This window comes from Pseudomonas vlassakiae, from assembly GCF_014269035.2.
In the GTDB taxonomy this organism is placed as follows: domain Bacteria; phylum Pseudomonadota; class Gammaproteobacteria; order Pseudomonadales; family Pseudomonadaceae; genus Aquipseudomonas; species Aquipseudomonas vlassakiae.
Window position 1 is genome coordinate 112147 of sequence record NZ_JABWRP020000009.1, and the last position, 108659, is coordinate 220805.

A 108659-nucleotide genomic window follows, 5' to 3' on the forward strand; every position below is an offset into this window, starting at 1 on the left:
ACCGAAGGCCTGCTGGACCAGGTGGGGGCTCGTCTGCTCAGGCAAGTCGAGCAGCACGGCAGCAAGCGTGTGTTGATCGACAGCCTGGGCGCGTTCAGCCGCCTGGCGGTCGACCCGGCGCGGCTCAATGCGTTCTTCCGGGCTTTGACGGGTGAGTTGCGGGCGCGGGACGTCAGCGTCATGCTCACCTGGGAGATGCGTGACATTTTCGGTTCGGAAATCACCGCCCCGGCGCCGGACTTGTCGAGCATCGTCGACAACCTGATGCTGATGCGCTTCGTCGAGCTGGATTCCCAGCTGCAGCGCATGCTGTCGATCCTGAAGGTGCGCGACAGCCACCACGACCCGGCGCTGCACGAACTGCGCATCGGCCCGCAAGGTATCGACCTGCGCAAGGCGTTCGAAGGTGCCACAGGCGTGCTTTCGGGTACGCCGGTCGCACAAGGGGCTGGCTGACGGAGCCTGCCGATGAACACCATCCTGATCGTCGATGACGAGTACCTGATCGCCGATATCCTCGGCTTTGCCCTGGAGGACGAAGGTTTTCTGGTGGAAAAGGCGAGCAATGGGCGCAAGGCGCTGGAGGCGTTGCAGGAAAAGCGCGTGGAGCTGGTGATCACCGACTACATGATGCCAGTGCTCGACGGTGGGGAACTGGCGCGGGCCATCCGCGACGAACTGGGGCTCAATGACTTGCCGGTGATTCTCATGAGCGGCGCGCAGGCCAGCAAGGCCGACCCAAGGCTGTTCGCTGCGGTCTTCGACAAGCCGTTCGACATGGACAAGATGATCGCCAAGGTGCGCGAGCTGCTCGGCACCTGAGGTTCAGGTTGTGGCTTGTGCCAGTCGGTCAAGCGCGTCCGTGCGGCTTGAAACGAGGCTCGGGTCAGTGTTGGTCGTCGTGCTTTTCCGGCGCCGGGCTGCCGGCCTGGATGCGCTTGAAGATCTCTTCCCGGTGCACCTGGACATCTTTTGGTGCATCGATGCCAATCCTCACCTGCATCCCTTTAACGCCCAGAATGGTGACTTTGATGTCATCGTTGATGACGATACTTTCGCCAACCTTACGGGTGAGTATCAGCATGTAGTTCTCCTTGGTAATGTCGAAATCCGTCGGGCCATTGGACCGCAACGGTGGGAGCTGGTCCCTCTTCCTTCTCATTAAAGACGCTTTCGGCGGATAGTAATTCCCCGGAAGACAAATTCTGTTGCGTGTCTTTAGTTGCAGGTGCCGAAGAAAATGCTGCAAAGCAGGTCGGCGAGGTGCTCGACGGCAAGAATAGGGGGCTTCGGGCTTTATGGGAAATTTCTCTGCATGATGGGCTGGATAGTTCGGCTCAATCATCGTCTTGTGTTTCCAGTGCTTGAAGAAACAGCAGCAAGGCCACTTCTTCAGCATCCAGCCCCTTGCGCACGCGGCGCTCAGGCAGGTCGGCGAGGCGCCCGAGGGCGTAGTGTTCAAGTACGGCCGGGTGGATATAGCAGCGCCTGCACACTGCCGGGGTATTGCCCAGGCGTGCGGCCACCTGCTTGACGATGGCCGCGACCTGGCGTTTGGCTTCACTCTCCGGCTCCCAAGCCAATGGCCGCAGCAGGCTCAGCGCCAGGCTGCTGCCGGCCCAGGTGCGGTAGTCCTTGGCGGTGAAGTCGGCGCCAGTGAGTTGCTGCAGAAACTGGTTGACTTCGCTGGAGCCGATGCTGTGCCGCTGGCCGTTCTCGTCCAGATACTGGAACAGCGCCTGCCCGGGCAGTTCCATGCAGCGCTTGAGCAGGTTGGCCAGGCGCCGGTCGCGCAGCGTGACATTGTGCTCGACACCACGCTTGCCGCGGAACTGGAAGCGTACGGTGCTGCCCTGCACCTGAACGTGGCGATTGCGCAGGGTGGTCAGGCCGTAGGACTGGTTGTCGCGCAGGTAGCGTTCGTTGCCGATGCGGATCAGCGTGTGATCGAGCAGGCTCACCACCAGCGCCATGACCTTTTCCCGGTCCAGGCCCGGCCGGGCCAGGTGCGTTTCCAGTTGTGCGCGCAGTTTCGGCAGGGCCTGGGCAAAGGCCAGCATGCGCCCGTACTTGTGCTGGTCGCGCAGTTCGCGCCACTGGGCGTGGTAGCGGTACTGCTTGCGGCCGCGGGCATCGCGGCCGGTGGCCTGCAGGTGACCTTGCGGGTCGGCGCAGATCCAGACATCGGTATAGGCCGGTGGGATCACCAGGGCGGCGATGCGGGCCAGGGTTTGTTGGTCGCGGATGCGCTGCCCCTGGGCATCGAGGTAAATGAAACGGTCGCGCCAGCGGCGCCGGGTCAGGCCCGGCTGGCTGTCGTCGACATAGTGCAGGTTGGGTGGCAGGGGGCAGTCGAGCATCGGCGGCGGGCCTCGATCAGGTCACTGATCAATGGACAACGGCCGCTTCGATGATGCTCAACCCAGCAGTGCCACCGACTTGATCTGCGCGAACAGCGCCTGGCCGGTGTGCAGGCCGAGCTGGTCCGCCGAGAACCGGGTGATGCGCGCCAGCAAGGCATTGCCGCCGGCGTCCAGGCTCACCAGCACATGCGCCGGGTTGTCTGCCGGGCGCGTTTCGCGCACCCGCACCGCTAGCCGGTTGAGAATGCTCGAGGTGCTGTCGGCGCGCAGTGCCAGGCTCACGTCCCTGGCCTGGACCTTGATCCGCAATGTGCTGCCCATGCTGTGCGCCGGGTGGGCGATACGCAGCAGCGGCGCTTCATGGCCGGGCAGGCGCAGGTCGAGCAGGCCGTAGTGCGGATCGTGGCCGACCACGATGCCCTCGAAGACCACCCCGGCATCCTCGCCCTGGGCCAGTGACAGGTCGAGGCGGGCCAAGGTCTCGCCGATCGGCCCGCTGGCCATGGCCCGGCCTTGTTCCAGCAGCACCAGGTGGTCGGCCAGGCGCGCCACTTCGTCCTGGGCATGACTGACGTAGACCAGCGGGATGTCCAGCTCGTCGTGCAGGCGTTCCAGGTATGGCAGGATTTCGCGCTTGCGAGGCCCGTCGAGTGCGGCCAGCGGTTCGTCCATCAACAGCAGCCGCGGGCTGCTCAGCAGGGCGCGGGCTATGCCGACCCGTTGCGCCTCGCCACCTGACAAGGTGGCCGGCTTGCGTTCGAGCAGGTGGCCAATGCCCAGCAACTCGCGGGCCTGTTCCAGGCTGACCCTGCGCTCGGCAGGGGCGATGCGCCGCCAGCCGAATTCCAGGTTGCCGCGCACCGACAGATGCGGGAACAGGCTGGCCTCCTGGAACACATAGCCCACCGGGCGCAGGTGCGCAGGCAAAAAGTAGTTGCGGGCGCTGTCTTCCCATACCTTGCCGTTGACCTCGATGTAGGCACTGGCTGCCCGCTCGAGCCCGGCCAGGCAGCGCAGGCATGATGTCTTGCCTGAGCCCGAGTGGCCGAACAGCGCGCTGATGCCGCGGCCGGGCAGGTCCAGGTCGACGTCCAGGGTGAAGTCGTCACGCGCCAGCTTCAGCCGCGCCACAATCGATCCGCTCATTTCAGCTCCAGCCAGCCTTGCTACGGCGCCCGGTGTAGAGCAGGAGCAGTACCAGGAACGAGAACACCAGCATGGCACCGGCCAGCCAGTGGGCTTGCGAATATTCCATGGCCTCGACGTGATCGAATATCTGCACCGAAACCACGCGGGTCTTGTCAGGGATGTTGCCACCGATCATCAGCACCACGCCGAACTCGCCCACGGTATGGGCAAAGCCGAGGATGCTGGCGGTGATGAAGCCAGGACGGGCCAGCGGCAGCACCACATGGACGAAGGTGTCCCAAGGGCTGGCGCGCAGGGTCGCGGCCACTTCCAGCGGGCGCTGGCCGATGGCGCCGAAGGCATTTTGCAGCGGCTGCACCACGAAAGGCATGGAGTATACCGTCGAGCCGATCACCAGGCCGCTGAAGCTGAACACCACGGTACCCAGGCCCAATGCCTGGGTAACCTGGCCGAGCCAGCCATGCGGGCCGAGGGCGATCAGCAAGTAGAAGCCGATGACCGTTGGCGGCAGCACCAGGGGCAGCGCCACCACCGCGCCCACCGGCCCGCGCAGCCACGAGCGCGTGCGCGCCAGCCACCAGGCGATGGGCGTCCCGACGATCAGCAGGATCAGCGTGGTCAGGCTGGCCAGTTTGAGGGTCAGCCAGACCGCGCCGAAGTCACTGGCGTCCAGCGGCATCAGATTTCATAACCGTAGGACTTGATCACCGCAGCGGCTTTCGGGCCTTTGAGGTAGTCGACCAGGGCTTTGGCAGCCGGGTTGTCCTTGCCTTTGTTGAGGATGACCGCGTCCTGCAGGATAGGCTCGTGCAGGTTGGCCGGGACGATCCAGGCCGAACCGCTTGCCACCTTGCCGTCCTTGTAGATCTGCGACAGGGCGACGAAGCCCAGTTCGGCGTTGCCGGTGGAGACGAACTGGTAGGCCTGGGTGATGTTCTGGCCTTCGACGATCTTGGCCTTGGTGGCCTCGGTCAACTTCAGCTTGTCCAGCACCTGAGTGGCAGCCAGGCCGTAAGGGGCGGCTTTCGGGTTGGCGATGGCCAGGTGCTGGAACTGGTTGTTCTTCAGTACCTCACCCTTGTCATCCACGTAGCCCGGCTTGGCCGACCACAGGGCCAGGGTGCCGGTGGCGTAGGTGAAGCGCGAGCCCGGGACGATTTGCTGCTCTTCTTCCAGCTTCTTCGGGGTGCTGTCATCGGCCGCGAGGAACACTTCGAATGGCGCGCCGTTCTTGATCTGCGCATAGAACTGGCCGGTGGCGCCATAGGCGGCGACCAGCGTGTGGCCGGTGTCTTTTTCGAAGTCCTTGGCGATGGCCTGGATCGGCGCGGTGAAGTTCGCCGCGACAGCTACCTGCACCTCGTCGGCCCAGGCGCTGTTGAGTGTGACCAGGCTGGCCAGGCTGGTGGCGGCCAAGTGGGACAGGCGGATACGCATGAAGACAGTTCCTTGGGATGGTTATCGTTATGGTGTGAACTATATAGCGATAGACCATTTGCCGGGAAGGGGCTGGAGGAAGGGTTATAGCCTGGAAGAATTTCGGCTGTCCGTGCCTGCCTGTTCGCGGGCACGGAGTCAACACCTACTGCTGGATCTGCGCCAAGGCCTTGCCAGCAATCTGCCGGGTCAGCTGCTCGGCCGGCATGTGCCTGCCCAGGCGCAGCGCCTGCCCTGACCACAGGTTGCTGAAATCGCTGTTGCCTTGCGCATCGGTAATCGCCCGCAGTGGCATCAATGCACCACCGGCCAGCGGGAAGCGCGGCGCCAGTTCGCTCATCGGCCCCAGCTCTCGCATGATGCGGTTGTTGATGCCACGTGCCGGGCGCCCGGTGAACAGGTTGGTCAACGCGGTGTCGCTGGCCGCTGCGCTGTCCAGTGCGCGGCGGTGGGCAGGGGAGACCTTGGCCTCCGGGCAGAACAGGTAGGCGGTGCCGATCTGCACCGCGCTGGCGCCCAATGCCAGGGCTGCCACCAGGCCGCGGTGGTCGCCAATGCCGCCGGCAGCGATCACCGGCAGGCGCACGGCATCGGCAACCTGCGGCACCAGGGCGAAGGTGCCGATCTGGCTGGTGATATCGTCGCTGAGGAACATGCCGCGATGGCCGCCGGCTTCATAGCCCATGGCGATGATCGCATCGCAGCCATTGGCTTCGAGCCACTGCGCTTCTTCCACCGTGGTGGCGCTGGACAGCACCTTGGCACCCGTGGCCTTGACCCGCTGCAGCAGTGCCGAGTGCGGCAAGCCGAAGTGGAAACTCACCACCTCCGGGCGCAGTTGCTCGACCAGCAGGCAGCTCTGTTCATCGAAGGGGGCGCGATTGGAAACAGGCGTAGGCGCATCGAAGTCGGCACCGACTTCGCTGTAGTACGCTTTGAGGGCCTGTTTCCAGCGGGCGTCGCGCTCGGGGTCCGGCGCTGGCGGCTGGTGGCAGAAGAAGTTCAGGTTCAGCGGCTGCCCAGGGCAGGCCGTGCGGAAGGCCTCGATCTCGCTACGCACCTGCTCGCCCGTGAGCATGGCGCAGGGCAGGGCACCCAGGCCACCAGCCCGGGCCACGGCAATGGCCATGGCCGAACCCGTGGCACCGGCCATTGGCGCTTGAAGAATGGGCAACTCGATGCCCAGCAGATCGAGGATACGACGGTCGGGCCAGTTGCTCATGCGCTTCTCCTTGTCGCCGCTGCCTTACAGTGCTTTGCTCACCTGGATGTCGCTGATCTTTTCGGCGTCTTCGCCGTGGATCTTGCGCAGGGCTTGCATGGCCTGTTCGTGCGAGGCGTCGGCCATCACCGCGAAGTCCCAGCGGCGCTGGCCGTCGAGCTTGTACTTGATGACGTATTTGATGTTCTGGGTCATGGTGGGCCTTATCCGAGTTTCGACGACGAGCGGCGGATGATCTTGATCTTGTGGGTCAGGGTCGGCTTGCGCGTGACCGAGATCGGCCGGGTGGTCACCGTATCGATGGTGATGTTCCAGAAACCGGTGCTGGGCACGGTGATCTTGGCCGGGAAGCGATCGAAGTGGCCACCATGGTAGGTGTGCCGGCCGCCGTTCTTGAAGCTGCGGAAGTTGGCGTCGTTCATCAGGCGGATGTTGCAGCGCTGGGAGCACTCGATGACGACGATGTCGTCCTCGTTCAGGTGCTCGCGCTGGTGTACGAATTTCATGGGGTGCTCCGCAAGGATTGGTTCTGCAAAGGCGAACGATACCACGATGTCGGCTTGCGCTGCCGCGCCTGATGGCCGCTGGCGGATAAAACGGCCAAAGCGGGGAGCAAAACCGCCTCGCTGTTGTCCTACGCTCTCTTGTCATTCGAGGTGCGGCAAATGAAGTGGATGGTGGCGGCGTTGTTCCTGGCGCTGGGAGGGTGTGTCAGTGTGTCGGAACTTGAGCAATCCCATGAAACCATGGATGTGATGTCCGGCAAGACGCCGCGCGAATATGCCGATTGCATCAAGGCGCACCTGGCCAAGAGCCGTGATCCTCTGGTAGAGGAGCAGCGCGACGACGGCCTGCGTCTGATCGTGCCGCAAAAGCTTACGGCAGGTTCCGGGCCGGCAGCGTTGCTCGACATCCACAAGCGGGGCAGCGGCAGCAGCATCAAGCTGCATGAGCGCCTGAACAACTTCCCGCTGCGCCCGGGTGACGTACGCGAGGCCACGACCCAGTGCATCTCGGGGAGTTGATCTGGCTCAACGGATCGGCGCATAGCAGGCCATTTGCCAGCCGGTGATCGACTGGGGCGTTGTTGCGAATTCCCTGACGGGGCTAGTATCCATTTGCTTATGTTTTTTAAGCCTAAGCTTATAACAAAAGAAATGGAGATTCGTGATGACACCGTTGAGTCGCGTCGTGATCGGCAGCCTGCTGATCCTGGCCTGGCCCGCGGCGCATGCCGCCGATGGCCAGAAAGTCTTTACCCAGGGCGGGGCCAACCCCGCCGCCATGGCCTGCCTGGGCTGCCATGGCCCGGACGGCAAGGGCATGGCCGCCGCAGGGTTCCCCCGCCTGGCTGGCCTGCCGGCCGGTTACCTGAGCAAACAGCTGCACGACTGGCGCAGTGGCAGCCGCCAGCAGCCGGTCATGGCGCCGTTGGCCAAAGCCCTGAGCATCGATGAGATCGAGGCCGTCAGCCAGTACCTGGCCGCGCTGCCGAGTGATCCTGCCCCGGACTGGCGTCGCCAGCAGATCGCGACCAACCCCACTGAACGCCTGGCCCTCTACGGCGACTGGAGCCGGCAGATACCCGGCTGCGTGCAGTGCCATGGCCCAGGCGGCAGCGGGGTTGGCGAGCACTTCCCGCCGCTGGCCGGGCAGCCTGCGGCGTACCTGATGGCGCAGCTCAACGGCTGGCGCGACGGCAGCCGCAGCAACGACCCTAATCAGCTGATGGCAGGCGTGGCCAAGGCCATGACCGACGCCGAGGTCAAGGCAATTGCCGAGTACTTCGCCCACCCCGCCAGCCCGGAGGTCAAGCCATGAAAACCCTGTTGCCAACCTTGCTGCTGCTGGCCAGCGGCAGTGCCTTTGCCGGTCAGGCACCCATCGCCATGGAAGACCAGTCGCAACTGAAAGTCCCCGATGCCCAGGCGGCGCCACGGTTCGCACCGCCCGCCGAAAGCGCGCTGCCGGACAATGCCTTCGGCAAGATGGTCCGTGAGGGCCACGCACTGTTCGTCGACACCCGCCGGTTGATGCCCGAGGCGGTGGGCAATGGTATGAACTGCAGCAACTGCCACCTCGATCAGGGCCGCCTGGCGCATTCCGCGCCGTTGTGGGGCGCTTACCCGATGTACCCGGCCTACCGCAAGAAGAACGACAAGGTGAACACCTTCGCCGAGCGTATCCAGGGCTGCTTCCAGTTCAGCATGAACGGCAAGCCGCCCGCCGCTGACAGCCCGCAGATGACGGCGCTGGCTGTGTATTCATACTGGCTTTCGACCCAGGCGCCCACCGGCGTGGAAATCGCCGGTCGCGGTTACCCCGAGGTGCCACAGCCAAAAGGTGGCTACGACTTCAAGCGCGGCCAGCAGGTCTACCGTGAACAGTGCGCTATCTGTCACGGTGACAACGGCGAGGGGCAGAAGGTTGCCGGTGACTATGTGATGCCACCGCTCTGGGGCAAGGACTCCTACAACTGGGGCGCCGGCATGCACCGGATCAATACCGCAGCCTCGTTCATCAAGTACAACATGCCACTGGGTAAACCGGGCAGCCTGAGCGATCAGCAGGCGTGGGATGTGGCTGCCTGGGTCAACCGCCACGAGCGCCCCCAGGACCCTCGCCTGGTGGAGGGTTCCGTCGAAAAGACCCGGCTGAAGTTCCATGCCAACGACGGCGTCAACCTCTATGGCCAGCAGGTCGACGGGGTGCTGATCGGGCAGGGCACAGGTAGCTGAGCGGGCGTCGCACCGGCCCTTTCTCGGCTGCTTACGCAAGGGCCGCGCAAGGGCCGGATGACGGGATTTTCACGAACTTTTTGGAACTATCTACACTGGGTTGTCTCTATCATGGCAACGGTCGTCGCAGGCAAGGCATTGTAAGCTGCATGCCGCCTGATTAGACTGCGCCGAATTCCACAGGCTTCGCCTATGTTTAAGGATGTTTATGATCAAGAAATGCTTGTTCCCGGCAGCCGGCTACGGCACTCGCTTCCTGCCAGCTACCAAAGCCATGCCCAAGGAGATGCTGCCGGTGGTCAACAAGCCACTGATCCAGTATGGCGTTGAAGAAGCATTGGATGCTGGTCTGAACGAGATTTCCATCGTCACCGGCCGCGGCAAGCGCGCGCTTGAAGACCACTTCGACATCAGCTACGAGCTGGAAAACCAGATCAAGGGCACCGACAAGGAAAAATACCTGGTCGGTATCCGTCGCCTGCTCGACGAATGCTCGTTCTCCTACACCCGCCAGACCGAAATGAAAGGCCTGGGCCACGCCATCCTGACCGGCCGCCCGCTGATCGGTGACGAACCGTTCGCCGTGGTCCTGGCGGATGACCTGTGCGTCAACCTCGAAGGCGAAGGCGTGCTCGCGCAGATGGTCGCGCTGTACAAAAAGTACCGCTGCTCGATCGTTGCCATCCAGGAAGTCGATCCGCAGGAAACCAACAAGTACGGCGTCATCGCCGGTGAAGAAATCAAGGACGGCATTTTCCGCGTCGACTCCATGGTCGAGAAGCCGAAGCCGGAAGACGCCCCGTCCAACCTGGCGATCATCGGTCGCTACATCCTGACCCCGGACATCTTCGAGAAAATCGAACAGACCGAGCCAGGCAAAGGTGGCGAGATCCAGATCACCGACGCGCTGATGAAGCAGGCCGCCGAAGGCAACGTGATTGCATACAAGTTCAAGGGCAAGCGTTTCGACTGCGGTGGCGCCGAAGGCTACATCGAGGCGACCAACTTCTGCTTCGAGAACTTCTACAAGGCCGGCAAGGCGTACTGATACGCGATTGCGGGTTCAAGAAGCCACCCTTCGGGGTGGCTTTTTTGTGCGCGCAAGGCAACGGCGTTATGCTGGGCGCCTGCCTAGGAGAGTGAATACATGGCCTACGATTTTGATCTGTTCGTGATTGGCGCCGGTTCCGGCGGTGTGCGCGCAGCGCGCTTCGCTGCGGGCTTCGGTGCAAAAGTGGCAGTGGCCGAGAGCCGCTACCTCGGTGGCACCTGCGTCAACGTCGGCTGCGTGCCGAAGAAGCTGCTGGTCTACGGCGCCCACGTCGCCGATGAACTGGAACAGGCCGCCGGCTTCGGCTGGACCCTGGAAGAGGGCCATTTCGACTGGGGCACGCTGATCGCCAACAAGAACCGCGAGATCGAGCGCCTCAATGGCATCTACCGCAACCTGCTGGTGAACAGTGGCGTGACCTTGCTGCAAGGCCATGCCCGCATCACCGGTGCCAACGAGGTGGAGGTGGACGGCCAGCGGTTCAGCGCCGAGCACATCCTGATTGCCACCGGCGGCTGGCCGCAGGTGCCGGACATTCCGGGCAAGGAACTGGCCATCACCTCCAACGAGGCGTTCTACCTCAAGGAACTGCCGCGCCGCGTACTGGTGGTTGGCGGTGGTTATATCGCCGTCGAGTTCGCCGGCATCTTCCAGGGCCTGGGCGCCGACACCACCTTGCTGTATCGCGGGGAACTGTTCCTGCGGGGCTTCGACGGCTCGGTGCGTACCCACCTCAAGGAAGAGCTGGAAAAGCGCGGCATGAACCTGCAGTTCAACGCCGACATCCAGCGCATTGACAAGCTTGAGGACGGCAGCCTGAAAGCCACCCTCAAGGACGGCCGCGAGCTGGTCGCCGATTGCGTATTCTACGCCACCGGCCGACGCCCGATGCTCGACAACCTGGGCCTGGAAAACACCGGCGTCGAACTGGATGCCCGCGGCTTCATCCGCGTCGACGAGCAGTACCAGACCACCGCACCGTCGATCCTCGCCATTGGCGATGTGATCGGCCGCGTGCAGCTCACCCCGGTGGCCCTGGCCGAAGGCATGGCCGTGGCCAGGCGGCTGTTCAAGCCAGAGCAGTACCGCAAGGTGGATTACCAGAACATCCCGACGGCGGTGTTCAGCCAGCCACCGATCGGCACTGTCGGCCTCACCGAGGAGCAGGCACTGGCAGCCGGGCACAAGGTGCAGATCTTCGAGAGCCGCTTCCGCGCCATGAAGCTGACCCTCACCGACATCCAGGAAAAGACCCTGATGAAGCTGGTGGTGGACGCCGAGACCGACAAGGTACTGGGCTGCCACATGGTCGGCCCGGACGCCGGCGAGATCATCCAGGGCCTGGGTATTGCGCTCAAGGCCGGAGCGACCAAGCAGTTGTTCGACGACACCATTGGCGTGCACCCGACTGCCGCTGAAGAGTTCGTCACCATGCGCACCGTCACCCGCTGATTGCTTTTGTGGGAGCGGCCTTGTGTCGCGAAAGGGCTGCAGAGCAGCCCCAGGATATCGGCGAAAAAGCTGATGTTGCTGGGGCTGCTCTGCAGCCCTTTCGCGACACAAGGCCGCTCCCACAAAGCGGCAGCGCTGCGTTCGAAACCGTTTGCTCAGCCCATTCCCTTCTATTAATTATCTGCGGTTATAGCCAAAACCAATCACAAGCATGAGCTTTGCCAATGAGCCTTTGTCGGGGCCAGCAGTTAGGATTCTCTCCATCAACTGATTCCAACCCCATGAAGGAGCGTCTCTCATGCCTATCATCAACAGCCAGGTCAAACCGTTCAACGCCACCGCCTACCACAAGGGCGAGTTCGTCCAGGTCAGCGAAGTCGACCTGAAAGGCAAGTGGTCCGTCGTGTTCTTCTACCCGGCCGACTTCACCTTCGTTTGCCCGACCGAGCTGGGTGACCTTGCCGACAACTACGCCGAGTTCCAGAAGCTGGGCGTGGAGATCTACGGTGTATCGACCGACACCCACTTCACCCACAAAGCCTGGCACGACACTTCGGAAACCATCGGCAAGATCCAGTACCCGCTGATCGGTGACCCGACCCACGTCATCTCGCGCAACTTCGACGTGCTGATCGAAGAAGCCGGCCTGGCCGATCGCGGTACCTTCGTGATCAACCCGGAAGGCCAGATCAAGATCGTCGAACTGAACGACGGTGGTGTTGGCCGCGACGCAGCCGAGCTGCTGCGCAAAGTCAAGGCCGCCCAGTACGTTGCCGCTCACCCAGGCGAAGTTTGCCCGGCCAAGTGGAAAGAAGGCGAAGCCACTCTGGCTCCGTCGCTGGACCTGGTCGGCAAGATCTAAGCCGATGTGCACGTCGCGGGCGGTAGCCAGCCGCCAAAGCTGAAACACCTACCGCCCCGTAAAAGCGCCCGGGCGACCTCGCCTGGGCGTTTTTGTATCCGAGTTTTGAAAAAAGGAATCGCCCGTATGTTGGACGCCACGCTTAAATCGCAACTGAAAACCTACCTGGAGCGGGTCACCCAGCCGATCGAGATCGTTGCCTCCCTCGACGACGGCGCGAAGTCCCGCGAACTGCACGACCTGCTGGTGGAAATCGCCGGCCTGTCGAACCTCATTACCTTCAGCGCGGACGGCAGCGATGCCCGTCGCCCTTCGTTTTCGCTGAACCGCCCGGGTGCCGACATTAGCCTGCGCTTCGCCGGCATCCCCATGGGCCACGAATTCACCTCCCTGGTGCTGGCGCTGCTGCAAGTCGGCGGCCACCCGTCCAAGGCCAGTGCCGAAGTGATCGAGCAGATCCAGGCGCTGGAAGGCGAATTCACCTTCGAAACCTACTTCTCGCTGTCGTGCCAGAACTGCCCGGACGTGGTCCAGGCGCTGAACCTGATGGCCGTGCTCAACCCCAATGTGCGCCACGTGGCCATCGACGGTGCGCTGTTCCAGGATGAAGTCGAGTCGCGCAAGATCATGGCGGTGCCAAGCATCTACCTGAACGGCGAAGTGTTCGGCCAGGGCCGCATGGGCCTCGAAGAAATCCTCGGCAAGCTCGACACCAATGCCGGTGCCCGCCAGGCCGAGAAGCTCAACGCCAAGGACGCCTTCGACGTGCTGGTGGTCGGCGGTGGCCCTGCGGGGGCCGCAGCGGCCATCTATGCCGCCCGTAAAGGCATCCGCACCGGTGTCGCTGCCGAGCGTTTCGGCGGCCAGGTGCTCGATACCCTGGCCATCGAAAACTTCATTTCGGTGCAGGAAACCGAAGGGCCGAAGCTGGCCACGGCGCTGGAAGAACACGTCAAGCAGTACGACGTCGATATCATGAACCTGCAGCGCGGCGAAGCGTTGATTCCGGGTACCGACGGCGGCCTTCACGAAGTGCGCCTGGCCGGCGGTGCCTCGCTCAAGGCCAAGACGGTGATCCTCGCCACGGGCGCCCGCTGGCGCGAAATGAACGTGCCGGGCGAGCAGGAATACCGCGCCCGCGGCGTGGCCTACTGCCCGCACTGCGACGGCCCGCTGTTCAAGGGCAAGCGCGTGGCGGTGATCGGCGGCGGCAACTCGGGCGTGGAAGCGGCCATCGACCTGGCCGGTATCGTCGCCCAGGTGACGCTGATCGAGTTCGACAGCCAGCTGCGTGCGGATGCTGTGCTGCAGCGCAAGCTGCACAGCCTGCCGAACGTCAAGGTGATCACCAGCGCGCTGACCACCGAAGTGGTGGGCAATGGCGAAAAAGTGACGGGTTTGCGTTACAAGGACCGCAACACCGATGAGGTGCATGACCTGGCGCTGGAAGGCATCTTCGTACAGATCGGCCTGCTGCCGAACACGGATTGGCTCAAAGGCACGGTCGAGCTGTCGCCACGTGGCGAGATCATCGTCGACGCCAAGGGCCAGACCAGCGTGCCGGGTGTGTTTGCCGCAGGTGACGTGACCACCGTGCCGTACAAGCAGATCGTCATCGCGGTGGGTGAGGGCGCCAAGGCCTCGCTGGCAGCGTTCGATCACCTGATCCGGACTTCGGCACCGGCGTAAGCCTGTACCGGCCTTTCGCGGCTGAAGCCGTTCCTACAGGTACACCACAGGCCCCACGGGCAGTGCTATCCCTGTAGGAACGGCTTCAGCCGCGAATGGGCCGGCACAAGCAAAGCATTACCTGAAGGTGTCTATGCTTACCGCAGACACCTTCAGGAGCTCCACCATGACCCTGATCAGCCGCGAACCCTGGTGGCTAATCCCCCCCAAGCCCGGGCAGAAAGAGCAGGACCTGCACTGGGGCTACCTCGAAATCTACGCAGACGGCCGTACCGTGTTCGTCGACCAGCGCCCCAGTGACCGGGAACTGGCCGAACGCAAGAGCTGCCGCAATTTCCCCGACCCTGAACCCTAGCCGGCTCAGCCTTCCAGTTCGGCCAGTCGTGCTTCCAGTGCCGCGATCCGTGCCTCCAGGGCTTCGATACGCTCTTCCGACACGCTGCTGCCACTGCTGCGAGTACCAGCGTCTTGCTGGCGCGCTGCCAGAATCGCCTCGATTTCTGCCGGGTCGCCCAGGGCATGGGTATAGCGGTCTTCCCGCTGCCCGGCCTGGCGTGGCAGGTGCAAGGCCAGGTCGCGTGAAATCAGGCGCTCCAGTTGGTGCTGGATCTGCTCGGTGTCGTCGAAGTCGTGCAGGCGGTTGCTGCGGGTCAGCAGTTCGTTGAGGGTCTGCGGCCCCCGCAGGAACATCAGGCCCATCAGCACCAGTTGCGCCGGTACCAGTTCCAGGGCCTTGTCCAGCCGATGTTCCCAGCGGTCGGCGCGGCTGCCCATCTGCAGGCGGGCCATGCCCTGGCCCTCGAGGGCACGCAGGGCCTGGCCGACCTGGCCCTGGGTCAGGTTCATGACCGGTTCCCGGCTGGTTTTCTGGTTGCAGGCCAGGACCAGGGCGTTAAGGGTCAGCGGGTAGCTTTCCGGGCTGGTGGCCTGCTTCTCGATGAGCGCGCCGAGAATGCGGATCTCGATGCTGCTGAGGCGACCTTCGTCGGCGGTTGGGTGTTCTGACATGGCCCTGTCTCATGGCTGGGGAAAGGCCACTAGCGTAGGTAATGCCGCGGTCCATGGCAATTGGGGCCGCAAGGCAGCCCCGGCGGCCTCACGCGTTACGCCGCTCTTCGGCTTGGCACGCCGCCGCAGTAAACAGCACATCGGTCGACGAATTCAGCGCCGTCTCCGCCGAATCCTGCAGCACGCCAATGATGAAGCCCACCGCCACCACCTGCATGGCAATCTCGCTGGGGATGCCGAACAGGCTGCACGCCAGCGGAATCAGCAGCAGCGACCCCCCGGCAACCCCAGAGGCGCCGCAGGCGCACACCGCCGCAACCACACTCAGCAGCACTGCAGTGGGCAGGTCGACAGGAATGTCGAGGGTGTGCACGGCCGCCAGGGTCAGTACGGTGATGGTGATTGCCGCGCCTGCCATGTTGATGGTCGCCCCCAGCGGGATCGAAACCGAGTAGGTGTCCTCATGCAGCCCCAGGCGCTCCGACAGCGCCAGGTTGACCGGGATGTTGGCGGCCGAACTGCGGGTGAAGAACGCGGTAATGCCGCTTTCGCGCAGGCACAGCAAGGTCAGCGGGTAAGGGTTGCGGCGGATTTTCCAGAACACGATCAGCGGGTTCATCACCAGCGCCACGAACAGCATGCAACCGATCAGCACACCCAGCAGGTGCAGGTAGCCGAGCAGGGCGCCGAGGCCAGACTGGGCCAGGGTCGAGCTGACCAGCCCGAAGATACCCAGCGGGGCGAAGCGGATCACCACGCGCACGATCAAGGTCACCCCATTGGACAGGTCTTCGACCACGGTGCGGGTGGTGTCGCCAGCGTGGCGCAGGGCCACGCCCAGGCCGATGGCCCAGGTCAGCACACCGATGAAGTTGGCGTTGAGCAAGGCGTTGATCGGGTTGTCGACCGCGCTCAGCAGCAGGTTCTGCATCACCTCGCTGATACCGCCCGGCGCGCTCAGGGCCGCCTCGCTGGCACTCAGGGCCAGTTGCGACGGGAACAGCATGCTGGCGACCACGGCCACCACCGCGGCTGCGAAGGTGCCCAGCAGGTACAGCCAGAGGATCGGGCGGATGTGGGTTTCCTGGCCGTGGCGGTGGTTGGCGATCGACGCCATGACCAGAATGAACACCAGCACCGGCGCGACAGCCTTCAGGGCGCTGACGAACACTTTGCCGAGAAAGCCCAGGTCACGGGCGATGGCGGGTGCCAGCAGGGCCAGGGCGATGCCGGCGACAAGGCCGATGACGATTTGGGTCACCAGGCTGGTGCGGTTTACAAGGCGGAGAACAGGCGTCATGTGCAGCGGAGTCTCGAAATCTTCAAAGGGCGCGACTCTAGCACAATCAGGCCCGGCCCTTTTGCGAGCCGCCACTACCAGTGGAACAGTTCGCGCCGTGCCCCCTCGGTAATCGCCACGATCCCCGGATGCTTGACCTTGCGCTCCACCGAAATGGCATAGAACGACTCATGCACCGCTTCGGTCTGGCCAATCAGTGCGACGCCATACTGCCGGCACACCTCCTCGGCAATCACGCTTGGCGCCACGAATATCCCGCTGCCCGACTGGCCGAATGCCTGCATCAGCGCACTGTCATCGAACTCGCCCACGATCCTGGGCTGCACCTGTTGCTCGCCCAGCCAGCGCAACAGGCGGCTGCGCACCACGGTTTCCGGCCCGGGAATCAGCAGCGGCGCATCCTGCAGGCAGGCGGGGAAGGGGCCTGCATGCTGGCTGGCCAGGGCCGGGGTGGCGAAGAAGCTCAGGCCGCATTCGCCGAGCTTCTGGCTATAACCCTTGATATCCAGGTGGCTGGGCATCGGGCTGTCGGAAATCACCAGGTCCAGGCGCTGGATCGCCAGGTCTGCCAGTAGCCGTTCGAGCTTGTCTTCGCGGCAATTGATGCGCAGCACTTCATCCAGCTCCATGGTCGGGGCCAGCAGCCGGTAGACGATCGACTTCGGCACCACATCGGCCACCCCTACGCGAAACAGGATCTGCTCCTGCGGGCCGGCCCTGAGCATGGCCTCCAGTTCGCCGCCGATCTGGAACATCTGCTCGGCATAGACCAGTGCCTGACGGCCGGTCTCGGTCAGCTCCAGTTGTCGACCAACCCGCTGGAACAGCTCCAGCCCGTAGGTCTGCTCGAACAGGCTGATCTGCCCGCTGATGGTCTGCGGCGTCAGGTTCAGCTGCTCGCTGGCGCGGGCGATGCTGCCAGTCTTGGCCACGGCCCAGAAGTAATGGAGCTGTCGATAGTTGAGCACGCGCGCGGGTCCCGATTCGGAAAAACCGAAGTATACACACTGGAAATACGAATTTTACTGAACTATTGGCGTCTTTAGAATGCGACCCCATCAGGCGCTTCGCGCCGCCGGGATTTTTCAAGCGAGGACACCATGCTGCATTTCAAATCCATTGGCACCCCGCTGGTGCTGGCCCTGGCGCTGTTCAGCCTGGCGGGTTGCGACCAGGCCGAGAAGTCTGCCCAGCAAATGCTCGACCAAGCCGCCAAGTCGGCCAAGCAGGCCATCGACGACACCAACAAGGCCGCCCAGCAGGCGTTGAGCGATGCCATCGGTCACGAGGGCCAGAAGCCCAAGGACGCCGAGAAGAAAACCCACACCCAAGAAATCTGACCCTAACCGCCGCTTCAGGATTTGAACAATGGAATACTTGCTGGAACTCGCCGCTAGCCCCACCGCCTGGGTCGCCCTGGCTACGTTGGTGGCCATGGAAGTGGTACTGGGTATCGACAACCTGATCTTCATCTCGATCCTGACCAACAAACTGCCTGTGGAATACCGTTCCAAGGCACGCCGTATCGGTATCAGCATGGCGCTGGTCATGCGCCTGGCCCTGCTCAGCACCGTGGCCTGGATCGTGCAGTTGACCGACCCGGTGTTCGAAGTGTTCGGTAATGCCTTCTCGTGGAAGGACGTGATCCTGATCGCTGGCGGCCTGTTCCTGCTGTGGAAGGCCACCAGGGAGATCCACGAGAACGTCGACCCGCACGGTGCCAAGGAAGAGGCCAAGGTGTCTTCCACGGTCACCCTGGGCTTTGCCGCGGCGATCTTCCAGATCCTGTTGCTGGACATCGTCTTCTCGGTCGACAGCATCATCACCGCCGTGGGCATGACCGAGCACCTGCCGATCATGATCATTGCCGTGATCACCGCCGTCATCGTCATGATGGTGGCCGCCGACCCGCTGGCCAACTTCATCAACGACAACCCGACGGTGGTCATGCTGGCGCTGGGCTTCCTGATCATGATCGGCATGACGCTGATCGCCGAAGGTTTTGGCGCCCATGTACCGAAAGGCTATGTGTACGCGGCGATGGCCTTCTCGACGGTGATCGAGATCCTCAACATCCTGGCTCGCCGAGCGCGGCTCAAGCGTGAAGCCGCAGAAGGCTGATAAAAGACAACGGGGCGCCTGGCGCCCCGTTTGCATTCAGGTGACGTGGCCTCAGTGGGCCCTGGCATGCCGCCGCGCCCTGCGCAAAGGCTGCGCTTTGGCCGGGGCCTGCGGTGGCAGGTGGTGATGCGGGGAATGACGCCGTACGATACGCAGAACACCCCACAGCATGGCGGCCGCGACGCTCAGCCACATACCCACCAGCATGAGGATTGCCATGGTCAGGCTCATGTGTGCCTCCTTCTCTTGGGCCAACCTGCGGTTTGCCCTCCAGACACAGCTTTAGTCTAGCTGCCCGGCCGTGACGTTCCATTGATCAAAGGTCGATGGCTCAAGCCGATTGGTTCCGTTCACTTGTCGGACTATACCCGCGCAACGCGGCGCCCTATGATCGGTGGCCAGAGCCGGGCGCTGCCTGCCTGGCATCGGAACAAGCGAGTGTCCATGGAGCAACATTCCTGCAAGCGCTGGGCAACCGTCCCGCGTCGACTGTTGGCCACCTGCCTGGTGGCCGCGACCCTGGGCGGCTGCGCCAGTGCACCGCCCGCCAGCCTCAAGGGCATGCCCCAGCGGGTCGAGATCAGTAGCGTGCCGTTCTACCGCGGCAATGCCAACCACAGTGGCTCGATGGCCTTGGCCGCGCTGCTGTCCCAGCAAGGCGCGCCGATCACCCCGGGGCTGCTGGACAAACCGCTGAACCTGCCCAAGGGGGCCGACGCGCTGGAAACCAGCATCCCGCGGGTGGCCCGCGAGTACGGCATGCTGGTGTACCCGCTGGACAAGCAACTGGACGCCCTGCTGACCCAGGTGGCCGCTGGCAATCCGGTATTGCTGCGTTACCGAGAGGGTTCGGCGTGGTGGAGCGAACCGCGTTACGCGGTGCTGATCGGCTATGACCGCTTCAAGAAGCGCGTATTGCTGCGCTCGGGGATGCATCGGCGCCAGTTGATGGCGTTCGATGACTTTGCCTCGGCGTGGGCGAAGGAGGGGAGTTGGGCGGTGCTTGTGCAGCCGCCGCGCCAGCTGCCGGCCCAGGTGGACCGTCAGCGTTGGCTGCAGGCTGCCGATGAACTGGCCCGGGCGGGCCAGGAAGTGGCGGCAAAACAGGCTGTGCGCAGCCTGGGTAAATAGTTACCTGCGCCGGCCTCATCGCCGGTAAACCCGATCCTACAGCTACTGCAATGGTTTCGAACCTTGTACGGTCCCTGTAGGAGCGGGTTTACCCGCGATGAGGCCAGGCCTGCTTACCTCATCAGAAGCCCAGACGATCGCGCAGGCTGTAGTACCAGGCACCCATGGCGCTGAACGGCACACGCAGCATCTGGCCACCCGGGAACGGGTAGTGCGGCAGGCCGGCGAAGGCGTCGAAACGTTCGGCCTGGCCGCGCAGGGCCTCGGCCAGTACCTTGCCCGCCAGGTGGGTGTAAGTCACGCCGTGGCCAGAGCAACCCTGCGAGTAGTAGATGTTGTCGCCGATACGGCCGACCTGAGGCAGGCGCGACAGGGTCAGCAGGAAGTTGCCGGTCCAGGCGTAGTCGATCTTGACGTTCTTCAGCTGTGGGAAGGCCTTGAGCATCTTCGGACGAATGATCGCTTCGATGTTGGCCGGGTCGCGTGCACCGTACACCACGCCACCGCCGAAGATCAGGCGCTTGTCGCTGGTCAGGCGGTAGTAGTCGAGCAGGTAGTTGCAGTCTTCCACGCAGTAGTCCTGCGGCAGCAGGGTGCGGGCCAGTTCTTCGCCCAGCGGCTCGGTGGTGATCACCTGGGTGCCGCACGGCATCGACTTGGCGGCCAGTTCCGGTACCAGGTTGCCCAGGTAGGCGTTGCCGGCAACGATGATGAACTTGGCGCGGACCTTGCCTTGCGGGGTATGCACAACCGGGTTGGCGCCGCGCTCGATACGGATGGCCGGGGTCTGCTCGTAAATGATGCCGCCAAGCGACTCGACTGCGGCGGCTTCGCCCAGGGCCAGGTTCAGCGGGTGGATGTGACCGCCGCTCATGTCCAGCATGCCGCCGACATAGTTGTCGCAGGCAACCACTTCACGGATGCGCTTCTTGTCCATCAGCTCCAGCTGGGTGTGGCCGAAGCGTTCCCACAGGCGTTTTTGCGACTCCAGGTGACCCATCTGCTTGGCGGTCAGCGCGGCGAACACGCCGCCGTCCTTCAGGTCACACTGAATGTTGTACTTGGCCACGCGCTCACGAATGATGCGGCCGCCTTCGAAGGCCATCTTGCCGAGCAGCTGTGCTTCTTTAGGGCCGACAGTGCGCTCGATGACGTCGATGTCGCGGCTGTAGCTGTTGACGATCTGACCACCGTTGCGGCCCGATGCGCCGAAGCCGACCTTGGCTGCTTCGACGATGCTCACCTTGAAGCCGTTTTCCAGCAGGAACAGCGCGCTGGACAGGCCGGTGTAGCCGGCACCGATGATGCAGATATCGGTTTCCACCTCACCCTGCAGCGCCGGACGTGGCGGCACCGGGTTGGCCGAGGCGGCGTAGTAGGACTGGGGGTAGGGGGTGTTAGCCATGCTGCAGGAACCTCGTGTTTTATATTTTTAACGAATGTACCGATGCTATCAATAATAATAAACACCCGCTAGTCGTCTGTTGAAATTCCTTTACGGGCCTGCGGCTCGCTGCTCTCTATAAACAGTTTAATATTCAGTGAGTTAGCGCGAAAAAAAGTGTTGACAGGGTTTTTGGATTGCGTAGAATGCGCACCACACGACAGGCACATAGCTCAGTTGGTTAGAGCACCACCTTGACATGGTGGGGGTCGTTGGTTCGAGTCCAATTGTGCCTACCAAACAAAGTCCCGCGCTGCGGGCAGCGAAAAGGGCGACCCGCAGGGGTTGCCTTTTTTGCATTATGGGCCTGTTCGGCGTGGCGGTCGCCAGCGCTTGCAGGTTTCTGAAAGTTTTTGATTTTTTTGAAAAAAACGCTTTACAGGTGTGCATTCGATCACTAATATGCGCACCACACGACAGGCACATAGCTCAGTTGGTTAGAGCACCACCTTGACATGGTGGGGGTCGTTGGTTCGAGTCCAATTGTGCCTACCAAACAAAGCCCCGGATTTCCGGGCATCAAGAAGGGCGTCCCGCAAGGGGCGCCCTTTTTGCTTTCGGATTATCCTCGAAGCAGCGTGTAACCTTTGGTCGCGGGCAGTGCCCCGAGTGGCCGTGGTAGAATCCGCCCCTTCGAATCTGGAGGTACACGCGTGCGCAAACTGGCAGTGGTATTGGCAGTGCTGGCCCTGGCGGGCTGTGAGAACGAGGTCGAAGGTGTGCATAAACAGGTTGCCGAGCACCTGCACAACCCCAAGACCGCCAAGTTCGGCAACGTGCGGATCGACACCAAGGGCACCATCTGCGGCCAGGTGCGTGGCAAGGACGATGCCGGCCAGTACGAGGCCTATCGCAGCTATGTGGCGATCAAGGGCGGCGAGGGCCAATACGAAATCATCGTCGATGATGGCGGCAACAACCTGCGTATCCGTGAATACTGCGGCGGTGCCGACCTGCAGCGCCGTGCCGAGGCGCTGGCCGATCAACCGGCCCCTGAGGGGTGGGATGTCGAAGTGATCCAGGGCGCCAACATGGGCGCGCTGTCCGACATGACTGCACGCTTGATCGAGAAAGGCATCCCTTCTTCGGTCGTATACCGTGATGGCAAGCCGGTGGTGTTGATGGGGCCGTTCCCGAGCAAGGCCGAAGCCGATGCGCGCAAGGCCGAGGTCATGGCCAAGCTGGGTACCGATTCGATCGTCATCCAGCATGGTGCGCAGCGTTAACTGTAATCTGTAGTCTTACCCGGCTATGCTTGCCATGAGACTAGCCAAACGGGGAGGGCCTCATGTCTACGCTGGAGCGGGCCATTGCCGTGGCCGCCAGGGCACATGAAGGGCAATACGACAAGGGTGGGGCAGCATATATCCTCCACCCGTTGCGGGTGATGATGCGGGTCAGCACGCCAGAACAGCGCATTGTCGCGGTGCTGCACGACGTGATCGAAGACACGTCGCTGACCCTTTCCGACTTGGCCCGTGAGGGCTTCCCCCTGAAAATTCTCGCCGCCTTGCTGGCCCTGAGCCGGAACAAGGGCGAAAGCTATCACGATTTCGTGGTGCGCCTGGGCAGTGACCCGTTGGCGCGCACCGTCAAGCTGGCCGACCTGGCCGACAACAGTGACCTGTCGCGTATTCCCGTGCCTGGCCCCGCCGACCTGGCGCGGCTGGCCCGTTACCGCGAGGCCAGTGCCTACCTGCAGGCGCTGGCCTGAGCTTCAGTCTTCCTTCGGTACGGTCCAGAAGATCTGCACGCCGCCGTCGTCGCGGTGGGCGAGGGTGACGTTGTCGTTCTCGGCAATTTCCTCGAGCAGGGTTTCCCAGTCGTCAGGCGACTCGTGTTCCAGGCGGAAGATCAGCGCGGCGCGGCTGCGCTGAGCGAGGGGATTGTTGATGATCTTCTGAATGCGCAGGCCCAGTTGTTGGTAGCTGCTTGCGGTTGCTTCGGCGGTGTTGGCCACGGAGGCGATTCCTTGTTGTGCTGTATGTGCGTACAGTATTTCAAGGCAACGTATTTCGCAACTGGGTCGGTGCGGGATTCTTCGCGGCTAAAGCCGCTCCTGCAGGTACTGCATACCTCTGCAGGAGCGGCTTTAGCCGCGAAAGGGCCGGCGCCAGCAGCGCACCAGCCCAAGTCATACCAGAATCAATACTCCCAGAAGATCCGTTGCAGCTCCTTGCTGTCCTGGGTCTTGGTCATCGCCACCATCGCCAGAATCCGCGCCTTCTGTGGGTTCAGGTCATGGGCCACCACCCAGTCGTACTTGTCATCCGGCTGTTCGGCATTGCGCAGCACGAAGCCGCCCTGGTTGACGTGGGACGAGCGGATGATCTGCACGCCGTTCTTGTGCAGCTCCTGCAGCGCCGGCACCACCCGCGACGACACCGAGCCATTGCCGGTACCGGCATGGATGATCGCTTTCGCCCCGCTCTGTGCCAGCGCCTTGTAGGCGGTATCGGTCACATTGCCGTAGCTGTAGGCAATGTCCACCTGTGGCAGGCTGCTGATCTGCTTGATGTCGAACTCCGACTGGGTGGTGTGGCGCTTGGCCGGCAGGCGGAACCAGTACGACTTGCCTTCCACTACCATGCCCATCGGGCCCCAGGCGCTCTTGAACGCTTCGGTCTTGATGTTGACCGACTTGCTCACGTCGCGCCCGGACTGGATCTCGTCGTTCATGGTCACCAGCACGCCCTTGCCGCGCGACTGCTTGTCGCTGGCCACCGCCACGGCGTTGTACAGGTTGAGCATGCCGTCGGCAGACATCGCCGTGCCCGGGCGCATCGAGCCGACCACCACGATCGGCTTGTCGGTCTTCTCGACCAGGTTGAGGAAATAGGCAGTCTCTTCCAGGGTGTCGGTGCCGTGGGTGATGACGATGCCATCCACGTCCTGGCTGTCGGCAAGCTCTGCGACGCGCTTGGCCAGTTTCAGCAAGTCGTCGTTGGTGATGCTTTCGGAGGCGATCTGCATCACCTGCTCGCCGCGCACGTTGGCCAGGTCCGCCAGTTCCGGCACGCCGGCAATCAGCTTGTCGACGCCGAGCTTGGCGGCCTGGTAAGTGGCGCTGTTGGCGGCGCTGGCGCCGGCGCCGGCGATCGTGCCGCCGGTGGCGAGAATGACCACATTGGCCAGTTTCTGCTGGGTTTCGGCTTCTTTTGCCGAGGCCGTGGCAGGGAGGATCAGCAGCAGCGCCAAGGCGCTGGGGGCGAAGGACTTCAATGCAGCATTCATAATTATTGTTCTCTCTCTTCCTGATGAGGTGTTTGCTGTGTTGCGCGTGAAAGCAGGCAGATTTCGTACCAGCTGCGCGCAGTCTCTTGTGGGAGCGGCCTTGCGTCGCGAAAGGGGTGCGAAGCACCCCCAGGGTTTCAGCTTCGCCGCTTGGATTGCCGGGGCCGCGTTGCGGCCCTTTCGCGACGCAAGGCCGCTCCCACAAAGGCGCATTCCATTCGGAATCCCGAACAAGCATAGGAAAGGTGTTCGGTTTTTCGGAAAAATTCCGGATAATCAGCACCGCTTGCGTCTTGGCCCCGCCAGCGAAACGGATTTGACAAAACCGGGTCTTGTTCCCATAGTTACTCAACGCAAACGTTTGCGATCCGATAAAAAACACAAGATTCGGAGTCATCTCCCATGAAGCTGCCGTTCCCCGGTCGTCTGCTGGCGCTCGCTGTCATCTCCTCGCTGTCCCTCGCCATGCCGCTGTCTGCTGCCCATGCAGAGGAAAAACCCAAGGTCGCGCTGGTCATGAAGTCGCTGGCCAACGAGTTCTTCCGCACCATGGAAGACGGCGCCAAGGACTACCAGAAAGCCCACACTGGTGATTTCGACCTGGTCGCCAACGGCATCAAGAACGAAACCGATACCGGTGAGCAGATCCGCATCGTCGAGCAAATGGTCAATTCCGGCGCCAAGGCCCTGGTGATCGCGCCGGCCGACTCCAAGGCGCTGGTCTCGGCGGTGAAGAAAGCCATGGACCAGGGCGTCGTCGTCATCAACATCGACAACCGCCTGGACCCTGAACTGCTCAAGAGCAAAGGCATCAGCGTGCCCTTCGTCGGCCCTGACAACCGCAAGGGCGCACGTATGGTCGGCGACTACCTGGCCCAGCAGAAGCTCAAGGCCGGTGACCAGGTCGGCATCATCGAAGGCGTGCCGACCACCACCAACGCCCAGCAGCGTACCGCCGGCTTCAAGGACGCCATGGATGCCGCCGGGATGAAGATCGTCTCGGTGCAGTCCGGCAACTGGGAAATCGACAAGGGCAACGCTGTCGCCGCGTCCATGCTCAACGAATACCCCGACCTCAAGGCGCTGCTGGCCGGCAACGACAGCATGGCCCTGGGCGCCGTCTCGGCCGTGCGCGCCGCCGGCAAGACCGGCCAGGTGCAGGTGGTGGGTTACGACAACATCAACGCCATCAAGCCGATGCTCAAGGATGGCCGCGTGCTCGCCACCCTCGACCAGGCTGCCAGCCAGCAGGCGGTGTTCGGCATCCAGGCGGCGTTGAAGGTGCTCAAGGGTGAAAAGCCCGACGTAGACGCCGACAACGTCATCCAGACCCCGGTCGAACTGATCACCAAGCCCTGATCCCAGCAGGAGAGATGGCCATGCCAGCATCGGCCAATGAAGTCGTGCTTGCCGCCAGCGGCCTGGGCAAGCGTTACGCGCAGCCGGTGCTGGCCGAGGTCAGCCTGGCCTTGCGCGCTGGCGAAGTGCTGGCGCTGACCGGCGAGAACGGCGCGGGCAAGAGCACATTGTCCAAGCTCATCTGCGGCCTGGAAACTCCCAGCAGCGGGCACATGACCTACCGCGGCCAGGCCTACGCGCCGGCCAGCCGCAGCGAGGCCGAGCGCCTCGGTGTGCGCATGGTCATGCAGGAGCTCAACCTGCTGCCGACCCTGACCGTGGCGGAAAACCTGTTCCTCGACAGCCTGCCCAGCCGCTTCGGCTGGATCAGCCACAAGCGCCTGCGCCAGCTGGCCACGGCTGCCATGGCTCAGGTCGGCCTGGATGCCATCGACCCGGACACCCCGGTCGGCGAGCTGGGTATCGGCCATCAGCAGATGGTCGAGATCGCCCGCAACCTGATCGGCGACTGCCATGTGCTGATCTTCGACGAGCCCACGGCGATGCTCACCGCCCGCGAAGTGGAGTTGCTGTTCACCCAGATCGAGCGCTTGCGCCAGCGCGGCGTGGCCATCGTCTACATCTCGCATCGCCTTGAAGAGTTGCAGCGCGTGGCCCAGCGCATCGTCGTGCTGCGCGACGGCCAGCTGGTGTGCGACGAGCCGATCCAGCGCTACAGCAGCGCCGAACTGGTCAACCTGATGGTCGGCCGCGAACTGGGCGAGCATATCGACCTTGGCCGCCGCACGATCGGCGCGACGTTGCTCAAGGTCGACAAGCTATGCCGCGGCGACAAGGTGCGCGAGGTATCGCTGCAGGTCAGGGCAGGGGAGATCTTCGGCATCTCCGGGCTGATCGGCGCCGGGCGCACCGAGCTGCTGCGGCTGATCTACGGCGCCGACCGCGCCGACAGCGGCAGCATCGAGGTCGGCCAACCGCTCAAGGCGGTGACCATCGATTCACCCAAGGCGGCGGTCAACGCCGGGATCGCCCTGATCACCGAGGACCGTAAAGGCGAAGGTCTGCTGCTGACGCAATCGGTCAGCGCCAACATCGCCCTCGGCAACCTGCCCGCCGTGTCCCGTGCCGGGGTGCTCGACGGCGAAGCGGAAAAGGCCCTGGCCGAGCGCCAGATCAGCGCCATGCGCATTCGCAGCGCTGGCCCGGCACAGCCGGTCGGCGAGCTGTCTGGCGGTAACCAGCAGAAGGTGGTGATCGGCCGCTGGCTGGAGCGCGACTGCCAGGTGCTGCTGTTCGACGAGCCCACCCGCGGCATCGACGTCGGTGCCAAGTTCGACATCTATGGCCTGCTGGCCGAGCTGGCGCGCCAGGGCAAGGCCTTGGTGGTGGTGTCCAGCGACCTGCGCGAACTGATGCTGATCTGCGACCGCATTGCCGTGCTCTCCGCCGGCCGCCTGATCGATACCTTCGACCGCGAACACTGGAGCCAGGACCAGCTCCTTGCTGCCGCCTTCGCCGGCTACCAGAAACGTGACGCCCTGCTGCATGACGCAGCACCCAGGATGGATGCATGAAGACCACACCCCTAGACACCCCGGGCAACGCCCCCGTGCGCCGCAGCGCTACCTACTTCGGCCTGGGCACCTACCTGGGCCTGGCCGGCGCCTTGCTGGCGATGATCGTGCTGTTTTCGTTCCTGAGCAGCCACTTCTGGTCGTACGCCACCTTCAGCACCCTGGCCAACCAGATCCCCGACCTGATGGTGCTGGCCGTGGGCATGACCTTCGTGCTGATCATCGGCGGCATCGACCTGTCGGTCGGCTCGGTACTGGCACTGGCGGCCTCCACCGTCAGCGTGGCGATCCTCGGCTGGGGCTGGGGCGTGCTGCCCGCAGCCCTGCTCGGCATGGCGGTCGCCGCCCTGGCCGGCAGCATCACCGGTGGCGTCACCGTGGCCTGGCGCATCCCGTCGTTCATCGTCTCGCTCGGCGTACTGGAGATGGCCCGCGGCCTGGCCTACCAGTTCACCGACTCGCGCACCGCCTATATCGGCGACGCCTACGCCTGGTTCTCCAACCCGGTCGCCTTCGGTATCTCGCCGGCCTTCGTCATCGCCTTGCTGGTGATCGTGCTGGCCCAGCTGGTGCTGACCCGCACGGTATTCGGCCGTTACCTGATCGGCATCGGTACCAATGAAGAGGCCGTGCGCCTGGCGGGTATCGACCCGCGCCCGTACAAGGTGCTGGTGTTCGCCCTGATGGGGCTGCTCGCCGGCCTGGCCGCGCTGTTCCAGATTTCGCGCCTGGAAGCCGCCGACCCCAACGCCGGGTCCGGCCTTGAGCTGCAGGTGATCGCCGCCGTGGTGATCGGCGGCACCAGCCTGATGGGCGGGCGCGGCTCGGTCATCAGTACCTTCTTCGGAGTGCTGATCATTTCTGTGCTGGCTGCAGGCCTTGCGCAGATCGGCGCATCGGAACCGACCAAACGCATCATCACCGGGGCGGTGATCGTCATCGCCGTGGTGCTCGACACTTATCGCAGCCGGCGTGCAGGCCGGCGGAACTGACAACATGGCAACCATCAAAGACGTCGCGGCCCTCGCCGGCATTTCCTACACCACCGTGTCACATGTCCTGAACAAGACCCGCCCGGTCAGCGAGCAGGTTCGGCTCAAGGTCGAGGCAGCCATTGTTGAACTCGACTACGTGCCCAGCGCCGTGGCGCGTTCGCTCAAGGCGCGCAGCACGGCCACCATCGGCCTGCTGGTGCCCAACAGCGTCAACCCGTACTTCGCCGAGCTGGCCCGGGGCATCGAGGACGCCTGCGAGCGCAATGGTTATTGCGTGATCCTGTGCAACTCCGACGACAACCCGCAGAAGCAGCGCAGCTACTTGCGCGTACTGCTGGAAAAGCGCATCGACGGCCTGGTAGTGGCATCGGTGGGCGAGGATGCCGACCTGCTGCAGAGCCTGGCCTGTGTGCGCACGCCGATGGTCATCGTCGACCGTGAACTGGAAGGTGTCGACGCCGACCTGGTGCGCATCGACCACGAGCAGGGTGCCTACCTGGCAACCCGTCATCTGCTGGAGCTCGGCCATCGCGACATCGCCTACATCGGCGGCCCGGCCGAAACCGGCGTTACCCAGTTGCGCCTGAGTGGCTTCCGCCGGGCGATGGCCGAGGCCGAGGTCGAGGTGCTGGCTGGCCGCGTGCTGCATTGTGATTTCACCAGCCCCGGTGGCCATGTTGCCGCAGCGCAGCTGCTCGATGGCAAGCGGCCGACGGCGATTTTCGCCGGCAACGACATGATCGGTTTCGGTGTATTGCGCGCCGCCGCCGAACGCAACATCAACGTACCGGGCGAGCTGTCGGTGATCGGCTTCGACGACATCGAGCTGAGCCGCTATGTATTCCCGCCGCTGACCACGGTCGGCCAGTCGATTCGCGAGCTTGGCGAGAGCGCAGCGGCCTTGCTGCTGTCGCGCATCGCCACGCCGCGTCGCGACGGGGCCGAGCAGCGCATTGTCTCGCCGCGCATCGTGCTGCGTGAATCCACCGGGCCGCGCCCGGACCTGTTCAATGATTACCGCTAAGGAATCGCCATGCATGCCAAGGTAGTGGTGGTCGGCAGCCTCAACATGGACCTGGTGGCTCGCGCCCAGCGGCTGCCACGCGCCGGCGAAACACTGGCCGGGGAACATTTTTTCACCGTGCCCGGCGGCAAGGGCGCCAACCAGGCAGTGGCGGTGGCGCGGCTGGGGGGCAGTGTGGCGATGGTGGGCAATGTCGGCGATGACGCCTACGGCCAGCAGTTGCGCCAGGCGCTGGAAGTGGAAGGCATCGATTGCCAGGCGGTCAGCGTGTGCCCTGGCGTATCCAGTGGCGTGGCGCTGATCACCGTGGATGCTGCCAGCCAGAACTGCATCGTCATCATCCCGGGCGGCAACGGGCTGCTGACACCGGAGTCGGTACAGCGTTTCGATGCCTTGCTGCAGGCCGCCGAGGTGATCATCTGCCAGCTCGAGGTGCCAGTGGAGACCGTGGCCTGGACCTTGGCCAGGGGCCGCGAGTTGGGCAAGCAAGTGATCCTCAACCCGGCGCCAGCCACCGGCCCGCTGCCAGCGGACTGGTTTGCCCATATCGACTACCTCACCCCCAACGAAAGCGAGGCCGAAGCCTTGGCCGGCGAGCGGGTCGACGATTTGGACAGTGCCCGCCGCGCAGGGGAGCGCCTGCTGCAGCTGGGCGCAGGCAAGGTGATCATCACCCTGGGCGCGCAAGGGGCGTTGTTTGTCAGCCGGGACGGCAGCCAGCATTTCCCGGCGCCCAAGGTGCGGCCGCTGGATACCACGGCGGCGGGCGACACCTTCATTGGTGGTTTTGCCGCTGCGCTGGTGCAGGGCAAGGGGGAGGCTGAGGCCATCGCGTTCGGCCAGCGCGCCGCGGCCTTGTCTGTCACCCGCGCCGGTGCCCAGCCGTCGATTCCCTACCTGGCGGAGCTGACCCCATGAAGAAGACCCTGCTGCTCAACGTCGCCCTGTCACGGACCATCGCCGGGATGGGCCATGGCGACATCCTGGTGATTGGCGATGCCGGCTTGCCGGTGCCACCCGGTGTCGAACTGATCGACCTGGCGTTGACGCCGGGGATCCCGGACTTTGCCAGCGTGCTGCGCGCCGTGTTGAGCGAGCTGCAGGTGGAGCGGCATGTGCTGGCCGAAGAGATGCAGAAGGTGGTGCCGCCGGCGCTGGTCGAGGTCGAGCGCCTGAAGGGCAAGCTGGGCAAGCGCGAATGGCACAGCCATGAGGACTTCAAGCTGCTGTCGCGCAACGCCCGGGCAATCGTCCGCACCGGCGAATGCCAGCCCTACAGCAACATCGCCCTGATTTCCGGGGTCACCTTCTAACAAGCGAAACGCGGTGCGATTTTTTGTGGGAGCGGCCTTGCGTCGCGATAGGGCCGCAACGCGGCCCCGGCAATTTTTGCGGCGAAGCTGAGATCCTGGGGGCGCTGCGCACCCCTTTCGCGACGCAAGGCCGCTCCCACAGTGATCGCATTCCATTTCAGGGCAACAGGAGTGCCGCTATGTTCAAACCTCTGCTACAAGGACTGACCCTCATGGCCGCAGCCGCCACAACCACCCTCCAGGCCGCCCCGCGTGACCTGATCATCGACACCGACCCCGGTGCCGACGACGTGGTCGCGCTGTTCCTGGCCATGGCCTCGCCCGAAGACCTCAACATCCGCGCCATCACCACCGTCGCTGGCAACGTGCGCCTGGAAAAGACCTCGCGCAACGCCCGCCTGGCCCGCGAATGGGCCGGCCGCGAAGACATCCCGGTGTACGCCGGGGCAGGGCGGCCGCTGGTGCGTGCGCCCATCTATGCCGCCGACGTGCACGGCGAAGAGGGGCTGACCGGCGTGCCGGTGCACGAGCCGAAACAGCCCCTGGCCGATGGCAATGCCGTGCAATACCTGGTCGACACCTTGGGCAGCGCCAAGCCCCACAGCATTACCCTCGCCATGCTCGGCCCGCAGACCAACCTGGCCCTGGCGCTGATCCAGCAACCTGAGATCGCCAAGGGCATCAAAGAAGTGGTGGTCATGGGCGGTGCCCACTTCAACGGCGGCAACATCACCCCGGCGGCGGAGTTCAACCTCTATGCCGACCCCCATGCCGCCGAGGTGGTGCTGGCCAGTGGCGTGCAGTTGACCTACCTGCCGCTGGACGTCACCCACAAAGTCCTCACCAGCGACGCCCGCCTCAAGCAGTTGGCGGCGGTGAACAACCAGGCCAGCAAGAAAGTGGTGGACATTCTGCAGGCCTACATCAAGCACGACATGGACCTGTATGGCATGCCCGGTGGCCCGGTGCATGATGCCAGCGTCATCGCCTACCTGCTGAAACCCGAGCTGTTCAGCGGCCGGCGTATCCACATGAGTGTCGACAGCCGCGAAGGCCCGACCTTCGGCCAGACCGTCGCCGACTGGTACGGCGTGCTCAGGCAGCCGGCCAATGTACTGTGGGTTAACGAGGCTGACGCCCAGGGCTTTTTCGACCTGCTCAGCGCGCGCTTGGCTCGATTGCAATAGCCGCATGCGGCGCGTAGCGCTCGAACACCTGATCGATGAAGCTGCGCGCTGCCTCGCCGCCGCGGTCGCGCACCAGCAGGTCGATGGCGATCAACAGCAACTCTTCGGGCGTGCTGGGGCTGTAGGCGCTCTGGCCTTCGGCCCATTTGACCTTGATATCGGCGTCGATGCTGTGGCTGCTCATGAAAGGCTCTCGCTGGGGGCCCGGGGCGGAGGGGCGGACACCGGATCCTGGTGTTCGCAGAAGGCACTGTGCCTTCACTTCCTAAAGTAAATCATGACTTTGCGGCGCGAACCAAGCGACTCGTCGGTTGCGCGGTAAAATTCGGTCACGATTGCCTTTGGCCCCTGCAGGTCAGATCAGGCAGACTTTCCCGGTTGTGCAACAAACTCTTGGTGGAGCTGTCGGATCAGGCAGTTCCCAGATCGATTTAGGAGGATTCATGTTCCGTACCCGTGCTTTCCTGGCAACCCTGGCGGTGGCTGCTTTGCTGGCGGGTTGCAGCACTGGCGGCAATTCGGGGGGTGGCAAGGCGCCTGAGGCGCCGGCCGGCAACGATGGCCGCTGCGAGGCCAGCGGTGCCGACTTCGCCGTCGGCAAGCCGGGCAGCGCCGCCCTGCTGGAGCAGGCGCGCAAGGCCAGTGGTTCACAGATGGCACGCATTCTCAAGCCGCACGACGTGGTGACGCTGGAGTACCGCTCCGAGCGCCTGAACCTGAACGTGAACGAGCAAGGTGTGGTGACCCGCGTCAACTGCGGTTGATAGGCCAAGCCTGCACACTGCCCACTTGTGGGAGCGGCCTTGCGTCGCGAAAGGGGTGCGCAGCGCCCCCAGAATTGCAGCTTCGCCACATGAAATGCCGGGGCCGCGTTGCGGCCCTTTCGCGACACAAGGCCGCTCCCACAAAAAAGCATGTGTTTGGGGCTGACAGGCACCCATAAAAAAACCCGCCACATGTGGCGGGTTTTTTTACAGCTGCCCGAATTACTCCGGACGAACCTGCGCAGCCTGCATGCCCTTCTGGCCGCGCTCGGCGACGAAGGAAACAGTCTGGCCTTCTTTCAGGCTCTTGAAGCCGTCGGATTCGATGGCTTTGAAGTGTACGAACAGGTCGTCGCCGCCGCCTGCTGGGGTGATGAAGCCGTAGCCTTTTTCATCATTGAACCATTTGACGGTGCCTTGTTGGCGATTGGACATGAGGTGAATCTCCAGAACATTTAGTTTTTTCAGTGGTGCAATGCGGCCGAGGCTACGGAGCACGGGGTACATCATAGTCTAATTCTGCGCATCTAGCGCCTTTTACCTTCGCAGGATATTGATCCACGGCAAATAATGCCGGGCTTGCTCTGGCTTTAAGGTTTCAGCCCTTCGGCGCGCAGCTCTGTTTCACCACGGTTTGCGCCTTCTGCATCAGCTTGGCATCGACGCCATCCTTGCTGTCCAGGTCGGCGATTTCCGCGTCGGTGAAATTCTTTTTGATCGCCTGGGCACCACAGTCGCAGTGCTTTTTCGCGGTGGCGGCGTCGACGCCTTGGCTGCTGGCGACTTGGGTGCACTGGGCCATGTAGCCGGCTTCCTTCCCGGCTGGGAAGTTGCCAGCGTTCGCAGCCACGGGCAGCAGCAGGGCGCCAGCGGCCGCCAGGGCCAGAAGAGACGGTACTCGCATAACCAGTTACTCCTTGGGTTAAGGTCTCATCAAGAGTAGGTTGCTTCCCAAGGTCTGATAGGGATTTTTCCGGGATAGTTCACCGAAGCGGTGTAATTTCCAAATATTTCTGCGGGCCACGCAACCCGCGTGCTAGCATGCCCGGCTTGCAGCAAGGCCCTTGCTGCGATGTTTTTTCTTTCCAGTCACTCTGGTTCGTCCCTGGCAAGCTGAAAGGCTTCTGCCACTGTGAGGCAGGCTTCCCCCAAGGGAAGGCAGGTCGGATCTTGTACTGGCTCATCCCAACCCACGTGACCTTTGGTAGGGGTCACCACTAGGAGAGGAGGCGCCATGCCCGTTATTACTCTTCCCGATGGCAGTCAACGTTCGTTTGATCACGCCGTATCCGTCGCCGACGTCGCCGCATCCATCGGCGCAGGCCTGGCCAAGGCCACCGTGGCCGGCAAGGTCGACGGCAAGCTGGTCGATGCCTGCGACCTGATCAACCACGACGCCACCCTGCAGATCATCACCCCTAAAGATGCAGAGGGACTGGAGATCATCCGCCACTCGTGTGCCCACCTGGTCGGCCACGCGGTGAAGCAGCTGTACCCGACCGCCAAGATGGTGATCGGCCCGGTGATCGACGAAGGCTTCTATTACGACATCGCCTACGAGCGCCCCTTCACCCCTGAAGACATGGCTGCCATCGAAAAGCGCATGATGGAGCTGATCGAAAAAGACTATGACGTGGTCAAGAAGATGACCCCGCGCGCCGAAGTCATCGAAGTGTTCAAGGCCCGTGGCGAAGACTACAAGCTGCGCCTGGTCGAAGATATGCCGGACGAGCAGGCCATGGGCCTGTATTACCACGAAGAATACGTCGACATGTGCCGTGGCCCGCACGTGCCGAACACGCGCTTCCTCAAGGCCTTCAAGCTGACCAAGCTGTCCGGCGCCTACTGGCGCGGCGATGCCAAGAACGAGCAGCTGCAACGCGTCTACGGCACCGCCTGGGCCGACAAGAAGCAACTGGCCGCCTACATCCAGCGCATCGAAGAAGCCGAAAAGCGCGACCACCGCAAGATCGGCAAGCAGCTCGACCTCTTCCACCTGCAGGAAGAAGCCCCGGGCATGGTGTTCTGGCACGCCAACGGCTGGACCGTGTACCAGGTGCTCGAGCAGTACATGCGCCAGGTTCAGCGCGTCAACGGCTACCAGGAAATCAAGACCCCGCAGGTCGTCGACCGCATCCTCTGGGAGCGCTCCGGCCACTGGTCGAACTACGCCGAAAACATGTTCACCACCTCGTCGGAAAGCCGGGACTACGCGGTCAAGCCGATGAACTGCCCGTGCCACGTGCAGGTGTTCAACCAGGGCCTGAAGAGCTACCGCGACCTGCCGCTGCGCCTGGCCGAGTTCGGTGCCTGCCACCGCAACGAGCCCTCCGGCGCCCTGCACGGCATCATGCGCGTGCGTGGCTTCGTGCAGGACGACGCGCACATCTTCTGCACCGAAGAACAGGTGAAGAAAGAAGCCGCCGACTTCATCAAGCTGACCCTGGACGTGTACAAGGACTTCGGCTTCACCGACATCGCCATGAAGCTGTCCACCCGCCCGGCCAAGCGTGTCGGCTCCGAAGAGCTGTGGGACCGCGCCGAAGGTGCACTGGCCGACGCCCTGAACGAGTCGGGCCTGGAGTGGGAATACCAGCCGGGCGAGGGCGCCTTCTACGGGCCAAAGATCGAGTTCACCCTGCGCGACTGCCTCGGCCGTAACTGGCAGTGCGGTACCCTGCAGTACGACCCGAACCTGCCAGAACGCCTGGATGCCAGCTATATCGCCGAAGATAACAGCCGGGTTCGCCCCGTCATGCTGCACCGTGCGATCCTCGGTTCGTTCGAACGCTTCATCGGCATGCTGATCGAGCACTACGCTGGCGTGTTCCCGGCGTGGCTGGCACCGACCCAGGCGGTGATCATGAACATCACCGACAAACAGGCCGATTTCGCCCTCGAAGTGGAAAATGCCCTGAACGGTAGCGGTTTCCGTGCCAAGTCGGACTTGAGAAATGAGAAGATCGGCTTTAAAATCCGCGAGCATACTTTGCTCAAGGTCCCGTACCTTTTGGTTATAGGGGACCGTGAAGTCGAAACACGAACCGTCGCTGTGCGTACTCGCGAAGGCGCAGACCTGGGCTCCATGCCCGTCGCCCAGTTCGTTGAGCTTCTGACACAAGCGGTTTCCCGGCGTGGACGCCAAGAATCGGAGTAATGACTATTAAGCGTGAAATGAGAAACGATAAGCGTGCTGTACCGAAGGCCCCGATCAACGAGAATATCTCGGCCCGCGAGGTTCGGTTAATTGGCGCTGATGGCGAGCAGGTTGGCATCGTCTCGATTGATGAAGCGCTTCGTATCGCTGAAGAAGCGAAGCTGGATCTGGTGGAAATCTCTGCAGACGCGGTACCGCCTGTCTGCAAGGTGATGGACTACGGCAAGCACCTCTTCGAAAAGAAGAAGCAGGCTAACGAAGCCAAGAAAAACCAGAAGCAGATCCAGATCAAGGAAATCAAGTTTCGTCCAGGGACGGAAGAAGGGGATTACCAGGTAAAACTACGCAACCTGGTACGTTTCCTTACCGATGGGGACAAGGCCAAGATCTCTCTGAGATTCCGCGGCCGTGAGATGGCCCACCAGGAGCTGGGCATGGAGCTGTTGAAGCGGGTCGAAACCGACCTCGCCGAATACGGCACCGTTGAGCAGCATCCTAAGATGGAAGGACGCCAGCTTATGATGGTCATCGCCCCCAAAAAGAAGAAGTAATCTCCCGGGCACGGCAGGCCTGATGATTATTGTGTAATTTTATCGAATGCGGAGTTCCAACATGCCAAAAATGAAAACCAAGAGCGGTGCTGCGAAGCGCTTCCTGAAGACCGCTTCCGGCTTCAAGCACAAGCACGCTTTCAAGAGCCACATCCTGACCAAAATGTCGACCAAGCGTAAGCGTCAACTGCGCGGTGCCAGCCTGCTGCACCCGTCTGACGTGGCAAAAGTCGAGCGCATGCTGCGCGTACGTTAATTCTGGTTTAGATAGAGGAAGTTACTCATGGCTCGTGTTAAGCGTGGCGTCATCGCTCGTAAGCGTCACAAGAAAATTCTGAAACTGGCTAAAGGCTACTACGGTGCACGCTCGCGCGTATTCCGCGTTGCCAAGCAGGCTGTCATCAAGGCAGGTCAATATGCCTACCGTGACCGTCGTCAGAAGAAGCGTCAGTTCCGCGCACTGTGGATCGCTCGTATCAACGCCGGTGCCCGCACCAACGGTCTGTCCTACAGCCGTCTGATTGCTGGCCTGAAAAAGGCTTCGATCGAAATCGACCGTAAGGTTCTGGCCGATCTGGCAGTGAACGAAAAAGCGGCGTTTGCTGCGATTGTCGAGAAAGCTAAAGCCGTTCTGGCTTAAGTACCCGCGACAATCACCCGGCGGCGCTTGCGGTGCCGGGCATTGAACGTCATCGATAGGGGAAGAGCCTTCAAAGCTCTTCCCCTATTTTCGTATCTGGAGTCTGTACATGGAAAACCTGGATGCGCTGGTCTCCCAAGCCCTAGAGGCCGTCGAGCGCGCTGAAGACATCAATACCCTGGAACAGATCCGGGTTCAGTACCTCGGCAAGAAGGGCGAACTGACCCAGGTGATGAAGACCCTGGGCAACCTGCCAGCCGACGAGCGCCCGAAAGTCGGCGCGCTGATCAACGACGCCAAAGAGCGCGTCACCGTCGTGCTCAACGCACGCAAGGCCGCCTTTGAAGAGGCCGAGCTCAGCGCTCGCCTGGCCGCCGAATGCATCGACGTGACCCTGCCAGGCCGTGGCCAGACCACCGGCGGGCTGCACCCGATCACCCGTACCCTCGAGCGCATCGAGCAGTTCTTCACCCACATCGGCTACGGCATCGCCGAAGGCCCCGAGGTCGAAGACGACTACCACAACTTCGAAGCGCTCAACATCCCCGGCCACCACCCGGCCCGGGCGATGCACGACACCTTCTACTTCAATGCCAACATGCTGCTGCGCACCCACACCTCGCCGGTGCAGGTGCGGACCATGGAGTCCACCCAGCCGCCGATCCGCATTGTCTGCCCGGGCCGCGTGTACCGCTGCGACTCGGATATCACCCACTCGCCGATGTTCCACCAGGTCGAAGGCCTGCTGATCGACCGCGGCATCAACTTCGCCGACCTCAAGGGCACCATCGAAGAATTCCTGCGGGTGTTCTTCGAAAAGGAACTGGCCGTGCGCTTCCGCCCGTCGTTCTTCCCCTTCACCGAGCCGTCCGCCGAAGTCGACATCCAGTGCGTGATGTGTTCCGGCAAGGGCTGCCGCGTGTGCAAGCAGACCGGCTGGCTGGAAGTCATGGGCTGCGGCATGGTTCACCCGAACGTGCTGCGCATGTCTGGCATCGACCCTGAAGAATTCCAGGGCTTCGCCTTCGGCATGGGCGCCGAGCGCCTGGCCATGCTGCGCTATGGCGTCAACGATTTGCGTCTGTTCTTCGATAACGACCTGCGGTTCCTGGCGCAATTCCGCTAGGCCCCATCGACGCACTTTTCCAGGAGAACAGCATGAAATTCAGTGAACAGTGGCTGCGCGGTTGGGTAAACCCGCAAGTCTCCCGTGACGAACTGGTCGCCCGCCTGTCCATGGCCGGCCTCGAAGTCGACAGCGTGACCCCCGCTGCCGGCCAGTTCAGCGGCATCGTCGTGGGCGAGATCCTCGCCACCGAACAACACCCGGACGCCGACAAGCTGCGCGTGTGCCAGGTGAGCAACGGCCAGGAAACCTTCCAGGTCGTGTGCGGCGCGCCTAACGCCCGCCCAGGCATCAAGATCCCGTTCGCCATGATCGGCGCCGAACTGCCAGGCGACTTCAAGATCAAGAAGGCCAAGCTGCGCGGCGTCGAGTCGTTCGGCATGCTCTGCTCGGCTGCCGAGCTGCAGATCAGCGAAGAAAACGACGGCCTGCTGGAACTGGCCGCCGACGCCCCGGTTGGCGAAGACATCCGCCAGTACCTGAGCCTGGACGACGCCAGCATCGAGATCGGCCTGACCCCGAACCGCGGTGACTGCCTGTCCATCGCAGGCCTCGCCCGCGACGTCAGCGCCCTGTACGACACCCCGGTCACCCGCCCGGTGGCACCCGCCGTTGCCCCGGCCCACGACGAAGTGCGCCCGGTCGAAGTCAGCGCCCCGGCGGCCTGCCCACGTTACCTGGGCCGCGTCATCCGCAACGTCGACCTGAGCAAGCCAACCCCGCTGTGGATGGTCGAGCGCCTGCGCCGCAGCGACGTACGCAGCATCGACGCCGCCGTCGACATCACCAACTACGTGATGCTCGAACTCGGCCAGCCGATGCACGCCTTCGACCTCGCCGAAATCAACGGCGGCATCCGCGTGCGCATGGCCGAAGAGGGCGAGAAGCTGGTCCTGCTCGACGGCCAGGAAGTGGCCCTGCGTGCCGACACCCTGGTGATCGCCGACCACACCCGCGCCCTGGCCATCGCCGGCGTCATGGGTGGCGAGCACAGCGGTGTGAACACCGAGAAAACCCGCGACCTGTTCCTCGAGAGCGCCTTCTTCGAGCCGATCTCCGTCGCCGGTAAAGCCCGTTCCTACGGCCTGCACACCGATGCCTCGCATCGCTACGAGCGCGGCGTCGACTCGCAGCTTGCCCGCGAAGCCATGGAGCGCGCCACCCAGCTGATCCTCGACATCGTCGGCGGCGAAGCCGGCCCGATCGTCGAAGCCGTCAGCGAACAGCACCTGCCGAACGTCGCCCCGGTCACCCTGCGCGCCGACCGCATCACCCAGATGCTCGGCATGGAGATGGACCCGGCCCAGGTTGAGCAACTGCTCAACAACCTCGGCCTGGCTACCATGGCAAACGGGGCAGGGCAGTGGACCGTCAACGTCCCAAGCCACCGCTTCGACATCAGCCTGGAAGTCGACCTGATCGAAGAGCTGGCCCGCCTGTACGGTTACAACAACCTGCCCGTGCGCTACCCGCAAGCCCGCCTCGCGCCGCAAGCCCGCCCGGAAACCCGCGGCGAGCTGCCAAACCTGCGCCGCCTGCTGGTCGCCCGCGGCTATCAGGAAGCCATCACCTACAGCTTCATCGACCCGAAGCTGTTCGAGCTGTTCAGCCCAGGCGTCGAGCCGCTGCTGCTGGCCAACCCGATCTCCAACGACATGGCCGCCATGCGCGCCTCGTTGTGGCCGGGCCTGGTCAAGGCCCTGCAGCACAACCTCAACCGCCAGCAAGACCGCGTGCGCCTGTTCGAAAGCGGCCTGCGCTTCGTCGGCCAGCTCGGTAACCTGCAGCAGCAGCCCATGATCGCCGGCGTCGTCACCGGCAGCCGCCTGCCGGAAGGCTGGGCCAACGGCCGCGACACCATCGACTTCTTCGACGTCAAGGCCGACGTCGAAGCCCTGCTGGGCTACAGCGGCGCCCTGAGCGACTTCACCTTCGCCGCCGGCAAGCACCCAGCCCTGCACCCTGGCCAGACCGCTGTGATCCAGCGCGACGGCAAGGACGTCGGCTACCTCGGCGCCCTCCACCCAGAGCTTGCCAAAGCCCTGGACCTGGACCGCCCGGTGTTCGTCTTCGAGCTGGTGCTGGGCGATGTGGTCGAAGGCCGCCTGCCGAAATTCAGCGAACTCTCCAAGTTCCCGGAAACCCGCCGCGACCTGGCCTTGATCGCAGGACGTGATGTGGCGTCTCAAGACGTGCTTGAAGTAATTCGTGACAATGCAGGCGAATGGCTCACAGACCTCAGGCTGTTTGATGTCTACCAAGGTAAAGGCATTGATCCTGATAGAAAAAGCCTTGCCGTCGGCTTGACCTGGCAGCATCCATCGCGCACTCTTAACGACGATGAGGTGAACACTACCCTGCAAAACATCCTCACCTCGCTCGAACAAAGGTTGAACACCACGTTAAGGAAATAACGGCATGGGTGCTCTGACGAAAGCTGAGATGGCCGAAAGGCTGTACGAGGAGCTGGGGCTTAACAAGCGTGAGGCCAAGGAGCTGGTCGAGCTGTTTTTTGAAGAAATTCGGCACGCACTTGAAGAGAACGAGCAGGTCAAGTTGTCCGGTTTCGGCAACTTCGACCTTCGCGACAAACGCCAGCGGCCGGGCCGCAACCCCAAGACAGGGGAAGAGATCCCGATCACCGCACGGCGCGTCGTCACCTTTCGTCCAGGGCAGAAGTTGAAAGCCCGGGTTGAGGCCTATGCTGGAACCAAGCCATAACGACGAACTGCCCCCCATACCGGGCAAACGCTACTTCACCATCGGTGAAGTGAGCGAGTTGTGCGCCGTAAAGCCACACGTGCTGCGGTATTGGGAGCAGGAGTTTCCTCAGCTCAACCCTGTGAAGCGGCGGGGGAACCGGCGGTATTATCAGCGGCAGGATGTGCTGATGATCCGCCAGATCCGGGCCCTGCTGTATGACCAGGGGTTCACCATTGGCGGGGCGCGGTTGCGGCTCTCCAGTGATGAGGTGAAGGATGAATCGAGCCAGTACAAGCAGCTGATTCGGCAGATGATTGTCGAGCTGGAGGATGTGTTGGTGGTGTTGAAGAAGTAGGCTGGTTTCTGATGAGTGGAAAATTTTTTGAGAAAAAGGTTTCATTTATCAGGAGGTTAGGGTACATTCTTCAACGTTCTCGGCAAGATTGAGAACATGCTTCAAGCCCAGTCGGGGCGTAGCGCAGCCCGGTAGCGCACTTGCATGGGGTGCAAGGGGTCGAGTGTTCGAATCACTCCGTCCCGACCATTATTTAAACGATTAAGCCACCTTCGGGTGGCTTTTTTGTTTGTGCGCTGGAAGCTGCGGGTTGGTGATCGTGTTCAATACGCTTTCGCTCTTTATCGGTTTGAGCCAGATTTCTAAACATACAACCTGTGATATGCGGGGGGGGGGGGAGTGTAGCTCTACTTTTTCGTGAGCCGGGATAATCTGAATTCTGTCGGTAGATTATTGATATAAATAGAAAAAATTTATATGAGTTTCAGCTTGGAATACCAATAGGAATGCCGATCACTGCTCGGGCATCCGTTTGCAATCGATCTCAACGCCTTTGCCACGCATGTGGCCACCAGCTCTCGGCGAGAGCCCTCTGACCGATACAAAAGCTAGCGAAAATCCTCCATCAGCAACGTTTTACGGCAAACCCTTGAAATGAGGTCAGGTTGCCATCATATAATTGAGGCAAAGTCACCAAGCTGCCAGTTGAGAGGCTCCGGTGATGAACCCCTGTTCGAGTTAGAAGGATTGGAATGCAATGTCGAGTCGGCCAGTAGTGCTCAACCCCGCCTGTATCAAGACCTTGTCTGCGGTGGAGGCTCGCCCTGAGCGTTCAAACCAGCATGAGTTTAATGGTGTGTCCGCGCTCAAAAACGTGTTTGGGCCTGATCGGGCGGAATTCAGTGCCCAGTTCTCGGTCAGAGGCGAAAGCGTTTCCGATCGGGCTAAAATGACTTGGTATGATGCCCGCGAGGAACATCCTACTCGCTCCGAGTATCGGCTCTACTTCCAAAACAACCAAGTTATGGAGCATGCCCAAGAGGGTGATAATGTCATCATCGGCTACGATGGGCAGGGCCTGCTTCATTGCATCCTAATTCGCACTGGCAGTGCGGAGCACCGCCCTGGCATTTCTCAGTGGGAGCGGTGCTGAGATTGGGTTGATGCAGAGAGCGAGGGTTCTCCTCCGCATCTGTTGTCGAACAGCATAAACCAGAAGGGGCGCAGCTTCAGCTTATAGGAAACTAATGCTGGCCCCCAAAGGTGTTGGATTGTGCACGACGCCGTCAGACTATGGAATCTCTAGATATTACGATAGTTATGTCTTTAGTGGACGCGCCGCCATGCTGACTTGATTTTGATCCTGACACCGCTCTCTAGGTCAAGAGCTTCGAGCGCCGTTGCCGAGCGTACGATCCGAATTCTGTAATGACTGGAGTTTTCGGGCTTAGATATTTCCAATGATTCGCCTTGGCGGGCTCCTGTCTCGTTAAAGTACTTCGTCATATGAGTGATTCGGTACTCGTTTCTAGTGCCGGATTTATGGATTTTGTTATTGTAATATACAAAGCGAAACTTCCTCATGGTTCCGTCTTCATCTTCGCATTCAATCCATGCATCTGGGTTTTTTATCGCTGGGTCAAGCGAAGGGAGTATTGAAAGAAGATCCGACTCTGATTTTGGTATGAGGATGCCGGCTTGATGAGCGCCTGTGGCGCCAACGTCATTAGCGCTCAAAGTTTTTCGGAATACAGGTGTTTTCATGTCTTCACCGGAGTAATTTCAAGGGCACGTCTGATGTCGGTTGCATCTCTGGAAAAAACTGGGATGCTTTCATTTGCCAGCTCGCTCTTCCAAAGAGAGCGTTCTAACATAACCTCTTCCACTGTATTTTTGTAAAAAAGACGGTAAATGGTGACTGGCTGAGTTTGCCCTCTTCGGTGGGCCCGAGCACTAGCCTGTGCTTCTAGTGCCGGGTTCCATACCGGAGTGAAATGTATCACCACGGTTGCTGCGGTAATATTTAAACCGGCGCCGGCCGCCTTAGGGTTAAGTATCAAGCATCCGGGGCCGTCGTGATTTGTAAAGTCATCGATAATTGATTGGCGATCTGGTTGAGCGGTAGAGCCATTAATAGAGCCCCAGTACGTGTTGGGCGAACTGGAGAACGCCTCCCTTACTAATTCGCCGATTCGGTTGAATAGCGCGAAAATTATGACTTTTCGTTTGTTTGCGAAAGACTCCTTTAAGAGGGAGATTGTTCTTTCCATTTTTGAGGTCATCAGGGGAAGTTTGGTTGTGCGAGTGATTGTCGACTCCTCACCATCGACGTCCCCTTCTGAAGCTTGGTGCAGCCAAGGGTGAGCACATACAAGTTGCAGTTGAAGCGTAGCCACTAGAGCCCCTGCTGTAGGATACTTGGCGAGTGTTTCAGATCTTACATTTAAATAATGCTCAGTCAGAAGGTCGTCCAGCTCGAGCGGCAAATCGATATTTATTCGCTGGGGTAAATCGTCAGCTACATCTGCTACCCGGCGTTTGAGTATCATAGGATCAGTGAGTTGCCCCACTGCCTGAGCTGATTCAATACAGTCCGGATATAGAGCCTCGAAATCAAGTTGAGAGCCAAGTAGGCCGGGGATGGCGAAGTCGGCAAGAGACCATAGATCAACCAAGCTGTTTTCAACGGGCGTACCAGTCATGGGAACAGTATGTCGGCGTGGGATCGAAGCGATAGCCCTTCTGCGATTTGATTGCGGGTTCTTGATTGCTTGTGCTTCGTCGCAAATTAGCCAAGACCATTCGACGGATGAAAAAATTGAGACATCGTTGACCATGGTGTCATATGTTGTGATAACAATACTGGTCCGTTGTAGTTCTCGATATATTCCTGCCCGATTTTGGCCGCGATGTATCATCAAGGTCAATCCAGGTGCAAACCGTTCAAACTCTCGCTCCCAATTGGCAATAAGGCTAGTCGGACAAATTATCAATGCAGGCGAGTCGGACTTTGGTGGGTCCATTAGCAGCAATGCGATAATCTGAAGCGTTTTGCCCAGCCCCATTTCATCGGCGAGAATCAGTCCGCCCGTAAGTTTAACGGTTTCCCACATCCAGAGAATACCGCGTGACTGATAGGGAAATAGCGTTGCGTTCAGCCCCTGGATTGTAAGCTCCCCCTCAAGTTTATGCGCAGCAACCCTTCCCGATTGTAGAAATATCTCATCAGGAAGCACCTCTAAATTTGCGTTAGGTGTCCGAATTAGCTCAATAGCCTTGCTGTAAGAAAGATTTTCGGAAGATGAGTTATTCAGTGCTTCGTTAAAAAGAGTGACTGCGTCGATCGGAAGTGGTCGGATTGTGTTTCCATCCAGTACCCAAGAATGTCGATTGCTTGGAGCATAGTAAACAGACCGCTTGCCTCGAAGCGATCGAATCCCTCCTAGGCGCGCGACTATACGATCCTCCGTCTTACAGATGATCATGACAGGGTCAACAAGCCGCTCTGAGAGTGTCAGGTTTTCAGGGTGACTGCTTAAGAGCGCTGCGAAGGTCTCAGGAAGTTTGATAATATCAGTCACGGCTATTTTCCCTCAGCGCTTTTAACTCTTCGAGGGTGAACGGTATGGGTCGCCTCGTATGTAGAGCTCTGTGGCAGTTGGGGCAGAGTGGTACTAGATCCATGCGCGGGTCATACGGGCGAGGCTCTGAAAGAAGTCCTACAGGCTCTAGGTGATGAACTTCAATTATTGATCCTGCCTCGCCATAGGATACCTTTGGCTCCAAGCCGCAGACCAAGCAGCGTTCTCCATGAATGCGAATGCACAAAAGTCTATTGCGAGGATTTCTTTCCCGTCGTTTTATAACCGAGTGCGAGATAGCTCCTTCGAAAACCGGAGCCACCTCACCTAAATCTTCCTCGATTACATCGTAGCCAATAAGCTCCGCCATCGCAGCCATCATTGGAACGATCACTTCACGACATGTCGCAATGATATTGGTATCGCTATGTGGATCGTCTTGGTCACGAATTTTTGCGGAAATTTGAAAATCCCCAGATGTTATTTTCCAGTCCGTGAGTGTTTGGCCCGATATCTCCAAGTCGATGTCAGTTCGAATTGATGCCACTAGAGCGCGTGCTAATTGGACATCTTCAAAGGACGCCTTTTTGATCTGGCTGATGACTTCTCCTGAGAAGCGTCCAAAGAAGAGACTTACACTATGTCCCTTGAGTCCAAATGGGCGAAGCTCCGCAACCGGTCCGTGTTTCTCATCTAAGTCACCAAACCAAATACGAAGTCCTGACCTAAGTCCACTAAGATCGACTGCGGCCGATATGAGAGCTCCAGTCCCTTCCTCAAGCTCTCTGAGGATAAGATTTTTCTTTCCGCTGATCATCTCAGCCTTCTTCTTCAGCCATCAGGTCGCCCGGCTCAGGGTCGGGAACATTTCGTAGAAGTTTACGAAGGTTGTTGGATATTTCGTTACGAATATCCTCAAATATCGGCTCAAGCTCGTCGTTGGTATTGTTTTGCTCAGCTACAGCAAAAGCCCACAATAGAAGATCCATACCTTCAACGGCGAAACCGTTAGCGGCCGCGCGTTTATAGATTTTCTGATAGAAGTCATGATGTTTGTTGAGCAAAACTGCAGGGACATGGTCGCTATTTCCAGCACTGCGGAGAGCTGGTTGCCACAGCTCTCCAGTATTGATGTTCTCTACAGCGTCTACATACACTGTTTCGGGACTTACATGATTCTGAACTGGTACCTTAAGCTTGATCTTGTTGCCATGATTATTTGAAATGATCGCAGACTGGGTTGCAGGATCGACAGAGTTTACCTGCGGTTTGCTAGCGCTGCCGGTTTCCGCAATGTTCTTGTTAGCGCTGGTGTGGTCGATCTTTTTAAGATTGGTTTGCTCTCGATTTTGTCTACGAGCCCGCTGTCCTGCTTCACGATAGACTGGCTGAAGCAACTCCCGCAGCCCGTCCTCAAGATCTGGGTGGAAAAGGATTCTGGACTTTTTGACATCGATCCGAAATGCGTCGTCAAGCTTATGTCCGAAGTCAAACTCCACACGCAGCAAGGAGGTATGAGGCTCTGGTGCACCAAAGACTTCTAGCCAGCTTCCATCTTGGATCAAGCGACCTTCACGATAGACGTAAAAACCCTGCGCACGGTTTGAGATGCGTGCATGGGTCTTTTCCTCATCTTTTGTCATGTCGCTGCGGTGCGGCAGAATCCACGCTCGTATATTCGCCGTCTCCTCGGAACCGTCAGCCAGCTCTACTACTAACTTTTGCTTTTTTTCTGAAAGAACCTGCTCGGAGCGTGCAGGGTAAAACGGATTCCATGGCTCTACCGGCGTTTGATTGATGAAAATATCGATATTGCGTTCGCGCTCGTCAGTGTGGTCAAGGAATCGGTGATAAACGAGCGATAGGTGTTTAATCAGGCTTTCCGCGAGGCGCTTAATCGCGCTCTGTTCTTTGCTCGAGCCTGCTTCGTATTCTCTGGTCAGAATCCTATCGCATTTTTCCCATATTAAGAGCGTGCCCCTTTCCCCACATAGCTCCTCGAACATCTCTTTTTCGTCCGGGGTGACGGGCTCGCGGAGCATCTCCCACTTTTCGCTCTGAGCGACGTGGTCTAGATCCCAAGCGAGCTTTGCGAATACATCGGTGGGACTTTTGCGAGAAATCAGCGTGTATTTGAGGCAAACAGAGCTGGATGCAGTCTTAAGCCCAAGCCCGAACTTCCCGAGACTCTCAGGGTTGTCGCGTTCCGGTGCCCCATAACGCATCGCCTTGTAGACACCATCAGCATCCATCCCTTCGCCATTGTCTCCGAAGTAGACCAGCTTACGGCCATCGCTACGTAGGGTGATCTCGACGTTGATTTGGTCTGCTTTGGCGGCGATGGAGTTGTCTATGATGTCTGCGGCAGCAGTCCTGACGTTGTAGCCTGTGTCTCTAAGCCCGAAGATCAGGCGGGGTGCATCTGGCTCGTTTATCAAATCACTCACATTGGGGTCCTTTGCGTTATGGGGCTCTAGGCTTCCCTAGCCCCAGTGCCATGAGCTCTGCGAGACTCTCGGAAGAGGTCAGTATAATTGCACTCCGCCACCACAAGGCAACCTTGTCGGTACCACCTGGTGCAAACTGCGGCAGGAAGATGACCTCCGTGGCGTGGTCGGGTCCTTAGATAGCATGGGCAATCATTTGGAGCCGGTGTTCCAGCCTAGACAACGTCTCCGGATCTTTTTTCAACTGGCATTCCCAGACGATCAAGACGGTCCAATCGCGAGCCTCCAGTGCTAGCGTGTTGGCAGCATCCCTGGCTATGTTTTTCTGGAATTTGTCACCCCAGAACTCAAGTCGGGTTTTGGGAGTGGTCGCATATCGGCAACCGGGGTGACGATGCCAGAAGCAGCCATGGACAAAAATGCATACCTTGAGGCGTGGAATCACAATGTCCGGATTCCCGGGAAGGTCCTTTCGATGCAAGCGATATCGGTACCCTCGGTTGTGCAGGAATCGTCTGACCAGCATTTCGGGAGCGGTATCCTTCCCTCGGATGCCAGACATCATCCTGGAGCGAGTTGCTGAATCGACCGTGTCCATATCGTTACCATTGGCAGAGCGGAGCTTTGTTTATTTTACGTTCGGTTCCATCTGTGACATCAGGTTCACCTCCTTTTCAGACCTCCCTGAAAGGGGGATTGGCGATTTGGCTGCTTCTGCGGCGGCGCCTACGATGTAGCGTCCTTAGGATACCTCGGTAAAAAACGCTTCACATTGCTGGCCTAAGGGATAGAATAGTGACGTTTCGTCACAGATTTGACCCAGAGAGCGCTTATGAGTTTTTTTGAAGATGTGCAAGGCGCAAACCCGCGCGCTGCTGCTACCGATCAACCCGGTGACTATGCAGGAAGCGATCGAGCGCTACTGCAGGAGCTGCTCGAGATCTACGATCAGGGTTTTCTAGCTGCTGTGCTTAACGAAGCAAGCCCGGGACATTGGTGTCGCGAGACGATTAATCGTTGGTATAAGGGCAAGGCGTCTCCCAAGCTGTCATACATTGACCACAAACGCTTGAGTGAGCTGCTGCCACGGAAGGTGGAAGGGGAGAGAACTTTCACTTTTATCGACTTGTTTGCCGGTATCGGTGGAATTCGCAAGGGGTTCGAGGCAGTGGGGGGCGAATGTCTCTTTACTTCTGAGTGGAATAAATATGCGGTGAGGACCTATAAGGCTAACCACTATTGCGATCCTGCTCGTCATCGTTTTAATTTAGACATTCGATCAGTAACGCTCTCGGATAAACCGGAGGTTAGTGAGGAAGAGGCTTACCGGAATATCGATCGGGAAATCCCAGATCATGATGTGCTGCTTGCTGGTTTCCCTTGTCAGCCGTTTTCTCTTGCAGGTGTGTCGAAAAAGAATTCTTTAGGGCGCAAGCATGGGTTCGAGTGTGAAACTCAGGGCACTTTATTTTTTGATGTGGCCCGAATCATCGCGGCAAAGCGTCCCGCTGCTTTCCTGCTCGAGAACGTCAAGAACCTCAAAAGTCATGACAAAGGAAATACGTTTCGGATTATTTGTGAAACGCTAGATGAGCTGGGCTATGAAGTAGCAGATGTTAATGCTCCCAAAGGCGCTGATCCGAAGGTCATCGATGCAGTCAAGTTCTTGCCTCAGCATCGAGAACGGATCGTCTTGGTAGGCTTCAGGCGAGACCTGAATGTCCATCAGGGGTTCACACTGAAAGACATTTCGAAGTATGAGCCGGTTCAGCGACCTTCCTTCGGTGATTTGCTTGATAAAAATGTCGATAGCAAGTACATACTGACTCCTAAGCTTTGGGAGTATTTGTACAAATATGCTCAAAAGCACAAGGCGAAGGGTAATGGCTTTGGCTTCGGCCTTACTCGTCCTAATGATGTGGCTCGTACGCTTTCCGCACGGTACCATAAGGATGGTTCGGAAATTTTGGTCGATCGCGGATTCTCGGATAAATTAGACTTTTATGGCGAAGTTAACAGTCTGAGCCGCCCCCGTCGGCTGACACCTCAAGAATGTGCTAGGCTTATGGGCTTTGACAAACCAGGCGAAAGCACCTTCGTTATACCTGTTTCGGACACTCAGGCATACCGTCAGTTTGGTAATTCAGTGGCGGTGCCTGTTTTCGAGGCTGTTGCAAAAATGATGAAGTCAAGAATTTTGAAGGCAAAGGAAAAAATTGGAAGGTGAGGCGGCAAGCGTTTGAGGTCGTCTGAAGTCTATGTCTCCCCATCGCAGCGTTTCGCATCTAATAAGATGCGCTCGCTGAGATGGACGGGCGAGAAAGAGGATGGCGGGGCTATCATTTCTGGGTGTTCAGCCAATCGATGAGCATCTGATCATTCTTGCCTAGCCGTTTATAGATAATCAAAGTTGTTAGTCTGCAGTAATAGCGGGTGCTGTAAGAGCGATTTTTTAGATTTTGTGCGAAAAACCATCGCAAGTGTTTAAGCTGCCAAACCCAAGCATTGTCTTGCTGCCATCGAAGCTGAATGGCTGCTTGCATGATCTTAGCTTGCCGTAGGTGTCGCTGCTGGGTGAGCTTCGAGCTCGTTAAAACACCGCTTAAAAACGCCCCCATATCAAAAGGTTTGGTCATATCCGCCCTCCAATGTTGGCGGAAACCACATCAACCCGATAAATTCCTAGCTCGAGGCTAATTTGCTTGAGGGCTGCTTGATCTAAATAGCAATCAATACGATAGTTCTTACATCGATTGACTGGGGCAGGGTGGCCTGTGAGCTGAGTGTAGCGTTCGCAAGCGTAGACTGCGCGCAATTCATGGAAGCCTTTCAATCCGTACGTACGCAGCACTTCGCAGGCGGGGAGAACCGTTCGTTGCAAGAAAGCGGCGTAGCATTCAGTGCGGTCCAGTAAGTTGCGACTGCCGACGGGAGACGCTTCACGCGCCGACTCGAGTGCCGCGATTACTTTTTCGTTCGCGATGATCCAACGCGGCGCTGATGCCCTCGAGCGCCCTCCCTAGGTACCCTCTTGAATGTTGATACGGCCAATGTGCTTGGCTTGGCGGAGCAAGCGTGGCAGATCTGCCAAGACTGCTTTGCGCAGGTGCATACCGGTAGTGCGGGTCAACATCACAATCGCGGCCACGCGCTCATGTTTCTAGTCAAGCAGCACATGCAGCAAACGCTTTAATGTGTTGTTGGTCTTGGCCATCCGGTGCACGCGTGCGAATTGTGGAACGCTGCTGTCCCAAGGCCTGGCTCGGACTGATGATTCTCACGTTCTGATCACCGCGCAGCGCAGCGAGGGTGCGGTTAACGCTGCAAATCGGCATGCAAGCTGGTCACCGTTTCGTTGAGCACCATCAGCGATGGCGGCCGTGGCGTCAGCAGCGCGGCCATCAGCGACAGGTAGCGCAGTGTCCCGTCCGACGGCACCGCCCAATGGTCGCAGCAGCCCGTGCTGGTACAACCGCACGCTGGACAGGCCACCCGGTGGCGCATCGATCTCCAGGCGGTGGCCGGGAATGCATCCTCCAGCGCGGCCACGAGGTCTTCCACCTCTCCGTTCTTGATGATGGTCTGCAGCGCTGAAGCGAGGTTGCGACCATCGTGGTGCAGCACTGGCGAGCGAGTGCCCAACTGAGGCTGACGGCAGGGCGCATCGCGGTCGATGCGGAAGTGGTCGTAGAACCGCCAGCTGTTGATGAACGCGCGCAGCTCGCCGATCTCCGGCGCTTGGCGGGGGCGTCCGACGATGTTGAAGAAGCTCTCACAACTATCGGCATGCTGATCGAGCACCTTCCAGCTGTTGCCCTCCCGGGCGCGGACCATGGCGTTCTTGCGCTCTACCAATAAGGAAGAGGGGCGGTAGGCTCCAGCACCCCAGATGGCTTCAGATTTGATCTCGGGGTCGAGCATGAATGCAGTGGGATAGGGCAGGGGAATCGGCAGGCCGAGCGAGATGGCAAAGCCGAAATCCTCGGTGGCAAAACCCAAGCGCAGGCGTTTGACGTCGCTTGGATGCTGGCCTTGGATGGGAACCTCGCCGCGCTTCATGCGCGCACTCATCTCAGGCCCGGCCCACCAGGTCGAATCCAGTCCGCCTTCACGGGCAAGGGCTTCGATTACGCCGCCTTGGGCGGTTTCGGCGAGCAGGCGCAGGGCCTTGTAGAGATTGGATTTGCCGCTGCCGTTGGCACCCGTCACCAGGTTGAGTTGGCCTAGTGGCAACACGAGGTGATTGATCGAGCGGTAGTTGCCGATGGCGAGGGTGGTGAGCATCCGGTGCGTCCCAGCTTGAACTGAGTGACCGATTGTGGCTGAACTGGGGCGGCGTTACTACCGGTCAGCTGGCGTGCGGGGATGGCTGTGTTCGAGTTCATCGAACAAGGCGCGAACCATCATGTTGAGGTAGTGGGAGGCAGCGACTCTTCGGTGGTCGCCTAGCATGAGGCCGGTGTGGTTGAGGTAGCGCGCGCCGTCCAACAGTTTCGCGGCTTGTTCTTTTGCTTGAGTGGTAGGTATCCCGGGGATTGCGGTGATCAATGATTGGGATGATTTGTAGCTTGGGGCCGGAATGTTGTCGCTTCCACTACTTGGGGTGTTGTTTTGGGGCATCTGTGAGATCTCCTGGAGTCGGCGCAGGGGCTTGGGTTGCTGGGGCCGCGTTACGGCCCTTTCGCGGCAAAAGGCCGCTACACCTGGGTGGCGCCGGTGCTGACGGTTCAATCCTTCATCATGCCCAGCTCTGCATCATCGAGCAGGGCCTTGGCCAGGGCGCTGAGGTAGTGCGAGGCCCAGAGCAGTTGGGGTTTGTCTTCCATCAGGCCGTCGATGGTCAGGTCGCGGACGTAGCCCATCAGTTCAGAGGCCTGTTCGCGGGCGCTTTGGCAAGGGATGCCGGGTTCGATGCGGAAGAGGGGATAGGTCTGGTTGTCACCTTGATAGAAGGTGGTTTTGCCGACTGTGAATTTGGTTTCTTCTGTGGCCATTGGTTGATCTCCCTGAAGTTGTAGCTGCCTGGGCTGGCCCAATCGCTCGCAAGCTGGGGACCCGAAGACGAAAGCGCCAGACCAGGCAGGATCATGATGCGAATTAATGCAGCGTCTGCGGGTCGGCTGGTTTCTGGATTTGGACCAGCGCCGATTCGAGCAATTTGCGCAGGGCCTCGAGTTCGTGCATTGAGGTCATGATCAACAGCGAAACGGGAGACTTGGGCTGCATCAACATCGCCTGCTGGGCAACGACCTCCGCGCAGAGTGCGTAATCGGCCGCCATCATCAGCGTGTCTTCGAGGGAGTGGATATTGTGGGGTGGGTCTGGAACTACTTTCAGCATGCTTACGCTCCAACAATGGTTGAGCTGCGATCTGCCTCGCTGTCAAACGGGAAGGTGGCAGCTGTACGCGGGTTGACAGACCGAGATTGTTGGCACTCGGCGCACAATAATGTGCCCGCACGTACAGCCGCCATAAGCGTGTGCACACGGACAACAATCGACGGTCTGTCAAAACCGATCGCTGAATTGGCAGCGACCGGCCGAGACTAGAATCCAGATTGAGCATGTGCAACGAAAAATGGGCGTCGGCAGTATCTTTGGGAAAGGTCCTACAAGGAAGGGGCTAAATCTGATTTTTTTTGCCATTCGACGTAACAGTTTGTAACGCCCCTTCCTCTCTCAAGGTCTTGCAGGCCTCAAGCGAACCACCGATTCCAAGTTGAACATCCACCTATGTAGTTTGGAGGTTCAGGGGCGGAGAGTCCGCCGCTACGGTTGCGCTAGCACTTGGTCAAGAAGTGGATCGGGAGTCGTACCCCTATTGCGGGCTTGATCGCAGGGGTTGAAGAGGTAGCAGGTGCTTTACTAGTTTTGCTGCGGAAGCCTAGCCATCCCGCATTCCGGCGAACACATTCAAGCTTGGGCATACCAGGCGCTCTAGGGTAGCCAAGTGTTAGTCGATTGTCTGTTGGAGCGCAAAATGGGCGCGGTTTTACTGTAGTTCTGCCATCAAGCGTACCGATGGGGCGCGGCGCTTTTATCATTCGGCAGATTGCCAAGAAGTATCTCGTCCAGCAGAAAGCGACGTGCTGCGCGTGAGTGGGCACTGACACTGCTCGGGTGCTGAATGCGGTAGCACTGTATGGAACCATGCAGGCGGAACCGCCACAGCTGGTTTAGCGGGATGCCTTGCATGCGGTAATCACCAAGCTCGCTGCAAACGCTGAGTTCGCCTTTGTGGGGGAAGAACTGCTGCCTTATGCGGGCGCTGCTCGCGCCGTTGGCAAACACGATGATGTCTGGACGAAGAATGGTGATTTGCGCCTCGAGCAGGCGCTTGGAGACCTTGGCGAGATCTTCGAAATGCCGCCATCGCATGGGGGACCCTCGCTGCCATGCAAAGCTGAAGAGGTTGGCCCAAGCGATGCCTATGGGTGAGTCGGCCTTGTGAAGTTCACGGAGAAAGTTGAAGAAGCTAGCCCCTCGGTCGGCTTTGTCGTTCAAGTACTCTGCCAAATGACTTTGCTGTCTTGCCATGGCGCGGTGGATGTACTCATCCAGATCAATGAAGGGCTTGCCGGAGGTCAGCACATCCCAACGACGCGTTTCCCGGCCCACAACCATGATACGTTTTGCCGCTTGCTCAAATTCCGGTGACGTACCAGGAAGAAACAAGCCTGAAAGATGTTTGAAATCCGCTTCGTGCTCGCGGCTGCGGTCCAGCCAATGCAGCGGTAAGTCTGATAGTGCTTGGCGGTACGCCTTCATCAATTGCTGCTGCTTGCTTTCCATCGCGTGTCTTTCCAAGGCTGCATCTGTCGGCCGGGTGTTGTGGGTGCAGAAGGTTTGCAAATTGGCGGAGTGGTGTCAATTTGATGTCGCGCGATGAGGGGGTAAGAAACGAAGTCGCGACACAGGGCCGCTAGCCTGCGGGAGCGGCTGTTGGGTGCGAACACCAGCAATGCCGGTGCCAGGCACCGTGTTAGATTTTTCGCGGATGAACCCGCTCCCAGAGTCTGTGTTGTAACGGTATTCTTGGAATACATATTGACTACCGCAAGGACCAAATAGATGACCCAACCCCCGGATGGATTGCCGATTTACCGGGTGCTCACCGGCCCCGACGATGCCTCCTTTTGCCACCGGGTCAGTGATGCCTTGAAGCTGGGCTATCAACTCCATGGCGGGCCTGCACTCACGTTCAATGGCAAGGATGTGATCGTAGCGCAGGCGGTGACTTGGCCAGGTGCCCAAGTAGCTTCGTCTTCATAAGCGGTTAATGGTTAGCGGGAAGCAGTAAGGATCGTCAAATGGAACAGTCTTGCACCACGTATTACCTGGAAATGACCTCGCCCTCCGAGCTGAAGGCAAAGCCTCAGCCTCAGGACCTTCAGATCATCGAATGTGAAGTGCCTCAGCCGGAACTTAATCGGTTTCTCTACCAGTTGGTGGGCACGGCTTGGGAATGGGGCGACCTTGATGTGTGGACGCTGTCGGACTGGCAGGCACTGGTTGAGCAGGAAGGCCACCGTACTTGGGTTGCCTATCATCGGGGGGCGATAGCGGGCTATTACGAGCTTTACCGGCCGGATGGGCGTAACAGTGAAATCCGCTATTTCGGGCTGGCACCTCAGTTCCTGGGGTGTGGCTTCGGCGGGGCGCTGTTGAGTCACGCTATTCAGTCCGCTTGGGCGTGGCAGGGGACAGAGCGGGTTTGGGTGCATACCTGCACGTTGGACCATCCTGCTGCGCTGAGTAACTATCAGGCGCGGGGGTTCCGGATTTACAAACAGGAAGAGGCCTAAAGCGTGGGGGAGCTGGGGCCGCTTTGCGGCCCATCGCGGATAAATCCGCTCCTACAGCAGTGCGATATGCGGGGAGACAGCGCTGGTAGGCCTTGGCGAATATTGAGGAACCATTGTCTGGTCGGCGTATTCACAATTCTGGGATCAATTGTGAGGGCTATGCCATGACAGACCAGAAACAGGATCAGCAACCCGCCGATGTGCCGGCACACTCGACCGAAGAGGAAAAAGCGCGGCTCAAGGACAAGAACAAGGATGGGATTCCACCGGGGGCTGAGTGAGGTGGGGGCGGTGGTGGGTTGTGGTACATGGGGCCGCTTTGCGGCCCATCGCGGATAAATCCGCTCCTACAGTTGGGGGCGCAGTTCAGTGGTGGGTCAGCGCTGGTAGGCCTTGCCGAAGTGCCGCTCAAGGCGTGCCTGCACCAGCTCCAGCAGGATCGACAACACCCAGTAGATCACCGCCGCCGTGGTCAGCATCTCCAGGTACCGGTAGCTTGAGCGCCCATAGGACTGTGCCAGGAACATCACTTCCCAAACCCCCATCACCGAGATCAGCGACGAGTCCTTGAGCATCGAGATGAACTGGTTGGCCGTGGGCGGGATGATCACCCGCATGGCCTGGGGCAGTACGATGCTGGTGAAGATCTGCACCGGCCGCAGGCCCAGTGCCAGGGCGGCTTCGCGCTGGCCGCGGGCGACGCCGAGAATGCCGGCGCGGAAGATCTCGCTCAGGTACGCACCGTAGTTCAACGACAACGCGATGATGCCGGCGCTGATGGCGCCGGGCACCAGGCCCAGCTGCGGCAGGCCCAGGTAGATGAGCAGGATCTGGATCAGCAGCGGGGTGCCGCGGAAGAACGAGGTGTAGAAGCTGGCGATGCCCACCAGCACTGCGCTGTTCGACAGGCGCGCCAGCGCGGCGGCAAAGCCGAATGCCACCGACACCACCATCGAGCACAGGCACAGGAACAGGGTCAGCGCAGCGCCTTGCAAAAAGCCGTTGGGCCCGAGCTTGAAGCCGGCGAGGTTGAGGAATTTCTCGACGATGATCGCGAACTTCAGATCAAAGCTGAGGAAGAACGCCACGAACAGGGCGAACAGCGCCAGCCAGGTCAGGTACAACCGGGTGCGGAAGCCGAACAGGCCGGCAACCGTGGCGCGGGCCACGGGTTTGGGGGCAGGGGGGAAGGTGCTCATTTGCTGATGTCGGCGCCGATCCATTTCTGCGAGATCTGCGCCAGCGTGCCGTCAGCCTTCAGCTCGGCGAACACCTGGCGCACCTTGGCGTCCCACTCCGGGTCACCTTTTTCGATGGCCACCGAATTCGGCTCTTCATACAGCGGGGCGCCGGCCAGCTTGAAGCGGTTGTCCTGGTCCAGGCGCGGCTTGGCGGTCACCAGGTTGGTGAGGATGGCGTCCAGGCGCACGCCAGCGCCCAGGCCGAGGTCCTGGAAGGCGACGTTGTCGGTGTCGTAGGGGGCGATCTGCACGGCCTCGAACGGGTAGTCGATGTGGCGGTCTTCGGCGCCTTCGATCACCAGGTTCTTGTTCAGGTAGCTCTCGTAGCTGGAGGCGGCGGTCAGGCCGACCTTGCGCCCGTCCAGGTCTTTGGCGCCGTGGATGCGGTCATCTTTGGCGTTGACCACGATGACGGCGGGCGAGGCGTAGTACTCCACCGGGAAGGCGAACACTTCGGCGCGGGCCTTGCTCGGGGTCATCGAGCAGATGCAGATGTCGTAGCGCCCGCTCCAGCGACCGGCGGCGATCACGTCCCAGGAAGGGGTTTCCAGGCGCAGCTTGACGCCGAGCTTCTGCGCCACTGCCTTGGCCACATCGACGTCGAAACCGTCGAGCTGGTTCTGCGCGTTGAGGAACGAGAACGGCGGGTAGCTTTCCATCAGCACGTTGACCAGCTCCTTGTTCGTCTCGACGCGCTCGAGGGTGGTGCCGGCGAAGGTTTGGGTAGCGGTAGCGAGCAACAGGAGGCTCGCGCCGAGCAGGGCAGGGATGCGCATGTAAACACCTGAAAAGTTGGCAAAACGGGACAGGAGGTATTAAATAGTTATAAATAATCGAAATATAATGAATTTTAATCATAAGCACCTTTAGAGACGTTATATGACACAGCGAGCGATGGTGGTTCTGGATGGTGGCATGGGGCGGGAATTGCAGCGCAGCGGCGCGCCGTTCCGCCAGCCCGAGTGGTCGGCGCTGGCGCTGAGCGAGGCCCCCGAGGCGGTGGTCGGGGTGCATGCCGCGTTCATTGCCGCAGGGGCGCAGGTGATCACCAGCAACAGCTATGCGGTGGTGCCGTTTCATATCGGCGAGGAGCGGTTTGCCAAGGAGGGCCTGCAACTGGCCACGGTGGCGGGCCAGCTGGCCCGTCGGGCGGCCGATGCCAGTGCGCAGCCGGTGCAGGTGGCGGGGTCGCTGCCGCCGTTGTTCGGCTCCTACCGGCCAGACCTGTTCCAGCCGGAGCGGGTGGCCGAGGTGTTGACGCCACTGCTGCAAGGGCTGGCGCCGCATGTGGACCTGTGGCTGGCGGAAACCCAGAGCTCGATTGCCGAGGTGCGGGCCATCCACAGCCACTTGCCAGCGGACGGCAAGCCATTCTGGGTGTCGTTCACCTTGCAGGACGAAGAGGTCGACAGCGTGCCTCGCCTGCGTTCCGGCGAGCTGGTGGCCCATGCCATCGAAGCGGTGGCCGGCCTCGGTGTTGCGGCGGTGCTGTTCAATTGCAGCCAGCCGGAAGTCATCGGCGCGGCGCTGGAGGTGGCGCGCTCGGTGATCGACGCCCGCCAGGCGGATATCGCCATCGGCGCCTACGCCAATGCCTTCCCGCCGCAACCGAAGCAAGCCACGGCCAACGATGGGCTGGATGAACTGCGGGAAGACCTCGACCCGCCGGGCTACCTGGTGTGGGCTCGCGACTGGCGGGCGCGTGGGGCGAGCCTGATCGGCGGCTGCTGTGGCATCGGGCCGGAGCATATTGCTGAGATCAAACGCGGCCTGGATTGAAAGGCACTGTGGCGCGGCATTTGGGGGGTGAAAGATACCTGGTGGATGGCACGGGCTTCGCCCGTGTTCGCGGGTAAACCCGCTCCCACAGGGGGCGCGCTAGTGCTGCCACTTCAGGAGTCAGTGGGCGGGAAGCAGCTCTGCGATGGCGCTGTTGAGGATGTCCAGTGTGCAGGGCTTGCGGATGAAGCGCGCATTGGCAGGGAGAAAGCCGGGGGGGACGATGCTATGGCCCGAGACAATGATCACGGGTAGTTCGGGGTGTTCTGCCCAGATCGCTTTGGCCAGGCCCAGACCATCCAGGTGCCCAGGCATGCGCACATCGGTAATCACCAGTGCCAGGTTTGGCAGACGCGCCAAGGCCGCCAAGGCGTCATCGGCATTGGCGCAGTCGGTGACCCGGTGGCCGAAGTGCGTTACTGCTTCGCTCATCAACCACCGCAGGATTTCGTCATCTTCCACTACCAGTACATGGCTTTTCATCGCTTCCCCCTGTCCCTGGCCATCTAGATGCGGGTTATAACAAGTCGTTTCCAAAAGTGGACGAAAGGCGCTCAAGCGGTTTCTTTGCCCGATCCAGTTCCTGGGCTAGGCTGGTTGGACGTTTGATCAGGGAGCTGGGCGAGGATCGCAATGAGACTGTATGACTTCATCGAGAGCGACATGGAGAGCATTCTCTTGGCCTGGGAAGACTTTGCCCGCTCAGTCGAGACGGATTTGCCCAAGCAGGATTCAGTCGGCCTCAGAAACCATTCCGAAAAAATCCTGCGTACCGTTGCCGCCGACATGCGCACCGCTCAGACGCCCTATCAACAGGCCGAAAAAGCGCAAGGCCGGGGCCCTCAACAGTCCAGCGACACGGCAGCTCATTCCCATGCGGTGACGCGCCTGATTGCCGGCTTTTCCATGGACCAGCTGGTCGCGGAGTACCGGGCCTTGCGTTCCAGCGTGCTTTCATTGTGGTTGGCACAAGAGACCATGCGGGACGCGCATCATGTTCAGGACATGATCCGGTTCAACGAGGCAATAGACCAGGCCCTGGTCGAGTCCGTCGCAGCCTACGGCGCCGCGGTGGAATCAACCCGCAAGATGGTCCTGGCCGTGCTGGGTCATGATCTGCGCTCGCCACTGGGCGCGGTGCTCATGGCCGGCGACCTCATCCTGCGCCAGGGCACGTCAGACGAGAAGGTGAAGCAGCTGGCGGCCCAGGTGTGTAACAGCGCTCGCCGCGCCAACAACATAGTCAACGACCTGCTGGACCTGGCGCGCTGCAACTTGGGGACAGGCATTCCGGTGCACCCGCAGCCGGTGGAACTGAACGCGATCTGTCGTTCGGTCATCGACGAACTGCGCGCGGCCACCCCTGAGGCGACAATCGTATTCGAGGAGGCCGCGCTGATTACTGGCCAGTTTGATCCGGAACGCATGGCTCAGGTGTTCTCCAACCTGATCGGCAATGCCCTGCGCCATGGCGATTCGACACTGCCCATCCGAGTCACGCTGGCCCATGAGGCCGGTGTGCCACGCATCAGCGTGCACAACTCGGGAGAGCCGATTCCCGAGGCCGTGATGCCTTATCTGTTCAAACCCGAAGGCCGCTACTCCAGCTATGCGGACGGCGACCGGGGCTCAGCTGCCGGGCTTGGGCTGGGGCTGTTCATCGCGGCGGAGATCGTCGCCAGCCATGGCGGCAGGATCGAGGTCGTGTCGACAGCGGAGCAGGGGACGCTATTCGAGGTCATCCTGTCTGACGTTTGACGCCCCCGCTGCCCGCCTCAGAAAACCGACCACCCGATCCGTGCGCTGAGCAACTCCAGTGCCGCCATCCCCGCCAGTGAATTACCCGCCGCATTCAGCTCCGGCGACCACACGCACACGGTGAATTGCCCCGGTACGATGGCCACGATCCCGCCACCCACGCCGCTCTTGCCGGGCAAGCCGACCCGGTAGGCGAAGTTGCCTGCCTCGTCGTACAGCCCGCTGGTGGCCATGATCGAGTTCACCTGCTGGGTCTGGCGGCGGCTGAGGATCTGCTCGCCGCTGTGCTTGCAGAACCCGTCGTTGGCCAGGAAGCAGAAGGCCCGCGCCAGGTCCAGGCAGCTCATTTGCAGCGCGCAGTAGCTGAAGTAGCTGCGCAGCACCGTCTCGACTTCGTTATGGAAGTTGCCGAACGACTGCATGAGGTAAGCCATGGCGGCGTTGCGCGCGCGGAACTGATACTCCGAGTCGGCGACCTTGGCATCGATCGCGATGTGCGGGTTGCCCGACAGCCGGCGGACGAAGTCGCGCATCGACAAGGTGGGCGCGGCAAAGCGCGACTGGTTGATATCGCAGATCACCAGCGCGCCCGCGTTGATGAACGGGTTGCGCGGGCGGCCACGCTCGAACTCCAGCTGCACCAGCGAGTTGAACGGCTGGCCGGAGGGCTCATGGCCCAGGCGCTCCCAGATGGCTTCGCCGGAATGGCCGATCGCCTGGACCAGGCTGAACACCTTGGAAATACTCTGCACCGAGAACGGCACCAAGGCGTCGCCTGCGCAGTAGTAACTGCCGTCGTTGCCATACACGGCGATGCCCAGCTGATTCGCCGGCACGTCGGCCAGCGCCGGGATGTAGTCAGCCACTTTGCCCTTGCCGATCAAAGGGCGCACTTCGTCGAGAATCTCGTTCAACAGCGTTTGCATGGAAGGCCTTGTTATCAGTCCCCGGACGACAGCGAGGGGGTTGCGCTTGTGACGCAGATCGCACGGCAGAAATCACACGCGTGTGCACAAATGGCGCTGGTGATCATGGCCCGGCGTGCTCGGCCATCAATTCCACCACCCAGTTGATGAATACCCGCAGCTTGGCGCTGACGTGGCGGTTGGGCGGGAAGGCCAGGTACAGCGGCATGGGCGCCATCTGCCAGTCCTCGAACAGCGCTACCAGTTCGCCGCTGGCCAGGTGCGGCCTGGCCATGTAGTGCGGCAGCCACAGCGCGCCCAGGCCTGCGAGGCCGGCCGCGAGGTAGGCGTTGCCGTCGTCGACTGTCAGCAGCGAACGGCCCTGGACCTCGACGCGCTCTTCGCCGCGCTGCATGACCAGCGGCAACGCCTTGCCGGTGCGAAACCACAGGTAACTGACCGTGCGCTGGCGGCCCTCTTCCAGTTGCCGTGGGTGCACGGGCCGGCCAACCTCCTGCAGGTAACCCGGGGTCGCGTAGACGCCGAGCTTCAGGTCGGCCACATGCCGCGCCACCAGGGACTGGTCGGTGATCTCGCCCCCGCGCACCACGCAGTCGACGTTTTCTTCGATGATGTCGACGATGCGGTCGCTCGCACCCAGGGTCAGCTGAATGTCCGGGTAACGGGCATAAAAACCGGGCAGGGCGGGGATCAGCAGCAGGCGTGCCAGCGGGCTGGGAACATCCACCCGCAGGCGCCCGCGCGGGGCTGCCGAGGCGCTGGACAGGCTGGTCTCGGCATCGTCGATATCTGCCAGCAACCGCACGACGCGTTCGTAGTAGGCAGCGCCATCGGCGGTGACGTTGACCTTGCGCGTGGTGCGGTTGAGCAGGCGCACGCGCAGCCGGGCCTCCAGTTGCTGGACCAGCTGGGTCACGCTGGTCTTGCTCATGCCCAAGGTGTCTGCGGCTTTGGTGAAGCTGCCGGTTTCCACCACGCGGGCGAAGGCCTGCATCGCATTGATACGGTCCATTTCAAGGCTCGCTCAGGTCAGGATTGTTTGGAGTATACAAACAGTCATGACCAGCATTGCCCGTTTATCCGCGCAGGCGGCGTTTCTACAGTGGCTGCACCGTAACCCACCCGGAGTTCTGCCATGACCTATCAACGCGATGTCGTCTTCCCGCCTGACCGCCACGCCCTGTATGACCTGCACCGTTACTCGCCGGCGATCCGCGCCAATGGCTTGCTGTTCGTGTCCGGCCAGGTAGGCAGCCGCAAGGATGGCTCGGCCGAGCCCGACCTGGCGGCGCAGGTGCGCCTGGCGTTTGCCAACCTCAACGCCATCCTGGCCGAGGCGGGCTGCAGTTTCGCCGACGTGATCGATACCACGCTGTTCATGATCGACCCCGACACCACCTTCGAAACCCTATGGGCGGTCGCCGCCGAGTTCTGGGGCGAGGCCCCTTACCCGACGGTCACCGCGGTCGGGGTGACCTGGCTGGCAGGCTTCGACTTCGAGATCAAAGTCATTGCCAAGCTACCCTGATGCGCGGCCCTCACGCTCAGTGCGAATGCCGCGGCATCCCGCCTTCCCGGGCGATCACGCGCATGTGCAGCGTCGCCGGCTCCAGGCAGCCGCCGGTGGACAACTGCCCCACCAGCTGGCGGTAGAGTTCCTGCCAGGGCGTCTGCGAGGCCGGGATGTTCGGCTTCCAGGCGGCGCGGCGGCGTGCCACTTCTTCATCGTCCACCAGCAGGTCGACGCGGCGCTGGTTGAGGTCCACGCGCAGCCAGTCGTTGGTCTGCAACAGCGCCAGGCCGCCGCCGACCGCCGCTTCCGGTGACATGTTGAGGATCGACGGGCTGGCCGAGGTGCCGCTCTGGCGACCGTCGCCCAGGCACGGCAGCGAATCGATGCCTTGCTTGATCAGCGCGGCCGGGGGCGCCATGTTGACCACTTCGGCGCTGCCGGGGTAACCCACGGTACCGGCGCCGCGGATCACCAGGATGCAGCGCTCGTCGATGTCCAGCGATGGGTCGTCGATGCGCGCGTGGTAGTCCTCCGGGCCTTCGAACACGATGGCGCGGGCCTCGAAGCTGTTCTCCTTGCCAGGTTCGGCCAGGTAGGTCTTGCGGAAGGCCTCGCCAACCACCGACATCTTCATGATCGCGCTGTCGAAGAAGTTGCCGCTGAGCACGATGAACCCGGCGTTGTGCTTGAGCGGCGCGTCGAACGGCAGGATCACCTCGCGGTTGCTTGTAACCGTATCGCTGACCACCTCGCCGATGGTCTTGCCGCTGACCGTGGCACAGGCCTCGTGCAGGCGGCCGGCCTTGCGCAGTTCATGCATCACCGCCGGCACGCCGCCAGCGCGGTGGAAGCCTTCGCCCAGGTACTTGCCGGCGGGCATGCAGTTGACCAGCAGCGGTACGTCTTCGCCAATGCGCTGCCAGTCGTCCAGCGACAGCTCGATGCCCATGTGCCGGGCGATGGCGATCAGGTGCGGCGGGCAGTTGCTCGAGGCGCCCAGTGCCGAAGCCACGGCAATGGCGTTTTCGAAGGCTTCGCGGGTCATGATCGACGACGGGCGCACGTCCTGCAGCACCAGTTCGCAGATGCGCCTGCCGGTGGCGTATGCCATCTGCCCGCGTTCGCGGTAGGGCGCGGGGATGCTGGCGCAGCCCGGCAACGACATGCCCAGGGCTTCGGCCAGGGCGTTCATCGACAGCGCCGTGCCCATGGTGTTGCAGTGGCCCACCGACGGCGAGGCGGCGGTGGTCATTTCCATGAAGCCTTCATAGTCGATTTCGCCTGCGGCCATCAGGTTGCGGGCGTGCCACAGCACCGTGCCCGAGCCAATCAGCTGGCCTTTGTGATGCCCGTCGAGCATCGGCCCGCCCGACAGCACGATGGCCGGCAGGTCGGTGGTGGCTGCGGCCATCAGGCAGGCGGGGGTGGTCTTGTCGCAGCCAGTGGTCAGCACCACGCCGTCCAGGGGGTAGCCGTGGAGGATCTCCACCAGCCCCAGGTAGGCCAGGTTGCGGTCCAGGGCGGCCGTGGGGCGGCGGCTCTGTTCGGCGATCGGGTGGACGGGGAATTCCATGGGGATGCCGCCGGCATCGCGGATCCCGGCCTTGACCCGCTGGGCCAGTTCGATGTGGTGGCGGTTGCACGGGGTGAGGTCGCTGCCGGTCTGGGCGATGCCGATGATCGGCCGCCCCGACTGCAGTTCGTCGCGGGTCAGGCCGTAGTTCATGTAACGCTCCACGTACAGCGCGGTCATGTCGGCGTGGCTCGGGTCGTCGAACCATTGCTGGCTGCGCAGCGGGCGTTTGGCGGTATCGGTCATGTCATGCTCTCTTGTTGTTTTAGCGCTGCAGCAGGCCGCGGGCGGCCAGGTTGCGCATCATCGCGCCAAGGCCGAAGGTCCACGGCGCAGCCTGGTCGCTGGTGGTCACCTGGTTGTGCAGCTGGCCGAGCAGGGGGCTGGCGATGCGCACCCGGTCACCCGGTTTGTGGGTGAACCCCGCGCCCGGCTGGTCACGGTCTTCGATGGGGGCGAACAGCGTACCAAGGAACAGCAGGAAGCCGTCGGGGTATTGATGGTTGGCGTTGAGGGTCTGGCGCACCAGGTCTTCAGGGTCGCGGCTGATCTGGTCCATCGAGCTGCTGCCGACCAGGCGGTAGCCGTCCTCGCCCTGGACTTCCAGGTCGACCACGCAGTGGCGCACCGCGTCCAGGTCGAAGCTTTCGTCGAACAGGCGGATGAACGGGCCGACCGCGCACGAGGCGTTGTTGTCCTTGGCCTTGCTCAGCAGCAACGCGCTGCGGCCTTCGAAATCGCGCAGGTTGACGTCGTTGCCCAGGGTGGCGCCGTGGATGCGTCCGCGGCTGTCCACGGCCAGCACCACTTCGGGCTCGGGGTTGTTCCACGCCGAGCCGGGGTGCACGCCGATCGCGCTGCCGCTGCCGACGGCCGCCAGTACCGGGGCCTTGGTGAATACCTCGGCATCCGGGCCGATGCCCACCTCCAGGTACTGCGACCACATGCCTTGCTCGATCAGCAGTGCCTTGAGGGCCATCGCCTGTGGTGAGCCGGGGCGCACTGCACGCAGGTTGTCGCCGATCACCGAATGCACGGTGGCGCGCACCGCCTCGGCCTTGCTGGCATCACCGGCTGCCTGCTCTTCGATCACCCGCTCGATCATGCTGGCGGCGAAGGTCACCCCGGCCGCCTTGATCACTTGCAAATCGACCGGGGCAAGCAGGTAGGGCTGCTGGGCGTCGAACGCTTCGCCGCTGTTGGCCAGCAACGCTTCGAGGCTGCCCAGGAAGCGGCCTGGTGTGCTGCGCACGGCGTGCAACGGGTCGTCGCTTTCCAGCAGCTGGCTGAGGGTGGCAAAGCGCTCGGACAGGTCGAATACCCCGTCCGGGCGCACGGTGATCGGCGAGGGGCCGCCAGGTTCGCCCGGGGTCCAGGCGCGGCCGATCAGGGTGCCGGTCAGGCCGTCCGCAGGCAGGGTGTTGGCGGGGGTGAGGGTCATCGGCATGGATCGCAATCTCTCGGAACGTGAGAGCTGCACGCTAGGCAAGCGGCGCGATAAACTCCAATGGCTTAATCTCACCATTCAATAACAAGCGGTTATCGCAGCGACAGGGGCGTGCATGTCGGACCTTTCCTTTTCCCACGTTTGCAACTGGCTCAAGTTCCGCCACCTGTTGCTGATCGAGACCCTCGGGCGCACGCACAACATGCACGTGGCGGCGCAGCAGATGAACCTGACCCAGCCGGCGATCAGCAAGATGCTCAAGGAAATCGAGCACTTGCTCGGCTTCGCCCTGTTCGAACGGCTGCCGCGCAGCATGCCGCCAACGGCGCTTGGCGAGCAGGTGCTGCGCTACGCCCAGGTAGCGTTGAACGATGCGCGCAACTTCGTCGACCAGATCGACAGCCTGCGCCAGGGCGGCCACGGGCAGTTGAAGGTAGGCGGCATTTTCGCCGCCACCGCCGTGGCGCTGCCCGATGCCATCGTCGCGATCAAGCAGCGCAAGCCGTTGCTGTCGATCGAGGTGGTGGAGCAGACCAGTGATCACCTGATGGCCATGCTCGAAGACAAGCAGCTGCACCTGGCCGTGGCGCGTTTCACCGACGTGTCCCAGCACCAGCGCTTCGACTTCCAGCCGCTGGCACCGGAACCGTTCTGCTTCGTGGTCAACGACCAGCACCCGCTGAGCGCTGCCGGGCCGGTGACCTTGCCGCAGCTGCTGGAGTGGCCGTGGATTCTCTACCCCAAGGGCACCCCGATTCGCGGGCGCATGGAGCGGGCCTTCGCTGAGGCGGGCGTGGCCGTGCCGCGCAACACCATCGACACCATCTCCATGCAGACCTTCCTAAAGGTGCTGCTGGGCGGGCCGATGATCGGCATGTTGCCCCAGGCGATGGTCGAGCCGCACCTGGCCAGCGGGGTGCTGGTCAACCTCGACACCCCGCTGCACCTGGCGCCGCAGGACTACGGCATCCTCACCCGCAAGGGCGAGCCGTTGAGCGGCGCGGCGCTGGAGTTCGCCGAGATCCTGCTGGCCCACGCGGGCCGAGGGGAAGGGGAGCGATAACGCGCCGTTATCGGATGATCGATAAATGCCATTGGGAAAGCATCGCACAGCCGCCTAGATTAGCGACCCATGTCTTTTGCAATGCCGAGGAATCATCCATGACGTCCCACGCAGGCCAGCAATTCATCGGCGGGGTTCGCCGCGCCACCGGTCAGGCGGCCTTGTACAGTGTCGATGCACGCAGCGGGCAGCCACTGCCAGGCGCGTTCTACCAGGCCAGCGACGAAGAAGTCGATGCCGCTGCCCTGGCCGCTGCAGCTGCCTACCCCGTGTACCGGGCCTTGCCCGCCGCTCGCCGCGCCGAGTTTCTCGACGCCATCGCCGATGCCCTCGATGCCCTGGGTGACGACTTCATCGCCACCGTATGCCAGGAAACGGCCTTGCCACCCGCCCGTATCCAGGGTGAGCGGGCGCGTACCAGCGGCCAGCTGAGGCTGTTCGCCACGGTGTTGCGCCGCGGTGACTTCCTCGGCGCGCGCATCGACCGTGCGCAGCCCCAGCGTGCCCCGCTGCCGCGCGTGGATATCCGCCAGTGCCGCATGGGCCTGGGGCCGGTCGCAGTGTTCGGCGCCAGCAACTTCCCCCTGGCGTTTTCCACGGCCGGTGGCGACACCGCTGCGGCGCTGGCCGCCGGCTGCCCGGTGGTGTTCAAGGCCCACAGCGGCCACATGGCCACGGCGCAGTGGGTGGCCGAGGCGATCGTCGCTGCCGCTGAGCGCTGTGCCATGCCGGCCGGGGTGTTCAACATGATCTACGGTGGCCGGGTCGGTGAGGCGCTGGTCAAGCACCCGGCCATCCAGGCCGTGGGCTTCACCGGCTCGCTCAAGGGCGGCCGCGCCCTGTGCGACATGGCGGCGGCGCGGCCGCAACCGATTCCGGTGTTCGCCGAAATGAGCAGCATCAACCCGGTGCTGGTGCTGCCCGGGGCGCTGGCCGCGCGCGGCGAGGCCGTGGCCCGCGAGCTGGTCGCTTCGGTGGTGCTCGGCTGCGGGCAATTCTGTACCAACCCTGGCCTGGTGCTGGGGGTGCGCTCGCCAGCCTTCAGCGCCTTTGTCGAGCAGCTGGCTGCGCAGATGGCCGAGCAGCCACCACAGACCATGCTCAACGCCGGCACCCTGGCCAGCTATGCCCACGGTGTGGCCGCGCTCAAGGCGCAGGCCGGCGTGCGCTTGCTGGCTGGCGCCGAGCAGCAGGGCAACCAGGCCTGGCCGCAGCTGTTCCAGGCGGATGCGCAGCTGTTGCTGGCCGGCGAAGCGCTGCTGCAGGAGGAAATCTTCGGCCCGGCCACCGTGCTGGTCGAACTCGCCGACCAGGCCCAGCTGCTGGCCGCGCTGCAGGCGCTGGGCGGGCAACTGACCGCCACCTTGATCGGCGAGCCGGACGACCTGGCGCACGCCGCGCCGCTGGTGGCCGTGCTCGAACAGAAGGCCGGCCGCGTGTTGGTCAACGGCTACCCGACCGGCGTCGAGGTGTGCGACGCCATGGTCCATGGCGGCCCGTTCCCGGCCACCTCCGACAGCCGTGGCACCTCGGTTGGTACGCTGGCAATCGACCGTTTCCTGCGCCCGGTGTGCTACCAGAACTTCCCCGATGCGTTGCTGCCCGAGGCGCTGCGCGATGCCAACCCGCTCGGTTTGCTGCGCCTGGTCGACGGCCAGCCCAGCCGTGACCCGATTCGCTGATTACCGCTGCTGATAGTCACCCACCGGCTGCGCCTGCAGCGGTGGGCTTCCAATAACAACAATCAGGCATGCACGACATGCCACGAGGCTTGGCCATGGCTCATCCATCTGTTGCTCCCAGCGCCGATCAGGCGTTCGAAGACCGTACCTACCGCAAGGTCATCCTGCGTATCCTGCCGATCCTGCTGCTGTGTTACATCGCCGCCTACCTTGACCGGGTCAATATCGGCTTCGCCAAGCTGAGCATGCTCGACGACCTGCAGTTCAGCAACACCGTCTACGCCCTGGGTGCCAGCGTGTTCTTCTGGGGCTACTTCCTGTTCGAGGTGCCCAGCAACCTGCTGCTGCATCGCTACGGCGCGCGCTTCTGGATCGCCCGGATCATGCTGAGCTGGGCGATCATCTCGATGGCGGTCGCGTTCACCCAGCCGTTGGCCGGGTTCTTCCACATCGAGTCCAGCACCATGTTCTACGTGCTGCGCTTCTTGCTGGGCATCTGCGAGGCCGGTTTCTTCCCCGGCGTGATCCTTTACCTCAACTACTGGTTCCCGACCCATCGGCAGAGCCGGGTCATGTCAGGTTTCCTCATGGCGATGCCGGTCAGCCTCACCCTCGGTGGGGTGCTATCAGGCTGGCTGATGACGCGCCTGGATGGCTGGCATGACCTGGCCGGCTGGCAGTGGATGCTGCTGGTCGAGGGCGTGCCTTCGGTGATCATGGCCGTGGTGGTGTTCACCTGCCTGTGCGACAACATCGACAAGGCCGCCTGGCTGTCGGCTGCGCAGAAGCAGTTGCTCAAGGCCAACCTGCAACAGGAAGCAGACGGCAAGGTCTCGCGGCTCGGCGAGGTGTTCTTCAACCCGCGGGTGTGGCTGCTGGTGTTGATCCTGCTGACCTTCAATACCGGCTTCTATGGCCTGGCCTTCTGGATGCCGTCGATCATCAAGAGCGCGGGCGTGACCAGCAGCCTGGAGATCGGCCTGCTGACCGCCATCCCGTACAGCGTGGCGATCGTGGCCATGTTCCTCAATGCGCGCCACTCCAACCGCACCGGCGAGCGCCGCTGGCATGCCGCGATCCCCGCATTCATCGGCGGCTGCGGGCTGATCCTCAGCGCCGCGTTCGCCCATGACGTCACGCTATCGATCCTGTTCCTGACCGTGGCCGCGTCGGGGGTGCTGAGCCTGATGCCGATCTTCTGGACCCTGCCGGGCACGGTGTTGTCCGGTGTCGCGGCGGCGGCGGGCATCGGCATGATCAATGCCATCGGCAACCTGTCGGGCTTCACCGGCTCGATGATCACGGCAATGGCCGAGAACCTGACCGGTAACATCAACGACGGCACCTACGTGTTGGGCCTGTGCCTGTTCGTCAGCGGCTTGCTGATCCTGGCGATCCCCGCCGCGATGCTCAAGCGTTCGGCTGCCGAGCCGCGCAAGCAACTGGAACTGGAGGCGGCCTGAGCGGCGCCCGTCACAAGGTGGTCGACTTGCCCATGCGGTCCAGCTCGAACACCTTGCTGCGTTGCAGGCATTCGCGCAGGTGACGCGCCGCCGGGCCAGGCTGGCGCTTGCGATGCCACAGCAGGTCCACCCCCACCAGCCAGTCGGTGTGGGGGTAGGCCTCCAGTTGCAACTCCACCAGCTGCCCGCTTTCCAGCTCGCGCTGCACCAACAGGCGCGGCAGGGTCGCCCAGCCAAGCCCGCCGCGCACCATCTCGACCAGTGCCAGGTAACTCTCCGCCCGCCACAGCTGGCCGGCCCGCAGGTATTCGCTGCTGGGCAGCTTGTCGGCATGGGCGAAAAACGCCAGCCGGCGATGGGCGTTGAGGTCGGCGAAGCTGACCGGGCACTGCCGCGCCAAGGCGAAGTGCGGGTGGCAGACGTGGGTCATGATCAGCTTGCCCAGCTGCTGGAAGGCCAGCTCCGGCGGGTAGCCGGGCTGGGCGAAACTCACCCCGAGGTCGGCCTCGCCGGTCAGGATCATTTCGCTGACGTCGCCGTGCAGCGGGTGGCGGATCGACAGGTCGACAAACGGAAACGCCGCGTCGAAGCCTCTGAAGGGCGCTATCAGCGGGCCATAGGGCACCTCGATCGCCAGGGTCAGCGCGGCTTCCACCTGGCCTGCCAGGCTGTCGGCGCTGCCCTCCAGGGCGTAGCAGCGCTCCAGGATGCCCTCGGCGCGCAGTAGCAGTTTATGGCCCGCCGCGGTCAAGGCCGGGATGCGGCTGGTGCGGTCGAACAGCTGCACGCCCAGGTCGGTTTCCAGGTTGCTGATGGCCGCGCTGACCGTCGACTGGGTGCGCCCCAGTCGTCGCGCTGCGGCAGAAAACGAGCCGGCCTGAACGGCGCTGACGAACACCTGCAACTGCTCCAGCGAAAAGCGCATCACCTGATCCTGTCCACGGGTCGATCCATCGATAGTAACGATGGTTAATCATTTGCTCCATCGGTGATTACTGAGGATTCTTCAGCCAGACATCGGCGACAGCTGCCACGCTTCCCTGCGCTGCATGTCACTCCGGGCGCCTTCAACAATAAAAAGAGCCGCACTTCAGGAGATTCACGACATGAGCCAACCTGTTATCCATCCCGTGGACGAAATACTGCCTGCGCGGCAGCTGTTCAGCTTCGGCCTGCAGCATGTGCTGGTGATGTACGCCGGTGCCGTCGCCGTGCCACTGATTCTGGGCAGTGCCCTGGGGCTGACCCAGGCCCAGGTGGTGACCTTGATCAATGCCAACCTGCTGACCTCGGGTGTCGCCACCTTGCTGCAGACCCTCGGGTGGTGGCGCTTTGGCGCACGCTTGCCGCTGATCCAGGGCTGCTCGTTCATTGCCCTGGCGCCGATGATCATGATCGGCAAGGAATTCGGGCTGCCTCACGTGTTCGGTGCGGTGATTGCAGCGGGTGCGCTCACCATGGCCATTGCGCCGCTGTTCAGCCGTTTGCTGCGGTTTTTCCCGCCGGTGGTGATCGGCAGCCTGATCACCGTCATCGGCATTTCGCTGATGCCGGCCGCCGCCATCTGGCTGGGAGGAGGGCAGCCAGGCAGTGCCGACTTCGGCAAGCCGGCCAACCTGATGCTGGGCGTGGCGACGGTGGCGATGACGCTGGTGATCCACGCCCGTTTTCGGGGCTTCATCGGTAACCTCAGCGTGCTCCTGGGGCTGATTGCCGGCAGCGTGGTGGCTGCAGCCTGCGGCATGACCGACTTCAGCCGGGTGGGCGATGCCGCGTGGTTCGAGCTCAGCGCGCCGATGGCGTTCGGCATGCCGCAGTTCGCCTTCACGCCCGTGCTGATCATGCTGCTGGCGATGCTGGTGATCATGGCCGAGACCACCGGCAACTGCCTGGCCATTGGCAAGCTGACCGGCAAGCCCACCGACCCGCGCACCCTGGGCAACGCGTTTCGCGCCGATGGCCTGTCGACCCTGCTGGGGGGCCTGTTCAACAGCTTCCCTTACAACGCGTTCACGCAGAACACCGGCCTGATCGCGCTTTCCGGGGTCAAGAGCCGCTTCGTGGTCGCCGCAGCGGGCGCCATCATGGTGTTGATGGGGCTGTTTCCCAAGCTGGGTGCGCTGATCGCCAGTGTGCCGACGCCCGTGCTCGGCGGCTGCGCCATCGTGATGTTCGGCATGACCACGGTGGCGGGCATCCAGGAACTGGCCCGCGTCCGTTTCGAAGGGACCCGCAACGGCCTGGTGGTGGCGGTGTCGGTCAGCATCGGTGTGTTGCCGATGTCGATGCCGGCGCTGTTCGAGCACGTCAGCGGCCCACTGAAGCTGGTGCTGGAAAGCGGGATCTTCCTGGCTGCGGTCAGCGCCATCCTGCTCAACCTGCTGCTCAACCGTGAAGCCGCACCCTGCAGCCAGGACGCGATCGATACCCGCCTGGCCAAGTGAGCCTGGCTTTTCATGCGCGCCAGCTGGCGCGCTTTCACCTGCCGTACAAGGAGTAACCGCCATGACATTCACCCGCTCCGGCGCCGAGCTGTCCGAGTTGGACCTGGCCCTGCTGCGCGAGTCGATCCGCCTGTCCGAGCAATCGCGCAAGGACGGCCGACACCCCTTTGCTGCCCTGGTGGCCGACGCGCAAGGCCAGATCATCGCCAGCGCCGGCAACAACTCCATGCCCCCGGAGGGCGACCCGACCCAGCATGCCGAGCTGGTCGCAGCGGCCCGTGCCGCCAGGCTGCTGGCACCGGAACAACTCGCAGGCTGCACCTTGTACACCAGCGCCGAGCCTTGCTGCATGTGTGCTGGCGCGGTGTACTGGACCGGCATTGGCCGGGTGGTCTATGCCTTGTCGGAACACGCGTTGCTCGGGCTGACCGGTGCGCACCCGGAAAACCCCACCTTTTCGCTGCCGTGCCGCGAGGTGTTCGCCCGCGGTCAGCGCACGGTGCAGGTGCATGGCCCGCTGCTGGAGGACGAAGCCGCGACCGCTCACCAGGGGTTCTGGGCATGAACGGCGGCGTCTCCGTGCACGTGGTGGACATTGCCAGTGGGCGTGCCGCGCAAGGGCTGCGCCTGAGCATCGGCGTCGCGGGCGGCGCGCCGATCGCGCAGGGCATCATCGATGCGCGCGGCCAATGGGCGGGGCTGGCGGAGATGAACGCGCTGTTCGGGGCCGGCGTCTATGAAGTGCGTTTGCAGGTGGCCCGGTTTTATCGGGAAATGGGGACGCTGTTGCCTGAAATCCCCTTTATCGACGAACTGGTGTACCGCTTCGGGATCGGCGATGCCCAGGCGCACTATCACTTGCCTTTCAAGCTCACCGCCTGGGGCGCCAGCTGCTTCCGGGGTGGCGCTTGACGCTGCGTCTGGCCATGCCTGGCGACTAAATCCGCAGCGATTCATCCTCTTTCTGCTGCTACCCGGCGCTGCATGGCTTATCCTTGCGCCACGCAATCAACGTAGAAGCAGTGAAATACGATGGGTTTTGAACAACTAGCTGAGTTACGTGACCGCCTGCGGTCTGAAAAAGAGCAGCAGGCAAAGGCCGACGCCCCGCGCCCTGCCAAGCGCAAGCCCGCCTCGCAGGCCAGGGCGCGTGAGCAGGACCCGGCGGTGGAAGCGATCTGGCCACTGCAGAAGCATTTCCCGTTGGCTTTCCCGGTCAACCCGGCGCCCAAGGTGCCGCTCAAGGAGGGCATCTTCAAGGATGCCGAGCAACACCTGGAGCTGCTCGGCATCACGGTTGAGCAGCTCAAGCTGGGCATCTCGACCTGGTGCCGGGGCAACCGCTACTGGGCAAGCATGGTCGAAGGTGCTTCGCGCCTGGACTTGAATGGCCAGCCCGCAGGCGTTGTCACCGCCGGCCAGGCGCTGTACGCCAGGCAACAGGCGGCACGCCAGCGCGGCAAAGGCCGCAAGGACCGCGCCAAAGCCAAAGCCGCTGCCCCGGCCCCTGTCGCCGATACCGCAGTGGAACCGACTGCGGACTGAGCCCCTTCGCGCTGGGCCCTGCGCCATCTAACCGGATGGCGCCTGGGCCTGCTCAAATGTGCGATCCCTGTGGAAGCGGGCTGTTCCCGCGAACACGGGCGCAGCCCATTTGCCATCCCGTGAAACCAGGGCGACAGCCATTAGCGCCACTGATCTGGCTTGTCACGCAGCGCACTGAACACCTGAACCTCAGCAGTTACCTCAACAGGGTAGGGCGCCTTTCGGTCGCCTCTGACACTCGGGAGTTCAACCTATGAAAGCCATCGTGTACAACGGCCCACGTGACGTCGCGGTCAAGGATGTGCAGGACGCGATGATCGAGAAGCCAACAGACGTGCTGGTACGCATTACCACCACCAACATTTGCGGTTCCGACCTCCACATGTATGAGGGGCGAACGTCATTCGAAACCGGGCGGGTATTCGGCCATGAAAACCTCGGCGAGGTGATCGAGGTAGGCGCCGGGGTCGACCGGGTCAAAGTCGGTGATCGCGTTTGCCTGCCATTCAATATCGGCTGCGGCTTCTGCGAAAACTGTGAAAAAGGGCTCACGGGATTTTGCCTGACCGCCAATCCGGGCACTGCCGGCGCTGCCTACGGTTTCGCCGACATGGGGCCTTATCAGGGTGGCCAGGCGGAATTGCTGCGCGTGCCCTATGCGGATTTCAATTGCCTGGTCCTGCCGGAAGATGCCGAGGAACGCGAAGATGACTACGTCATGCTCTCCGATATTTTTCCCACCGGTTGGCATGCCACGGAGCTGGCCGGCCTGCAGCCTGGCGAGAGCATCGCGATCTATGGTGCCGGGCCTGTCGGGCTGATGGCGGCGCATTCGGCCATCATCAAAGGTGCCTCTCAGGTGTTCGTGGTCGACAACCAGCCAGACCGCCTGCAGCTTGCCGCGCAGCTTGGGGCAACCCCCATCAACGCCGTGGAACAGAAGGCCGTGGAAGAGATCCTCAACCTGACCCATGGCAGAGGCACCGACCGCGGGTGCGAGTGCGTCGGCTATCAGTGCTGTGACAAGCATGGGCATGAAGTGAACAACCTCACCATGAACAACCTGGTCGCTTCGACCAAGGCTACCGGTGGCATAGGTGGCGTGGGCGTGTTCGTGCCGCAAGACCCTGGTGCGAAAAACGACTTGGCGAAAGAGGGCAAGATGGCCTTCGATTTCGGCGCGTTCTGGTTCAAAGGCCAGCAGATCCGCACCGGCCAGGCGAATGTGAAGGCGTACAATCGCCGTCTTGCAGCGCTTATCCACCATGGGCGGGCCAAGCCCTCGCAGATCATTTCTCACCGCCTGAGGCTTGCTGAAGGCCCGCAGGCCTACCAGCATTTCGATGCAAGGGATGATGGCTGGACGAAGGTGGTGCTCAAGCCAGCGGCTTGAGCCGAGGGCATCATCGTTCAGGGCGATAGCCACCGATGGCCAACGCTGCCCGCAGCGCGGCCAGGTGGCTCAGGCCCTGCGGCAGGTTGCCAAGGTACTGTCCATTCTGCGGGTCGATCATTTCCGAGTAGATGCCCACCCCCTGCGACAGTGCACCCAACGCTTTGCCATAGGCCGCCTCGGCTCGCGCTTGCTGGCCGAGGATGGCCCAGGCCTCGATCACCCAGAACGTGCAGGCCAGGAAGCAACCTTCCTGCGTCTGAGCTTCGCTGTAGCGGTAGTGGAACGGACCGGCACCCAACTCGTCCTGTATCGCCTCCAAGGTGCTGCGTAGCCGCGCCACGCTGGGGTAACCGAAGCGCACCGCGAGTGCCAGCGAAGCGTCCAGCCGATCACTGCCTGGGTAGAACAGGTACGCCTGATGTGCCTCGCTCCAGCAGTGGGCTTCAATCCAAGCCTGAACGCGTTGCCGCTCGCGGTCCCAGCGTTCCCGGCAGGTGGTGGGCAGGTGGCCGCCATCGGCCAGCTCGATGGCCCGGCTCAAGGCTTGCCAGCAGCTGATCTTGGACATCGTGTAATGCTGCTTGTCCGGCAGTTCCCAGATACCGGCGTCTTGCTGTCTCCAGCCGTCGGCGCACTGGTCGGCCAGTGCCGACAGGATCATGGCGCTGGGCGAGTCGAGAATGTTGCCGCAGTCGATGAAGCAGCGGGCGGTCTCGAAAATATCGCCGAACACGCCATGTTGCAGTTGGTCACGGGCATCGTTGCCGACGACGGGCGGCGAATGCTTGTAGCCAGGGAGGTCGATCGGCCGCACGCAAGCCCCGATGGCCCCGTCCAGGGTATAGAACACCCGTGGCCCGTGTTCATCCAGCCGCCGCAGCAACCAGCTGAAGGCGGCCTTGGCTTCTGGCTGCGCACCGATGCTCAGAAACGCTTCGATGGTGTAGCCGGCATCACGGATCCAGGCGAACCGGTAGTCGTAGTTCTTGTTGCCACCGATGCGTTCAGGAAGCGATGAGGTGGCTGCCGCCATGATCGATCCACTGGGCGAGGACAGCAGCAGCTTGAGTGCCAGCGCGTTGCGCACCACCAGCGGTTTGTACGGGCCATCGTAGACCAGGCTCCTGGACCATTGGCACCACTCCCGGTGCGAGCCATCGATGCGTTCGTCGATCAAGGCCAGTGGCGGTACTACCAGTGGCTCGTCACGCCCGGCGATGATCGCGACCACTGTACGCTGCCCGGCGGCAATGCTAAGCGAGGCCCGCACGCCCAGGTCGTCCTTGCGCTTGACCTGTACCTGGTGATCATGCAGGAACATGCCGAGTATGCGGCCTGCATGGAATACGCAGGCGTTGTCATTCGGCGCCAGGTAGGGGCTGACCGTATCGGCCTGGGTGCCGAAATCGATGGCGATGTTCAAGTCCATCTGCCCTTCGATGCCTTCGATGCGCCTGGCCAGTTCGGCCCAGGGCAACCGGCCGGCTGGGCCGCTGTTCAGGGACTCGGTGAGGCGGGCGCGACCCTCACGGGTAATGAAGGTGGTTTCGAGCACATTGCTGTCGGGCAGGTAACGGCGCTCGGCAACGAACGGCGCACTGGGGGTAATCGAGAAGTAGCCGCCCGTGTGCGGGGCCAGCAGTTTGTCGAACAGGGGCGGGGAGTCCATATGCGGGACGCACCACCAGTCGATGGAGCCGTCCAGGCCGATGAGCGCAACGGAGCGTCCATCGCCCAGCGCGCCGTATTCCTCCAGAGGTAGCCAGCCACCTTCGTCCCGCTGAGGCGCACCGTATTGCAGCCCCTCGCTCGGTTCTCTTTCCATCGGCATGCCTGCGAGATCTCGTGTTCTGTGTGGGACATACCGATTGCGCGCCAAGTTCGTTTATCCGCCCATCCCTTGCTGCAAACCCCGCCTGAACTTTGTGCATCAGTCTGGCTTCCCTTTTGTACTGGGTAGAAACGACAGGAGAGCGACATGACCAAAGAAGTCCAACCACAGCAGCCAGGCTCGCAAACAAAGGTGACTGGCGAACAGGAGCGGGATAACGATGCCCGTCGGCCCGATGGTTCGACCGGTACCGCGCATGACTCCACGGCGCAAAAAACGGCCCGTGGCCACGGGCGAGACAAACGCTGAAATTCATCCCAGATAATTGCCGACCCGGAGGCTTTGCCATGCAACCAAAAACGGAAGGGCTCGAAGAACACGGCCCAAGTGGTGTGCCTTTCATCAACGATCCGGAAAAACCCACCTCACCGCCGCTGAATGATGCCGATGCCACCGATGCCGCAGAGGCTGAGCAAGACATCGAGGACGATGGCCAATCGCTCTGAGTGTGGTGCAAAAAAATGCCGGGGCGATGCCTCGCCCCGGCACATTCAGCACAGGCCGATGCCCTTAGCTGTTGCGACCGCCGCCGTGGCTGTTCTGTCCGCCTTTACGGCCAGCCTCCGATGCGCGTTCGCGGTCATTGGCAAAGTTGCCGCCGGAAGCCTGGCCGCCCTTGCGGCCTGCCTCGGATGCCTTCTCCCGGTCATTGGCAAAATTGCCTGGGTTGTTCTGAGCGGTACCGCCTTGATGCCCACGGTTGCTTTGATTGTTAGCCATGATCTTTCACCTCATGTGGCACACAGGAAAGTCTGTGTTCAACTCCGACGCTTCGGCAGGGGGGCAATGCTCCCGTTAAATTGCCGTTGCCGGACGAAACGCATGAAAGGACCGGATGTGGGATTAATCGCGCTGCAGAACTTGGTCAGCCAGTATCTGCAATCGGTTTTATCAGCGTCCCGGCCTTTGTCGGTTTGAAAAGTGGTCACTCCCCGTTGGCTCGCCATGCTGGCAGGACGCAACTGAACGTGGCCTACGACGTTCAGGTCAACCGCTAGCGATCAGGAGAGGAGGTTGACCGTTGGACATTGAAGCGTTGCTGACTGAGTTGCTGAACGCCCGTGGCCCTGGTGGCCAGGAAGATGAAGTTCGAGCCATCTGTGTGCGAGCGTTGAAAGACGTGTGCGACGAGGCCTATGTCGACAGGGCCGGGAATGTGATCGGGGTCGTTCGAGCGTCTCGTGCGTGTGACCCTGATGCAGCCATCCGGGTCATGGCCCACCTTGATGAGATCGCCATGATCGTCAAGAACGTTCGTGCTGATGGCACCTTGGAAGTCTTGGCCCTGGGCGGGGCGCAGCCCATCAGTTTTGGTGTCTGCCCTGTCGATATCCTGGGCGATGAAAAGACCCTGCCAGGTGTGCGGTCTTACGGCTCGATGCATAACAGCGGTCGGACTTCGAACGGGCGAGATGTGCTGGCAGGCAATGTTCAGTGGAAGGATGTCTACGTCGTTACTCGCACCTCCAAAACCGAGCTGGAGCAAGCAGGCGTGCGGCCTGGCACGCGTGTGGTGCTTAGCCAGCATTGGCGCAAACCCTTCCAGGTCAATGATTGTGTCGCGGCTCATTTTCTGGATGACCGGGCGCCGTTGACTGCGGTGATCCACTGCGCACGGCTGCTGCACCAGAGAAGGCAACAGCTGCAGCAAGACGTCTGGTTCGTCCTGACCACCCTGGAAGAGGAGTCCAATGCCGGTGCCCTGTACGCGGCTTCCAGGCTGCCAGGCGAAACCACCATCGCGGTCGAGGTGGGGCCGGTGCTGGAAGAATACGGTACGCAGCTCTCGGTCAACCCGATCATCAATACCGGCGACCAGAAGGGCTACTACAGCCGCCCGGTTGTTCAAGCGTTGATCGCCGCCAGCCGGCGAGCAGGTTATGCGCCGCAGTCGGCACTGCTGGTGGATTTCGCCTCCGATGCCAGTGCGGTGCTGAGCACGGGCATTGATGCCCAGGCGGGTTGCATCGCCATTCCCACTGAAAACACCCACGGTTTCGAGATGGTGCCGGTGGAGGGTATTTCGGCGTGCGCTGCGACGCTGGTGGAGTATCTGACAGGCTCGACGGCTGGTGGTCCGCAACGGACACCAGCGTGAGCCTGGCTCGAACCGACGTCACAACGACGCTAACCGTTCGGACATCACGGCCATGCCGGTAGCCCGTCAAGGCTGCTGGTAATGCCCTGGCGATGTGCCGGGCTCGTGGTCATGTTCAAGGCGCTGAACCTGAACGTCAGTGAAGGATGACGCTTCGTTGCGATGCAGGCCTTGCAGATAATCGCGAGCAGCTTCGCGGCTGAGGTCTTCCTGCTCACTGCGCAATTCGCAAGTGCCGGGTTGGTTGTCGAGGATGTAACTGATCAAGTAGAGGTAGCTGGCCATGTCGAAGGTCCTTTTGCAGATAGAGAGAGGCGCGAACCTTCTGGTTGATCGTGGCGCAATCGAATCCGTTCACCCCGGTTGATGGTTGGCTGCATCACCGTGGTCGTGGCCATTGCATTCAGAGTCCCCTCTATCGGCACCGAGAATACCCAGGCCACCAGCAGCCATCTGCCAAGAAAAAAGGCCTGCGTTCATTAGCGCGTTTCGTCCGCCTTTTCGAAATTCAATGCACGATGCGGCGCTTGGTACCGGTCACTGATAAACACAGACCTTCCTGTGTGTATCTACCGACATGAGGTGTCAATCATGGCTAGCAATCAGGACAACCGCGGTAATCAAGGCGGCAACGCCAACACCAATCCTGGCAACTTCGCCAACGACCGGGAAAAGGCTTCCGAAGCCGGGCACAAAGGCGGCCAGGTATCAGGCGGCAACTTCAAGAACGACCCGGAACGCGCCTCTGAAGCAGGCCACAAAGGGGGCCAGGCCTCGGGAGGCAATTTCAAGAACGACCCTGAGCGTGCGTCGGAAGCGGGCCATAAAGGTGGCCAGGCGTCAGGGGGCAATTTTGCCAATGACCGCGAAAAGGCTTCCGAAGCCGGCCGTGTAGGTGGCCAGCACAGCCACGGCGGCGGTCGCAAGAGTGATGACAACCGCTGATCATCCATGAAAGTGCAGGGGGCAGCGCGGCTGCCCCTGCGCACTGATGAGGACCTGCTTATGTTCATGCATAACAAGCGATTGCAATACACCGTGCGCGTGGCGCAACCCAACCCCGGCCTGGCTAATTTACTGCTGGAACAGTTCGGTGGGCCGCAGGGTGAACTGGCCGCCGCGATGCGCTACTTCACCCAGGCGGTCAGTGAGGATGACGCAGGACGCAAGGACATGCTCTATGACATTGCCACCGAAGAGCTCAGCCACCTGGAGATCATCGGCTCGATCGTGGTGATGCTCAACAAAGGCGCCAAGGGCAGCCTGGCCGAAGGCGTGGAGGCCGAGGGCGAGCTGTACCGCTCGCTGACCGGCGCCGGCAATGACTCCCATGTCACCAGCCTGCTATACGGTGCCGGAGCCCCGCTGGTCAATTCCGCCGGGGTACCGTGGAGCGCGGCCTACATCGACACCATTGGCGAACCGACGGCCGACTTGCGCTCGAACATTGCTGCCGAGGCGCGCGCCAAGATCGTCTATGAACGGCTGATCAACGTCACCGATGATCCCGGCATCAAAGATGCCCTGGGCTTCTTGATGAGCCGTGAGATCGCCCACCAGATGTCGTTCGAAAAGGCGCTGCACGCTATCCAGCCAAACTTCCCGCAAGGCAAGTTGCCCGGCGACCCTGAGCTCAATCGCACGTATTTCAATCTGTCCCAGGGCGGGGAGATGCGTGGGGCCTGGAATGAAGGGCAAGACTGGATTTACGTCGATGAACCGCAGCCCGCTGTGGACGGTGGCGATGGCTCGGCCAGTGTCCAGCTCGATGAACGCGGCGCAGACACCCTCGCAGCCATGAAGCTGCGTACCCAGTCGGACCCGGATGCGCAACCTCTGACCGGAGCGGAACTCGGCAAAGTGAACAGTGGGCAGCAATGAGAAATGCCCGCGCCGGAGCGAGTCCGGCGCGGGATGCGTATTCAGCGCTTGGCTTCTGCATCAGGGTCGGCCGAGCGGGCCAGGAACGCGCGGGTTACTTCCGGCAGATGCGCCTTGAGCCATTCGGCCATGGCGACTTCTTCCTCGAGGATCGAACGACAGGCTTGCGCCGTCGCGCTGTCGCCGGCCGCTTCGGCGGCTTCTATGAGCACGGTGTAGGACGCAATCTCCAGGTTTTCGAACACATAGCCTGCCATCGCCCCTTTGACCACTTCATCGCTCATGGTCATCCCGCCGACCGCCTGCCCGAACGCCATGAGCTTGCCCGCCAGGTCCTTCAAGGTCGATGTGCTGCCGCCCAGGCGCTCGATGCATTCGACCAGCACGCGCTGCTGCCCTTGGGTCTCTTCGATATGTTTGACGATGCGGCCTTTCAGCTCGGGGTAATGCTCCAGCCGCTCTGCCTGTCCCTTGAGCATGCTCTCGGCCTGTTGCTCCATTGCATGGGCGTCACGCAGCCAGTCGAGCAGGTTTTCTTTCGCACTTGCCATGATCAGTACCTCGCATCCAGTGATAGGTACCTGTTGGGAAAGCGCCCGGCGGTGCCACGCTCAGTTGAATCGACGAATGGGGGCATGGGCAGGAGCGGATTCCACCGGGCAGAAGCGCCGAACTTCAGGTAGGCGTCGTACTCGTAACGTTTAGACACATAATGACGAGACGAGGTCGGCATGAGGATGATCCACGGCACTTCGCATTTTCGACCTTATACCTCGGCGTCCGGTGGCTGGGGGTCTGCCCATTCGGTGCTGAACATCCTCTGGCGCGAGCAGACCTTGATCAACGGCACGCGCGCATTGACCAAACAGAACAAGCCCAAAGGTTTCGCCTGTGTCAGTTGTGCATGGGCCAAGCCTGGCGACCCTCACGCTTTGGAATTTTGCGAAAACGGCGCCAAGGCGACGGCCTGGGAATTGACCGCGTTGCGCAGCTCACCCGAGTTCTTCACGGCGCATTCGCTCAGCGAATTGCGTGGCTGGACGGATTACCAGCTGGAGCAGCACGGCCGTCTTACCCATCCACTGCGGTACGACAAGCAGACCGATCGGTATGTGGTGACGAGCTGGGAGGAGGCTACAGAGGCAATCGCCACGCAACTCCGTGCGCTGAGCCCCGACGAGGTGGTGTTCTATGCGTCAGGGCGCGCCTCGCTCGAGACGTCGTTCATCTACCAGCTGTTTGCCCGTGCCTATGGCACCAACAACCTTCCCGACAGTTCCAACATGTGCCACGAAAGCACGTCGGTGGGCTTGCAGGAAAGCATTGGCGTGCCGGTGGGCACGGTCACCCTGGCCGATTTCGAACACACCGATTGCATCTTTTTCTTCGGGCAAAACGTCGGCAGCAACAGCCCACGCATGCTTCATCCGCTTCAAGAGGTGCGCAAGCGCAACGTTCCGATCATCACCTTCAACCCGATCCGGGAGCGGGGGCTGGAGCGCTTCGTCAATCCACAGTCCCCCACTGAAATGCTCGGTCCGAAATCCACGGCCATCAGTACCCAATATCACCAGGTCGCCATCGGCGGTGACACCGCTGCCGTCATGGGCATTGCCAAGGCCCTGCTCGAGATGGAGGACCGGTCGAAAATCAACGGCGAGCCGCCCGTGCTGGATCACGCTTTTCTTGCGCAACATACCGAGGGCCTGGTCGACTTCATGGAGCAGGTGCGGGGCTATGCATGGGCTGAGCTGGAGCACCGGTCCGGCCTGAGCCGCAGCGCGATGGAGGCCGCCGCCACGGTGTATGCGCGCAGCGAGAAGGTGATGATCGTCTATGGCATGGGCATGACCCAGCACCGGCACGGCGTAGGTAACGTGCAGATGCTGGTCAACCTGCTGTTGTTGCGCGGCAATATCGGCAAGCCGGGAGCCGGTATCTGCCCGGTGAGGGGGCACTCCAATGTGCAGGGCCAGCGCACCGTAGGGATCACCGAAGACCCTGCAAAGGTGCCCAAGGACAAGATCGAGGCACTGTTCGGCTTCAAGGTCCCTGAGCACAAGGGCCTGACCACGGTCGAGGCCTGCGAGGGCATCGATGGCCGCGTGAAGGGGTTCATCGGGCTTGGTGGCAACTTTCTGCGCGCGGTACCCGACACGCGACGAATGGAGCCTGCGTGGGCGGGGCTTGGTCTGAGCGTGCAGATCGCCACCAAGCTCAATCGCACGCACCTGGTGCCCGGTGCACACACCTGGCTACTGCCCTGCCTGGGCAGGATCGAAATCGACCGCCAGCGGGGCATAGAGCAGACGTACACCACTGAAGACAGTACCGGTTGCATTCACGCCTGGCGTGGCACTGCAGAACCGGCAGGGGAGCAGTTGCGCTCGGAGCTTGCGATTGTCGCCGCCTTGGCCGACGCCACGCTGGGCAACGCCGTCGCCATACCCTGGCTGCACTGGAGCGAGGACTACGCACGCGTTCGCCAGGCCATCAGCGAAGTCTACCCCGACATCTTCCATGACTTTGAAACACGCATGTGGGAGCCCGGTGGGTTTCATCGGCCGTTGGGCGCTGCGCAGCGCCAATGGGCCACGCCGTCGGGCAAGGCCCAGTTCATTACGCCCGCATCGCTGGACGAGGATGATGATGTCCTGTCAGGCGAAGCGGGCCGAAATGTCCTGCAACTGATGACGCTGCGCAGCAATGACCAGTTCAACACAACGGTGTACGGCTACGATGATCGCTTCAGGGGCGTGAAGGGCACGCGCAAAGTGGTGTTCCTCAACCGCAACGATATCGTACGCCTGGGCTTCGTGCCGGGCGGCTGGGTGCGCTTGCGCACGGCCATTGAACCGGCTGTGCGGCGTGAGGCAGGCCCTTTTCAGATCATCGCCTACGACATCCCGGAGGGGTGCGCTGCGTCTTACTACCCGGAATCCAATGCGCTCGTCCCGCTATGGCACCACGCCAGACGCAGCAAAGTCCCGGCCGCGAAATCGGTGCCGGTGATCTTGATCGATGCGCAGCCAGATGCCGACGATCTCGAGCATGCCGTGCCCGCAACTGACCAGGTCGTGTAGCGGGACTTCGAGCAGAGGGAGCCCTATGGAGAGTGTTGAATGGGGGCTGATGGCGGCACGGGCCCAGTTCGCCGTAACCATCAGCTTTCATATCGTGCTGGCGGCGTTCAGCATTGGTCTGGCGAATTTCCTGCTGGTGCTGGAGGCGCTGTGGCTGTGGCGCCGGGAGCAGGTCTATCGGGATATCTACCGGTACTGGCTGAAGCTGTTCGCGCTCAACGTCGCGATCGGTACTGCGTCAGGCCTCATCCTCGAATACCAGTTGGGTCTCAACTGGTCACGGCTGTCCACCCAGGCAGGGGAAATCCTCGGGCCGCTGATGTTCTACGAGGTGATGGCGGCGTTTTTCCTCGAGGCAGGTTTCCTCGGGATCATGCTGTTCGGCATGAAAAAGGTGGGGCCCAAGCTGCATTTCTTCGCCACCTGCGCGGTGGCTGTCGGCGCCATCATCAGTGCCTTCTGGATCCTCTCGGCAAACGCCTGGATGCACACGCCGCGCGGTTTCGGCATTGGCCCGGATGGACGGTTTATCGCGCAGGACTGGTGGGCGATCATCTTCAACCCGTCTTTCCCTTATCGCTTCGCCCATATGCTGCTGGCCACCTTCCTGGCCACCGCCTTGCTCATTGCTGGCGCGAGTGCATGGCAGTTGTTGCGCGAATCCTCCAACCGCCATGCCAGAGTACAGTTCAGCATGGCAATGTGGACCCTTGCCGTGCTCGCGCCTGTCCAGCTGGTTGCAGGCGATCTGCATGGCGAGAACACGCTGAGGTATCAGCCACAGAAGGTGGCTGCAATGGAGGGCGCATGGGTGCGCCCTGCACCCGGCGCAGGTGAGCCGTTGCGGTTGTTTGCATTGCCCGACATGGCCGAGCGGCGAAATCATTTCGAGTTGGCGATTCCACGGGTAGCTTCGTTGTATCTGCGCCATGACCTGAGCAGTTCGATCACACCGCTCACGGAATTCGCGCCCCAGGACATCCCGCCTGTCGCGATGGTGTTCTGGGCCTTCCGCCTGATGGTGGGCTTGGGGCTGCTGATGATCGTCCTGGGCATCACCAGCCTGGTATTGCGCCACCGACAGCGCTTGTACACGGCGCGCTGGATGCTCCGTTGCTGCGTGCTGATGGCCCCGGCCGGTTTCATCGCCATGATCAGTGGCTGGGTGGTCACCGAAGTGGGCCGTCAACCCTTTACGGTCTACAACGTGCTGCGAACGGCTGACAGTGTATCGCCGGTCTCCAGGGACCAGGCCGTCGCCGCTACCGGCGTGATTCTGGTTTTCTACCTGGTGGTGTTCGGCATCGGCTTGTGGGTATTGCTGCGCATGCTGCGTCATCCTGCCAAGGCAGAGGAGCCAGAACCGCAGCCGACCCTTGCGGATGAAATCGGCAGGCCATGAGGTGCGCCTATGCTCGAAGGTGACGTGATCGTTTTGCTTTCAGCTGCCGCTCTCGCGTTCTCGGTGCTCAGCTACGTGCTGCTCGACGGTACGGATCTGGGCGTCGGTATTCTCTTGGGGCTGACCCGCAGCGCCGGGCGACGGCGCGCCATGGCGGTGTCGATCCTGCCCATCTGGGATGCCAACGAAACCTGGCTGGTGCTGGGGGGCGGAGGGCTGCTGGCGCTGTTTCCGCTGGCGTATGCGGTGCTGCTACCGGCGTTGTACCTGCCCTTCATTGCCATGTTCCTGGCGCTGATCATGCGTGCCATGGCATTGGAATTTCGCGATTACACGCAAAGCCCGACCCTCAAGCGCGGCATCGACGCGCTGCACACATGCGGGTCGTTGGTCGCCGGTGGATGCCAGGGCGCGGTGCTGGGCACGCTGGTGCAAGGCATTTCCAGCCAGAACGGGCAATTCAGCGGAACCGGCTGGGAATGGCTCAGCCCTTTCGCACTCTACTGCGCGGGCGTGCTGGTGGTGGGCTATGCGTGGCTCGGGGCCTGTTGGCTGTATTGGCGAAGCGAAGGTGACCTGCAGCGAACAGCGCGCAGGCAAGCGCAATGTCTTGCTGCAGCCACCCTGGTGCTGCTGATGGTGCTGCTCCTCTGGACCTCTGGCCTGAACCCCGGTTATGCGCAGCGACTTTCCAGCCCGGTCGTTCTGGGGGCAATGGGCGGAACAGGTCTGTTTGCCTTCATCGCTTTTGCGCTCAGCTTTCGAAGTCGCTACGACGTAGTACCGCTGATCTGCGCGCTGAGTGTGTTCGTCCTGGCGTTCACGCTGATGGTCATTACCCTCTTTCCGCTGATCGTCCCGCCCAGCCTCACGCTGTTCAGCGCCGCGTCGGGCAGGACAAGCCAAACGTTCATGCTGGCTGGTTTTGTCCTGCTGATGCCAGTGACCTTTTTCTACAACACCTTTGGTTTCCGAGTGTTTAGCGGGAAAGTCCATGTGTGGGGGCGAGGCACACCCTGAGCAATCATTTCATGGCTGGGCTATCACCAGTCCACTGGCTGCCGGTGAGCCGAACAGCGATCTTTTGGGGAGCGGGCGCCCGCGAAGAGTTCAACGCGGCGCCTTGACCTTCCAGTACTACTGCACAAACCCTGATAACCTCCAGGCTATCGACGTGTCGATGGTCCGCCAGTGGTGGGCTTACATCGCATGACAAGGTACTTGCAGCTGCCGATCCTGAGCAGAAGCCGATGACAGGGGTAATGAATGCTTTTCGTAGTGCTGCTTGGCGGTAAACACCCTCGGGCAAAAATCGAGGTGCACGACGTCGTTTTCGTGGTGGCCGATACGCTGGAACAAGCCTACCCGCAACTGCGTGACAGCTGGTTCGGCAGCCTCAAAGGCATGCATATCGACGCCTGGATGGCTGTCGATGGTGTCGAGGGCTGGCGGGTGGAATTGAGCAGCTTGGCGCCATTGCCCGATGCACCTCGCCTGTACTTCATCAACCTGGGTGGCTACGAGTCACAGACGTTCGGCGAAGCGCATCATTATCTGTTGGTCGTGGCCAGGAGCAAGAGCGAGGCCAAGGCAAAAGGCAAGCGGCAGATCCTGTCACATTGGGCGCAGGCCCATACCGATGCGGTGCTGGACGTTGACGACTGCTTGCCCATTGATGAAGTGGGCGGCCGCTATGTGCACCTGGTTGAAGGGCCGCATACCGGGATCGTGCAGCGCAACGACTACATCGTACTGGCCTAGCCTTGGCCCCTGGCGAGCGGCGCAAGCCTGCGAGGGGCTGGCCGCTCGAACCCGGTGCGGGTCAGATCAAGCCTTCGGCTTTCAGGGTTTTCTGCACGGCCGGGCGGTTGGCGACGCGCTTCTGGAACTGCACCACCGTTGGCCAGGGCGAGAGGTCGATTTTCAGCATCGGCGCCCAGTTGACGATGGTGAACAGGTAGGCATCGGCCACGCTGAATGCGTTACCGGTCAGGTAATCCTTGCCCTGCAAGGCCTTGTCGACGAACCCCAGGCGTTTGCCGAAGGTTTCGATGGTCTTGCTCTTGGCCTCCGGGCTGATGCTCGGGTTGAACAAGGCGGCGAGGGTCTTGTGCAGCTCGGTACCGATGAAGTTCAGCCATTCCTGCACCCGCGCGCGCTCCAGCGTGCCAGCAGGCGGTAGCAGGTTGGCCTGGGGCTTGTGCTCGGCAAGGTACTGGATGATCGCCGGGCCCTCGGTGAGGACCTCGCCGTTATCCAGCTGCAGGGCCGGCACATAGCCTTTGCCATTGAGCGTGTAGAAATCCGCACCGCTGGCCGTGGTATGGGTCTTGAGGTCGACCTTTTCGACGGTGTAGGGCAGGTCCAGTTCGTTGAGGACGATATGCGGCGAGAGTGAACAGGCACCCGGCGAGTAAAAGAGCTTCATGGTCTTCTCCCATTGAGTGGGCCAGCCGGGATACGGCTGGCGTGGTGAGGCGCTGTGCAGCGCTCAGGTTATGACAGCAAAGCAGGCTCTCAGGCAAACCGCTGACCAGCGGCCAGCACAATCACTGCTCATCGATGATTTCCCGGGCCAGGGTCAGGCGGCGCGTGTGGAAGTCGTACTCATACAGCTCGGCATAGCGCCCCCACTCGATGGCCACCTTGAGCACACGCTCGGCTTCCTCGGCGTCCATGTACTCCGTCAGGCGGTCGAGCACGGTTTTTTCCTGCAGACCGGCAGGCTCCAGGTGCAGGCTGTCGAGGATGTAGCCGATCAGCGACACGCGGCCCTTGCACTGGCGTGCGAACAGGTCCTGGCGCCGCGCCTGGCGGGCGGTCACGTAATTGCGGCCGTGGCGTGTGAGGCGGATGTCGCCCTCGACCACCTGGGCGAAGCCGAGCAGGCCGAGTGCCTCGTAGATCGGGAACAGGACCTCGTCGGGCAGCTCGGTTTCCTCGGCCAGGTGCGGCAGGTCGGCCTCGCCGTTGAACGGTTCGCCGGCGATCAGTTCGAGCACGCTCTCCATCCGCGCGATATCCGCGTCGGGCAGCCGGTAGCCGAGCTCCACGGCCGGTGGCGCGCCGGCGGCAGCGATGGCCTCGGGGCGCTGGGTCATCAGCGCATAGACCTCGTCGATCAGCGCGCGGACCTCTTCCGAGTCAGCGTTGCGCGGGCGCGGCAGGTCGATGTGCAGTTCTGAACGCACCCGGCCCGGGTCGCTGGAGAGGATCAGGATGCGGTCGGCCATCATCACCGTTTCCTCGATATTGTGCGACACCACCAGAATGCTGCGGGTGGTGATGCGGTGTTCTTCCCAGAGTTCGAGCATGTCGTCGCGCAGGGTTTCGCCGGTGAGCACGTCGAGGGCCGAGAAGGCCTCGTCCATCAGCAGCACTTCGGGGTTCATCACCAGGGCACGGGCGATGCCCACGCGCTGGCGCATGCCGCCGGACAGTTCGCGTGGCAGGGCGCCGCCGAAGCCGGACAGGCCGATCAGTTCAAGCGCGGCGTCGGCCAGGCGCTCGCGTTCGGCCGGGCTCACACCCTGGGCCTCCAGGCCGAGTTCGACGTTCTGCTGCACGGTCAGCCAGGGGAACAGCGCGAAGGTCTGGAAGACCATGGCCACACCGCCCACCGGGCCGTGGATCGGCTGGCCGCGGTAGGTGACGGTGCCGCGGTCGGCGCCGATCAGGCCGGCGATGATCCGCAGCAGGGTCGACTTGCCCGACCCGGAGCGGCCGAGCAGGGCGACGATCTCACGCTCGCGCAGCTGCAAGTCGACGCCTTCGAGGATGGTTCGCGGCGTGCCGTCGGTGGCGCGAAAGGCCTTGCTCACGCCCTTGAGCTGGATCAGCGGTGGTTGTTTCATGGCAGGTCCTCAACGACGGCTTTCGGCGCGCAGGTACAGGCGGCGCCAGAAGAAGCGGTTCAGCAGCATCACGTAGATGCACATCACGCCGATGCCCAGGGCAATGCGGTGGAAGTCGCCGGCGTCGGTCATCTGCTTGATGTAGCTGCCCAAGCCGTCGGCCACCAGCGAAGTGTCGCCCCAGCTGACGTATTCGGCGACGATACTGGCGTTCCACGAACCGCCACTGGCCGTGATGGCGCCGGTGACGAAGCTGGGAAACACCGCTGGCAGGTACACGCGCTTCCATTTCAGCCAGCCGCGCAGGCCGAGGTTGTCGGCGGCCAGGCGCAGTTCATAGGGAATGGCCGCAGCCCCCGCCACCACGTTGAACAGGATGTACCACTGGGTGCCGAACACCATCAGTGGGCTCAGCCAGAGGTTCGGGTTGAGCTGGAAATGCACCAGCAGCAGGACGACCAGCGGGAACAGCAGGTTGACCGGGAAGGCGGCGAGGAACTGCGCCAGCGCCTGCACCTTCTGCGAGTAGCGCGGGCGCAGGCCGATCCAGATCGACAGCGGCACCCACACCAGCGAGGCCAGGCCAATCAGCAGCATCACCCGGCACAGTGTGATCAGGCCCAGGCCGAGCACGTGCAGGGCTTCGCCCCAGCCGACGTCCTGGTGCACGAACAGCCCCAGGCGCAAGAAGGCAAAGGCGCAGGCCAGCACCAGGAGGATGTCCCAGGCGCGCGGCCACCAGGCCGGCAGGCGCAGCCACGGGCGTCGCGCCACGGTGCCGTCGTGGCGCTGGGCGAACCAGCCCATGGCGTTCTGCAAGCCCTTGGCCAGCTGCGCACTGCAGGCGCTCAGCCAGCGGCTGCGGCGCCCCCAGTCAAGCAACCAGGCGCGTTGCGCGGTGTCGCCTTGGGTGTCTTCGAAGCGGAAGCGGTCAGCCCAGGCCAGCAGCGGGCGGAAGAACAGCTGGTCGTAGAGCAGGATGCCGGTGAGCATCGCGCCGATGGCCCAGGCGATGGCGCCGAGGTTGCGTTGGTCGATGGCCACGGCGATGTAGGAGCCGATGCCGGGCAACTTGATGTCCTGCCCAGCCACCGAGATGGCCTCGGCGGCGACCAGGAAGAACCAGCCACCCGACATCGACATCATCATGTTCCACAGCAGGCCAGGCATCGCGAACGGCAGCTCCAGGCGCCAGAAGCGCTGCCAGGCCGAGAGACGGAAGATCCGCGCAGCCTCGTTCAGCTCCGGCGGCACGGTGCGGAACGACTGGTACAGGCTCAGCGCCATGTTCCACGCCTGGGAGGTGAAGATGGCGAAGATCGCCGCGCATTCCACCCCCAGCAGGTTGCCCGGGAACAGCGCGATGAACGGCGCGATGGCGATGGCCTGGAAACCCAGGATGGGTACCGACTGGAGCACGTCCAGTAACGGGATCATGGCCTTTTCGGCGGCGCGATACTTGGCCGCCAGCGCAGCGAAGACGAAGGCGAACAGCAGCGAGAAGCCCAGTGCGATGAACATCCGCAGGATGGTGCGCATCAGGTAGTAGGGCAGGTTGACCGGGTCGAGGGCAATCGGCAGCGCCTCGCCGACCACGAACGGCCGGCTCATCTGCATGGCGCCATAGGCGGCCAGCACCAGGACCACCAGCACCAATGGCAGAAGGATCCAGTCCCAGCGATTGGGCGCTACCTCACGCAGGCCTGGCGAGGGGTTGAACAGGCGGGCCATGAACAGGTCTCGATCGGGATGTGAATGAGTGCAGTGCCAACACCTGAGCCAGTATGGTTGAGGTGGATGACAGGTCAATGTGGCTATAACTGACGGCCAGATGGTAGTCACCATGCTGTTCGGATAAGGTTCAGCTGTCCGAAATGGAATGTCACGTGAAGGCACTGGGGTCATGGATAACTTTTTTGATATGCACATACGTAAACTGACCCACGCAGACATACCCCGCGCCAGCGCCCTGTGTCTGCAGGCATTTACGCTGGCGGTGGCGCCATCGCTGACCGAGCAGGGGGTGGAGACGTTCGCCAAGGTTGCTGCCGAGCAAGCGTTCGCCGAACGCATGCAAGGCGATAACCTGATCCTGGTCTGCGAAGCGGATGGCAACCTCTGTGGCCTGGTTGAGCTCAAGGAAGGCCGTCATGTAGCGATGCTGTTCGTGGCGCCTGCATGGCAACGCCGGGGTGTGGGGGCGCGCCTGATGAATGAGGTTCTGGCCTACGCAAGGAGCCAGGTCCTGACCGTCAGGGCTTCGTTGAGCTCCGTGCCTGCGTACCAGCGCTACGGTTTCGTTTTGGCCGGGGAAGTGGGCGAGTTCGCCGGGCTGGTCTATCAGCCGATGGAGAAACTGAGATGACTGGTGAAGTGTTTACCCCGTTCCGGCACCTCGCCGCCCAGTTGCTGAAATACCTGCCGGCGAGCCAGCAAGATGGCTCCCACGACCTGTCCCATATCCATCGCGTTTGGGTCAACGTGCAGCGGATACAGCGGGTGGAAGGCGGTGATCTGCAAGTGCTGCTTGCAGCGACGGTGCTGCATGACTGTGTCGCGGTAGAAAAGAACTCGCCATTGCGTGACCAGGCTTCGTCGCTGTCCGCGGACAAGGCGGCGTCAATCCTGGCTGATCTGGGCTGGCCTTCGCAGCGCGTCGAGCAGGTGGCGCATGCCGTCAAGACCCACAGCTATTCGGCAGGTTTCGCGCCGCAGACGCTTGAGGCCAGGATCCTTCGGGACAGTGATCGGCTGGACGCTTTGGGTGCGGTAGGCATTGCCCGGTGCTTTTACACGGCTGGGCGAATGGGGTCTGCGTTGTACGATTTCGAGAATCCCGTTGCGCGGGGCAGGGAGTACCGGGATACGATGTATGCGATCGAGCACTTCCACACCAAACTGCTGAAACTCGCCTCCGGTTTCACAACCGGCGAAGGCGCTCGACTGGCTGCCGAACGCCATGCGCGGCTTGAAGCATTTCTTGCAGATTTCATGGATGAAGTTGGCGAGGGCTAGGCGCTGGGGCTATCACCATTCAATGGCTCGTCCATCCCACGCCCAGAACCCTCCGCTGTCCGCAGGCCCCAACCGTCCGACCTGCTCGATGACACACTGCGCGGCGAACGCAGGGTCAAACAGCTTGCCCGCTGGCACATTTCCTTGAAACGGCCGCGACAGCGCTGTGTCCGTGGTCCCGGGATGCAGCGCCAGCACCGTGGAGGCCGGGTTCAGGCGCCTCAGTTCGATGCTCGCCGTGTGCAGCAACTGATTTAGCGCGGCCTTGCTGGCCCGATAGCTGTACCAGCCACCCAGGCGGTTATCGCCGATCGACCCAACCCTGGCTGACAGCGCGGCATAGGTGGCGGGTTCCTTGCGCAGCAAGGGCAGCAGGTGCTTGAGCAGCAGTATCGGTGCGAAGGCATTGGTCGCGAAGCTTACCTGCAGGCCGGCCAGGTCCAGCTGTGCCAGAGATTTTTCTGCCTTGGCGCCCTCCTGATGAAGGATGCCCAAGGTGCTGATGACCAGGTGCAAGTGATCGCAGGTATGCCCGAGTTCGGTTGCCAGTGTCGCGAGTGATCGTTCATCACGTGCGTCGCAATCCATCAGTACCAGGCGCTCGCCGTGTTGCCTGGCGAGTGTCGCGAGGTCGTCATTGCCTTTGGCATTGCGCGACACGGCCCAGAGCCGGGCCACCTCGTCACGCGCCAGCAAGGCCGTACATAGCGCCAGGCCGATGCCACGGCTTGCGCCGGCTACCAGGACATTGGCGTGGCCATTGAGGTTGGGTATCAGGCTCATGCGGCACCTCACGCGAGTGAATTGAATACGAGTCTGGCATTGAACTCGCCCTGCGACGCGCTACGCTTTTGGCAGGCGTCTATCCTTTTGCCAAACCTCCGCCCGTCAATGGAGTGAATGAGCAGATGATTCGCAAATCCCTACTTGTGATTGCCATCGCTACCTTGCTGGCGGCCTGTGGCGACGATTCTTCCCACTACGCGGTCTCCGATGAACACTGCCAGCCCGATCGTTTGAAGACGCTCCCCAACAATGCCAACCGCGATACGCTGGTCGAAAAATGCATGCCTCGGCAATCCCCATGAGCGCATGGTCGCGGTTCACGCCGGGCGAAGATGGGCGGGCGGCGTGACTGGACGCTCCGATGGCAGTTGTTCGGCACCATTGTGTTGCTTCTCTTTGTTCGCAACGCCGAAGGGTATATGCACCATCGGCAGATCTCCCGCCGCTGACGTCAGGTGACTGCGCTGGTCGTCGAAGAACATGTGCGGCTTGAGGATCGACAGCACCCGATCTTTCTCCATCCCGCCAAGGAAGAACGACTCATCCGGCGAAACCCCCCAGTTCTTCAGCGTCGTCACCACCCGTTCATGGGCCGGCGCATTGCGTGCCGTGACGATGGCGATGCGCAGGATGCGCTGGTACGCAGGGTCCTGCGCCAACTTGCGGTCTTCCAGTTTGCGAATCAGTGAAAGCTTGCGGTACAGGTCTGCCAGCGGCCCCGGCTGATGCGGTATGGCCTTGCGATCTTGCTCATGGGCCTGGAACTCATCCAGGTTCAGGCGCTGCTTGTATACGCTCTCCGCCTCGTCATCGGCAATCACGCCATCGAAGTCGAAGGCCACGCGCAGCTCGGTGTCGATCTCGTCATCGTAGATCTTCGTCGGCAGCACCAGGCCCGCCGGGTAGTCGGCGTCGATTGCACGCTGCACGTCGCCTTCATGGGCACTGAGGAACAGCGAGGCGTTGAACGCCGGGATGTATTCGTAGGGCGAACGGCCGGACATGAACGCGGCGCGGGTGATGTCCAGGTTGTAATGGTTGATCGAGCGGAACACCCGCAAACCGGTTTCCGGCGAGTTGCGCGAGAGCAGCACCACTTCCACCGGCAGTTGTTCGGGGAAGGCCTTGTTGATGCTCAGGAAGCGGCGGATGAACGGGAAGGCGACGCCCTTGGGGAAGGGCACGTCGAGGTTTTCTTCCTGGTGCAGGCGATACGCTTCGACGCCTTCGCACTGGTAGATGTTGTCGGAGACGGTCAGGTCGAACAGGGCGCTGGAGGCGACGCCGACGACGAGTTTCTCTTCGATGGGGTAGGGCATGGGCTGTCCTGAGAAAGGCGGGGACCAGCCACCATCATAGGCCAACGCCATGCTAATCTGCGCCCGAGTTCAACCAAGGCCCGAATTCGCATGCCGATTGCCGACAATCTCATTGCCTTTACCCTGGCAGCCACGCTGCTGACCCTGACCCCAGGCCTGGACACGGCGCTGATTCTCAGGACCGCTACGGTAGAGGGCCGCAAGCAGGGCGTGCGTGCAGCTTTGGGCATCAACGCTGGCTGCCTGCTGTGGGGCGCAGCCGTTGCTTTCGGCCTTGGCGCATTGATCGCGGTATCGGAGCTTGCCTACAACATTCTCAAATACTGTGGGGCTGCCTACCTGGCCTGGCTTGGCCTCAACATGCTCTTGCACCCACGGCAATCGCTGGCACCTGCCGGGGAAGATGGCCAGCGCGCTGGCAACTGGTTCTTCAAGGGCATGATGGGCAACCTGCTCAATCCCAAGGTCGGTATCTTCTATGTGTCGTTCCTGCCCCAGTTCATTCCCCAAGGTCAGCCTCTGGTAGCCTGGACCTTTGGCCTGGTCAGCATCCACGTGGCGCTCGGCTGGCTTGCTGTGGGCGATGCTGCTGATTGGCGCGACCCGGCCGTTGGCGGGCCTGCTGCGACGGGACAAGGTCATCCAGTGGATGGACCGTGCGACCGGCCTGGTATTCGTGCTGTTCGCGGCTCGGCTGGCGCTGGGCAAGCGATAGGCGCCGAGCGCCGTGTGCTACATCACGTCGAACGAGCCATCGAGATTGCATTCCCGATGATCGCCACCGCTATTTTCAGGCAGAAACGCGGTCAGGTCATAGGGCAGCAGTACCGTATCCAGCGCGAAGGAGAAGGGTACGTCGATCAGGCCCACTAAACCACCGGGGCCGTTGCGCGTGGCGAAGTTCCAGCCAAAGCGTGTGCCCGGATAGACACAGCGCTCGCCATCGAGGTGAATGAGGGTACTCCAGCAGCCACTCAACATCAGCGGCAGCGAGAGCGTCAGGTACTTGGCAATCCTTTTCCCAAGGGTTGACACCCCTTTCTGGTCTTTCATCAACGCGGTCCTTCAACCAGCCGTAATTCCCCATCCCGATACTGCACCTCACGCCCCAGCCACTCGCTGCTCACTTGCGGCAGCACTGCCGAGGGTTTGCGCAGTTCGCGCAGTAAGGTCGAACCATGGGACAACCGCCCACCCATGCGCGCAATCACGGCCCGTGCGGCCTGATAGTGGGCATGGCGGCCGGGGTCGAGGCTGTCTTCGAGGAGGATGTCCTGGCCCAGGATGCCTTGCACCTGGCCAGGGTAGATCATGAAACCGGTGGCCTGTTCGCTGCCCTGGCTGCCGTCTTGCCAGAAGCTGCCGTCGCGCGTGCGCACGTCAGGATGCGGGCCGAACCAATCGGCACGCTGGGCTTCAGGCATGGCGTGGTGCACGCGGAAGAAAATCCGCATCAGGTTGTCCCGGTACCACTCGCGCACTTGCAGGTAGTAACCCCGCAAGCCGGGCAGGCCGAGGCGATGGGCCAAGGTAACGACGGATGGCCAGGCGGGCAGCGGCTGCAGTGGCAGGTCGGTCGGCGCTGGCCGCGGCGTGCCGGGGTCGGTTTCCCACGGCAGACGGTGGGGGCTGTGCTGCAGGTCGTTGTAGGCGGTCGCTGGCCGGCCCAGCCAGGCACCGCCGCTGCTGGCCAGGGCCGTGGCGATGCACAGGTTGCCTTGCACCACGAAGACATAGAAGCGGCTGAACCAGTCTGCCAAGTGCTGGCCGTCAGCCCCGGCGGCCTGCAGCTGCGCCAGTTCCGCGTCGAAGCGTTGCAGGCCCGGGGCCAGGGCCTGCAGGTGGCTGCGTGCAGCATGCTGCATGCGCCACAGGCGCGGCACAGCGCGCAGCAAGCGCAGCGGGCGCCAGGGCAGGGCGGGGGTGGCGCCGCCGACTTCGCCCGCGTAGCTGGCAGCGGAGATGCCCCAGTCGGCCAGGCGGGCAAGGAACAGGTCGTTGTTGATGTAGGAGGCACCGCCAAACACGGCGGTGAAGGGTTCGTTGTCCTGCAGCACCCGGCTGTCCCAGCGCGCCATGATCGCCGGGATGCTGGCGGCAGCGCGGCGCTGGGCGTATTCGACGAAGCGGCTGGGTTGCGGCGGCAGGATCTCGGCGATGTTGGCCGAGGTCAGGTGGCGGCGCCAGCCATGCTCGCTGATCGGGCGATACTGCAGCAGCCACAGTTGCTGGCCGTCCCAGGCCCATTCGATATCGCCGGGCACGTAGTGGAACACGTTCAGCACGCCTTGCAGGAAGTCCCACAGGGCCTTGGCTGTCAGGCCATGCACGGTGGCGAAGTGGCCGCTTTGCCAGGCAGCGCCCAAGCGCGACAGCGTTGCGCGCCGGGGGCTGGCCTGGCCGTCGGCCAGCGCTTCCAGGTGGCCTTCGAGCCACTCCAGCTCCACCGACAGGTGACGCACGAAGGCGATGCCGGACACCCTCGGTTGGATGAAGCGCTGCACCACCACTTCCTCGACGCCGGCGTCACGCAGTGCGCTGACACGGTCGGCGACGGCGTCGCCGGGCACGCGCAGGTAAGTGGTGCTCAGGCCGGCATTGGCGGCATCGGCCTGGTCCTCGGCATAACTGGAGGAACGCACGGCCCACAGGGCATCCGGGGCCGAGGCAAGCAGCCTGGCAAGGCGCGGGTCGTTGCCGTCGTCCAGGCTCAGGGCTTCGGGCACAGCCTGGCCGGCCAGTGCCGCCAGTTGCAGGCGGCCGCCTTTGGTGTGGGCGACGAAGCCTTGGCTGCCTGACTCCAGCCAGGCGGCAAATTCGGCCGGCGCATCGATCCAGGGGTAGTGGCCCCAGCCCGGTTGCAGGCTGATGCGCAGGTCGGCGCGGGCGAGGATCGCTGACCAGGCGGCGGCCTGGGCGATCCCCAGCACGCGGTCGTGGTCGCCCCATACCAGCTCGATGGGGTCGGTGACCCACTCCAGCAGCGGCAGCGCGGTGTCGGCGCGCAGTTGCGCCCAGGAGGGCACGAAGGCGCGGCAGCGGGCATAGCCGGCACCCATGCGCTGGTACTGCGCGGGCGTCCAACGCTGGCTGGAAAACTTGGCGGCGAACCAGTGCGGCTTGTGGCTGAGCAGCCAGTGGATGGCCTTGCGCAGCGGCAGCGGCGACATCAGCGCCGGCAGGCGGCGTTGCCAGAGGAAGGCGCCGACCGGGGCCAGCAGCACGCTGCGGCTGAAATGGCCGGGGCTGCGCTGCAGGGCATGCAGCACGATCAGCGCGCTGACGCCAACGGCCATGATGGCGTGCCCGCGTTCGCTCAGGCTCAGCAGGGCTTGCGCGTACTCGTCCAGGCCCGTGCAGGGCGGCGCGGGGTTGTCGCCGAAGCCGGGCAGCTCCAGGGCCTGCACCCGGTAGTGCCGGAAGTGCGGCAGGGCATCGTCCCACCAGTCGGCGGCGCTGCCGTTGCCGGCCAGCAGGTACAGCAGAGGCTTGCTCATCGATGCTCCTCAGGCCAGGTCGCGCAAGGCGCTGTCCAGGGTCGGGTACTGGAAGCGGTAGCCGGCCTGCTCCAGGCGGCTCGGCAGCACGCGCTGGCCGTCGAAGAACAGCTCGGCCATTTCCCCGGCAAGCGCCCGAACCGGTGCGGCGGGAACATGCAGCCACACCGGGCGCTTGAGCAGTCGGCCGACAGTTTGGGCGAAGGTGGCCTGGCTGACCGGCTCGGGGGCGACCAGGTTGTAGGTGCCCTGCATTTCGCTGTCGACCATGGCGCGCGCCATCACCGCCAGCACGTCGTCACGGTGCACCCAGCTCATGATTTGCCGGCCATCACCCATGCGCCCGCCCAGGCCCAGGCGGAACGGCATCAGCAGGGGCGCCAGCGCACCACCAGGGCCGAACACCACGCCCAGGCGCAGCACCACCTGGCGAACGCCGAGGGCGCTGGCCGGGCTGGCGGAAGCCTCCCAGCGATCGCACAGTTCGGCCATGAAGCCGTCGCCTTTGCTGGCGCTTTCGTCCAGTGGCTGGCTAGCGTCGCGTACACCGTAGTAACCGATGGCCGAGGCCTGGATCCACAGCGCCGGCTTGTGCCGGGCCTGGCGTGCCCAGTGCAGCAAGGCCTCGGTGGTGCCGACCCGGCTGGCCAGCAGCTGCGCCTGGCGCCGCGGTGTCCAGCGTGGCCCGGCGACGGGCGCGCCCGCCAGGTTGATGACCACGTCGAAGCGCTCGTCATGGCCGAGTTTGTCGAGGCTGCGCAGGCAGCGGGCGCGGCCGTCGAACAGGTAGGCGGCGCGCAGTGGGTCGCGGGCCAGCACGCTGACGCTGTGACCGGCATCGAGCAACTGGTTGACCAGGGTTTCGCCGATGAAGCCGGTGCCGCCAGTGACCAGCACCTGCTTGTAGGCGCTGCCGGCGAACGGGTTGGTTGCCGGCCCCTGGCGGTGCAGGCGCAGCGTCGCCAGCGCATCGCGGATCCCCGACGCCGTCACACCGAGGGCGAACAGGGTCAGCAGCCAGCCGCGCCAGCCGAGGTCGATGGCCACCAAGCCATCGGGCAGGCTCGACCACTGCAGCAGCTGCAGGCCGTACAGCGCGAAGAAGGCGCCAGCGTTGATCGCCAGCACGGTATGCATGATGCGTTCGATGGCCGGCAGCTTGCGGCTGCGGTCCTCGACCACGAAATCCCACAGGGTCAGGCCGATCTCCAGGGTGAAGACCACCGCCACGATAATCGCCCAGACGCCCTGGAACGCTACATGGGCGATACCCAGGAACAGGATGCCGTAGCAGCACGAGCGCACTGCGTGGATCGCCAGCTCCAGCCGCGCACTGTAGCGCTGGGGCAGGGCAACGGTCAGTTCATGGTGGTAGACAGTGTCCAGCGCGCCCAGCAAACCTTGGATCAGCAGCAGGTTGAGGGCCCAGGAGAGGATCGGCAGTTCAGCCACGTTCAAGTCCTTTCAAAGTGGTGGTGGGGCGGTCGCAGCGATACAGCCACAGCAACGGTGGCAGCAGGGCGAGCAGGGCCAGGCCATCGATGACCAGGTGCGACCACATGCCGGCCTGCAACGACACCACTATGTCCTGCGGTGCCCACAGCACGATGCCGCATGCCAGCCAGGCCCAGGCACTGTGGCTGCGCAGGCGGTCGCCCAGCTGGATCAGGCCGAGCATGTACAGCGAGTAGCTTTGCAAGGTGGCGCCGAACAGTGCGAGCCACCACACCTGCTGCTCGCGGGCAGGCGCTGGCGCTGCCTGGCCCCAGAACGCCTGCTCGATGCTCAGTTGGTAAGTGCCCAGCAACGCGCTGTGGCCGGCCCAGGTGAGGCCCAGGCCAATCAGCAAGTGCATCAGCGCTGCGGCTTGCAGCCAGCGTACCCATGCACGGCGCACATCGCATCGTGCGGTAAAAGAGCGGAGCATTCCTTGTCCTGTCGGCTTCCGTGACGGCGGCCAGTGTACTTGATTTGCGCAAGTGGTCGTAGGCGCTGGCTTTTTGCGCCACTGGTCGAGGCGCTGGCACTCCAGCCCTTCGCATTTCTTCTGAGTTAAAGGTGCAGATCCGCTGCACCGCAGACCGGAGACCCACCATGACGACAGATACCCCGAAAAAGCAGGATGTGGGTGAAGCGTGGTCGCAGCAGCGACCGGAAGACTGGAACCCGCCAGGCAATCCGGGTTCCGATCAGGACGCGCAACAGCAGCGGGAGAACGGCACTGCCCGCACTCAGGAGAATGTCGAAGTCCCGCTCCCGGGGGACGATGAGGCCCCTGTCGAGGAAGAGATGCAGGATGTGGATGCCAACAACTCAGTGTCCAGCGAACACCCGCAACCTCGTTGAGCGATTGCGGTGGCGGTCGGTACCCTGTGGCAGCGGGCGAGCCCGCGAAGGAGGCGACGCGGTGGATGGCACCGCCTTTGCCGGTATTTGCGGGCGCGCCCGCTCCCACAGGGATGGCGTCAGATGCTGAAGGGTTGTACGCCAGCCTCCTCATCGACCCTGTCTATCAAGCCATCCACCCTATCAATTTGACTGCGACATTCTGCCTCAGTAACGTGCGCGGCTCTTCGTTGTAGCGCCAGAGACCACCTGTTTTGCCTTCCCCCTGAAGCACCTCGCATCACTTCGCCACCCGTAAATTCCTGACTGCCGGCGTGCCTCCGGGCGTGCCTGTCGTCCCTGCGTTCGAGTTTCCGAAATGTCTGTCAATGCCCCCGCCCGGATCACTGAACTCGTCATCGAGGCCGGTACCAAGAAAGCCCATTTGCCTACCCGCGCACTGCTCATCCTCGGCTTTCTTGCCGGTGGCTTCATCTCGATGGGCTTTATCCTGGCTATCCATGTCAGCGCGATGATTCCCGGGCAATGGGCTTCGCTGGGTAACCTGCTGGGTGCTGCTGTGTTCCCGATTGGCCTGATCCTGGTGATCCTGGCGGGCGGCGAACTGCTTACCGGCAACATGATGAGCCTGCCGCTGGCCATGTTCGCCGGGCGCATTCGCCTGGCGGCGGTGGCACGCAACTGGTGGCTGGTAACCCTGGCCAACTTGCTCGGCGCGCTGTTCGTGGCGTACTTCTTCGGCCACCTGCTTGGCCTTACCGAGGGCGCCTACCTGGCCAAGACCGTGGCCGCCGCCACCAGCAAGGCCAGCGCCGACTTCGTTCATGCCTTCGTCTCGGGTATCGGCTGCAACTGGCTGGTGTGCCTGGCGGTGTGGCTGGCTTTTGCCAGCCGTGAGATGAGCGGCAAGATCCTCGGCATCTGGTTCCCGATCATGGCCTTCGTCGCCATCGGCTTCCAGCACGTGGTGGCCAACATGTTCCTGATCCCGGCGGCGATTTTTGCCGGTTACCTGAGCTGGGGCGCGCTGGCCGAAAACCTGCTCGCGGTGTTCCTCGGCAATGCGGTGGGCGGGGCGATCTTCGTCGGCCTGGCGTACTACGTGTCGTTTGCGGCTACGGCCCAGGAACAGGCGACCGTGCCGTAAGTGCCTTTACCTCGCCGGCAAGGCTGGGTAGCATGGGCGCCTCCTTCCTTTCCGGCTGTTCTGCCGTGCACCGCCCAGGCGTTGATTCGCGAAGCGGGCATACATGATGCCGACATGAGTACGGGCGCCTGGCCAAGGCGCACCGATAATCCGTCATCAGAAAATCAGGATGATTCCATGATCATTCGCCAAGCTATCGCTGCCGATCACCCTCGGCTGCTCGACATCTGGCTGCGCGCCGTGCGCGCCACGCATCACTTTTTACAAGCGTCCGACATCGACGCCTTGCTGCCGCAGCTGCGCGATGTCTACCTGCATGCCGTCGAGCTGTGGGTGGCCGTCGACACCGAGGACCAGCCGCTGGGCTTTATCGGGCTCAACCAGCACCATGTGGAGATGCTCTTCGTCGACCCTGATCGGCGTGGGCAGGGGATTGGCCGGGCGTTGCTGGATTTCTGCCGCAACCCGCGCAATACCTTGAGTGTCGACGTGAACGAGCAGAACCCGCAGGCGGTGGGGTTCTACCTTCACTACGGCTTCGTGCAGACCGGGCGTTCGCCGCTGGACGGCGAAGGCCGGCCGTTTCCTTTGTTGCACATGGCCTTGCCTGACCCGGCGTAAGCCATAACCCTTGAGCCTGCAGATCAGCGCCGCACCGTCAGCGCCTGCGGGTTGGCGACGTTCTTCGCCGCGCCTTGGGCAAACGCCACCACGTTGTCGAAGGCATCGCCGAAATACAGCTCGTAGCCGTTCTTCTCCACATAGCCCAGGTGCGGCGTGCTCAGCACCCGCGGGTGGGTGAGCAGGGGGTGGTTCGGCTCGAGTATCGGCTCCTGTTCGAACACATCCACCGCAGCGAAGCCCGGCCTGCCGGCGTCGAGCGCCTGCAGCAGGGCCCCGGGCTCAATCAGCTCGGCGCGGCTGATATTCAGCAGCAGGGCGTCCGCTTTCATCCGCGACAGGTCGCTGAAGGTCACCCGATGGCGCGTTGTCTCTGACAGCCGCAGGTTCAGGCTGACGATGTCCGCCTCGGCAAAAAATGCCTCGCGCGAGGTCGCCGCCCGGTGCCCATCGGCCTCGGCCGCCGCCCGGCTGCTCTCGCTGCCCCACACCAGCACGGGCATGTCGAATGCCTGGGCGTAACGGGCGAGCCGCTGGCCGATCTTGCCGTAGCCCCAGATGCCCAGCAGCTGGCCGGCCACCGCCTGGCCCAGGTTGACCTGCCAGTGGCCTTGCTTGAACGCTTCGATCGCGGGTACCAGCTGGCGCCGGGCGTTGAGCAGCAGCGCCCAGGCAAGCTCCGCCGGCGCCACCGGCGAGCCGCGGCCTTCGCTGACGACGATGCCGCGGGCGGTGCAGGCTTCCAGGTCCAGATGGCCGGCGACCTTGCCGGTCTGGCTGATCAGCTTGAGGTTGGGCAGCCGGTCGAGCAGGGCTGCATCGATGCGCGTGCGTTCGCGGGTGAGGACCAGGGCGTCGGCATCGGCGAAGCGGGCGGCCAACTCATCCAGGGAGGCGGGTGGCTTGTCGTGAAACACGCGAACCTCATGCCCAGCGAGGCGTTTGAAGCATTCGAGCGAGCGAATGACGTCCTGGTAGTCATCGGGAATGGCAATGCGCATGGTGGTCGGCCCCGGCGGTCAGTGTGGGAAGGGGTTGGCCCGACGTGGCACCACCCTGGCCATACACTTGAGCACAACTCCCAGCACCACCGCCACCCCGGCACTGACAAAGATCGCCTCATGCCCGGCGCTCTGCTGCTGCAAGGCCACGAACGCCGGTGCCAGCGCCGCCGCCGCGACCTGCAGGATACTCACCCAGGGCGTCAAGGTGCCGCGCGGATCGTTGGTGGCGATGGCGCCCATGTAGTAGGTCAGCGCCAGCACCCAGCCAAAGTTCATCAGGAACAACGCCACGCACAGCTGCTCGGCATCCTGTGCCTGGCGTGCCAGCAATACGATCGACAACAGCACCAGCAGCGAGCCGAAGGCGATCATCGGCCCACGCCTCACCCGTGCGCCCAGCACACTGGGCAGGGCACCGCCGGGCAAGCCGCCGAGAATGCCCAGGCCGAACGACCAGCCCACCTCCACCGGGCTGATCCCACGCTCGCGGGCCAGTGGGTCGACAAAGCCCCAGATGCAATAGATCGCCAGCTGCAGGCACAGCATCCCCAGCAGCGCATAGCGCCCGAGCGTGGCACAACCGACACCGCTCTGGGCCACGGGTAACGGCGCCTCGCGGTGCAGGCGGGCCGGAATGGCCAGCGCGACCAGGGCGATCAACACGAACCAGCCACCGATGCTTGCTACTGCCCCACGGTTGCCGAGCACCTCGGCGAGCTGTGGCATGCAGGTGGCATACAGCGCGAACACGGCGGTCTGGATCAGCAGCGATAAACCATACGAGCGGTCCTGCCCCGGCAAGCGCCCCAGCCCGCTGATGGCGCCGGCATACAGCAACCCGGTAGCCACGCCGCAGGCCAGGCGGCACAGTACCAGCGTTGCCAGTGAGTCCAGCATGGCACTGAGCACATTGAGCAGCAGGGCCGCGAGCGCGCCTGCCAGGTACAGGCCACGGCCACCGAAGCGTCGGCCCAGCATGGGCAACAGCAGGCTGCCGAGCAACGTCCCGGTCATTTCGCTGGACAGGATCCAGCCTTGCTGGCTCAGGTCCAGGTTCATCCGTTCGGCCACCAGGCCGATGAAGATCGGTTGCACGCCGATGATGATCAGCGCCGTAGCGGCGATGTAGATCAGGGCGGCACGCAAAAGCAGGTTGTTCTTGTTGTTGTGCATTGGAGTTTTCCGAGGGGCGCTTGAGGTTCAGGCGTGGCGCAGGGTGCCCGCGTCATGGGTGATGCGCCCGTTCATCACGGTCAGCGCCACGTCGGTCTTGCCGATCTGGTAGCGATCGAGTTCGAACAAGTCCTGTTCGAGGATGATGATGTCGGCGCGCTTGCCGGCAGTGATTGAGCCGATTTCCTTTTCCAGCCCCAGCTGGTAGGCGCCGTTGAGGGTGTAGGCGGCAATCAGTTGCGGGATGCTCAGGCGTTCGTCGGCATCGGGCATCACTGGCGCATTCGGCTCGCCACTGAGCTGACGGGTGTGGCCCGATTCGATGTGTTCCACCGGTTTGTGCTGGCAACGGCACTGGCACACCACGCCGTCCATGCCAATCGACACGGTCACGCCCTGGTCGATGAAAGTGCGGAACTTGTACATCGAAGCCCAGCGCTTGAAACCATACGACTGCTGGATGGCCTCGGCGTAGGCGTCGACCACGCCCCATTGCAGTTGGGTGTTGGCCATGACGCCGATGCGGCGGAAGCGGGGGATGTCGTCGGGGTGGGTGAGGAAGGCATGGGTGATCACATGACGGCGGTCGCGCGGCGGGTTGCTGGCGAAGGTCCGCTCGAACACATCCAGCGCCATGCGCACGGCGGCATCACCCACGGCATGAACCATCACGTCGATACCGGCGGCATCGGCCTGGCGCACGTGGTTTTCGAACACCGCTTCCGGCATGGTCGTCGAGCCGCAGTGCGGCTTGTCGCAGTAGGGTTCGAGCAGGAACGCGGTGTGGTTGAGTTCAGTGCCGTCAAGCATCAACTTCAAGGTCTGTGCCTTCACCAGCGGTGAGTCATAGCGGCTGCGCATGCCTTGCAGGATGGTCACCGGGTCATCCTCGGTGCCCATGTTGATATAGCTGCCGACCACGCGCAGTTTCAGGCGGTCTTCACGTTCCAGTTGTTGCAGGGTTTCGTACAGCAGGGTCTGGTCACCGGCCGGGTCGAGGAAACCAGCGTCGAACACGGTGGTGATGCCGGCGGCGACCAGCTTTTCTTGCCAGAACGGAATCGAGCGCAGGTACAGGTCGATGCCGGTTGGCAGGTAACCGGCTTCGCTCAGGCGTTGCATCAGCAGCGAGTAGGCCGCGCAGTCGATGATCACGCCGGTGGGCTCGCCGCTGAGCGGGTCCTTCTCGAACCAGCTGGCGCCTTCTTCCACGGCCGGCGTGTCGCGGTCGATGCCGGCTGCCTTGAGCGCGTAGGTGTTGACCCACATGGTGTGGTAGTCGGTGGACAACAGGCACACCGGCTTGTCCGGGCAGATGGCGTCGAGCACTTCACGGCGCAGCAGCTCGGCCGGCATCAGCGGCTGGATCCAGCCCATGCCGGTGATGGCTTTCTCGCCTGGGTTGGCCGCCACGTAGCGCTCGAGCAGGGCCAGCACTTGGTGCGGGTCTTCATGGTTGACCAGTGCCTGGAAGGCGAACGCGGTGCTGGAAAAATGCCAGTGCGATTCGACGAACCCCGGCAACACCAGCTTGCCGGCGGCGTCCAGCAAGCGCGTGGCAGGGCCGGCATGGGCCATGACGCTGGCGTGGTCGCCAACGCAGAGGATGCGCTCGCCCTGCACGGCCACTGCGCTGGCCCACGGCTGGTGCGGGTCGACGGTGTAGATGCGGGCGTTGTGAATGATGAGGTCGGCGGTGCTGGTCATGGCGGCTCCCTGGGGCAAAATGCCGCGCTAGTTTTGTGTCGGTAAAAAGTTTTAGTCAATAAAATATTTTTACGGCTTGGCTTTGCGGTATGCTGGCCGTCGGTTTTGAGAAGGGGGGGCGAAGTGAGCGGATTACGCGAGCAACAGAAGGCGCAGCGCCGGGAAACGATCAGCCGCACGGCGCTGGGCCTGTTCGAGCGCCAAGGTTTCCAGACCACCACCATGGAACAGATCGCCCGCCTGGCGGCGGTGTCGGTACCGACGGTGTTCGCTTATTTCGGCAGCAAGCAGGAGATCCTCCTGGAGAAACTGCGCGAGGCCGACCACCGCGCGGTGGCGGAGGCACGCAAGCGCCTGGCGGAATTCGACCAGGCGCTGGATGCGCTGTGTTTCTACGAGGCCAACCTGACCGATTACGCCTTCGAGGTGCTGCCGGCACCCTTGTGGCGTGAGATCCTGCCGCCGTTGCTGCCGCTGTTGGGGAGCAAGCAGCGTGATGTGCCCGAGGCCTACAAGCGGGTCAATGACGCGCTGGTCGAGGAACTCAAGCACCTGCTGCAGGACCTGTGCGACAGCGGCAAGTTACGCGCCGACCTTGACGTGGGCTATGCAGCGTTTTTGATCAATGACTACGGGCATCTGCAGCTGCTGCGGTTGTGCAGTGACGAGCCGCTGGACCTGGTGGCGCATCGCGAGGACGTGCGCCGCTTCATGGGCTTTTTGCTGGCCGGGATGCAGGCGGGCCGGCCCTGACCGGTAGCGGCCTCATCCGCCTTCGCTCAGTGCCCCGATCACCTGCTCGACACTGGCCTTGAGCCCGGCCAGTGCATTTTCGGGGTCACTGTCCACCACCAGCAACCTCGCCCCGGCCGCCTCGATCACCTTGGCCACCGCTGCATCCGGCTGCCGATGGTCCAGCACCAGCGCCACATCCTGCCCCGTGAGGTTCTCGCCCAGCGCTTTCAGCGCCGCCTCATCCCATTTGCCATCCGCTGGCAGCGGCTGTTCCACCACATCCAGGTTCAAGCCGCTGGCCAGATAGCCCAGGCGCTCCGACAGGCTGACCACGCTCAGGTTTTCGACCTTGGCCAGCTGCACCTGGCTGCTGGCAGTCAGCTCCAGCAGCTGGCGCTTGAGCTTCGCCAGGTTGCCCTGGATCCTCTGCTTGTCGGCGGGCACCAGGCGCTCCAGGTCGTTGGCCAGAATATCGGCCATGCGCCCCAGGTTGGTCGGGTTCAGCCAGGGGTAGGCGGCATAGGCGTCATCGCCGCTCACGGCGATGCCCGGCAGCGCGCCATCGAGCGGCCGCGCTGCATCGATCTCGACGATACGGATGTTGCTGCGTCGCGCCAGCGGGTAGAGCGGGTCGTCACGCCAGATCGAACGCACACCGATCACTGCGTCGGCCTGCTGGGCGGCCTTGGCCAGGCTGGCACCACCACGGCTGCTGAAGTACGACGGCTGGCGGCTGGCCGGCAGGTTGGCGGGCGCGGCGCGCGTGAGCTGCACGCGGGTGCCGTCGAGCAGGGCGCTGGCCAGGCTGTGGGTCACGGGTAGGGAAGTCAGCACTTGGCTGGCCGAAGCGAGCGCGGGCAGGCTGGCCAGAGCGATGGCCAGGGCCAGGTGTTTGAGTTTCATGCCGGGTTTCCTTGCAGACGTGGGACGAGGGCGCGGGCCAGCGCGGCGAGGGCGAAGCAGATACCGGCTACCAGAATGATCGCGGCGCCCGAAGGCACCGGCAGGTCAAGCATGATCGGCAGCAGGATGCCGAGCAGCGTGCTCAGGCTGGCAATCAGCACCGACACGAAGAAAAACCCCTTCAGCGACTGGCTGACCAGGCGCGCCGCCGCTGCCGGGATCACCAGCAAGGCGCCGACCAGAATCGCCCCGATCACCTTCACCGAAGCCACTGTGACCAAGGTCACCAGCACCACGAACAGGTAGTCCAGCGTCTTCACCGCCACCCCACGCACCGCGGCCAGTTGCGGGTTGAAGCTGGCCAGCATGATGCGGTTGTACAGCGGCAGGGCCATTGCCAGCACCAGCATCGCGACGATGCCCAGCACCAGCAGGTCCTGGGGGCTGACCGTCAGTACCGAGCCGAACAGCACATTTTCGAGGATATGCACGTTGATCTTGCCGGCGAGCATCAGCAGCAGGCTGGCGCCAAGGGCCAGCGACACGGAAAGGAACACGCCGATCAGCGTGTCCGGTGCCAGCCCGGTGCGGTTGCGCAGGAAGTTGAGCAGGATGCCGAACAGCAGGCAGTAGCCGAACAGGCTGCCATAGGGGCCGGTATAGGGTTCGCCGAGCAGGATGCCGATGGCGACCCCGGTCAGCGCGGCATGGCCGACCGCTTCCGAGAAGAAGGCAAAGCGCTTGACCACCACCAGTGTGCCGAGGCCGCCCAGCACCGGGCCGATCATCAGGCCGGCCAACAAGGCATTGATCACGAAACCGTAGGCCAGCGCCTGCGGCAGGTAGCCAGCGTCGGCCCAAGCCTGGACCAGCTGGCGGAAGGCTTCGAAGCTCATCGGGCAAGGCTCTCGCTGCGAGGGTGGACAGAGAACAGGCCAAGCAGGCGCTCCGGCGTCAGCGCCTGGGCCGGCGGGGCGTCGAACAGCACCTGGCGGTTCAGGCCGGTGACCCGGTCGGCCAGGCGCAGCACGGCCTCCAGATCATGCTCGATCCACAACACCGTGGTGCCGGCCTGGCGCCAGCCTTGCAGCAGTTGTTCGAACACCTGGATGCCGGCTTCGTCGAGCGCCGACATCGGCTCGTCGAGCACCAGCAGTTGCGGGTCCGGTATCAAGCCCTGGGCGAGCAGCACGCGCTGCCGCTCGCCACCGGACAACGCGCCCATGCGCCGCTTGCGCTTGGCGAGCATGCCGACCCGTGCCAGCGCCGCATCGATCGCCGGCTGCACGCGCCGCGACAAGCCGAGGAACGCCGGGCGCCGCTGACACATGGCCGCCATGAAGTCGTCCACGGTCATCGGCAGCCCGCGGTCGAACTCCAGCGCCTGCGGCACATAGCCGATCACCTGCTGCGCGCCTGGCCAGTGCAGGGTCAGCTGGCCCTGGTGCGGCATCTGCCCAAGCAAGGTCTTGATCAGCGAACTCTTGCCGCCGCCATTGGGCCCGACGATAGCGTGCACGCTGCCTGCGGCCACGCTGAACTGCACCTGGTCGAGAATGCGTGTGCGGCCCAGGGTCAGGTCGATGCCGGCAAATTCGATGCACGGGCCAACGGGTGCGGTGAGGTGCGCGGCAGCGGTCATGTG

At 62.4% G+C, this 108659-nt stretch carries 117 protein-coding genes, 3 tRNA genes and 5 pseudogenes (2 of these 125 only partly in view); 67 read left to right on the plus strand and 58 right to left on the minus strand.

Features of this window, described 5'->3' with window-relative positions; genetic code table 11:
* Both HU738_RS13665 and HU738_RS13670 read left to right on the plus strand, forming a co-directional pair.
* Positions 1 to 456 carry the final stretch of an ATPase domain-containing protein gene (locus tag HU738_RS13665; RefSeq protein ID WP_186603488.1) on the plus strand. The gene continues 990 nt to the left of window position 1, outside the view, so only the last 456 of its 1446 coding nucleotides appear in the window; its start codon lies beyond the left edge, outside the window; its stop codon occupies positions 454 to 456.
* A gap of 12 nt (positions 457 to 468) precedes the next feature.
* Positions 469 to 822: a response regulator gene (locus HU738_RS13670; protein ID WP_054884940.1), complete on the plus strand. Its 354-nt coding sequence runs from the start codon at positions 469 to 471 to the stop codon at positions 820 to 822.
* A gap of 64 nt (positions 823 to 886) precedes the next feature.
* Here the strand turns inward: HU738_RS13670 and csrA are convergent, their stop codons facing one another.
* The 8 genes from csrA to HU738_RS13710 all read right to left on the minus strand — a co-directional run bounded on the left by csrA (position 887) and on the right by HU738_RS13710 (position 6677).
* Positions 887 to 1084 carry a carbon storage regulator CsrA gene (gene csrA, locus HU738_RS13675; RefSeq protein WP_012315047.1) on the minus strand — a complete coding sequence of 66 codons (198 nt, stop codon included), beginning with the start codon at positions 1082 to 1084 and terminating at the stop codon, positions 887 to 889.
* Positions 1085 to 1337: 253 nt separating this feature from the next.
* Positions 1338 to 2360, minus strand: coding sequence for a DNA topoisomerase IB (locus tag HU738_RS13680; RefSeq protein ID WP_176509527.1), 1023 nt, complete (start codon positions 2358 to 2360; stop codon positions 1338 to 1340).
* A 57-nt stretch (positions 2361 to 2417) separates the two neighbouring features.
* A complete protein-coding gene (gene modC, locus HU738_RS13685; protein WP_186603487.1) occupies positions 2418 to 3509 on the minus strand; it encodes a molybdenum ABC transporter ATP-binding protein in 1092 nt (363 codons plus the stop codon).
* 1 nt (position 3510) lies between these two features.
* A complete protein-coding gene (gene modB / locus HU738_RS13690) occupies positions 3511 to 4191 on the minus strand; it encodes a molybdate ABC transporter permease subunit (protein ID WP_186603486.1) in 681 nt (226 codons plus the stop codon).
* Positions 4191 to 4949, minus strand: coding sequence for a molybdate ABC transporter substrate-binding protein (gene modA / locus HU738_RS13695; protein WP_186603485.1), 759 nt, complete (start codon positions 4947 to 4949; stop codon positions 4191 to 4193). The genes modB and modA overlap by 1 nt, the downstream gene beginning before the upstream one ends.
* Before the next feature lie 145 nt (positions 4950 to 5094).
* Positions 5095 to 6171: an NAD(P)H-dependent flavin oxidoreductase gene (locus tag HU738_RS13700; RefSeq protein WP_186603484.1), complete on the minus strand. Its 1077-nt coding sequence runs from the start codon at positions 6169 to 6171 to the stop codon at positions 5095 to 5097.
* Positions 6172 to 6195: 24 nt separating this feature from the next.
* Positions 6196 to 6366: a hypothetical protein gene (locus tag HU738_RS13705; RefSeq protein WP_176509522.1), complete on the minus strand. Its 171-nt coding sequence runs from the start codon at positions 6364 to 6366 to the stop codon at positions 6196 to 6198.
* Positions 6367 to 6374: 8 nt separating this feature from the next.
* The gene (locus HU738_RS13710) at positions 6375 to 6677 is read right to left on the minus strand and encodes a DUF1883 domain-containing protein (protein ID WP_054884946.1); all 303 of its coding nucleotides are present in this window, start codon (positions 6675 to 6677) and stop codon (positions 6375 to 6377) included.
* A gap of 159 nt (positions 6678 to 6836) precedes the next feature.
* On the opposite strand from HU738_RS13710, the gene HU738_RS13715 reads away from it, so the two are divergent.
* From HU738_RS13715 to HU738_RS13750, 8 genes are all read left to right on the plus strand, one after another.
* Positions 6837 to 7196: a hypothetical protein gene (locus tag HU738_RS13715; protein WP_176509521.1), complete on the plus strand. Its 360-nt coding sequence runs from the start codon at positions 6837 to 6839 to the stop codon at positions 7194 to 7196.
* A 145-nt stretch (positions 7197 to 7341) separates the two neighbouring features.
* Complete coding sequence (locus HU738_RS13720) at positions 7342 to 7992, plus strand: c-type cytochrome (RefSeq protein ID WP_186603483.1); 651 nt, start codon at positions 7342 to 7344, stop codon at positions 7990 to 7992.
* On the plus strand, positions 7989 to 8909 hold the full coding sequence (locus HU738_RS13725) for a c-type cytochrome (protein ID WP_186603482.1): 921 nt from the start codon (positions 7989 to 7991) through the stop codon (positions 8907 to 8909). The genes HU738_RS13720 and HU738_RS13725 overlap by 4 nt, the downstream gene beginning before the upstream one ends.
* A gap of 208 nt (positions 8910 to 9117) precedes the next feature.
* A complete protein-coding gene (gene galU, locus HU738_RS13730) occupies positions 9118 to 9957 on the plus strand; it encodes a UTP--glucose-1-phosphate uridylyltransferase GalU (RefSeq protein ID WP_054884950.1) in 840 nt (279 codons plus the stop codon).
* 99 nt (positions 9958 to 10056) lie between these two features.
* Positions 10057 to 11412: a glutathione-disulfide reductase gene (gene gorA, locus HU738_RS13735; protein WP_054884951.1), complete on the plus strand. Its 1356-nt coding sequence runs from the start codon at positions 10057 to 10059 to the stop codon at positions 11410 to 11412.
* Positions 11413 to 11710: 298 nt separating this feature from the next.
* Positions 11711 to 12274: an alkyl hydroperoxide reductase subunit C gene (gene ahpC, locus HU738_RS13740; RefSeq protein WP_186603481.1), complete on the plus strand. Its 564-nt coding sequence runs from the start codon at positions 11711 to 11713 to the stop codon at positions 12272 to 12274.
* Between the two features lie 126 nt (positions 12275 to 12400).
* Positions 12401 to 13963: an alkyl hydroperoxide reductase subunit F gene (ahpF, locus tag HU738_RS13745; RefSeq protein WP_186603480.1), complete on the plus strand. Its 1563-nt coding sequence runs from the start codon at positions 12401 to 12403 to the stop codon at positions 13961 to 13963.
* Positions 13964 to 14129: 166 nt separating this feature from the next.
* On the plus strand, positions 14130 to 14318 hold the full coding sequence (locus HU738_RS13750; protein WP_176509516.1) for a hypothetical protein: 189 nt from the start codon (positions 14130 to 14132) through the stop codon (positions 14316 to 14318).
* 5 nt (positions 14319 to 14323) lie between these two features.
* Here the strand turns inward: HU738_RS13750 and HU738_RS13755 are convergent, their stop codons facing one another.
* From HU738_RS13755 to nhaR, 3 genes are all read right to left on the minus strand, one after another.
* Positions 14324 to 14971 carry a YceH family protein gene (locus HU738_RS13755; RefSeq protein WP_186603479.1) on the minus strand — a complete coding sequence of 216 codons (648 nt, stop codon included), beginning with the start codon at positions 14969 to 14971 and terminating at the stop codon, positions 14324 to 14326.
* Between the two features lie 88 nt (positions 14972 to 15059).
* On the minus strand, positions 15060 to 16271 hold the full coding sequence (sstT, locus tag HU738_RS13760; protein WP_186603478.1) for a serine/threonine transporter SstT: 1212 nt from the start codon (positions 16269 to 16271) through the stop codon (positions 15060 to 15062).
* Between the two features lie 74 nt (positions 16272 to 16345).
* Complete coding sequence (gene nhaR, locus HU738_RS13765; RefSeq protein ID WP_176509513.1) at positions 16346 to 17239, minus strand: transcriptional activator NhaR; 894 nt, start codon at positions 17237 to 17239, stop codon at positions 16346 to 16348.
* Between the two features lie 132 nt (positions 17240 to 17371).
* On the opposite strand from nhaR, the gene HU738_RS13770 reads away from it, so the two are divergent.
* Together HU738_RS13770 and HU738_RS13775 are read left to right on the plus strand one after the other, a co-directional pair.
* A complete protein-coding gene (locus HU738_RS13770; protein ID WP_176509512.1) occupies positions 17372 to 17611 on the plus strand; it encodes a hypothetical protein in 240 nt (79 codons plus the stop codon).
* Between the two features lie 28 nt (positions 17612 to 17639).
* Complete coding sequence (locus HU738_RS13775) at positions 17640 to 18392, plus strand: TerC family protein (protein ID WP_186603477.1); 753 nt, start codon at positions 17640 to 17642, stop codon at positions 18390 to 18392.
* A 51-nt stretch (positions 18393 to 18443) separates the two neighbouring features.
* On the opposite strand, the gene HU738_RS13780 is transcribed toward HU738_RS13775, so the two are convergent.
* Positions 18444 to 18623 carry a hypothetical protein gene (locus HU738_RS13780; RefSeq protein ID WP_186603476.1) on the minus strand — a complete coding sequence of 60 codons (180 nt, stop codon included), beginning with the start codon at positions 18621 to 18623 and terminating at the stop codon, positions 18444 to 18446.
* 156 nt (positions 18624 to 18779) lie between these two features.
* Between HU738_RS13780 and HU738_RS13785 the strand changes: the two genes are divergently transcribed.
* A complete protein-coding gene (locus HU738_RS13785) occupies positions 18780 to 19523 on the plus strand; it encodes a peptidase C39 family protein (protein ID WP_186603475.1) in 744 nt (247 codons plus the stop codon).
* A 121-nt stretch (positions 19524 to 19644) separates the two neighbouring features.
* Here HU738_RS13785 and HU738_RS13790 read toward each other — a convergent pair whose 3' ends face one another.
* On the minus strand, positions 19645 to 20928 hold the full coding sequence (locus tag HU738_RS13790) for an NAD(P)/FAD-dependent oxidoreductase (RefSeq protein ID WP_054884960.1): 1284 nt from the start codon (positions 20926 to 20928) through the stop codon (positions 19645 to 19647).
* A gap of 201 nt (positions 20929 to 21129) precedes the next feature.
* On the opposite strand from HU738_RS13790, the gene HU738_RS13795 reads away from it, so the two are divergent.
* The 4 genes from HU738_RS13795 to HU738_RS13810 all read left to right on the plus strand — a co-directional run bounded on the left by HU738_RS13795 (position 21130) and on the right by HU738_RS13810 (position 22681).
* Positions 21130 to 21206, plus strand: a tRNA-Val gene (locus HU738_RS13795).
* 179 nt (positions 21207 to 21385) lie between these two features.
* Positions 21386 to 21462: transfer RNA gene (locus HU738_RS13800), tRNA-Val, on the plus strand.
* Between the two features lie 158 nt (positions 21463 to 21620).
* Positions 21621 to 22193, plus strand: coding sequence for an SPOR domain-containing protein (locus HU738_RS13805; protein ID WP_176509509.1), 573 nt, complete (start codon positions 21621 to 21623; stop codon positions 22191 to 22193).
* Between the two features lie 62 nt (positions 22194 to 22255).
* A complete protein-coding gene (locus tag HU738_RS13810) occupies positions 22256 to 22681 on the plus strand; it encodes a GTP pyrophosphokinase (protein ID WP_085676082.1) in 426 nt (141 codons plus the stop codon).
* Positions 22682 to 22684: 3 nt separating this feature from the next.
* Here the strand turns inward: HU738_RS13810 and HU738_RS13815 are convergent, their stop codons facing one another.
* Together HU738_RS13815 and HU738_RS13820 are read right to left on the minus strand one after the other, a co-directional pair.
* A complete protein-coding gene (locus HU738_RS13815; RefSeq protein ID WP_054884963.1) occupies positions 22685 to 22927 on the minus strand; it encodes a DUF1654 domain-containing protein in 243 nt (80 codons plus the stop codon).
* Positions 22928 to 23112: 185 nt separating this feature from the next.
* Positions 23113 to 24201: an asparaginase gene (locus tag HU738_RS13820; protein ID WP_176509508.1), complete on the minus strand. Its 1089-nt coding sequence runs from the start codon at positions 24199 to 24201 to the stop codon at positions 23113 to 23115.
* Positions 24202 to 24603: 402 nt separating this feature from the next.
* Between HU738_RS13820 and HU738_RS13825 the strand changes: the two genes are divergently transcribed.
* The 7 genes from HU738_RS13825 (at position 24604) to HU738_RS13855 (ending at position 31653) form a co-directional block, all read left to right on the plus strand.
* Positions 24604 to 25560, plus strand: a complete 957-nt coding sequence (locus HU738_RS13825; protein ID WP_186603872.1) for a sugar ABC transporter substrate-binding protein — start codon at positions 24604 to 24606, stop codon at positions 25558 to 25560.
* Positions 25561 to 25580: 20 nt separating this feature from the next.
* Complete coding sequence (locus HU738_RS13830) at positions 25581 to 27134, plus strand: sugar ABC transporter ATP-binding protein (RefSeq protein WP_186603871.1); 1554 nt, start codon at positions 25581 to 25583, stop codon at positions 27132 to 27134.
* Positions 27131 to 28126, plus strand: a complete 996-nt coding sequence (locus HU738_RS13835; RefSeq protein WP_186603870.1) for an ABC transporter permease — start codon at positions 27131 to 27133, stop codon at positions 28124 to 28126. Before HU738_RS13830 ends, HU738_RS13835 begins: the two co-directional genes overlap by 4 nt.
* A 4-nt stretch (positions 28127 to 28130) precedes the next feature.
* On the plus strand, positions 28131 to 29153 hold the full coding sequence (locus HU738_RS13840; RefSeq protein WP_186603869.1) for a LacI family DNA-binding transcriptional regulator: 1023 nt from the start codon (positions 28131 to 28133) through the stop codon (positions 29151 to 29153).
* 9 nt (positions 29154 to 29162) lie between these two features.
* Positions 29163 to 30071 (plus strand): ribokinase, encoded by a 909-nt coding sequence (gene rbsK / locus HU738_RS13845; protein ID WP_186603868.1) that lies wholly within the window; start codon positions 29163 to 29165, stop codon positions 30069 to 30071.
* Positions 30068 to 30466 (plus strand): D-ribose pyranase, encoded by a 399-nt coding sequence (gene rbsD, locus HU738_RS13850; RefSeq protein WP_176509502.1) that lies wholly within the window; start codon positions 30068 to 30070, stop codon positions 30464 to 30466. The genes rbsK and rbsD overlap by 4 nt, the downstream gene beginning before the upstream one ends.
* A gap of 179 nt (positions 30467 to 30645) precedes the next feature.
* The gene (locus HU738_RS13855) at positions 30646 to 31653 is read left to right on the plus strand and encodes a nucleoside hydrolase (RefSeq protein WP_186603867.1); all 1008 of its coding nucleotides are present in this window, start codon (positions 30646 to 30648) and stop codon (positions 31651 to 31653) included.
* On the opposite strand, the gene HU738_RS13860 is transcribed toward HU738_RS13855, so the two are convergent.
* The gene (locus tag HU738_RS13860) at positions 31625 to 31837 is read right to left on the minus strand and encodes a hypothetical protein (RefSeq protein ID WP_099814504.1); all 213 of its coding nucleotides are present in this window, start codon (positions 31835 to 31837) and stop codon (positions 31625 to 31627) included. The two genes, HU738_RS13855 and HU738_RS13860, sit on opposite strands and share 29 nt — an antisense overlap.
* 259 nt (positions 31838 to 32096) lie before the next feature.
* Between HU738_RS13860 and HU738_RS13865 the strand changes: the two genes are divergently transcribed.
* Positions 32097 to 32417 (plus strand): I78 family peptidase inhibitor, encoded by a 321-nt coding sequence (locus tag HU738_RS13865; RefSeq protein WP_186603866.1) that lies wholly within the window; start codon positions 32097 to 32099, stop codon positions 32415 to 32417.
* A gap of 222 nt (positions 32418 to 32639) precedes the next feature.
* Here HU738_RS13865 and HU738_RS13870 read toward each other — a convergent pair whose 3' ends face one another.
* Together HU738_RS13870 and HU738_RS13875 are read right to left on the minus strand one after the other, a co-directional pair.
* Complete coding sequence (locus tag HU738_RS13870) at positions 32640 to 32852, minus strand: cold-shock protein (protein WP_003250656.1); 213 nt, start codon at positions 32850 to 32852, stop codon at positions 32640 to 32642.
* A gap of 163 nt (positions 32853 to 33015) precedes the next feature.
* Complete coding sequence (locus HU738_RS13875; RefSeq protein WP_186603865.1) at positions 33016 to 33321, minus strand: hypothetical protein; 306 nt, start codon at positions 33319 to 33321, stop codon at positions 33016 to 33018.
* A gap of 330 nt (positions 33322 to 33651) precedes the next feature.
* Between HU738_RS13875 and thrS the strand changes: the two genes are divergently transcribed.
* From thrS to HU738_RS13925, 10 genes are all read left to right on the plus strand, one after another.
* On the plus strand, positions 33652 to 35574 hold the full coding sequence (gene thrS / locus HU738_RS13880; RefSeq protein WP_054887102.1) for a threonine--tRNA ligase: 1923 nt from the start codon (positions 33652 to 33654) through the stop codon (positions 35572 to 35574).
* Positions 35574 to 36125 (plus strand): translation initiation factor IF-3, encoded by a 552-nt coding sequence (gene infC, locus HU738_RS13885; protein ID WP_176509498.1) that lies wholly within the window; start codon positions 35574 to 35576, stop codon positions 36123 to 36125. The genes thrS and infC overlap by 1 nt, the downstream gene beginning before the upstream one ends.
* 61 nt (positions 36126 to 36186) lie before the next feature.
* Positions 36187 to 36381 (plus strand): 50S ribosomal protein L35, encoded by a 195-nt coding sequence (rpmI, locus tag HU738_RS13890; protein ID WP_003250667.1) that lies wholly within the window; start codon positions 36187 to 36189, stop codon positions 36379 to 36381.
* A gap of 27 nt (positions 36382 to 36408) precedes the next feature.
* The gene (rplT, locus tag HU738_RS13895) at positions 36409 to 36765 is read left to right on the plus strand and encodes a 50S ribosomal protein L20 (protein WP_003250671.1); all 357 of its coding nucleotides are present in this window, start codon (positions 36409 to 36411) and stop codon (positions 36763 to 36765) included.
* Positions 36766 to 36874: 109 nt separating this feature from the next.
* Entirely contained in the window at positions 36875 to 37891 is a 1017-nt protein-coding gene (gene pheS / locus HU738_RS13900; RefSeq protein WP_054887103.1) for a phenylalanine--tRNA ligase subunit alpha, read from the plus strand.
* 32 nt (positions 37892 to 37923) lie between these two features.
* Positions 37924 to 40305, plus strand: coding sequence for a phenylalanine--tRNA ligase subunit beta (gene pheT, locus HU738_RS13905; RefSeq protein ID WP_186603864.1), 2382 nt, complete (start codon positions 37924 to 37926; stop codon positions 40303 to 40305).
* Positions 40306 to 40309: 4 nt separating this feature from the next.
* Positions 40310 to 40612: an integration host factor subunit alpha gene (ihfA, locus tag HU738_RS13910; RefSeq protein WP_003250679.1), complete on the plus strand. Its 303-nt coding sequence runs from the start codon at positions 40310 to 40312 to the stop codon at positions 40610 to 40612.
* Complete coding sequence (locus HU738_RS13915) at positions 40593 to 40949, plus strand: MerR family transcriptional regulator (RefSeq protein ID WP_008100384.1); 357 nt, start codon at positions 40593 to 40595, stop codon at positions 40947 to 40949. Before ihfA ends, HU738_RS13915 begins: the two co-directional genes overlap by 20 nt.
* A gap of 112 nt (positions 40950 to 41061) precedes the next feature.
* Positions 41062 to 41138 (plus strand) — tRNA-Pro (locus tag HU738_RS13920).
* Between the two features lie 526 nt (positions 41139 to 41664).
* Positions 41665 to 42042 carry a hypothetical protein gene (locus tag HU738_RS13925; RefSeq protein WP_202884338.1) on the plus strand — a complete coding sequence of 126 codons (378 nt, stop codon included), beginning with the start codon at positions 41665 to 41667 and terminating at the stop codon, positions 42040 to 42042.
* A 173-nt stretch (positions 42043 to 42215) separates the two neighbouring features.
* Here the strand turns inward: HU738_RS13925 and HU738_RS13930 are convergent, their stop codons facing one another.
* The 5 genes from HU738_RS13930 to HU738_RS13950 form a co-directional block, all read right to left on the minus strand.
* Positions 42216 to 42653: an EcoRII N-terminal effector-binding domain-containing protein gene (locus tag HU738_RS13930; RefSeq protein ID WP_186603862.1), complete on the minus strand. Its 438-nt coding sequence runs from the start codon at positions 42651 to 42653 to the stop codon at positions 42216 to 42218.
* A complete protein-coding gene (locus HU738_RS13935) occupies positions 42650 to 44470 on the minus strand; it encodes a DEAD/DEAH box helicase (protein ID WP_186603861.1) in 1821 nt (606 codons plus the stop codon). Before HU738_RS13935 ends, HU738_RS13930 begins: the two co-directional genes overlap by 4 nt.
* The gene (locus HU738_RS13940) at positions 44463 to 45287 is read right to left on the minus strand and encodes an HNH endonuclease (protein WP_186603860.1); all 825 of its coding nucleotides are present in this window, start codon (positions 45285 to 45287) and stop codon (positions 44463 to 44465) included. Before HU738_RS13940 ends, HU738_RS13935 begins: the two co-directional genes overlap by 8 nt.
* 1 nt (position 45288) lies before the next feature.
* Entirely contained in the window at positions 45289 to 46917 is a 1629-nt protein-coding gene (locus tag HU738_RS13945) for an ATP-binding protein (protein WP_186603859.1), read from the minus strand.
* A gap of 175 nt (positions 46918 to 47092) precedes the next feature.
* A complete protein-coding gene (locus HU738_RS13950; RefSeq protein WP_186603858.1) occupies positions 47093 to 47515 on the minus strand; it encodes a very short patch repair endonuclease in 423 nt (140 codons plus the stop codon).
* A gap of 234 nt (positions 47516 to 47749) precedes the next feature.
* Here HU738_RS13950 and dcm point away from each other — a divergent pair, with 234 nt between their 5' ends.
* A complete protein-coding gene (dcm, locus tag HU738_RS13955; protein ID WP_186603857.1) occupies positions 47750 to 49144 on the plus strand; it encodes a DNA (cytosine-5-)-methyltransferase in 1395 nt (464 codons plus the stop codon).
* Between the two features lie 112 nt (positions 49145 to 49256).
* On the opposite strand, the gene HU738_RS13960 is transcribed toward dcm, so the two are convergent.
* The 7 genes and pseudogenes from HU738_RS13960 to HU738_RS13985 form a co-directional block, all read right to left on the minus strand.
* The gene (locus tag HU738_RS13960) at positions 49257 to 49553 is read right to left on the minus strand and encodes a hypothetical protein (protein ID WP_186603856.1); all 297 of its coding nucleotides are present in this window, start codon (positions 49551 to 49553) and stop codon (positions 49257 to 49259) included.
* Positions 49550 to 50246, minus strand: a pseudogene (locus HU738_RS25995) (integrase domain-containing protein); the annotation flags it as partial. The gene HU738_RS13960 and the pseudogene HU738_RS25995, both read right to left, overlap by 4 nt.
* A pseudogene (locus HU738_RS13965) lies at positions 50242 to 51201 on the minus strand (AAA family ATPase); the annotation flags it as partial. The pseudogenes HU738_RS13965 and HU738_RS25995, both read right to left, overlap by 5 nt.
* Positions 51202 to 51258: 57 nt before the next feature.
* A complete protein-coding gene (locus tag HU738_RS13970; protein ID WP_186603855.1) occupies positions 51259 to 51537 on the minus strand; it encodes a DUF3077 domain-containing protein in 279 nt (92 codons plus the stop codon).
* 107 nt (positions 51538 to 51644) lie between these two features.
* Entirely contained in the window at positions 51645 to 51911 is a 267-nt protein-coding gene (locus HU738_RS13975) for a DUF3077 domain-containing protein (protein WP_186603854.1), read from the minus strand.
* Positions 51912 to 52014: 103 nt separating this feature from the next.
* Entirely contained in the window at positions 52015 to 52257 is a 243-nt protein-coding gene (locus HU738_RS13980) for a hypothetical protein (protein WP_186603853.1), read from the minus strand.
* A gap of 669 nt (positions 52258 to 52926) precedes the next feature.
* Positions 52927 to 53709: a hypothetical protein gene (locus HU738_RS13985; protein WP_186603852.1), complete on the minus strand. Its 783-nt coding sequence runs from the start codon at positions 53707 to 53709 to the stop codon at positions 52927 to 52929.
* A gap of 279 nt (positions 53710 to 53988) precedes the next feature.
* Here HU738_RS13985 and HU738_RS13990 point away from each other — a divergent pair, with 279 nt between their 5' ends.
* Positions 53989 to 54189 carry a DUF1737 domain-containing protein gene (locus tag HU738_RS13990; RefSeq protein WP_186603851.1) on the plus strand — a complete coding sequence of 67 codons (201 nt, stop codon included), beginning with the start codon at positions 53989 to 53991 and terminating at the stop codon, positions 54187 to 54189.
* Positions 54190 to 54227: 38 nt separating this feature from the next.
* Positions 54228 to 54722 carry a GNAT family N-acetyltransferase gene (locus HU738_RS13995; protein ID WP_186603850.1) on the plus strand — a complete coding sequence of 165 codons (495 nt, stop codon included), beginning with the start codon at positions 54228 to 54230 and terminating at the stop codon, positions 54720 to 54722.
* A gap of 377 nt (positions 54723 to 55099) precedes the next feature.
* Here the strand turns inward: HU738_RS13995 and HU738_RS14000 are convergent, their stop codons facing one another.
* On the minus strand, positions 55100 to 55921 hold the full coding sequence (locus HU738_RS14000) for an amino acid ABC transporter permease (protein ID WP_186603849.1): 822 nt from the start codon (positions 55919 to 55921) through the stop codon (positions 55100 to 55102).
* On the minus strand, positions 55918 to 56739 hold the full coding sequence (locus HU738_RS14005) for an ABC transporter substrate-binding protein (protein ID WP_176508001.1): 822 nt from the start codon (positions 56737 to 56739) through the stop codon (positions 55918 to 55920). The genes HU738_RS14000 and HU738_RS14005 overlap by 4 nt, the downstream gene beginning before the upstream one ends.
* 118 nt (positions 56740 to 56857) lie before the next feature.
* Here HU738_RS14005 and HU738_RS14010 point away from each other — a divergent pair, with 118 nt between their 5' ends.
* A complete protein-coding gene (locus HU738_RS14010) occupies positions 56858 to 57742 on the plus strand; it encodes a homocysteine S-methyltransferase family protein (protein ID WP_186603874.1) in 885 nt (294 codons plus the stop codon).
* A gap of 120 nt (positions 57743 to 57862) precedes the next feature.
* Here HU738_RS14010 and HU738_RS14015 read toward each other — a convergent pair whose 3' ends face one another.
* Positions 57863 to 58225, minus strand: a complete 363-nt coding sequence (locus HU738_RS14015) for a response regulator (RefSeq protein WP_186603848.1) — start codon at positions 58223 to 58225, stop codon at positions 57863 to 57865.
* A 150-nt stretch (positions 58226 to 58375) separates the two neighbouring features.
* Here HU738_RS14015 and HU738_RS14020 point away from each other — a divergent pair, with 150 nt between their 5' ends.
* The gene (locus tag HU738_RS14020; RefSeq protein ID WP_186603847.1) at positions 58376 to 59500 is read left to right on the plus strand and encodes a sensor histidine kinase; all 1125 of its coding nucleotides are present in this window, start codon (positions 58376 to 58378) and stop codon (positions 59498 to 59500) included.
* Between the two features lie 17 nt (positions 59501 to 59517).
* Here HU738_RS14020 and glsB read toward each other — a convergent pair whose 3' ends face one another.
* Entirely contained in the window at positions 59518 to 60426 is a 909-nt protein-coding gene (gene glsB, locus HU738_RS14025) for a glutaminase B (RefSeq protein ID WP_099814518.1), read from the minus strand.
* Between the two features lie 103 nt (positions 60427 to 60529).
* On the minus strand, positions 60530 to 61438 hold the full coding sequence (locus tag HU738_RS14030) for a LysR family transcriptional regulator (protein WP_176508004.1): 909 nt from the start codon (positions 61436 to 61438) through the stop codon (positions 60530 to 60532).
* 123 nt (positions 61439 to 61561) lie between these two features.
* Between HU738_RS14030 and HU738_RS14035 the strand changes: the two genes are divergently transcribed.
* Entirely contained in the window at positions 61562 to 61954 is a 393-nt protein-coding gene (locus tag HU738_RS14035; RefSeq protein WP_186603846.1) for a RidA family protein, read from the plus strand.
* Between the two features lie 16 nt (positions 61955 to 61970).
* Here the strand turns inward: HU738_RS14035 and HU738_RS14040 are convergent, their stop codons facing one another.
* Positions 61971 to 63758: an IlvD/Edd family dehydratase gene (locus tag HU738_RS14040; protein ID WP_099814521.1), complete on the minus strand. Its 1788-nt coding sequence runs from the start codon at positions 63756 to 63758 to the stop codon at positions 61971 to 61973.
* Between the two features lie 19 nt (positions 63759 to 63777).
* On the minus strand, positions 63778 to 64959 hold the full coding sequence (locus tag HU738_RS14045; RefSeq protein ID WP_186603845.1) for a fumarylacetoacetate hydrolase family protein: 1182 nt from the start codon (positions 64957 to 64959) through the stop codon (positions 63778 to 63780).
* 115 nt (positions 64960 to 65074) lie between these two features.
* Here HU738_RS14045 and HU738_RS14050 point away from each other — a divergent pair, with 115 nt between their 5' ends.
* From HU738_RS14050 to HU738_RS14060, 3 genes are all read left to right on the plus strand, one after another.
* Positions 65075 to 66022 (plus strand): LysR family transcriptional regulator, encoded by a 948-nt coding sequence (locus tag HU738_RS14050; protein ID WP_176508007.1) that lies wholly within the window; start codon positions 65075 to 65077, stop codon positions 66020 to 66022.
* Between the two features lie 98 nt (positions 66023 to 66120).
* Complete coding sequence (locus HU738_RS14055; protein WP_186603844.1) at positions 66121 to 67704, plus strand: aldehyde dehydrogenase (NADP(+)); 1584 nt, start codon at positions 66121 to 66123, stop codon at positions 67702 to 67704.
* Between the two features lie 77 nt (positions 67705 to 67781).
* The gene (locus HU738_RS14060; RefSeq protein WP_437182025.1) at positions 67782 to 69167 is read left to right on the plus strand and encodes an MFS transporter; all 1386 of its coding nucleotides are present in this window, start codon (positions 67782 to 67784) and stop codon (positions 69165 to 69167) included.
* Positions 69168 to 69177: 10 nt separating this feature from the next.
* Here the strand turns inward: HU738_RS14060 and HU738_RS14065 are convergent, their stop codons facing one another.
* Positions 69178 to 70092 (minus strand): LysR family transcriptional regulator, encoded by a 915-nt coding sequence (locus HU738_RS14065; protein ID WP_186603842.1) that lies wholly within the window; start codon positions 70090 to 70092, stop codon positions 69178 to 69180.
* Between the two features lie 181 nt (positions 70093 to 70273).
* On the opposite strand from HU738_RS14065, the gene HU738_RS14070 reads away from it, so the two are divergent.
* The 5 genes from HU738_RS14070 (at position 70274) to HU738_RS14090 (ending at position 74549) form a co-directional block, all read left to right on the plus strand.
* Positions 70274 to 71611 (plus strand): nucleobase:cation symporter-2 family protein, encoded by a 1338-nt coding sequence (locus tag HU738_RS14070; RefSeq protein WP_186603841.1) that lies wholly within the window; start codon positions 70274 to 70276, stop codon positions 71609 to 71611.
* 61 nt (positions 71612 to 71672) lie between these two features.
* A complete protein-coding gene (locus tag HU738_RS14075; RefSeq protein ID WP_186603840.1) occupies positions 71673 to 72176 on the plus strand; it encodes a nucleoside deaminase in 504 nt (167 codons plus the stop codon).
* Entirely contained in the window at positions 72173 to 72523 is a 351-nt protein-coding gene (locus tag HU738_RS14080; RefSeq protein ID WP_186603839.1) for a hydroxyisourate hydrolase, read from the plus strand. Before HU738_RS14075 ends, HU738_RS14080 begins: the two co-directional genes overlap by 4 nt.
* Positions 72524 to 72643: 120 nt before the next feature.
* Positions 72644 to 73156 (plus strand): ProQ/FinO family protein, encoded by a 513-nt coding sequence (locus HU738_RS14085; protein WP_186603838.1) that lies wholly within the window; start codon positions 72644 to 72646, stop codon positions 73154 to 73156.
* A 253-nt stretch (positions 73157 to 73409) separates the two neighbouring features.
* Positions 73410 to 74549: a glutathione-independent formaldehyde dehydrogenase gene (locus HU738_RS14090; protein WP_186603837.1), complete on the plus strand. Its 1140-nt coding sequence runs from the start codon at positions 73410 to 73412 to the stop codon at positions 74547 to 74549.
* Positions 74550 to 74559: 10 nt separating this feature from the next.
* On the opposite strand, the gene HU738_RS14095 is transcribed toward HU738_RS14090, so the two are convergent.
* Positions 74560 to 76377, minus strand: a complete 1818-nt coding sequence (locus HU738_RS14095) for a glycoside hydrolase family 15 protein (RefSeq protein WP_186603836.1) — start codon at positions 76375 to 76377, stop codon at positions 74560 to 74562.
* A 153-nt stretch (positions 76378 to 76530) separates the two neighbouring features.
* Between HU738_RS14095 and HU738_RS14100 the strand changes: the two genes are divergently transcribed.
* The gene (locus HU738_RS14100; RefSeq protein ID WP_186603835.1) at positions 76531 to 76692 is read left to right on the plus strand and encodes a hypothetical protein; all 162 of its coding nucleotides are present in this window, start codon (positions 76531 to 76533) and stop codon (positions 76690 to 76692) included.
* Positions 76693 to 76730: 38 nt separating this feature from the next.
* On the plus strand, positions 76731 to 76889 hold the full coding sequence (locus HU738_RS14105; protein ID WP_186603834.1) for a hypothetical protein: 159 nt from the start codon (positions 76731 to 76733) through the stop codon (positions 76887 to 76889).
* Positions 76890 to 76953: 64 nt separating this feature from the next.
* Here the strand turns inward: HU738_RS14105 and HU738_RS14110 are convergent, their stop codons facing one another.
* Complete coding sequence (locus HU738_RS14110) at positions 76954 to 77163, minus strand: con-10 family general stress protein (protein WP_054883325.1); 210 nt, start codon at positions 77161 to 77163, stop codon at positions 76954 to 76956.
* Between the two features lie 301 nt (positions 77164 to 77464).
* Here HU738_RS14110 and HU738_RS14115 point away from each other — a divergent pair, with 301 nt between their 5' ends.
* Positions 77465 to 78541, plus strand: coding sequence for a zinc-binding metallopeptidase family protein (locus HU738_RS14115; RefSeq protein ID WP_186603833.1), 1077 nt, complete (start codon positions 77465 to 77467; stop codon positions 78539 to 78541).
* A 66-nt stretch (positions 78542 to 78607) separates the two neighbouring features.
* Here the strand turns inward: HU738_RS14115 and HU738_RS14120 are convergent, their stop codons facing one another.
* Positions 78608 to 78826 (minus strand): hypothetical protein, encoded by a 219-nt coding sequence (locus tag HU738_RS14120; RefSeq protein ID WP_054883323.1) that lies wholly within the window; start codon positions 78824 to 78826, stop codon positions 78608 to 78610.
* Between the two features lie 306 nt (positions 78827 to 79132).
* Here HU738_RS14120 and HU738_RS14125 point away from each other — a divergent pair.
* The 3 genes and pseudogenes from HU738_RS14125 to HU738_RS14130 all read left to right on the plus strand — a co-directional run.
* Positions 79133 to 79393, plus strand: a pseudogene (locus tag HU738_RS14125) (con-10 family general stress protein); the annotation flags it as partial.
* Positions 79394 to 79486, plus strand: a pseudogene (locus tag HU738_RS26110) (con-10 family general stress protein); the annotation flags it as partial. It abuts the pseudogene before it with no gap.
* Between the two features lie 60 nt (positions 79487 to 79546).
* On the plus strand, positions 79547 to 80422 hold the full coding sequence (locus HU738_RS14130) for a manganese catalase family protein (protein ID WP_176508022.1): 876 nt from the start codon (positions 79547 to 79549) through the stop codon (positions 80420 to 80422).
* 41 nt (positions 80423 to 80463) lie between these two features.
* Here HU738_RS14130 and HU738_RS14135 read toward each other — a convergent pair whose 3' ends face one another.
* Complete coding sequence (locus HU738_RS14135; RefSeq protein WP_186603832.1) at positions 80464 to 80973, minus strand: ferritin-like domain-containing protein; 510 nt, start codon at positions 80971 to 80973, stop codon at positions 80464 to 80466.
* A gap of 180 nt (positions 80974 to 81153) precedes the next feature.
* Here HU738_RS14135 and HU738_RS14140 point away from each other — a divergent pair, with 180 nt between their 5' ends.
* The 4 genes from HU738_RS14140 to HU738_RS14155 all read left to right on the plus strand — a co-directional run bounded on the left by HU738_RS14140 (position 81154) and on the right by HU738_RS14155 (position 86668).
* Positions 81154 to 83505: an FdhF/YdeP family oxidoreductase gene (locus HU738_RS14140; RefSeq protein WP_186603831.1), complete on the plus strand. Its 2352-nt coding sequence runs from the start codon at positions 81154 to 81156 to the stop codon at positions 83503 to 83505.
* Complete coding sequence (locus HU738_RS14145) at positions 83444 to 84907, plus strand: cytochrome ubiquinol oxidase subunit I (protein ID WP_225923456.1); 1464 nt, start codon at positions 83444 to 83446, stop codon at positions 84905 to 84907. The genes HU738_RS14140 and HU738_RS14145 overlap by 62 nt, the downstream gene beginning before the upstream one ends.
* Positions 84908 to 84916: 9 nt before the next feature.
* A complete protein-coding gene (locus tag HU738_RS14150) occupies positions 84917 to 85927 on the plus strand; it encodes a cytochrome d ubiquinol oxidase subunit II (protein ID WP_186603830.1) in 1011 nt (336 codons plus the stop codon).
* 246 nt (positions 85928 to 86173) lie between these two features.
* Positions 86174 to 86668 (plus strand): DUF1543 domain-containing protein, encoded by a 495-nt coding sequence (locus tag HU738_RS14155; RefSeq protein WP_186603829.1) that lies wholly within the window; start codon positions 86174 to 86176, stop codon positions 86666 to 86668.
* Between the two features lie 61 nt (positions 86669 to 86729).
* On the opposite strand, the gene gstA is transcribed toward HU738_RS14155, so the two are convergent.
* The 3 genes from gstA to HU738_RS14170 form a co-directional block, all read right to left on the minus strand.
* Positions 86730 to 87335 carry a glutathione transferase GstA gene (gene gstA, locus HU738_RS14160; RefSeq protein WP_186603828.1) on the minus strand — a complete coding sequence of 202 codons (606 nt, stop codon included), beginning with the start codon at positions 87333 to 87335 and terminating at the stop codon, positions 86730 to 86732.
* Between the two features lie 121 nt (positions 87336 to 87456).
* A complete protein-coding gene (locus HU738_RS14165) occupies positions 87457 to 88761 on the minus strand; it encodes an ABC transporter ATP-binding protein (protein WP_176508028.1) in 1305 nt (434 codons plus the stop codon).
* Positions 88762 to 88770: 9 nt separating this feature from the next.
* Positions 88771 to 90492, minus strand: coding sequence for an ABC transporter permease (locus HU738_RS14170; RefSeq protein WP_186603827.1), 1722 nt, complete (start codon positions 90490 to 90492; stop codon positions 88771 to 88773).
* Positions 90493 to 90682: 190 nt separating this feature from the next.
* Here HU738_RS14170 and HU738_RS14175 point away from each other — a divergent pair, with 190 nt between their 5' ends.
* Both HU738_RS14175 and HU738_RS14180 read left to right on the plus strand, forming a co-directional pair.
* Positions 90683 to 91126 (plus strand): GNAT family N-acetyltransferase, encoded by a 444-nt coding sequence (locus tag HU738_RS14175; protein WP_186603826.1) that lies wholly within the window; start codon positions 90683 to 90685, stop codon positions 91124 to 91126.
* On the plus strand, positions 91123 to 91776 hold the full coding sequence (locus HU738_RS14180) for an HD domain-containing protein (RefSeq protein ID WP_186603825.1): 654 nt from the start codon (positions 91123 to 91125) through the stop codon (positions 91774 to 91776). The genes HU738_RS14175 and HU738_RS14180 overlap by 4 nt, the downstream gene beginning before the upstream one ends.
* Positions 91777 to 91788: 12 nt before the next feature.
* Here the strand turns inward: HU738_RS14180 and HU738_RS14185 are convergent, their stop codons facing one another.
* The gene (locus HU738_RS14185; RefSeq protein ID WP_186603824.1) at positions 91789 to 92559 is read right to left on the minus strand and encodes an SDR family NAD(P)-dependent oxidoreductase; all 771 of its coding nucleotides are present in this window, start codon (positions 92557 to 92559) and stop codon (positions 91789 to 91791) included.
* 125 nt (positions 92560 to 92684) lie between these two features.
* Here HU738_RS14185 and trbK point away from each other — a divergent pair, with 125 nt between their 5' ends.
* Positions 92685 to 92864: an entry exclusion lipoprotein TrbK gene (gene trbK / locus HU738_RS14190; RefSeq protein ID WP_099814542.1), complete on the plus strand. Its 180-nt coding sequence runs from the start codon at positions 92685 to 92687 to the stop codon at positions 92862 to 92864.
* Between the two features lie 15 nt (positions 92865 to 92879).
* Here the strand turns inward: trbK and HU738_RS14195 are convergent, their stop codons facing one another.
* Positions 92880 to 93881 (minus strand): 5'-nucleotidase, encoded by a 1002-nt coding sequence (locus HU738_RS14195; protein ID WP_225923457.1) that lies wholly within the window; start codon positions 93879 to 93881, stop codon positions 92880 to 92882.
* 90 nt (positions 93882 to 93971) lie between these two features.
* Between HU738_RS14195 and HU738_RS14200 the strand changes: the two are divergent.
* Positions 93972 to 94596: pseudogene (locus HU738_RS14200) on the plus strand (LysE family translocator).
* Between the two features lie 17 nt (positions 94597 to 94613).
* Here the strand turns inward: HU738_RS14200 and HU738_RS14205 are convergent.
* Genes HU738_RS14205 through HU738_RS14220 form a run of 4 tightly spaced genes read right to left on the minus strand, consistent with a single transcriptional unit; the run spans position 94614 to position 99305 of the window.
* Positions 94614 to 94934: a YceK/YidQ family lipoprotein gene (locus tag HU738_RS14205; RefSeq protein ID WP_186603823.1), complete on the minus strand. Its 321-nt coding sequence runs from the start codon at positions 94932 to 94934 to the stop codon at positions 94614 to 94616.
* Entirely contained in the window at positions 94934 to 97378 is a 2445-nt protein-coding gene (locus tag HU738_RS14210; protein WP_186603822.1) for a PEP-utilizing enzyme, read from the minus strand. Before HU738_RS14210 ends, HU738_RS14205 begins: the two co-directional genes overlap by 1 nt.
* A gap of 9 nt (positions 97379 to 97387) precedes the next feature.
* Positions 97388 to 98830: a TIGR01777 family oxidoreductase gene (locus HU738_RS14215; RefSeq protein WP_186603821.1), complete on the minus strand. Its 1443-nt coding sequence runs from the start codon at positions 98828 to 98830 to the stop codon at positions 97388 to 97390.
* On the minus strand, positions 98823 to 99305 hold the full coding sequence (locus HU738_RS14220; protein ID WP_186603820.1) for a cell division protein: 483 nt from the start codon (positions 99303 to 99305) through the stop codon (positions 98823 to 98825). Before HU738_RS14220 ends, HU738_RS14215 begins: the two co-directional genes overlap by 8 nt.
* Positions 99306 to 99472: 167 nt before the next feature.
* Between HU738_RS14220 and HU738_RS14225 the strand changes: the two genes are divergently transcribed.
* The 3 genes from HU738_RS14225 (at position 99473) to HU738_RS14235 (ending at position 101492) form a co-directional block, all read left to right on the plus strand.
* Positions 99473 to 99724, plus strand: a complete 252-nt coding sequence (locus HU738_RS14225; RefSeq protein WP_186603875.1) for a hypothetical protein — start codon at positions 99473 to 99475, stop codon at positions 99722 to 99724.
* Between the two features lie 358 nt (positions 99725 to 100082).
* Positions 100083 to 100871 (plus strand): formate/nitrite transporter family protein, encoded by a 789-nt coding sequence (locus HU738_RS14230; RefSeq protein ID WP_186603819.1) that lies wholly within the window; start codon positions 100083 to 100085, stop codon positions 100869 to 100871.
* Positions 100872 to 101048: 177 nt separating this feature from the next.
* On the plus strand, positions 101049 to 101492 hold the full coding sequence (locus HU738_RS14235) for an acetyltransferase (protein ID WP_186603818.1): 444 nt from the start codon (positions 101049 to 101051) through the stop codon (positions 101490 to 101492).
* Positions 101493 to 101515: 23 nt separating this feature from the next.
* Here the strand turns inward: HU738_RS14235 and HU738_RS14240 are convergent, their stop codons facing one another.
* From HU738_RS14240 to HU738_RS14250, 3 genes are read right to left on the minus strand one after another with little or no spacing between them, the layout of a single operon-like run.
* Positions 101516 to 102493 (minus strand): D-2-hydroxyacid dehydrogenase family protein, encoded by a 978-nt coding sequence (locus HU738_RS14240; protein ID WP_186603817.1) that lies wholly within the window; start codon positions 102491 to 102493, stop codon positions 101516 to 101518.
* Between the two features lie 18 nt (positions 102494 to 102511).
* Entirely contained in the window at positions 102512 to 103669 is a 1158-nt protein-coding gene (locus HU738_RS14245; protein WP_186603816.1) for an MFS transporter, read from the minus strand.
* A 27-nt stretch (positions 103670 to 103696) separates the two neighbouring features.
* Complete coding sequence (locus HU738_RS14250) at positions 103697 to 105376, minus strand: amidohydrolase (protein ID WP_186603815.1); 1680 nt, start codon at positions 105374 to 105376, stop codon at positions 103697 to 103699.
* Positions 105377 to 105499: 123 nt separating this feature from the next.
* On the opposite strand from HU738_RS14250, the gene HU738_RS14255 reads away from it, so the two are divergent.
* The gene (locus HU738_RS14255; protein WP_186603814.1) at positions 105500 to 106129 is read left to right on the plus strand and encodes a TetR/AcrR family transcriptional regulator; all 630 of its coding nucleotides are present in this window, start codon (positions 105500 to 105502) and stop codon (positions 106127 to 106129) included.
* A 12-nt stretch (positions 106130 to 106141) separates the two neighbouring features.
* Here HU738_RS14255 and HU738_RS14260 read toward each other — a convergent pair whose 3' ends face one another.
* The 4 genes in view from HU738_RS14260 to HU738_RS14275 are tightly spaced (each overlapping or abutting the next) and all read right to left on the minus strand, a layout consistent with a single transcriptional unit that may run on beyond the window.
* Positions 106142 to 107014, minus strand: a complete 873-nt coding sequence (locus HU738_RS14260; protein ID WP_186603813.1) for a metal ABC transporter substrate-binding protein — start codon at positions 107012 to 107014, stop codon at positions 106142 to 106144.
* On the minus strand, positions 107011 to 107910 hold the full coding sequence (locus HU738_RS14265; RefSeq protein WP_186603812.1) for a metal ABC transporter permease: 900 nt from the start codon (positions 107908 to 107910) through the stop codon (positions 107011 to 107013). Before HU738_RS14265 ends, HU738_RS14260 begins: the two co-directional genes overlap by 4 nt.
* Positions 107907 to 108656 carry a metal ABC transporter ATP-binding protein gene (locus HU738_RS14270; protein ID WP_186603811.1) on the minus strand — a complete coding sequence of 250 codons (750 nt, stop codon included), beginning with the start codon at positions 108654 to 108656 and terminating at the stop codon, positions 107907 to 107909. Before HU738_RS14270 ends, HU738_RS14265 begins: the two co-directional genes overlap by 4 nt.
* Positions 108653 to 108659: the 3' portion of a metal ABC transporter substrate-binding protein gene (locus tag HU738_RS14275; protein ID WP_186603810.1), read on the minus strand. Its footprint extends 896 nt past the window's final position; the window shows 7 of its 903 coding nt (coding positions 897–903); its start codon lies beyond the right edge, outside the window — the gene reads right to left on this strand; its stop codon occupies positions 108653 to 108655. The genes HU738_RS14270 and HU738_RS14275 overlap by 4 nt, the downstream gene beginning before the upstream one ends.

Excerpts from the sequence above, each read along its gene's own strand:
- HU738_RS13670 (WP_054884940.1), top strand. The coding sequence starts at position 469 with ATGAACACCATCCTGATCGTCGATGACGAGTACCTGATCGCCGATATC.
- csrA (WP_012315047.1), bottom strand. The coding sequence starts at position 1,084 with ATGCTGATACTCACCCGTAAGGTTGGCGAAAGTATCGTCATCAACGAT.
- HU738_RS13680 (WP_176509527.1), bottom strand. The coding sequence starts at position 2,360 with ATGCTCGACTGCCCCCTGCCACCCAACCTGCACTATGTCGACGACAGC.
- modC (WP_186603487.1), bottom strand. The coding sequence starts at position 3,509 with ATGAGCGGATCGATTGTGGCGCGGCTGAAGCTGGCGCGTGACGACTTC.
- modB (WP_186603486.1), bottom strand. The coding sequence starts at position 4,191 with ATGCCGCTGGACGCCAGTGACTTCGGCGCGGTCTGGCTGACCCTCAAA.
- modA (WP_186603485.1), bottom strand. The coding sequence starts at position 4,949 with ATGCGTATCCGCCTGTCCCACTTGGCCGCCACCAGCCTGGCCAGCCTG.
- HU738_RS13700 (WP_186603484.1), bottom strand. The coding sequence starts at position 6,171 with ATGAGCAACTGGCCCGACCGTCGTATCCTCGATCTGCTGGGCATCGAG.
- HU738_RS13705 (WP_176509522.1), bottom strand. The coding sequence starts at position 6,366 with ATGACCCAGAACATCAAATACGTCATCAAGTACAAGCTCGACGGCCAG.
- HU738_RS13710 (WP_054884946.1), bottom strand. The coding sequence starts at position 6,677 with ATGAAATTCGTACACCAGCGCGAGCACCTGAACGAGGACGACATCGTC.
- HU738_RS13715 (WP_176509521.1), top strand. The coding sequence starts at position 6,837 with ATGAAGTGGATGGTGGCGGCGTTGTTCCTGGCGCTGGGAGGGTGTGTC.
- HU738_RS13720 (WP_186603483.1), top strand. The coding sequence starts at position 7,342 with ATGACACCGTTGAGTCGCGTCGTGATCGGCAGCCTGCTGATCCTGGCC.
- HU738_RS13725 (WP_186603482.1), top strand. The coding sequence starts at position 7,989 with ATGAAAACCCTGTTGCCAACCTTGCTGCTGCTGGCCAGCGGCAGTGCC.
- galU (WP_054884950.1), top strand. The coding sequence starts at position 9,118 with ATGATCAAGAAATGCTTGTTCCCGGCAGCCGGCTACGGCACTCGCTTC.
- gorA (WP_054884951.1), top strand. The coding sequence starts at position 10,057 with ATGGCCTACGATTTTGATCTGTTCGTGATTGGCGCCGGTTCCGGCGGT.
- ahpC (WP_186603481.1), top strand. The coding sequence starts at position 11,711 with ATGCCTATCATCAACAGCCAGGTCAAACCGTTCAACGCCACCGCCTAC.
- ahpF (WP_186603480.1), top strand. The coding sequence starts at position 12,401 with ATGTTGGACGCCACGCTTAAATCGCAACTGAAAACCTACCTGGAGCGG.
- HU738_RS13750 (WP_176509516.1), top strand. The coding sequence starts at position 14,130 with ATGACCCTGATCAGCCGCGAACCCTGGTGGCTAATCCCCCCCAAGCCC.
- HU738_RS13755 (WP_186603479.1), bottom strand. The coding sequence starts at position 14,971 with ATGTCAGAACACCCAACCGCCGACGAAGGTCGCCTCAGCAGCATCGAG.
- sstT (WP_186603478.1), bottom strand. The coding sequence starts at position 16,271 with ATGACGCCTGTTCTCCGCCTTGTAAACCGCACCAGCCTGGTGACCCAA.
- HU738_RS13770 (WP_176509512.1), top strand. The coding sequence starts at position 17,372 with ATGCTGCATTTCAAATCCATTGGCACCCCGCTGGTGCTGGCCCTGGCG.
- HU738_RS13775 (WP_186603477.1), top strand. The coding sequence starts at position 17,640 with ATGGAATACTTGCTGGAACTCGCCGCTAGCCCCACCGCCTGGGTCGCC.
- HU738_RS13780 (WP_186603476.1), bottom strand. The coding sequence starts at position 18,623 with ATGAGCCTGACCATGGCAATCCTCATGCTGGTGGGTATGTGGCTGAGC.
- HU738_RS13785 (WP_186603475.1), top strand. The coding sequence starts at position 18,780 with ATGATCGGTGGCCAGAGCCGGGCGCTGCCTGCCTGGCATCGGAACAAG.
- HU738_RS13790 (WP_054884960.1), bottom strand. The coding sequence starts at position 20,928 with ATGGCTAACACCCCCTACCCCCAGTCCTACTACGCCGCCTCGGCCAAC.
- HU738_RS13810 (WP_085676082.1), top strand. The coding sequence starts at position 22,256 with ATGTCTACGCTGGAGCGGGCCATTGCCGTGGCCGCCAGGGCACATGAA.
- HU738_RS13820 (WP_176509508.1), bottom strand. The coding sequence starts at position 24,201 with ATGAATGCTGCATTGAAGTCCTTCGCCCCCAGCGCCTTGGCGCTGCTG.
- HU738_RS13825 (WP_186603872.1), top strand. The coding sequence starts at position 24,604 with ATGAAGCTGCCGTTCCCCGGTCGTCTGCTGGCGCTCGCTGTCATCTCC.
- HU738_RS13830 (WP_186603871.1), top strand. The coding sequence starts at position 25,581 with ATGCCAGCATCGGCCAATGAAGTCGTGCTTGCCGCCAGCGGCCTGGGC.
- HU738_RS13835 (WP_186603870.1), top strand. The coding sequence starts at position 27,131 with ATGAAGACCACACCCCTAGACACCCCGGGCAACGCCCCCGTGCGCCGC.
- HU738_RS13840 (WP_186603869.1), top strand. The coding sequence starts at position 28,131 with ATGGCAACCATCAAAGACGTCGCGGCCCTCGCCGGCATTTCCTACACC.
- rbsK (WP_186603868.1), top strand. The coding sequence starts at position 29,163 with ATGCATGCCAAGGTAGTGGTGGTCGGCAGCCTCAACATGGACCTGGTG.
- rbsD (WP_176509502.1), top strand. The coding sequence starts at position 30,068 with ATGAAGAAGACCCTGCTGCTCAACGTCGCCCTGTCACGGACCATCGCC.
- HU738_RS13855 (WP_186603867.1), top strand. The coding sequence starts at position 30,646 with ATGTTCAAACCTCTGCTACAAGGACTGACCCTCATGGCCGCAGCCGCC.
- HU738_RS13860 (WP_099814504.1), bottom strand. The coding sequence starts at position 31,837 with ATGAGCAGCCACAGCATCGACGCCGATATCAAGGTCAAATGGGCCGAA.
- HU738_RS13865 (WP_186603866.1), top strand. The coding sequence starts at position 32,097 with ATGTTCCGTACCCGTGCTTTCCTGGCAACCCTGGCGGTGGCTGCTTTG.
- HU738_RS13870 (WP_003250656.1), bottom strand. The coding sequence starts at position 32,852 with ATGTCCAATCGCCAACAAGGCACCGTCAAATGGTTCAATGATGAAAAA.
- HU738_RS13875 (WP_186603865.1), bottom strand. The coding sequence starts at position 33,321 with ATGCGAGTACCGTCTCTTCTGGCCCTGGCGGCCGCTGGCGCCCTGCTG.
- thrS (WP_054887102.1), top strand. The coding sequence starts at position 33,652 with ATGCCCGTTATTACTCTTCCCGATGGCAGTCAACGTTCGTTTGATCAC.
- infC (WP_176509498.1), top strand. The coding sequence starts at position 35,574 with ATGACTATTAAGCGTGAAATGAGAAACGATAAGCGTGCTGTACCGAAG.
- rpmI (WP_003250667.1), top strand. The coding sequence starts at position 36,187 with ATGCCAAAAATGAAAACCAAGAGCGGTGCTGCGAAGCGCTTCCTGAAG.
- rplT (WP_003250671.1), top strand. The coding sequence starts at position 36,409 with ATGGCTCGTGTTAAGCGTGGCGTCATCGCTCGTAAGCGTCACAAGAAA.
- pheS (WP_054887103.1), top strand. The coding sequence starts at position 36,875 with ATGGAAAACCTGGATGCGCTGGTCTCCCAAGCCCTAGAGGCCGTCGAG.
- pheT (WP_186603864.1), top strand. The coding sequence starts at position 37,924 with ATGAAATTCAGTGAACAGTGGCTGCGCGGTTGGGTAAACCCGCAAGTC.
- ihfA (WP_003250679.1), top strand. The coding sequence starts at position 40,310 with ATGGGTGCTCTGACGAAAGCTGAGATGGCCGAAAGGCTGTACGAGGAG.
- HU738_RS13915 (WP_008100384.1), top strand. The coding sequence starts at position 40,593 with ATGCTGGAACCAAGCCATAACGACGAACTGCCCCCCATACCGGGCAAA.
- HU738_RS13930 (WP_186603862.1), bottom strand. The coding sequence starts at position 42,653 with ATGAAAACACCTGTATTCCGAAAAACTTTGAGCGCTAATGACGTTGGC.
- HU738_RS13940 (WP_186603860.1), bottom strand. The coding sequence starts at position 45,287 with ATGATCAGCGGAAAGAAAAATCTTATCCTCAGAGAGCTTGAGGAAGGG.
- HU738_RS13950 (WP_186603858.1), bottom strand. The coding sequence starts at position 47,515 with ATGGACACGGTCGATTCAGCAACTCGCTCCAGGATGATGTCTGGCATC.
- dcm (WP_186603857.1), top strand. The coding sequence starts at position 47,750 with ATGAGTTTTTTTGAAGATGTGCAAGGCGCAAACCCGCGCGCTGCTGCT.
- HU738_RS13960 (WP_186603856.1), bottom strand. The coding sequence starts at position 49,553 with ATGACCAAACCTTTTGATATGGGGGCGTTTTTAAGCGGTGTTTTAACG.
- HU738_RS13970 (WP_186603855.1), bottom strand. The coding sequence starts at position 51,537 with ATGCCCCAAAACAACACCCCAAGTAGTGGAAGCGACAACATTCCGGCC.
- HU738_RS13975 (WP_186603854.1), bottom strand. The coding sequence starts at position 51,911 with ATGGCCACAGAAGAAACCAAATTCACAGTCGGCAAAACCACCTTCTAT.
- HU738_RS13980 (WP_186603853.1), bottom strand. The coding sequence starts at position 52,257 with ATGCTGAAAGTAGTTCCAGACCCACCCCACAATATCCACTCCCTCGAA.
- HU738_RS13985 (WP_186603852.1), bottom strand. The coding sequence starts at position 53,709 with ATGGAAAGCAAGCAGCAGCAATTGATGAAGGCGTACCGCCAAGCACTA.
- HU738_RS13990 (WP_186603851.1), top strand. The coding sequence starts at position 53,989 with ATGACCCAACCCCCGGATGGATTGCCGATTTACCGGGTGCTCACCGGC.
- HU738_RS13995 (WP_186603850.1), top strand. The coding sequence starts at position 54,228 with ATGGAACAGTCTTGCACCACGTATTACCTGGAAATGACCTCGCCCTCC.
- HU738_RS14000 (WP_186603849.1), bottom strand. The coding sequence starts at position 55,921 with ATGAGCACCTTCCCCCCTGCCCCCAAACCCGTGGCCCGCGCCACGGTT.
- HU738_RS14005 (WP_176508001.1), bottom strand. The coding sequence starts at position 56,739 with ATGCGCATCCCTGCCCTGCTCGGCGCGAGCCTCCTGTTGCTCGCTACC.
- HU738_RS14010 (WP_186603874.1), top strand. The coding sequence starts at position 56,858 with ATGGTGGTTCTGGATGGTGGCATGGGGCGGGAATTGCAGCGCAGCGGC.
- HU738_RS14015 (WP_186603848.1), bottom strand. The coding sequence starts at position 58,225 with ATGAAAAGCCATGTACTGGTAGTGGAAGATGACGAAATCCTGCGGTGG.
- HU738_RS14020 (WP_186603847.1), top strand. The coding sequence starts at position 58,376 with ATGAGACTGTATGACTTCATCGAGAGCGACATGGAGAGCATTCTCTTG.
- glsB (WP_099814518.1), bottom strand. The coding sequence starts at position 60,426 with ATGCAAACGCTGTTGAACGAGATTCTCGACGAAGTGCGCCCTTTGATC.
- HU738_RS14030 (WP_176508004.1), bottom strand. The coding sequence starts at position 61,438 with ATGGACCGTATCAATGCGATGCAGGCCTTCGCCCGCGTGGTGGAAACC.
- HU738_RS14035 (WP_186603846.1), top strand. The coding sequence starts at position 61,562 with ATGACCTATCAACGCGATGTCGTCTTCCCGCCTGACCGCCACGCCCTG.
- HU738_RS14040 (WP_099814521.1), bottom strand. The coding sequence starts at position 63,758 with ATGACCGATACCGCCAAACGCCCGCTGCGCAGCCAGCAATGGTTCGAC.
- HU738_RS14045 (WP_186603845.1), bottom strand. The coding sequence starts at position 64,959 with ATGCCGATGACCCTCACCCCCGCCAACACCCTGCCTGCGGACGGCCTG.
- HU738_RS14050 (WP_176508007.1), top strand. The coding sequence starts at position 65,075 with ATGTCGGACCTTTCCTTTTCCCACGTTTGCAACTGGCTCAAGTTCCGC.
- HU738_RS14055 (WP_186603844.1), top strand. The coding sequence starts at position 66,121 with ATGACGTCCCACGCAGGCCAGCAATTCATCGGCGGGGTTCGCCGCGCC.
- HU738_RS14060 (WP_437182025.1), top strand. The coding sequence starts at position 67,782 with ATGCCACGAGGCTTGGCCATGGCTCATCCATCTGTTGCTCCCAGCGCC.
- HU738_RS14065 (WP_186603842.1), bottom strand. The coding sequence starts at position 70,092 with ATGCGCTTTTCGCTGGAGCAGTTGCAGGTGTTCGTCAGCGCCGTTCAG.
- HU738_RS14070 (WP_186603841.1), top strand. The coding sequence starts at position 70,274 with ATGAGCCAACCTGTTATCCATCCCGTGGACGAAATACTGCCTGCGCGG.
- HU738_RS14075 (WP_186603840.1), top strand. The coding sequence starts at position 71,673 with ATGACATTCACCCGCTCCGGCGCCGAGCTGTCCGAGTTGGACCTGGCC.
- HU738_RS14080 (WP_186603839.1), top strand. The coding sequence starts at position 72,173 with ATGAACGGCGGCGTCTCCGTGCACGTGGTGGACATTGCCAGTGGGCGT.
- HU738_RS14085 (WP_186603838.1), top strand. The coding sequence starts at position 72,644 with ATGGGTTTTGAACAACTAGCTGAGTTACGTGACCGCCTGCGGTCTGAA.
- HU738_RS14090 (WP_186603837.1), top strand. The coding sequence starts at position 73,410 with ATGAAAGCCATCGTGTACAACGGCCCACGTGACGTCGCGGTCAAGGAT.
- HU738_RS14095 (WP_186603836.1), bottom strand. The coding sequence starts at position 76,377 with ATGGAAAGAGAACCGAGCGAGGGGCTGCAATACGGTGCGCCTCAGCGG.
- HU738_RS14100 (WP_186603835.1), top strand. The coding sequence starts at position 76,531 with ATGACCAAAGAAGTCCAACCACAGCAGCCAGGCTCGCAAACAAAGGTG.
- HU738_RS14105 (WP_186603834.1), top strand. The coding sequence starts at position 76,731 with ATGCAACCAAAAACGGAAGGGCTCGAAGAACACGGCCCAAGTGGTGTG.
- HU738_RS14110 (WP_054883325.1), bottom strand. The coding sequence starts at position 77,163 with ATGGCTAACAATCAAAGCAACCGTGGGCATCAAGGCGGTACCGCTCAG.
- HU738_RS14120 (WP_054883323.1), bottom strand. The coding sequence starts at position 78,826 with ATGGCCAGCTACCTCTACTTGATCAGTTACATCCTCGACAACCAACCC.
- HU738_RS14130 (WP_176508022.1), top strand. The coding sequence starts at position 79,547 with ATGTTCATGCATAACAAGCGATTGCAATACACCGTGCGCGTGGCGCAA.
- HU738_RS14135 (WP_186603832.1), bottom strand. The coding sequence starts at position 80,973 with ATGGCAAGTGCGAAAGAAAACCTGCTCGACTGGCTGCGTGACGCCCAT.
- HU738_RS14140 (WP_186603831.1), top strand. The coding sequence starts at position 81,154 with ATGAGGATGATCCACGGCACTTCGCATTTTCGACCTTATACCTCGGCG.
- HU738_RS14145 (WP_225923456.1), top strand. The coding sequence starts at position 83,444 with ATGCGCAGCCAGATGCCGACGATCTCGAGCATGCCGTGCCCGCAACTG.
- HU738_RS14150 (WP_186603830.1), top strand. The coding sequence starts at position 84,917 with ATGCTCGAAGGTGACGTGATCGTTTTGCTTTCAGCTGCCGCTCTCGCG.
- HU738_RS14155 (WP_186603829.1), top strand. The coding sequence starts at position 86,174 with ATGCTTTTCGTAGTGCTGCTTGGCGGTAAACACCCTCGGGCAAAAATC.
- gstA (WP_186603828.1), bottom strand. The coding sequence starts at position 87,335 with ATGAAGCTCTTTTACTCGCCGGGTGCCTGTTCACTCTCGCCGCATATC.
- HU738_RS14165 (WP_176508028.1), bottom strand. The coding sequence starts at position 88,761 with ATGAAACAACCACCGCTGATCCAGCTCAAGGGCGTGAGCAAGGCCTTT.
- HU738_RS14170 (WP_186603827.1), bottom strand. The coding sequence starts at position 90,492 with ATGGCCCGCCTGTTCAACCCCTCGCCAGGCCTGCGTGAGGTAGCGCCC.
- HU738_RS14175 (WP_186603826.1), top strand. The coding sequence starts at position 90,683 with ATGCACATACGTAAACTGACCCACGCAGACATACCCCGCGCCAGCGCC.
- HU738_RS14180 (WP_186603825.1), top strand. The coding sequence starts at position 91,123 with ATGACTGGTGAAGTGTTTACCCCGTTCCGGCACCTCGCCGCCCAGTTG.
- HU738_RS14185 (WP_186603824.1), bottom strand. The coding sequence starts at position 92,559 with ATGAGCCTGATACCCAACCTCAATGGCCACGCCAATGTCCTGGTAGCC.
- trbK (WP_099814542.1), top strand. The coding sequence starts at position 92,685 with ATGATTCGCAAATCCCTACTTGTGATTGCCATCGCTACCTTGCTGGCG.
- HU738_RS14195 (WP_225923457.1), bottom strand. The coding sequence starts at position 93,881 with ATGCCCTACCCCATCGAAGAGAAACTCGTCGTCGGCGTCGCCTCCAGC.
- HU738_RS14205 (WP_186603823.1), bottom strand. The coding sequence starts at position 94,934 with ATGAAAGACCAGAAAGGGGTGTCAACCCTTGGGAAAAGGATTGCCAAG.
- HU738_RS14210 (WP_186603822.1), bottom strand. The coding sequence starts at position 97,378 with ATGAGCAAGCCTCTGCTGTACCTGCTGGCCGGCAACGGCAGCGCCGCC.
- HU738_RS14220 (WP_186603820.1), bottom strand. The coding sequence starts at position 99,305 with ATGCTCCGCTCTTTTACCGCACGATGCGATGTGCGCCGTGCATGGGTA.
- HU738_RS14225 (WP_186603875.1), top strand. The coding sequence starts at position 99,473 with ATGACGACAGATACCCCGAAAAAGCAGGATGTGGGTGAAGCGTGGTCG.
- HU738_RS14230 (WP_186603819.1), top strand. The coding sequence starts at position 100,083 with ATGTCTGTCAATGCCCCCGCCCGGATCACTGAACTCGTCATCGAGGCC.
- HU738_RS14235 (WP_186603818.1), top strand. The coding sequence starts at position 101,049 with ATGATCATTCGCCAAGCTATCGCTGCCGATCACCCTCGGCTGCTCGAC.
- HU738_RS14240 (WP_186603817.1), bottom strand. The coding sequence starts at position 102,493 with ATGCGCATTGCCATTCCCGATGACTACCAGGACGTCATTCGCTCGCTC.
- HU738_RS14245 (WP_186603816.1), bottom strand. The coding sequence starts at position 103,669 with ATGCACAACAACAAGAACAACCTGCTTTTGCGTGCCGCCCTGATCTAC.
- HU738_RS14250 (WP_186603815.1), bottom strand. The coding sequence starts at position 105,376 with ATGACCAGCACCGCCGACCTCATCATTCACAACGCCCGCATCTACACC.
- HU738_RS14260 (WP_186603813.1), bottom strand. The coding sequence starts at position 107,014 with ATGAAACTCAAACACCTGGCCCTGGCCATCGCTCTGGCCAGCCTGCCC.
- HU738_RS14265 (WP_186603812.1), bottom strand. The coding sequence starts at position 107,910 with ATGAGCTTCGAAGCCTTCCGCCAGCTGGTCCAGGCTTGGGCCGACGCT.
- HU738_RS14270 (WP_186603811.1), bottom strand. The coding sequence starts at position 108,656 with ATGACCGCTGCCGCGCACCTCACCGCACCCGTTGGCCCGTGCATCGAA.